Annotated in this window: 107 protein-coding genes, 5 tRNA genes and 2 pseudogenes (2 of these 114 running past the window's edge); 37 read left to right on the top strand and 77 right to left on the bottom strand. The window is 58.8% G+C overall.

The features are described 5' to 3' along the window. Positions 1-421, bottom strand: partial view of a hypothetical protein gene (locus MHK05_RS04470; RefSeq protein WP_239205074.1) — the 5' portion only. The gene continues 116 nt to the left of window position 1, outside the view; the window shows 421 of its 537 coding nt (coding positions 1-421); it begins with the start codon at positions 419-421; its stop codon lies off the left edge, out of view. Positions 422-619: 198 nt separating this feature from the next. Here MHK05_RS04470 and MHK05_RS04465 point away from each other — a divergent pair, with 198 nt between their 5' ends. The 6 genes from MHK05_RS04465 (at position 620) to MHK05_RS04440 (ending at position 8,006) form a co-directional block, all read left to right on the top strand. Then, entirely contained in the window at positions 620-1,384 is a 765-nt protein-coding gene (locus tag MHK05_RS04465; protein ID WP_239205072.1) for a GntR family transcriptional regulator, read from the top strand. A gap of 39 nt (positions 1,385-1,423) precedes the next feature. Next, positions 1,424-3,010 carry an ABC transporter substrate-binding protein gene (locus MHK05_RS04460; protein ID WP_239205070.1) on the top strand — a complete coding sequence of 529 codons (1,587 nt, stop codon included), beginning with the start codon at positions 1,424-1,426 and terminating at the stop codon, positions 3,008-3,010. Next, positions 3,007-3,975: an ABC transporter permease gene (locus tag MHK05_RS04455; protein WP_239205068.1), complete on the top strand. Its 969-nt coding sequence runs from the start codon at positions 3,007-3,009 to the stop codon at positions 3,973-3,975. The genes MHK05_RS04460 and MHK05_RS04455 overlap by 4 nt, the downstream gene beginning before the upstream one ends. Then, positions 3,975-4,796, top strand: a complete 822-nt coding sequence (locus MHK05_RS04450; RefSeq protein WP_200288760.1) for an ABC transporter permease — start codon at positions 3,975-3,977, stop codon at positions 4,794-4,796. The genes MHK05_RS04455 and MHK05_RS04450 overlap by 1 nt, the downstream gene beginning before the upstream one ends. Then, positions 4,793-6,247 (top strand): ATP-binding cassette domain-containing protein, encoded by a 1,455-nt coding sequence (locus tag MHK05_RS04445; RefSeq protein ID WP_239205066.1) that lies wholly within the window; start codon positions 4,793-4,795, stop codon positions 6,245-6,247. The genes MHK05_RS04450 and MHK05_RS04445 overlap by 4 nt, the downstream gene beginning before the upstream one ends. A 67-nt stretch (positions 6,248-6,314) precedes the next feature. Next, positions 6,315-8,006, top strand: coding sequence for an FUSC family protein (locus MHK05_RS04440; protein WP_239205064.1), 1,692 nt, complete (start codon positions 6,315-6,317; stop codon positions 8,004-8,006). Here MHK05_RS04440 and thpR read toward each other — a convergent pair. The 3 genes and pseudogenes from thpR to MHK05_RS04430 all read right to left on the bottom strand — a co-directional run bounded on the left by thpR (position 8,003) and on the right by MHK05_RS04430 (position 10,150). After that, entirely contained in the window at positions 8,003-8,545 is a 543-nt protein-coding gene (thpR, locus tag MHK05_RS04435) for an RNA 2',3'-cyclic phosphodiesterase (RefSeq protein ID WP_239205062.1), read from the bottom strand. The genes MHK05_RS04440 and thpR overlap by 4 nt on opposite strands. A gap of 3 nt (positions 8,546-8,548) precedes the next feature. Beyond that, positions 8,549-8,671 (bottom strand): hypothetical protein, encoded by a 123-nt coding sequence (locus tag MHK05_RS11835; protein WP_005324145.1) that lies wholly within the window; start codon positions 8,669-8,671, stop codon positions 8,549-8,551. Positions 8,672-8,756: 85 nt separating this feature from the next. Continuing rightward, positions 8,757-10,150: pseudogene (locus MHK05_RS04430) on the bottom strand (YeeE/YedE thiosulfate transporter family protein). A 173-nt stretch (positions 10,151-10,323) separates the two neighbouring features. Here MHK05_RS04430 and MHK05_RS04425 point away from each other — a divergent pair. After that, entirely contained in the window at positions 10,324-10,704 is a 381-nt protein-coding gene (locus tag MHK05_RS04425) for a hypothetical protein (RefSeq protein WP_239205060.1), read from the top strand. 22 nt (positions 10,705-10,726) lie between these two features. Here the strand turns inward: MHK05_RS04425 and MHK05_RS04420 are convergent, their stop codons facing one another. From MHK05_RS04420 to MHK05_RS04395, 6 genes are all read right to left on the bottom strand, one after another. Continuing rightward, the gene (locus MHK05_RS04420) at positions 10,727-11,380 is read right to left on the bottom strand and encodes a response regulator (RefSeq protein ID WP_239205058.1); all 654 of its coding nucleotides are present in this window, start codon (positions 11,378-11,380) and stop codon (positions 10,727-10,729) included. Continuing rightward, positions 11,377-12,588, bottom strand: a complete 1,212-nt coding sequence (locus MHK05_RS04415) for a sensor histidine kinase (protein WP_239205056.1) — start codon at positions 12,586-12,588, stop codon at positions 11,377-11,379. The genes MHK05_RS04420 and MHK05_RS04415 overlap by 4 nt, the downstream gene beginning before the upstream one ends. A 66-nt stretch (positions 12,589-12,654) precedes the next feature. Next, positions 12,655-13,320 carry a response regulator gene (locus MHK05_RS04410; RefSeq protein WP_239205054.1) on the bottom strand — a complete coding sequence of 222 codons (666 nt, stop codon included), beginning with the start codon at positions 13,318-13,320 and terminating at the stop codon, positions 12,655-12,657. Continuing rightward, positions 13,317-13,928, bottom strand: coding sequence for a hypothetical protein (locus MHK05_RS04405; RefSeq protein ID WP_239205052.1), 612 nt, complete (start codon positions 13,926-13,928; stop codon positions 13,317-13,319). Before MHK05_RS04405 ends, MHK05_RS04410 begins: the two co-directional genes overlap by 4 nt. After that, positions 13,925-15,145 carry a sensor histidine kinase gene (locus MHK05_RS04400; RefSeq protein WP_239205050.1) on the bottom strand — a complete coding sequence of 407 codons (1,221 nt, stop codon included), beginning with the start codon at positions 15,143-15,145 and terminating at the stop codon, positions 13,925-13,927. The genes MHK05_RS04405 and MHK05_RS04400 overlap by 4 nt, the downstream gene beginning before the upstream one ends. 42 nt (positions 15,146-15,187) lie before the next feature. After that, a complete protein-coding gene (locus tag MHK05_RS04395) occupies positions 15,188-16,564 on the bottom strand; it encodes a M20 metallopeptidase family protein (RefSeq protein ID WP_239205048.1) in 1,377 nt (458 codons plus the stop codon). A 157-nt stretch (positions 16,565-16,721) separates the two neighbouring features. On the opposite strand from MHK05_RS04395, the gene MHK05_RS04390 reads away from it, so the two are divergent. Continuing rightward, positions 16,722-17,711, top strand: coding sequence for an HNH endonuclease signature motif containing protein (locus MHK05_RS04390; RefSeq protein WP_239205046.1), 990 nt, complete (start codon positions 16,722-16,724; stop codon positions 17,709-17,711). Between the two features lie 79 nt (positions 17,712-17,790). On the opposite strand, the gene efeB is transcribed toward MHK05_RS04390, so the two are convergent. The 4 genes from efeB to lepA form a co-directional block, all read right to left on the bottom strand. After that, positions 17,791-19,071, bottom strand: coding sequence for an iron uptake transporter deferrochelatase/peroxidase subunit (gene efeB / locus MHK05_RS04385; RefSeq protein ID WP_239205044.1), 1,281 nt, complete (start codon positions 19,069-19,071; stop codon positions 17,791-17,793). Then, positions 19,071-20,234: an EfeM/EfeO family lipoprotein gene (locus MHK05_RS04380; RefSeq protein ID WP_239205042.1), complete on the bottom strand. Its 1,164-nt coding sequence runs from the start codon at positions 20,232-20,234 to the stop codon at positions 19,071-19,073. Before MHK05_RS04380 ends, efeB begins: the two co-directional genes overlap by 1 nt. A gap of 3 nt (positions 20,235-20,237) precedes the next feature. Next, a complete protein-coding gene (locus tag MHK05_RS04375) occupies positions 20,238-22,202 on the bottom strand; it encodes an alkaline phosphatase family protein (RefSeq protein ID WP_239205040.1) in 1,965 nt (654 codons plus the stop codon). Between the two features lie 259 nt (positions 22,203-22,461). Then, on the bottom strand, positions 22,462-24,312 hold the full coding sequence (gene lepA, locus MHK05_RS04370) for a translation elongation factor 4 (RefSeq protein ID WP_239205038.1): 1,851 nt from the start codon (positions 24,310-24,312) through the stop codon (positions 22,462-22,464). 18 nt (positions 24,313-24,330) lie between these two features. On the opposite strand from lepA, the gene MHK05_RS04365 reads away from it, so the two are divergent. Together MHK05_RS04365 and rpsT are read left to right on the top strand one after the other, a co-directional pair. After that, positions 24,331-24,867 carry a type II toxin-antitoxin system PemK/MazF family toxin gene (locus MHK05_RS04365; RefSeq protein ID WP_023031165.1) on the top strand — a complete coding sequence of 179 codons (537 nt, stop codon included), beginning with the start codon at positions 24,331-24,333 and terminating at the stop codon, positions 24,865-24,867. Between the two features lie 227 nt (positions 24,868-25,094). Next, positions 25,095-25,358: a 30S ribosomal protein S20 gene (gene rpsT / locus MHK05_RS04360; protein ID WP_049361613.1), complete on the top strand. Its 264-nt coding sequence runs from the start codon at positions 25,095-25,097 to the stop codon at positions 25,356-25,358. An 85-nt stretch (positions 25,359-25,443) separates the two neighbouring features. Here rpsT and MHK05_RS04355 read toward each other — a convergent pair whose 3' ends face one another. Beyond that, entirely contained in the window at positions 25,444-26,022 is a 579-nt protein-coding gene (locus MHK05_RS04355) for a TetR/AcrR family transcriptional regulator (protein ID WP_239205036.1), read from the bottom strand. A 331-nt stretch (positions 26,023-26,353) separates the two neighbouring features. Between MHK05_RS04355 and MHK05_RS04350 the strand changes: the two genes are divergently transcribed. Both MHK05_RS04350 and MHK05_RS04345 read left to right on the top strand, forming a co-directional pair. After that, the gene (locus tag MHK05_RS04350; protein WP_086588295.1) at positions 26,354-27,196 is read left to right on the top strand and encodes a DNA adenine methylase; all 843 of its coding nucleotides are present in this window, start codon (positions 26,354-26,356) and stop codon (positions 27,194-27,196) included. Continuing rightward, positions 27,189-28,541 carry a type II restriction enzyme gene (locus tag MHK05_RS04345; RefSeq protein WP_239205034.1) on the top strand — a complete coding sequence of 451 codons (1,353 nt, stop codon included), beginning with the start codon at positions 27,189-27,191 and terminating at the stop codon, positions 28,539-28,541. The genes MHK05_RS04350 and MHK05_RS04345 overlap by 8 nt, the downstream gene beginning before the upstream one ends. Here MHK05_RS04345 and MHK05_RS04340 read toward each other — a convergent pair. From MHK05_RS04340 to MHK05_RS04235, 22 genes are all read right to left on the bottom strand, one after another. After that, a complete protein-coding gene (locus MHK05_RS04340) occupies positions 28,538-29,185 on the bottom strand; it encodes a LysE family translocator (protein ID WP_239205032.1) in 648 nt (215 codons plus the stop codon). The two genes, MHK05_RS04345 and MHK05_RS04340, sit on opposite strands and share 4 nt — an antisense overlap. After that, positions 29,182-29,571, bottom strand: a complete 390-nt coding sequence (locus tag MHK05_RS04335; RefSeq protein ID WP_239205030.1) for an ankyrin repeat domain-containing protein — start codon at positions 29,569-29,571, stop codon at positions 29,182-29,184. The genes MHK05_RS04340 and MHK05_RS04335 overlap by 4 nt, the downstream gene beginning before the upstream one ends. A 10-nt stretch (positions 29,572-29,581) precedes the next feature. Then, on the bottom strand, positions 29,582-30,559 hold the full coding sequence (gene holA / locus MHK05_RS04330; RefSeq protein ID WP_239205028.1) for a DNA polymerase III subunit delta: 978 nt from the start codon (positions 30,557-30,559) through the stop codon (positions 29,582-29,584). Position 30,560: 1 nt separating this feature from the next. Further along, positions 30,561-31,973 carry a ComEC/Rec2 family competence protein gene (locus tag MHK05_RS04325; protein WP_239205026.1) on the bottom strand — a complete coding sequence of 471 codons (1,413 nt, stop codon included), beginning with the start codon at positions 31,971-31,973 and terminating at the stop codon, positions 30,561-30,563. Positions 31,974-31,991: 18 nt separating this feature from the next. Continuing rightward, positions 31,992-32,678, bottom strand: a complete 687-nt coding sequence (locus tag MHK05_RS04320) for a ComEA family DNA-binding protein (RefSeq protein WP_200288744.1) — start codon at positions 32,676-32,678, stop codon at positions 31,992-31,994. A 99-nt stretch (positions 32,679-32,777) separates the two neighbouring features. Beyond that, positions 32,778-33,653: a DegV family protein gene (locus MHK05_RS04315; protein WP_239205024.1), complete on the bottom strand. Its 876-nt coding sequence runs from the start codon at positions 33,651-33,653 to the stop codon at positions 32,778-32,780. Beyond that, positions 33,653-34,351 (bottom strand): histidine phosphatase family protein, encoded by a 699-nt coding sequence (locus MHK05_RS04310; protein ID WP_023020948.1) that lies wholly within the window; start codon positions 34,349-34,351, stop codon positions 33,653-33,655. The genes MHK05_RS04315 and MHK05_RS04310 overlap by 1 nt, the downstream gene beginning before the upstream one ends. A 6-nt stretch (positions 34,352-34,357) precedes the next feature. Further along, the gene (gene rsfS / locus MHK05_RS04305) at positions 34,358-34,801 is read right to left on the bottom strand and encodes a ribosome silencing factor (RefSeq protein ID WP_239205150.1); all 444 of its coding nucleotides are present in this window, start codon (positions 34,799-34,801) and stop codon (positions 34,358-34,360) included. Positions 34,802-34,947: 146 nt separating this feature from the next. Further along, entirely contained in the window at positions 34,948-35,565 is a 618-nt protein-coding gene (gene nadD, locus MHK05_RS04300; protein WP_023020946.1) for a nicotinate-nucleotide adenylyltransferase, read from the bottom strand. Positions 35,566-35,574: 9 nt separating this feature from the next. Then, complete coding sequence (locus MHK05_RS04295) at positions 35,575-36,522, bottom strand: cutinase family protein (protein ID WP_023020945.1); 948 nt, start codon at positions 36,520-36,522, stop codon at positions 35,575-35,577. Positions 36,523-36,533: 11 nt separating this feature from the next. After that, positions 36,534-37,802, bottom strand: a complete 1,269-nt coding sequence (locus tag MHK05_RS04290) for a glutamate-5-semialdehyde dehydrogenase (protein WP_200288741.1) — start codon at positions 37,800-37,802, stop codon at positions 36,534-36,536. Positions 37,803-37,874: 72 nt separating this feature from the next. Continuing rightward, on the bottom strand, positions 37,875-38,210 hold the full coding sequence (locus MHK05_RS04285) for a hypothetical protein (protein ID WP_023020943.1): 336 nt from the start codon (positions 38,208-38,210) through the stop codon (positions 37,875-37,877). Next, positions 38,210-39,115: a D-isomer specific 2-hydroxyacid dehydrogenase family protein gene (locus MHK05_RS04280; protein WP_239205022.1), complete on the bottom strand. Its 906-nt coding sequence runs from the start codon at positions 39,113-39,115 to the stop codon at positions 38,210-38,212. Before MHK05_RS04280 ends, MHK05_RS04285 begins: the two co-directional genes overlap by 1 nt. Continuing rightward, positions 39,115-40,044, bottom strand: a complete 930-nt coding sequence (locus tag MHK05_RS04275; protein ID WP_239205020.1) for a D-isomer specific 2-hydroxyacid dehydrogenase family protein — start codon at positions 40,042-40,044, stop codon at positions 39,115-39,117. Before MHK05_RS04275 ends, MHK05_RS04280 begins: the two co-directional genes overlap by 1 nt. A gap of 33 nt (positions 40,045-40,077) precedes the next feature. Further along, the gene (gene proB, locus MHK05_RS04270) at positions 40,078-41,310 is read right to left on the bottom strand and encodes a glutamate 5-kinase (RefSeq protein WP_239205018.1); all 1,233 of its coding nucleotides are present in this window, start codon (positions 41,308-41,310) and stop codon (positions 40,078-40,080) included. 60 nt (positions 41,311-41,370) lie between these two features. Beyond that, positions 41,371-42,903, bottom strand: coding sequence for a GTPase ObgE (gene obgE, locus MHK05_RS04265; protein ID WP_239205016.1), 1,533 nt, complete (start codon positions 42,901-42,903; stop codon positions 41,371-41,373). A 1,858-nt stretch (positions 42,904-44,761) separates the two neighbouring features. Then, positions 44,762-44,917 carry a hypothetical protein gene (locus MHK05_RS04260; protein ID WP_239205014.1) on the bottom strand — a complete coding sequence of 52 codons (156 nt, stop codon included), beginning with the start codon at positions 44,915-44,917 and terminating at the stop codon, positions 44,762-44,764. Positions 44,918-44,953: 36 nt separating this feature from the next. After that, entirely contained in the window at positions 44,954-45,133 is a 180-nt protein-coding gene (locus MHK05_RS04255) for a hypothetical protein (protein ID WP_239205012.1), read from the bottom strand. Positions 45,134-46,551: 1,418 nt separating this feature from the next. Further along, positions 46,552-46,611: a hypothetical protein gene (locus tag MHK05_RS04250; RefSeq protein ID WP_232212622.1), complete on the bottom strand. Its 60-nt coding sequence runs from the start codon at positions 46,609-46,611 to the stop codon at positions 46,552-46,554. A gap of 776 nt (positions 46,612-47,387) precedes the next feature. Then, positions 47,388-47,666: a 50S ribosomal protein L27 gene (rpmA, locus tag MHK05_RS04245; protein ID WP_005324079.1), complete on the bottom strand. Its 279-nt coding sequence runs from the start codon at positions 47,664-47,666 to the stop codon at positions 47,388-47,390. Positions 47,667-47,708: 42 nt separating this feature from the next. Then, a complete protein-coding gene (gene rplU, locus MHK05_RS04240) occupies positions 47,709-48,014 on the bottom strand; it encodes a 50S ribosomal protein L21 (protein WP_005324077.1) in 306 nt (101 codons plus the stop codon). 226 nt (positions 48,015-48,240) lie between these two features. Next, positions 48,241-52,077, bottom strand: coding sequence for a translation initiation factor IF-2 N-terminal domain-containing protein (locus MHK05_RS04235; RefSeq protein ID WP_239205010.1), 3,837 nt, complete (start codon positions 52,075-52,077; stop codon positions 48,241-48,243). Between the two features lie 202 nt (positions 52,078-52,279). On the opposite strand from MHK05_RS04235, the gene MHK05_RS04230 reads away from it, so the two are divergent. After that, the gene (locus tag MHK05_RS04230; RefSeq protein WP_239205008.1) at positions 52,280-53,047 is read left to right on the top strand and encodes a hypothetical protein; all 768 of its coding nucleotides are present in this window, start codon (positions 52,280-52,282) and stop codon (positions 53,045-53,047) included. Here the strand turns inward: MHK05_RS04230 and arsB are convergent. Next, positions 53,044-54,108, bottom strand: a complete 1,065-nt coding sequence (arsB, locus tag MHK05_RS04225) for an ACR3 family arsenite efflux transporter (protein ID WP_239205007.1) — start codon at positions 54,106-54,108, stop codon at positions 53,044-53,046. The two genes, MHK05_RS04230 and arsB, sit on opposite strands and share 4 nt — an antisense overlap. Positions 54,109-54,217: 109 nt before the next feature. On the opposite strand from arsB, the gene MHK05_RS04220 reads away from it, so the two are divergent. Beyond that, positions 54,218-54,568, top strand: coding sequence for an ArsR/SmtB family transcription factor (locus MHK05_RS04220; RefSeq protein WP_239205005.1), 351 nt, complete (start codon positions 54,218-54,220; stop codon positions 54,566-54,568). Between the two features lie 13 nt (positions 54,569-54,581). Here the strand turns inward: MHK05_RS04220 and MHK05_RS04215 are convergent, their stop codons facing one another. The 7 genes from MHK05_RS04215 to MHK05_RS04185 all read right to left on the bottom strand — a co-directional run bounded on the left by MHK05_RS04215 (position 54,582) and on the right by MHK05_RS04185 (position 62,699). Beyond that, positions 54,582-55,886 (bottom strand): exonuclease domain-containing protein, encoded by a 1,305-nt coding sequence (locus tag MHK05_RS04215; protein WP_239205003.1) that lies wholly within the window; start codon positions 55,884-55,886, stop codon positions 54,582-54,584. Between the two features lie 161 nt (positions 55,887-56,047). Beyond that, positions 56,048-56,458 carry a nucleoside-diphosphate kinase gene (ndk, locus tag MHK05_RS04210; protein WP_005324068.1) on the bottom strand — a complete coding sequence of 137 codons (411 nt, stop codon included), beginning with the start codon at positions 56,456-56,458 and terminating at the stop codon, positions 56,048-56,050. A gap of 78 nt (positions 56,459-56,536) precedes the next feature. Beyond that, the gene (locus MHK05_RS04205; RefSeq protein WP_023020931.1) at positions 56,537-56,848 is read right to left on the bottom strand and encodes a hypothetical protein; all 312 of its coding nucleotides are present in this window, start codon (positions 56,846-56,848) and stop codon (positions 56,537-56,539) included. Positions 56,849-56,903: 55 nt separating this feature from the next. After that, positions 56,904-57,416: a DUF4233 domain-containing protein gene (locus MHK05_RS04200; RefSeq protein ID WP_023020930.1), complete on the bottom strand. Its 513-nt coding sequence runs from the start codon at positions 57,414-57,416 to the stop codon at positions 56,904-56,906. Further along, on the bottom strand, positions 57,413-58,948 hold the full coding sequence (folC, locus tag MHK05_RS04195) for a bifunctional tetrahydrofolate synthase/dihydrofolate synthase (RefSeq protein ID WP_239205001.1): 1,536 nt from the start codon (positions 58,946-58,948) through the stop codon (positions 57,413-57,415). Before folC ends, MHK05_RS04200 begins: the two co-directional genes overlap by 4 nt. After that, positions 58,948-61,668, bottom strand: coding sequence for a valine--tRNA ligase (locus MHK05_RS04190; protein WP_239204999.1), 2,721 nt, complete (start codon positions 61,666-61,668; stop codon positions 58,948-58,950). Before MHK05_RS04190 ends, folC begins: the two co-directional genes overlap by 1 nt. An 80-nt stretch (positions 61,669-61,748) precedes the next feature. Beyond that, positions 61,749-62,699, bottom strand: a complete 951-nt coding sequence (locus MHK05_RS04185) for a malate dehydrogenase (RefSeq protein WP_239204997.1) — start codon at positions 62,697-62,699, stop codon at positions 61,749-61,751. 369 nt (positions 62,700-63,068) lie between these two features. Here MHK05_RS04185 and MHK05_RS04180 point away from each other — a divergent pair, with 369 nt between their 5' ends. Continuing rightward, positions 63,069-63,833 (top strand): TetR/AcrR family transcriptional regulator, encoded by a 765-nt coding sequence (locus MHK05_RS04180; protein WP_239204995.1) that lies wholly within the window; start codon positions 63,069-63,071, stop codon positions 63,831-63,833. A gap of 16 nt (positions 63,834-63,849) precedes the next feature. On the opposite strand, the gene clpX is transcribed toward MHK05_RS04180, so the two are convergent. Continuing rightward, the gene (gene clpX, locus MHK05_RS04175; RefSeq protein WP_239204994.1) at positions 63,850-65,145 is read right to left on the bottom strand and encodes an ATP-dependent Clp protease ATP-binding subunit ClpX; all 1,296 of its coding nucleotides are present in this window, start codon (positions 65,143-65,145) and stop codon (positions 63,850-63,852) included. Positions 65,146-65,371: 226 nt separating this feature from the next. Between clpX and fabG the strand changes: the two genes are divergently transcribed. After that, entirely contained in the window at positions 65,372-66,139 is a 768-nt protein-coding gene (gene fabG, locus MHK05_RS04170) for a 3-oxoacyl-ACP reductase FabG (RefSeq protein ID WP_239204992.1), read from the top strand. Positions 66,140-66,237: 98 nt separating this feature from the next. On the opposite strand, the gene MHK05_RS04165 is transcribed toward fabG, so the two are convergent. From MHK05_RS04165 to MHK05_RS04140, 6 genes are all read right to left on the bottom strand, one after another. Beyond that, positions 66,238-66,492, bottom strand: a complete 255-nt coding sequence (locus tag MHK05_RS04165; protein WP_023020923.1) for a hypothetical protein — start codon at positions 66,490-66,492, stop codon at positions 66,238-66,240. 170 nt (positions 66,493-66,662) lie between these two features. Next, positions 66,663-66,953 carry a hypothetical protein gene (locus MHK05_RS04160; RefSeq protein ID WP_239204990.1) on the bottom strand — a complete coding sequence of 97 codons (291 nt, stop codon included), beginning with the start codon at positions 66,951-66,953 and terminating at the stop codon, positions 66,663-66,665. Between the two features lie 3 nt (positions 66,954-66,956). Then, positions 66,957-68,255: an inorganic phosphate transporter gene (locus MHK05_RS04155; protein ID WP_239204988.1), complete on the bottom strand. Its 1,299-nt coding sequence runs from the start codon at positions 68,253-68,255 to the stop codon at positions 66,957-66,959. A gap of 320 nt (positions 68,256-68,575) precedes the next feature. Continuing rightward, a complete protein-coding gene (locus tag MHK05_RS04150; protein WP_239204986.1) occupies positions 68,576-70,078 on the bottom strand; it encodes a peptide MFS transporter in 1,503 nt (500 codons plus the stop codon). A 236-nt stretch (positions 70,079-70,314) separates the two neighbouring features. Next, entirely contained in the window at positions 70,315-70,938 is a 624-nt protein-coding gene (locus tag MHK05_RS04145; protein ID WP_005324052.1) for an ATP-dependent Clp protease proteolytic subunit, read from the bottom strand. Between the two features lie 20 nt (positions 70,939-70,958). Then, positions 70,959-71,558 (bottom strand): ATP-dependent Clp protease proteolytic subunit, encoded by a 600-nt coding sequence (locus MHK05_RS04140; RefSeq protein ID WP_005324051.1) that lies wholly within the window; start codon positions 71,556-71,558, stop codon positions 70,959-70,961. 138 nt (positions 71,559-71,696) lie between these two features. Between MHK05_RS04140 and MHK05_RS11830 the strand changes: the two genes are divergently transcribed. The 6 genes from MHK05_RS11830 to MHK05_RS04100 all read left to right on the top strand — a co-directional run bounded on the left by MHK05_RS11830 (position 71,697) and on the right by MHK05_RS04100 (position 77,161). After that, positions 71,697-72,377, top strand: a complete 681-nt coding sequence (locus MHK05_RS11830) for a metal-dependent transcriptional regulator (protein ID WP_275436355.1) — start codon at positions 71,697-71,699, stop codon at positions 72,375-72,377. 115 nt (positions 72,378-72,492) lie between these two features. Then, positions 72,493-72,960 carry a class Ib ribonucleoside-diphosphate reductase assembly flavoprotein NrdI gene (nrdI, locus tag MHK05_RS04120; protein WP_005324049.1) on the top strand — a complete coding sequence of 156 codons (468 nt, stop codon included), beginning with the start codon at positions 72,493-72,495 and terminating at the stop codon, positions 72,958-72,960. 50 nt (positions 72,961-73,010) lie between these two features. Then, the gene (gene nrdE / locus MHK05_RS04115; RefSeq protein ID WP_239204984.1) at positions 73,011-75,206 is read left to right on the top strand and encodes a class 1b ribonucleoside-diphosphate reductase subunit alpha; all 2,196 of its coding nucleotides are present in this window, start codon (positions 73,011-73,013) and stop codon (positions 75,204-75,206) included. Positions 75,207-75,258: 52 nt separating this feature from the next. Beyond that, entirely contained in the window at positions 75,259-76,284 is a 1,026-nt protein-coding gene (gene nrdF / locus MHK05_RS04110) for a class 1b ribonucleoside-diphosphate reductase subunit beta (protein WP_023020918.1), read from the top strand. After that, a complete protein-coding gene (locus tag MHK05_RS04105) occupies positions 76,235-76,540 on the top strand; it encodes a hypothetical protein (protein ID WP_023020917.1) in 306 nt (101 codons plus the stop codon). Before nrdF ends, MHK05_RS04105 begins: the two co-directional genes overlap by 50 nt. 39 nt (positions 76,541-76,579) lie before the next feature. Further along, positions 76,580-77,161 (top strand): NADPH-dependent FMN reductase, encoded by a 582-nt coding sequence (locus MHK05_RS04100; protein ID WP_239204981.1) that lies wholly within the window; start codon positions 76,580-76,582, stop codon positions 77,159-77,161. 173 nt (positions 77,162-77,334) lie between these two features. Here the strand turns inward: MHK05_RS04100 and tig are convergent, their stop codons facing one another. The 3 genes from tig to MHK05_RS04085 form a co-directional block, all read right to left on the bottom strand. Continuing rightward, complete coding sequence (gene tig / locus MHK05_RS04095) at positions 77,335-78,693, bottom strand: trigger factor (RefSeq protein ID WP_239204979.1); 1,359 nt, start codon at positions 78,691-78,693, stop codon at positions 77,335-77,337. Between the two features lie 90 nt (positions 78,694-78,783). Beyond that, positions 78,784-78,857: transfer RNA gene (locus MHK05_RS04090), tRNA-Pro, on the bottom strand. Positions 78,858-78,991: 134 nt separating this feature from the next. Then, positions 78,992-79,807 carry a DUF1542 domain-containing protein gene (locus MHK05_RS04085; RefSeq protein WP_239204977.1) on the bottom strand — a complete coding sequence of 272 codons (816 nt, stop codon included), beginning with the start codon at positions 79,805-79,807 and terminating at the stop codon, positions 78,992-78,994. A gap of 122 nt (positions 79,808-79,929) precedes the next feature. Here MHK05_RS04085 and MHK05_RS04080 point away from each other — a divergent pair. The 4 genes from MHK05_RS04080 to MHK05_RS04065 all read left to right on the top strand — a co-directional run bounded on the left by MHK05_RS04080 (position 79,930) and on the right by MHK05_RS04065 (position 82,412). Then, positions 79,930-80,004, top strand: a tRNA-Gly gene (locus MHK05_RS04080). A gap of 104 nt (positions 80,005-80,108) precedes the next feature. Beyond that, a complete protein-coding gene (locus MHK05_RS04075; protein WP_239204975.1) occupies positions 80,109-80,801 on the top strand; it encodes a nitroreductase family protein in 693 nt (230 codons plus the stop codon). A gap of 126 nt (positions 80,802-80,927) precedes the next feature. Next, positions 80,928-81,560 (top strand): hypothetical protein, encoded by a 633-nt coding sequence (locus MHK05_RS04070; RefSeq protein WP_239204973.1) that lies wholly within the window; start codon positions 80,928-80,930, stop codon positions 81,558-81,560. 18 nt (positions 81,561-81,578) lie between these two features. Beyond that, the gene (locus MHK05_RS04065; RefSeq protein WP_239204971.1) at positions 81,579-82,412 is read left to right on the top strand and encodes an aldo/keto reductase; all 834 of its coding nucleotides are present in this window, start codon (positions 81,579-81,581) and stop codon (positions 82,410-82,412) included. Positions 82,413-82,499: 87 nt separating this feature from the next. Here MHK05_RS04065 and MHK05_RS04060 read toward each other — a convergent pair whose 3' ends face one another. After that, entirely contained in the window at positions 82,500-82,973 is a 474-nt protein-coding gene (locus MHK05_RS04060) for a ribose-5-phosphate isomerase (RefSeq protein ID WP_023020911.1), read from the bottom strand. A gap of 117 nt (positions 82,974-83,090) precedes the next feature. Between MHK05_RS04060 and MHK05_RS04055 the strand changes: the two genes are divergently transcribed. Continuing rightward, a complete protein-coding gene (locus tag MHK05_RS04055; RefSeq protein WP_239204969.1) occupies positions 83,091-83,495 on the top strand; it encodes an MFS transporter in 405 nt (134 codons plus the stop codon). Here MHK05_RS04055 and MHK05_RS04050 read toward each other — a convergent pair. Further along, positions 83,492-84,115, bottom strand: coding sequence for a mycothiol-dependent nitroreductase Rv2466c family protein (locus tag MHK05_RS04050; RefSeq protein ID WP_239204967.1), 624 nt, complete (start codon positions 84,113-84,115; stop codon positions 83,492-83,494). The genes MHK05_RS04055 and MHK05_RS04050 overlap by 4 nt on opposite strands. Positions 84,116-84,213: 98 nt before the next feature. On the opposite strand from MHK05_RS04050, the gene pepN reads away from it, so the two are divergent. Beyond that, positions 84,214-86,730: an aminopeptidase N gene (pepN, locus tag MHK05_RS04045; RefSeq protein ID WP_239204965.1), complete on the top strand. Its 2,517-nt coding sequence runs from the start codon at positions 84,214-84,216 to the stop codon at positions 86,728-86,730. On the opposite strand, the gene MHK05_RS04040 is transcribed toward pepN, so the two are convergent. From MHK05_RS04040 to MHK05_RS04005, 8 genes are all read right to left on the bottom strand, one after another. Next, positions 86,727-87,185, bottom strand: coding sequence for a UTRA domain-containing protein (locus tag MHK05_RS04040; RefSeq protein WP_239204963.1), 459 nt, complete (start codon positions 87,183-87,185; stop codon positions 86,727-86,729). The two genes, pepN and MHK05_RS04040, sit on opposite strands and share 4 nt — an antisense overlap. Beyond that, on the bottom strand, positions 87,182-87,505 hold the full coding sequence (locus MHK05_RS04035; RefSeq protein WP_239204961.1) for a GntR family transcriptional regulator: 324 nt from the start codon (positions 87,503-87,505) through the stop codon (positions 87,182-87,184). The genes MHK05_RS04040 and MHK05_RS04035 overlap by 4 nt, the downstream gene beginning before the upstream one ends. Before the next feature lie 74 nt (positions 87,506-87,579). Then, positions 87,580-88,296, bottom strand: coding sequence for an SDR family oxidoreductase (locus MHK05_RS04030; RefSeq protein ID WP_239204959.1), 717 nt, complete (start codon positions 88,294-88,296; stop codon positions 87,580-87,582). Between the two features lie 55 nt (positions 88,297-88,351). Beyond that, positions 88,352-89,569 (bottom strand): alkylhydroperoxidase domain protein, encoded by a 1,218-nt coding sequence (locus MHK05_RS04025; RefSeq protein WP_239204957.1) that lies wholly within the window; start codon positions 89,567-89,569, stop codon positions 88,352-88,354. A gap of 30 nt (positions 89,570-89,599) precedes the next feature. After that, a complete protein-coding gene (locus MHK05_RS04020) occupies positions 89,600-91,222 on the bottom strand; it encodes a dipeptide ABC transporter ATP-binding protein (protein WP_023020904.1) in 1,623 nt (540 codons plus the stop codon). Beyond that, positions 91,222-92,034, bottom strand: coding sequence for an ABC transporter permease (locus MHK05_RS04015; protein WP_023020903.1), 813 nt, complete (start codon positions 92,032-92,034; stop codon positions 91,222-91,224). Before MHK05_RS04015 ends, MHK05_RS04020 begins: the two co-directional genes overlap by 1 nt. Then, positions 92,031-93,044, bottom strand: a complete 1,014-nt coding sequence (locus tag MHK05_RS04010; protein WP_239204955.1) for an ABC transporter permease — start codon at positions 93,042-93,044, stop codon at positions 92,031-92,033. Before MHK05_RS04010 ends, MHK05_RS04015 begins: the two co-directional genes overlap by 4 nt. Positions 93,045-93,047: 3 nt before the next feature. Next, the gene (locus tag MHK05_RS04005; protein WP_239204953.1) at positions 93,048-94,703 is read right to left on the bottom strand and encodes a TIGR04028 family ABC transporter substrate-binding protein; all 1,656 of its coding nucleotides are present in this window, start codon (positions 94,701-94,703) and stop codon (positions 93,048-93,050) included. 202 nt (positions 94,704-94,905) lie between these two features. On the opposite strand from MHK05_RS04005, the pseudogene MHK05_RS04000 reads away from it, so the two are divergent. Further along, positions 94,906-96,773 (top strand): annotated as a pseudogene (locus MHK05_RS04000) (FAD/NAD(P)-binding protein). A 51-nt stretch (positions 96,774-96,824) separates the two neighbouring features. Here the strand turns inward: MHK05_RS04000 and MHK05_RS03995 are convergent. Then, positions 96,825-97,982 (bottom strand): cystathionine gamma-synthase, encoded by a 1,158-nt coding sequence (locus MHK05_RS03995; protein ID WP_200288714.1) that lies wholly within the window; start codon positions 97,980-97,982, stop codon positions 96,825-96,827. Between the two features lie 144 nt (positions 97,983-98,126). Between MHK05_RS03995 and MHK05_RS03990 the strand changes: the two genes are divergently transcribed. Both MHK05_RS03990 and MHK05_RS03985 read left to right on the top strand, forming a co-directional pair. Next, positions 98,127-99,137 carry a mechanosensitive ion channel family protein gene (locus tag MHK05_RS03990; RefSeq protein ID WP_200288713.1) on the top strand — a complete coding sequence of 337 codons (1,011 nt, stop codon included), beginning with the start codon at positions 98,127-98,129 and terminating at the stop codon, positions 99,135-99,137. Next, entirely contained in the window at positions 99,138-99,521 is a 384-nt protein-coding gene (locus tag MHK05_RS03985) for a globin (RefSeq protein ID WP_023020897.1), read from the top strand. A 101-nt stretch (positions 99,522-99,622) separates the two neighbouring features. On the opposite strand, the gene ald is transcribed toward MHK05_RS03985, so the two are convergent. The 6 genes from ald to MHK05_RS03955 form a co-directional block, all read right to left on the bottom strand. Beyond that, positions 99,623-100,714: an alanine dehydrogenase gene (gene ald / locus MHK05_RS03980; RefSeq protein WP_023020896.1), complete on the bottom strand. Its 1,092-nt coding sequence runs from the start codon at positions 100,712-100,714 to the stop codon at positions 99,623-99,625. Between the two features lie 288 nt (positions 100,715-101,002). Further along, complete coding sequence (locus MHK05_RS03975; protein ID WP_239204951.1) at positions 101,003-101,641, bottom strand: DUF8185 domain-containing protein; 639 nt, start codon at positions 101,639-101,641, stop codon at positions 101,003-101,005. A 42-nt stretch (positions 101,642-101,683) separates the two neighbouring features. Further along, the gene (locus tag MHK05_RS03970; RefSeq protein WP_034660154.1) at positions 101,684-102,100 is read right to left on the bottom strand and encodes an acyl-CoA thioesterase; all 417 of its coding nucleotides are present in this window, start codon (positions 102,098-102,100) and stop codon (positions 101,684-101,686) included. A gap of 25 nt (positions 102,101-102,125) precedes the next feature. Beyond that, positions 102,126-103,796 (bottom strand): energy-dependent translational throttle protein EttA, encoded by a 1,671-nt coding sequence (gene ettA, locus MHK05_RS03965; protein ID WP_023020893.1) that lies wholly within the window; start codon positions 103,794-103,796, stop codon positions 102,126-102,128. A gap of 119 nt (positions 103,797-103,915) precedes the next feature. Then, entirely contained in the window at positions 103,916-104,557 is a 642-nt protein-coding gene (locus MHK05_RS03960; RefSeq protein WP_239204949.1) for a single-stranded DNA-binding protein, read from the bottom strand. A gap of 183 nt (positions 104,558-104,740) precedes the next feature. Then, positions 104,741-106,792 (bottom strand): bifunctional copper resistance protein CopD/cytochrome c oxidase assembly protein, encoded by a 2,052-nt coding sequence (locus tag MHK05_RS03955; protein WP_239204947.1) that lies wholly within the window; start codon positions 106,790-106,792, stop codon positions 104,741-104,743. A 66-nt stretch (positions 106,793-106,858) separates the two neighbouring features. Here MHK05_RS03955 and MHK05_RS03950 point away from each other — a divergent pair, with 66 nt between their 5' ends. From MHK05_RS03950 to cmrA, 3 genes are all read left to right on the top strand, one after another. Then, positions 106,859-107,776 (top strand): LysR family transcriptional regulator, encoded by a 918-nt coding sequence (locus MHK05_RS03950; RefSeq protein WP_239204945.1) that lies wholly within the window; start codon positions 106,859-106,861, stop codon positions 107,774-107,776. A gap of 39 nt (positions 107,777-107,815) precedes the next feature. Further along, a tRNA-Arg gene (locus MHK05_RS03945) sits at positions 107,816-107,889 on the top strand. Positions 107,890-107,983: 94 nt separating this feature from the next. Continuing rightward, on the top strand, positions 107,984-108,784 hold the full coding sequence (gene cmrA / locus MHK05_RS03940) for a mycolate reductase (RefSeq protein WP_239204943.1): 801 nt from the start codon (positions 107,984-107,986) through the stop codon (positions 108,782-108,784). Here cmrA and MHK05_RS03935 read toward each other — a convergent pair. Next, complete coding sequence (locus tag MHK05_RS03935) at positions 108,781-110,322, bottom strand: alanine/glycine:cation symporter family protein (RefSeq protein ID WP_023020888.1); 1,542 nt, start codon at positions 110,320-110,322, stop codon at positions 108,781-108,783. The two genes, cmrA and MHK05_RS03935, sit on opposite strands and share 4 nt — an antisense overlap. Positions 110,323-110,533: 211 nt before the next feature. On the opposite strand from MHK05_RS03935, the gene orn reads away from it, so the two are divergent. Together orn and MHK05_RS03925 are read left to right on the top strand one after the other, a co-directional pair. Further along, on the top strand, positions 110,534-111,181 hold the full coding sequence (gene orn, locus MHK05_RS03930) for an oligoribonuclease (RefSeq protein ID WP_023020887.1): 648 nt from the start codon (positions 110,534-110,536) through the stop codon (positions 111,179-111,181). Between the two features lie 49 nt (positions 111,182-111,230). Next, positions 111,231-111,306: transfer RNA gene (locus MHK05_RS03925), tRNA-His, on the top strand. A gap of 28 nt (positions 111,307-111,334) precedes the next feature. Here the strand turns inward: MHK05_RS03925 and MHK05_RS03920 are convergent. Further along, positions 111,335-112,291 carry an MsnO8 family LLM class oxidoreductase gene (locus MHK05_RS03920; RefSeq protein WP_023020886.1) on the bottom strand — a complete coding sequence of 319 codons (957 nt, stop codon included), beginning with the start codon at positions 112,289-112,291 and terminating at the stop codon, positions 111,335-111,337. A 29-nt stretch (positions 112,292-112,320) separates the two neighbouring features. Beyond that, positions 112,321-113,592 carry a L,D-transpeptidase gene (locus tag MHK05_RS03915; protein WP_396335057.1) on the bottom strand — a complete coding sequence of 424 codons (1,272 nt, stop codon included), beginning with the start codon at positions 113,590-113,592 and terminating at the stop codon, positions 112,321-112,323. Between the two features lie 170 nt (positions 113,593-113,762). Between MHK05_RS03915 and MHK05_RS03910 the strand changes: the two genes are divergently transcribed. Continuing rightward, positions 113,763-113,835: transfer RNA gene (locus MHK05_RS03910), tRNA-Lys, on the top strand. Between the two features lie 178 nt (positions 113,836-114,013). Here MHK05_RS03910 and MHK05_RS03905 read toward each other — a convergent pair. Next, on the bottom strand, positions 114,014-114,775 hold the full coding sequence (locus tag MHK05_RS03905; RefSeq protein WP_239204941.1) for an ABC transporter ATP-binding protein: 762 nt from the start codon (positions 114,773-114,775) through the stop codon (positions 114,014-114,016). Next, on the bottom strand, positions 114,766-114,822 hold the 3' portion of the coding sequence (locus MHK05_RS03900; RefSeq protein ID WP_023027896.1) for a FecCD family ABC transporter permease. Its footprint extends 999 nt past the window's final position; the window shows 57 of its 1,056 coding nt (coding positions 1,000-1,056); its start codon lies beyond the right edge, outside the window — the gene reads right to left on this strand; it ends in the stop codon at positions 114,766-114,768. The genes MHK05_RS03905 and MHK05_RS03900 overlap by 10 nt, the downstream gene beginning before the upstream one ends.

The raw sequence follows: 114,822 nt of genomic DNA, 5'->3' as shown, positions 1-114,822 counted from the left end.
AATACTGCTGCGCTTCGTCCAAGGTAGAAACGCCTACCCCACGCGGAATCAGGGCCAGGAAATTTTGGCCCGGCTCGAGCGAATAGAACTGCATGCGCTCAAGCTCAGCGGCCGGATACCTAGTCCGCTGGAGTGGCAAGGAAATATCCTCGCCAATGCGCAGCAGCACACGAGCTCGGCGCTGCGCGGAGGCTACCACCGCCAGCATCGCGCACAGCGCCCCTCCTAAGGGCATGAGCGCGGCAATGAGGTAAACGGTATGCAAGCGTGTGTCGGCCGGCTCCTGCAGCGCCGAGTAAATAAGCACTCCACCGATTAGCAGCAGCGCGACGGCGATAATGACAGCCACCGTCACTGCCTTGCCCAGGCGCGCGGTACCGCTGGCTTCGCGTACTTCAATGATTTCGGTGCTCTCGTCCACGAAAACTTAGCCTAGCGTGCTTCCCACCTACCTAGCGCTGATAGAGCGGCGCGTGATTTGATTTAGTGCCTTTTCGCCCGAATAGCGCGTAGTTTCTAAGTGGCGCTGCTTCATTAGCGCGCCTTAGAAAAATGGAATAGCATTATTGTGTTTCGCTCCGCTGCGAAAAGCCCCGGAGAGACTAAGGACAAAGGTTGAATGAGCCCACGCGATAAACAGCAGCATAGAAAGATCGCTGATTACCTGCGAGAGCAGATCAGCTCTGGCGTGCTGCAACCAGGCGATTTTCTGCCTAGTGAAGCAGATTTATGCGAGAAGTTTTCTTCTTCCCGCGGACCCGTGCGCCAAGCGGTTGCGGCTTTGCGCGCCGAAGGGCTGGTTTCCTCCGGCCGCGGGCGACGCTCCACCGTTTTAGCCTCTACCCAGGCAGAGCTTTTTGAATCCATCTATTCCATCTCCAGCTGGCTCAGCGAATATGACGCGGATCCCCAACAGCACACCCTGTGGCTGGCTCGCCGCCGTGCGCCGCGGGAAATCACTCGTTTTCTGCGTGTAGACCCAGAACAAAATGTGGTCTTTGTCCACCGCGTGCGCTATACCGAGGACCACCCCATTGCCATTGAGCGCATGTATTTCCCCATGGTGGTGGGAAAGCACATCTTGGATTTCGACGCGGATGCCGGCTCTATTCATGCGCACCTGCGCGAATGCGGCGTGGACTTTGATAATGTGCGCCGCGAACTCACGTTGGAAGAAGCCACGGCCGAGGATGCCGAGGCACTTGAAGTGGCCACTGGCACCCCACTGTGGCGGCTCCAGATGGAAATATCCAACCACTCCGGCGAACCGGTGGAATTGGCGGTATACCTCTATCGCGCGGACCGCATGAAGCTGGCTATGAATAACGTACGTGGGGGTGTTTCACCCCTAGAAGTTATCCCCACACCCGGAAATTTTGCATAAGTTTCACGGCAGCTATCCCCACCGGCTACCCTGCTTCCTATGAGAAGATTTCGCGCCGGCAGGGCGCTGGGTAGCCTCGCCATGGCAGCCGCTGTCGGAACCGTATCAGCGTGCTCTGCAGGCCATACCGCGGTGGTTGATACCTCCCAAGCAGATAGTGACTCCGCTTCTGCTTCCCTTACCGTAGCCTCCACCTCGGCAGCCACCTCCCTAGATTTCACCACTACCGGTGGTGCCGCCATCCCCGCCGTACTCATGGACAATGTCTACGAAACTCTCGTGCGCATCGATAAGGACGGTTCTATCACCCCGGGGCTCGCCAGCTCGTGGGAGATCAGCGACGATGCCCGCAGCTATACCTTCCACCTGCGTGAAGGCGTCACCTTTTCCAATGGCGATGCTTTTACCGCCGAGACCGCGGCCTTTTCCATCAATTACGTTCGCGAGAAATGGACCAATGGCATCTCTGCCGCCATGGATCCGGTAGCAAAGGCCACGGCCACCGATGAACACACACTAAAGGTGCGCCTGAAACAGCCCTCGAATGGCTGGCTCTGGTCCATGGGCACGGCCACCGGCGCGATGATGACGCCTAATGGCATGGATAACCTCGCCGCCCAACCGGTGGGTACCGGGCCCTTTGAGGTGTCCCGCTTTGCGCCTTCGGAATTTGTGGAGCTCAGGGTCCGCAAAAATTATTGGGGAAAGCCCGCCGCGCACGATGTCACCGTTCGCTATTTCCCAGACACCATCTCCTCGGTCAATGCCCTGCAGGCCGGCGGCGTGGACGTGGTCTGGGGTGTGCAAAACCCGGAGCTTCTCGACGACGTCAAGGACGGCATCGCTACCGAGGTCGGCACCACCAATGGTGAGGTGTTGCTATCCATGAATAATGCCCGGGCTCCCTTTGATGATCCGCGCGTGCGCCAGGCAGTCGCCTATGCCGTCGACCGCAAGGCGGCCAATGACATTTTGTGGAATGGCTTAGCCAAAGACACCGGTGGTGCACCAATCCCACCTACAGATCCATGGTTCCAAGGCAAGCACTACTACGACTACAACCCGGATAAGGCCCGCCAGTTACTCGAAGAGGCCGGCGCAGAAGGGGCCGAAATCACGCTGACCACACCGACGCTGCCCTATGCCCAGACCGTCGCCGAGCTGCTGTACTCGCAACTCACCGAAGTTGGTTTTAAGGTGAAGCTGGAATCCGCCGAGTTCCCAGCCGTATGGTTGGGCCAGGTCATGGGTGCCAAAGACTATCAAATGTCGCTCATCTCCCACGTAGAACCGCGCGATGTGCCAACCCTATTCGGCGATCCGGACTACTACCTCAACTACGATTCGCCGCGCACCCGCGAGCTTTTGGCCCAGGCAGACTCCGCACCCGAGCAGGACTACCCCAAGCTCATGGCACAAGCCGTGGACCAGATCATGGCTGATGCCGGCGCGCTGACTTTGATGAATATGCCCAATATCGTGCTCACCCGCACAGGCGTGCGCGGACTGCATCCTGATCAGGTCACGGACGCGCTGATCTTACGCGATCTCAGCTCCGCAGACGCTACTGCTAGCGCGGCTTCTGCGGATAACGCCGCAGACGACGCCGAAAAGGAGGCACGATGACTTCCCTTCGCCTTACTGGGCGCGCCATCATGCGCCCGCTGCTGCGCTTTGCATTAACGCTCTTTGCCGCCTCCATCATCATCTTCGCGCTCATGCGCGCGGTGCCAGGCAACCCGGCGCGGGTGGCGCTGGGAGTGAATGCGACCGAAGAGGCCGTCGGCAAGCTCAGCTCTGAGCTGGGCCTGGATCGCCCGCTGCTCACGCAATATTGGGAGTGGATAAAAGGCCTGTTTACCGGCAGTTTTGGGCAGTCATTGTCCTCGCAACAAGATATTACGCCGCTGGTGCTGGACCGCGCCCAAGTCACGCTCATCCTGATTGGTTTAGCGATGCTGCTCGCACTGGCCGGGGCCATCCCGGTGGGAATGTGGTTGGCACTGCGCAACCGTACCCGCAGCGCGGATGTGGTTTCTGCCGGTACGCAGCTAGGCATTGCGGTGCCCAGCTTCCTTCTCGGCATCATCCTGGTGGCCATCTTTGCCGTTCACCTAGGCTGGCTGCCGGCCAATGGTTGGGTGCCGCCAAACCAGGGCGCAGGCGAGTTTATTCGCCACCTCATCTTGCCGGTCATTGCGCTGGCCGTGGTGCAAGGTGCAATGCTGACGCGCTATGTGCGCTCGGCTGTGCTCGATGTGCTGCATCAGGACTATATTCGTACCGCCCGTGCGCTGGGTCAGTCCCCGTGGCAGGCGCTGAAGCGCCACGGCCTGCGCAATGCGGCGCTGCCCGTGCTTACCGTGGCCGGCGTACAGCTAACCACGATGGTCGTGGGCGCCGTAGTAATTGAGTCCGTCTTTGTCATCCCCGGCATAGGTTCGATGCTGCTGGATGCGGTGGCGGTGCGCGATCTGACCACGGTGCAGACCTTGGTCATGCTCCTCGTCGCCTTCGCCTTGGTGGTCAATGCCCTCACGGATGTGGCCTACCGATTCATCGATCCGCGCATCACGGCAGGTGATAAATAATGAAGCTGCGTTTTTCTGGCTGGCTGGGGGCCATCCTCGTCGCCGCCACGGTGCTGGTGGCAGTGATTTCGCTGGTGTGGACGCCGTATGACCCTACTCTCGCGCACCCGGATGTGAGCCTTGCCGGCCCCAGCGCCGAGCATCTCCTTGGTACGGACCGCTTCGGTCGCGATACCGCTTCCCGCCTCATGGCGGGGGCCCAGATTACGGTCTTCGTCGGCCTAGTGGCGGTGGGAATCGCCGCCGTGGTCGGCGTGCCGCTCGGCATCCTCGCTGGCATGCGCCGCGGCACGTGGGCCGATGCGTTAGTGATGCGCAGTGCGGATTTGTTGCTTGCCTTCCCCGCGCTGCTTTTGGCGATTATTGCTGGCGCGGTATGGGGCCCCTCAACGCTTACGGCCATGATTGCTATCGGCATCGCCGGCATTCCTTCTTTTGCCAGGGTTGCGCGCTCGGGCACGCTGCAGGTCATCACGCAGGACTATATTTCCTCCGCGCGCATTTCCGCGGTGCCGGGCTGGAAGGTAGCGTGGCGCCATATTCTGCCCAATCTTGCCGGTCTGCTCATCGTGCAGGCCTCGGTATATTTCGCGCTTGCCATCCTGGCCGAGGCCGGCCTGTCCTATCTTGGCTTAGGCACCGCCCCACCGGCCGCCTCGTGGGGCCGGATGCTGCAAGATTCCCAGTCGCTTCTGGGCACCGCTCCTCTGCAGGCCTTCTGGCCCGGCCTGGCCATTGCGGCAACAGTGCTGGGCTTTAACCTGCTTGGCGACGCCCTCCGTGACCTCCTCGATCCCCGCCTGAAAGGATCCGCGCGATGAGCCTGCTCAAAGTAGATAACCTGGCGGTCACCGCTGCTGGGTCCACCACTGCCCTTTTGGGGCCCTTGAACTTCGAGCTCGCGGCCGGCGAAAGGCTCGGCATTATTGGTGAATCCGGCTCCGGCAAATCGCTCACTGCGCTGTCCATCATGGGGCTTTTGCCCGATGGGGTACGCGCGAGCGGCTCCGTCACCGTGGATGGCCACGAGGTGATAGGCGCACGCGATGCCCGTATCCGCCCATTGCGCGGGAAGACCATGGCCATGGTCTTCCAAGAACCAATGAGCGCGCTGGATCCGCTTATGCGCGTGGGCAAACAGCTGGCCCACGCCGGGGTGCGCGATGCCGCAACCGCTCTCGAAGAGGTGGACCTGGCCGCCGATATCGCCACCCGATTCCCACACCAGCTCTCCGGAGGCCAGCGCCAGCGCGTGCTCATTGCCATGGCCATGGCCGGCCACCCCGATCTGCTCATCTGCGATGAACCGACCACCGCGCTGGATGCCACCACGCAAGATGGCGTATTGCGCGTCATCGAGCGCGTGACCAAGGCTCGCGGCATCGCGCTGATCTTCATCACCCATGACTTGGGAGTCATCCGCCGCATGTGTCCCCGCGTTGTGGTAATGCACCACGGCGCAGTGGTGGAGTCTGGCCCTACCGAGCGGATTCTTGCCCAGCCCGAGCATCCCTACACCCGCGAGCTTATCGCCTCCTCACAGCCACCAGAGATGAGCCTTGCCCCGGCCGCAGCGGAAGATTCCCTGGTCACGCTCGAAGGGGTTAGCAAGGTGCACGGCACTCACGCCGCACTCGACGGCATCGACTTGCGCGTGCACCACGGCGAGCGCCTCGGCATTGTGGGTGGCTCCGGATCGGGAAAGACCAGCCTGCTCAAGCTCATTGCCGGACTCGACCAGCCCACAAGCGGCGAGGTCACCGTCCGTGGCCGGGTGCAGATGGTCTTCCAAGATCCGCAGGGCTCTCTCAACCCGCGGCTAAAGATCTGGAAATCCATCGCAGAGGCCATGCCGGGCAACCCAAACAAAGCCGAAAAGCGCTCCCGCGCCGCGGCCGCGCTCGAGGAGGTCGGGCTTCCGACCGATAGCCTCGACCGCTTCCCGCACGAGTTTTCTGGTGGCCAGCGCCAGCGCATTTCCATTGCCCGCGCGCTGTGCGGCGAGCCAGATATCCTGCTGGCCGATGAAGCAGTCTCGGCCCTTGATATGTCCGTGCGCGCGCAGGTTTTGGAGCTACTGGCAGAGATCATCGACAAGCGAGAGCTCACCTTACTCTTTGTCACCCACGACCTTGCGGTGGTACGCCACCTATGCGATAGTGTCGCCGTCCTCGACCGCGGCCGGCTCATCGAGCACGGCCCTACCGAGGCCGTATGGTCCTCCCCCAGCACGGACTACACGCGTCGGCTTATCGCGGCCGCCGAAATGTGAAGCGGGTGCTGGTGGGCGTAAGGTAGTCGGGTCAGATAACTCCACTTAGAAAGGATCCTGCTGCTCCGTGGCCGCCCAGCTTGACTATCCCATCCCGCAGCGCCCTAGCACCACCCAGCTACTCACCGCATTTAATAGCGCCTCGGTGCGCTGGCCTGGTGCACTGCGCGCGGGATTGGCGATTCTCCTGCCCGGCGCCATTGCGCTGCTTACCGGCCACGACTACGCTATCCTGCTCATTTCCACCGGCGCGTTTACCGTCATCTTTGGCGAGGGACAGCCCTATCGCACCCGCCCGCGCGTCATGCTCACCGCCGGCACCGCGCTCATTACCGTCGCCGCCGTCGGCGTGTTGGTAGGCCATCTTATCTTTGCGCCCGGCCACGGCCATTGGTGGCTCCTACTCGCAGGCCTCTACTCCACGGCATTGGCCGCCGGTTGTGGCTTTGCCCAAAATGCGCTGCGCCTGCCGCCACCGGGCACCTTCTTCCTCGTCATGGTCGGCGGCGGCTCGGTCATGCTCGCCCGCACCGATGTCACCGTGGGCCAGCTGCTCTTTTGGGCGCTGACGGGCATGGTGGCCAGCTTGATCCTCGGCATGGCCCCGGCCCTTTTTGACCCGCACGGCCCTGAGCGCCGCGCCGTATCCAGCCTGGAAAAGGCCGCGTCTGCCTTCCAGGCCGGACAGGATGATTCACTCGCCCGCCACCACCAAGCACAAACCGCACTTTTTTCTGCATGGCAGGCGCTTTCCGACGCCCACATTATCCGCGGTGGCCGCATCATCGACTCCCAAGGAGCCCACCTAGTAGAGCGCACCCTTGCTGCCCAGCACACCATCGTGGCACATAACCGCGCCCTTGACCTCGGCTCCGATTCGGACCAGCTTACCGATCATGTCACCGACGTCGACCCGAATCGCACCGCTATCCCCCATACCCGGCCCACCGGCCGGTACCGGCTTTACCGCGCCGCGGTGCGGGATTCGCATGCCATGGTCACTACCCAAAAGGTGGTTCTTTCGGCGATCATTACCGTGCTCGTGGGCCTTAGCCTCGGCTTCGACCGGCCGGACTGGGGCGTGGTCTCTGCCTTCCTCATGCTGCAATGGGGACCCGACCATGTGCCGGGCACCGTCCGCGGCATCCACCGCATGCTCGGCTCTGTAGTGGGCGTGCTGCTATTTTCCATCCTTCACTACTTCGGTATTAATGGCTGGACGCTGCTGCTGGCTCTGGCTGCCTGCCAATTCTGCGCCGAAATCTTCGTGGCGAAAAACTACGCCATCTGCGTTATCTTCTCCACCCCGCTCGCGCTTCTCATGGGCAACTCAGCTACCCGCCCCCTGTTGCCCACCATTCAAGCTCGCTGCGGCGAGATCCTCGTGTCCATCCTCATCGCCACCGCGGTGCTATGGCTATGGCAGCGCAGTGCCCCGGTACGCAATCAGGCTCGCCTGCAGGTCCGCGCGATGGAATCCATGGCTACCCTGCTCGGACTGCTCTTTGTCAATACCCCGGATTCCGTGTTGTCCGCACGCCGTGACCTACAGTACGAGCTGCTTTCCGAGCGCCGCGCCATCCAATCCCTCGCCGCCGATAACCCAGAAGCCGTGCGCCAATTCTGGGCCCGCCACATCGCGCTGCAGCACGCCGGCTACTTCCTTTTGGATTTTTGCACCACTCACCCGGACCGCACCGCCACCCGCGAAGAGCTCGATGCCTTAGTACGAGAAATCCGTGCTGCCCGCGCCGCCTAGACCAGGGGGTATTCCTCAATTACTTCGTAGCGCGGCCCGCCACCGCGGCCCTCGCCTAGGTGCGATTGCAAAAGGCATACCCGGTCCGCACAAAAGTCCGGCCCTCGGTACACCGACAACGCGCGCACGACATCCCCCAGTACCCACGGATCACGGGTACGCCGGCCAGCGCGCGCGACGGTCAGGTGGGGACGGTGGTGATGAAAGGGGACGTCGGCAAGCTGGCAATCCGCCATCAACTCTCGCACGCCGCGCACCTGACCACCGAGGCCTAACCACAGGGTGCGCTGCTCAAAACTTCCCGCTCCGCTCACATGCACATCCAACGCCGAGCGCCCAGCCACCGCGTGGGCGAGGTGCTCGCGCACTGCTGCAGCATCATTGGGCTGATCCCCATAAAAGGCCATGGTCACATGCCAATTATCCGGATCCGTCCAGCGCAACTCATTGGTGGTTGCCGCATGGATGGGCCTAAGTGTATGTACCAAATGCTCGCGCGCGGCGGCAGAGGGCAGCAGCGCGGAAAAGACGCGAATCATGGCCTAGCTGGCATACACGTTAAGGCGCAGCTCCGCGTCCAGCACGTGTTCTTCCTCGCGTTCAAAGACGGCGAAGGCATGCAAAATATCCGCGACGGCGGTGGAATTATCATCAAACTCGGGCATGAGATAACTTCTTTCAAACCACAAAGGAGGCAGAAGAATCACACGCGATTCTTCTGCCTCCACATAGTAGCTGACAATGATGTAATTAGCCGCCTTTGACTACCGTGACCTGCCAGCCGGCATCGCCCGCGCGATGGAAATCACGAATCTCATGGCCTTCATCGGCCGCCCACTGCGGAATCGAGTCGGTGGCCTGGGTGCAGTCAAAATCAATGACCAGCGCCTCACCAGGCTCTAGCTCCGCCATGATCTGCTTGGCCTCAATCAAGGGGAACGGACAGACTGCGCCAAGGGTATCGAGCGCGTAGCGCCCACCGCCTAGGGCACGGGCCTTTTCCTTGGCCTGTGGTTTGGTCTTGAGCGCCACTGCCCCGGTGGCAGAGGCAAAGCTCGGCAGCACCTTCTCCTCGGCGGAGACCGCCGAGTTATCCACGGACTCCTCGGTGGAGTAGGTCTGCGGCTGCCGTGACTGGTGGCCCTGCGCCTTCTTCGGCTTGAGCCATAGACGTGCGCCCGCACCCACGCCGAGTGCCATAAAGAACAACGATACCCAGCCCTGGAAGCTAAACAAGGAGGTCTCCACCATGCCGTTGCCCACGGTGCAGCCGCCAGCCAGAGACGCGCCAACACCCATCATGATGCCACCCCAAATAGCACGGGTTGCAGTCTGTGCATCCGGAACGCGCACGCGGAACTCGCCGGCGGACTTCGCGGCGATGAAAGCACCCACCAGAAGGCCGATGACCAACAGGGTGCCCCAATTCATGCGCACGGAATCACCGGTGGCGGCCCAGCGCACGATATCCGCAGTCGGCGTGGTAATGCCGAGCCCACCATTGCGGCCGGCGTCGGCAGAGAGCACGAAACCCACCGTGCCGATGATGCCAACAGCAACCGCCGCGATATTCATATTCAACGGCTTGGCGTACCACGGCTGGCCCAAGTCCACCTTCGGGCGCCCGGCATCCTTGGCGCGGTAGTGGCGCCACAAGAGGAAGGTCACTACCCACAGCACCGCGACCAGAATCCACGGCGAGATGTGCAGTGCGCCGTGGATGGTGGTGACTGGAAGGCTCCACTGCTTGAACCAATCATTCGCCCCGGCCAACGGGCCCGATTTCATGGCGGCGGCTGACAGCCCATAAAACAGCAGCGCAATCCACGAGCCGACTAGGCCCTCAGCGGATCGGTACCATGTTCCGGAGGCGCAGCCGCCAGACAAGATGATGCCAAGGCCAAAGATGAAACCACCCACAATAACGGCTACCGGTTTGAAATCAGCAATCTCCGGAGAGAGCACGTCAGCGCCGGTCAACAGGGTAAGGCCAAAGGCATGGACCGAGATCAAAATGAGCAGAGCGGTAAAACCGCGCCAGGTCTTATTGAGGAAAATATCGCGCAGCATGCCGTCACGCAGAAGCGCCCGCGCTGCAGCACAGCACCGAAGACGATGCCGGTGAGAAGTCCGGTAATAATCACACTGTCTCCTTGTATCGAGTCAAGGGCCTCAGACTACGCCCTCTAAGACAGATTTGTCTATAATTGACGTACAACCCGGTTCTAGGGTGGCAGATTTCCGCGTTTCCGTCGGCCTTCCCTATGCCACCTCAGGCGACCCAGCCGCTCCGGGCACAACTAAGGAGAATTAACCTATGGGAATCCCAGACGACGTTGTCCTCGATGGTTATACCCTCATCGAGCAACACGAAATTGACCACGAGTTCCTGCTGCGCGGCTCACCGCTGGGCACCGAAACTCCCCTCCTATTCGCCCTGACCATCGCAGGCGTACTACTGGTTGCGGCCAGCTTCTTCCTGCGCGGGGGCAGCCGCGTTGCCGCCGGCCTCGTGGGCGCGCTGCTCGCTCTAACCAAGCTGTGGTGGATGCCCGTAGCACTGTGGCAGCACTTCGATGACGGCCAAGTCTTTGGCTACACGCTCAAGTACTTCCCGCAATACTGGCCGGCAGCCTCCATCATCGTCGGCGCCATTGCGCTTATCGGGCTAGTCTCCGCCATTTTCCGTCGGCCCTAGCCAGTCCCGCACCGAGCAAGAGCTAGCCGCCAAGCACTGCAATGGCGATGTGCACCCGGTTGGTGCCATCGATCTTGGCCAGGATGTGCTTCATGTGCGTTTTAACCGTGGTCAGCGAGATGAATAGCTGCTCGGCAATCTCGGCATTGCTCAGCCCTTGGGCTACCAGCTGGGCAATTTCATGTTCGCGCTCGCTAAGCTCATCTAGCCCACTGGATTGAATCATCTCCTGCTCCGGCTGCGGCGGCGTAGCCGCCAGCCCCACCAGGTTTTCTAGCACCTTCGGGCTTAACTGTTGCTGGCCTTGGGCCGCTGCTCTTACCGACGCCACCAGCGCCTCCGGCGCCGTCGTCTTCAACAAGAATCCCACTGCCCCAGCGCGCAGGGCGTGCAGGATGAACTCATCGGTATCAAAGGCAGTGAGCATCACCACCGGGATATCGCGCGCGCCGGCGAGCGAGTGCAGCTGCGCCGTCGCCTCGATGCCGTCCATGACCGGCATGCGGATATCCATCAGCACCACATCAGGCTCTTCGGCCAAGATAAGTTCGATGCCTTCCTTGCCGTTGCCGGCCTCGCCAATGACGCTAATGCCCGGCGCGCCTTCCAAGATCACGCGCAGCCCGTGGCGCAACAGCGGCTCATCATCGACAAGCACCACCCGAATTTCACTCACTTTTCTTCCTTCCTTGGCAGGCGCAGCGTCCACGAGAAGTTTTCTTCCCCGTCCTGTACCTGCAATGATCCGCCCACAACACTAGCGCGCTCGCGCATGCCGACGATCCCGTACCCACCACTGTGCACGCCTGCCTTTTCCCCAGTCTGGGCGGTGGGGTTAGACATGGTGATAGACAGGGCGTCGGCAAGCGTAGCGATGGTGATGGTGACCGGCTGCCCCGGTGCGTGCTTACGGGCGTTGGTCAGGCCCTCCTGGACCGCGCGGTTGAGCGCGTGGCCGGCCATGGTGCTCAGCTCCTCCAGCGATTGCGGCCCCGCGCCCGCCCGGTAGCGCACTTCCACCTCCATGCCCGCCTGGCGGGAACGCTCCACCAGCGATTCCACGCCCTCGCGCGGATCGATGCGCCCCTCGCTGCGCAGCGAGTGCAGCGCCTCACGCAGATCCCCCACGGCAGCCTCGGCTTCATCGCGAATCGTGCGCGCGGATTGCCGCGTCTCTTCCGGATCTAGGTCCTTGCGGTAGGCCAACCCGCCGGCATAGACCGCAATCATGCTCAGCCGGTGCGAGAGCGTATCGTGCATATCCCGCGCGATGCGGTCGCGCTCTTCCTGCCGCGCAAAGTTCTCCCGCGTGGTCATTTCCTCGTGTGTGAGCTCCGCCTGCGCCTGCAGCGCAATCGTGCGCTCTTTTTGGTTCGAGCGAACCAGCCCAACAACCAGTACGACCAGCGCCGGGATAAGCGCGCCGCCGTAATAACCCATCTGAAACGGAATATTTGCACCTTTAGCACCGGAAAAATCAGTGTCGACTAGTTTCGAGGCCACCATGGCCGTGCATACCAGCGCGATCCACAACCGGCTGCGGCGCGAGGCCGCAGAAAACGCCGCTATCATTACCGAAGGACGGTACTCAGCAATCGTCACCGTCGCCGAAATAATGGTTGCGGCTACCAACGCACTGCGCGGGCCGGGCTGTGCGCTGCGCGGGTCACGCTCCCGGGCGGCATGGCGCAAGGCGAAAGGCAGAAGCATCCAGGTGCCGACCATCACCGCGGCTGTAACAAGCATGCGATTTACTGAGGCATCAGTATCCGCTAGTCGCATCAACGTGACCAGCACATCGCCGACGACAACAATTACTGCGATGAGAATTTTCTGCCACAGCGGGCGCTTAAGCATCGCGTCGGATTTTCGGAACAACTTCATAACGCGCACCAGTCTAAGCCGACCCACCGCCAGCGCGGTATCCCCCGCAGGGAGGATTCTCCGGCATTAGCCACGCGCCTCTAGGACCATAATTGCGATGTGCACGCGACTGGTACCGCCGATCTTTTTCAAAATATGCTGCATATGCGACTTCACCGTCGCCATGGACACCACCAGTTGCTCGGCGATATCTTGATTGTTCAAACCCTGAGCCACCAGCCCGGCTATTTCGCGCTCGCGCGAGCTCAAAGTGGCAAGCCGGGTGCGGGCGGTGCGGGTGTGGTGGGAATGGGCGTCGGAAAGCTTGGGGCTTTTCAGGCCTACCAGCTTGTCGACGACCTGCGGGCTCAACAGCGGCTGCCCTGCCGCGGCCGCGCGCACGGCCGCCATGAGCGATTCCGGCGGCGTTGACTTGAGCAAGAACCCAGCCGCCCCGGCGCGCAGGGCCCGCAAAATAAAGGAATCGGTATCAAAGGCCGTAAGCATGATTATCGGCACGGCGTGGACCGATAGAATCTTCTCCACGGCCGCGATGCCATCCATGACCGGCATACGAATATCCATTAGCACCACGTCGGGCTGCGCATCGAGGACGGTAGCCACCGCGTCCCGGCCATTGCTCGCCTCGGCCACGACCTCGATATCGGGTGCATTAGACAGCAACAGGCGCAGCCCGCTGCGGACAAGGTCCTCGTCATCAACCAGCACCACGCGCAGGGTATCTGCCATCATGCTTCCTTTCCCACTGGTTGATTCCACCGCGCGCGCCAGAACTTCGACGCGACGGGCGTATACGCCACTGTAAGCACCACAAGACTCGCCAGCGCTACCGGCACTATAGTGGCGTGGCCTGCCACTACGCCGTTGAGGAACGAGGGCACGAGAATCTCGTTTATCTTTTCGAAGAATTTCGGGAAAAATTCGATGACTAGTGTGGCCGCAATGAATGTCAGCGCCGTCTGCAAGAGCAACGCCCATAAGTTCACCCGATGCAGCCGCTTATCGACGTCCACCTTCCCCACCGCCGCAAACATCACCCTCGCGCCTTGCCCGCGAAACTGTGGCACGATATAGCCACGGCGCTCCACCAGCTCGATGCGATCTGCGTCTTCGGGCGCATTATCATCGCTATTTCCGCGCAGGAATTCCACGCTATAGGCCGAGTCATCGGTATCGGTGTAGCTGAGCTTGCGCGTAGTGCCGTTGACCGTGGAGGTAAAAAGGCTGCGCTTAGAATCTAAGTATTTTCCTGTCCAGCCCTCGCGGGTCTTGGTTTCTTCTAGGTCAATGCGCATGAGCCCGTAATCGGGATGGCGCAACTGCCAACTCATTTCGCTCATTGGGTGGCCTCCTTGTGCGCTAGCGGTAAACGGATACTCCATCCAAATTCCTCATCTTCTTTACCGACGTGAACATTCATGCGTCCACCGGATAGCTCCACACGCTCGCGCAGTCCCACCAGCCCGTAGCCGCCGACGCCGCTACCTGCGCGCTCCTCGGCCTTAGCTACTGGGAGCGGGTTGCGCATCTCGACGCCCACCTCACCGGCCACCTCGCGCACCGTGATGCTCACCGGCTGGCCTGCGGCATGCTTGCGCGCATTGGTCAGGCCCTCTTGTACTGCGCGGTGCACGGCGTGCTGCGCCATCGTGGATAGCCCAGTAAAAACATCCGGGCTGGCACCGTCCGCGTAGGTCACGGTCACCTGCGTGCCGGCCTCCTGCGCGGCCGCGACTAGCTCTTCTAAGGTGGTGCGCGGATCCTGGGAAAGGTCTTCGCGCAAGGCGCTTAGGGCTGTGCGCAAATCCTCGACCGCGTTCTGGGCTTCGGCGCGGATGGTGCGCGCTGCGTCCGTGAACTCGGCCGGCACGCCTTCACGCGGATAGCTCAGCGCACCCGCATGAATGGCCACGAGGCTCAGCCGATGCGAGAGCGTATCGTGCATGTCCCGCGCGATATTCTCGCGCTCCTCTCGCCGCGCGCGTTCTACCTTGGCACGCATCTCTTCCCGGTTCATCCGGGCTTGTTGTTCCACTCGCCACCGCTTTTCGCGCAAATTGGCGCGCTTTTGGCCCACCAATAACCCTGCGACCATCACGACCACCAAGACGATGGCTTCCCCCCATCCGATTGCCTCCCACCCTGCATACGGATTGAAGGTGGTCTCTATCGCAAACGACACCACGAAGCACGCCACCGCGGCCACCGAGCGCGAAGTCGAGCGGCGCGAGACCATGGAAATGAAAGCCACGACTCCACTAGCCGCACCAAAATAGGAGCTCGACCCCAGCAGCACGATGCAACCGGCGATGAAGCTACGGGTGGAGCCGGCATAGTCGACGTCGGAAAGCTCGCGCGGCTGGTGCTCTAACGCAAAGGGCAGGGCGATAATACCCAGCACGCCCACCGCAAACCCGGTGCAGATATAGGGCCCGTACTCCGCAAACGACGGCGAATACTCCTCAATGTCGAGGTTCATCAGCACCACGCCGATGAGCCAATTCGCCACCGCGCAGGCAGCCACGATGCCCGCCGCGCTCCACTTCGTTCTGATCATGGCCTCAAGCTTAAGCCGGCGGCCATAGTCCCTAGGGATGAATTATTTTTGCACCCCGGCCGCATCGCGCATGGCCTTCGTCTGCGCGGACGGATGCTCGTTTTCGGTGGCCAAGCGCTCAAACGCCACGGCCGCCAGCGCCGCGGCCTGCATGCCCAGCACCGAGTCATCAAAGCGCATCATCGGCGAGTGGTTCCACTCGCGCTCATTTTCGGGCTTGTCTGGATTGGCCGTGCCCATCCACATAAACGTGCCCGGCACTTGCGCGAGGACGTAGCCGAAGTCTTCGGAGGCCATCATCGGGGCATCGAACGGCTGGACGTTTTCGGTGCCAAACATCTGGCTCCACAAGGTAGCAGCGAACTGATTTTCCCGCGGATTCGTCTTGGTGGTGGGGTACAAGACCTCGAAATCCACCTGTGCGGTGCACCGGTGCGAAGCAGCGACGGAGCTGGAGACCTCCGTAATCATCTGCCGCACGGCGTCGATCTTCTCATCCCGCAGCACGCGCACCGTAGCGCCCAAAGCTGCGCGCTCCGGAATGGCGTTATACGCGCCGTCCCCCGCCCACAGGTTAGTCACGGTAATAACGATGGGCTCGAGCGCATCGAAGCGGCGGGTCAGTGCGGTCTGCAGCGACATTTGGATCTCCGCCAGCGCCGCTACCGGGTCGATGGCGTCATGCGGGCGGGAGCCGTGCCCGCCCTTGCCCAGCACCGTAATGGTCAGGTTGGACGAGCTGGCCATCATCGGGCCGGGCACATAGTGGAACGTGCCGCGGTCCTGCGGGCCAACGTGGAGGCCGTAGGCAGCAATGGGGCGTCGGCCAGCGGCGTCGAGCACGCCCTCTTCAATCATCGGCAGCGCGCCACCCGGTCCCTCCTCGCCGGGCTGGAACATAAAGGTAACGTCGCCGTGCAGCTCCGCGCGATGCTCACACAGAATCCGCGCCGCGCCCACCAGTCCGGCGGTATGCAGATCGTGGCCGCAGGCGTGCATATACCCATTCGTCGAGGCAAACGGGCTGCCGGTCTGCTCGCGTACCTCGAGGGCGTCCATGTCCGCGCGCAAAAGCACCGACACCGGCCGCTCGCCGCGCTGGCCGCCGCGCAGCACGGCCACCACCGAGCTCAAATCCTGGCCCACGTGGATCTCCAGCGGTAGGCCCTCGAGCGCTTCCAAGACCTTCTTTTGCGTACGCGGCAGGTCCAGGCCGATTTCCGGGTTGCGGTGCAGATCGCGGCGGAAGTTCTGCAACTCCTCGAGCATCTCCTCGCCCATTTCCTGGAAAACCTCGGTGGCCATCTGCTCGCCAATGCGCGCCCGAGTCACCGGCAGGGGCGGCAGCTGCTGGGCCTGGCGTGGGGCAGCCAGGCGTCCGGGGTTGGTAGGACGGATTCGCTTGGTCGGGTCAGACATGGGGAGCTCCTTTTCTCGCTTTCGCATTCGAGGGTACCGCAGGTTATCCACAGGCTGCCGGGTGGGTTCGGGGGCGGTGTGACGGGAGAGGCGAGTTATCCACAGGCTCACGCGGGGGCGCTGCTGCGGCCTTGCGGGGTGTCTTATGCTCACGGGCATGACCCGCTTGCAGGACTACGCCCGCCAACTTGCCTCGCCGATGGAGCTTCTCGGCGAGGTCTCCGGCGTGCGCGAGACGGATCTGCGTCGGCTGGGCCTGCCCCGGCAGGAAGCTCGTAGCCTGCTCGCGCTTGCCGACGTCTACTTTGGCCCCACCTCCTTCACCCGCCGGCAGCGCTCGTGCCGGGCCACCACGCATTGCCTGGCCACATTGAAACTCATTGAAAAATACGTCTCCCGCACCAAATCCAAGCGGGACGCGTGGGCGCTGCGCGCTGAATTGTGCGCGACAGACCAGGATGTGGAGCGGCTCGCGCGCACGCGGTTGAAGGAGATGTATCCGCCGCGGCAGCCGGAAAAGGGCGTGCGAATGACGCGGCGCAAGGGCGGGCCATCGACGCTTTCGATTACCGGTGATTCCGATTTCATCGCTGACCTGCACGCCAGCATCGGCGAAAAGAACCCCTTGGATTCCGTGGAGAATATTTTCTTCCGCGGTGGGGCCACGGCGCGCCCTGCCGCGATGACGAATATCATCATCCAGCTCGATGAATTGGACGAGATTCTCTCTGGCGGTGGAGAAGAAATCACCCTACGGCTGACCAATGGGGCCGAAATCAGCGGCGCCAAACTGGTGGAAAAGCGCCTTGCCGACTGCGGACTTGTCACGCTCGTCCATCCCTATGAGGGACCGGTGAACCTGTATCGCACCTCGCGGCACGCCTCGGATAAGCAGCGGCTGATGGCGAGCGCGGAAAACCCCACCTGCCCGTGGGCCGAGTGCAACTATCCGGCAGACAAGTGCCAAATCCACCACTTGCAGGCGTGGAAACACGGCGGCGAGACCAATATGGCGAATCTCAGTGTGGCCTGCCCGTACCACAACGGGGTCAATGACGATGACCCGAACGCGCCGCCGGTGCGCGGCCGGTTAGCGCGGCGGCGGGGCCGAATAGTCTGGGTCCCGCCGTGGGCCAACTCAAGCTGAAGACCCTGCCCTCATTTTTTGGGCGGACGCTTCCCAGATCACGCGGGTTTCCCGCACAGTGCGAGTCGGTGAAGCATTTCTAGGCTTGGATTAGGGAGCGGCCGAAAAAGTCGGAGTCATTAGCGACGCCGGGCAAAGCATAAAAATAGCCACCACCATAGGGTCGGATATAGTCCGCTAGGGGTTCACCTTCGAGGCGCTTTTGCACCGTTATGAACTGACGCTCCAAGTCCTGCTGGAAGCAGATAAAGACGAGTCCGACATCGAGGGTGCCGTTATCGCGCACGCCATTGTCGTAGTTATAGGCGCGGCGCAGCATGAGCTGGTCCGCGGTTTCTGGCGTGCGCGGATTCGCCAGGCGAATATGCGCGTCGGTGGGGATGACATCACCGGTGGCATCGTCGAGGTAGTTGGGCTCGGCATATTCGTCGCCACCGGAAAGCGGGCCACCGGTTGCACGGTCGCGGCCGAAGATTTGCTCCTGCTCAGCAATGGAGATGCGATCCCAGAATTCCGTATACATAGCGATGAGTCGAACCACCATATAGCTGCCGCCGGCGGCCCAGTCCGGCTCGTCCGTACCGGCCCAAACCAGCTTGTCCTGATCCTTTTCGGCTGGATTGACTATGCCGTCTTTAAACCCAAGGTGGTTGCGCTGGGTGCCAGACGGCCGCGGTTCATTCATATAACCGTTTTGGCGCCAGCGCACGGCCACATCTCCACGGGTGTGCCGCAAGATATCGCGCAGCGCGTGAATGACGGTGTCGTGCTGGTCGGCGCAAATCTGCAGGGCGAGGTCGCCGTGGCATAGCTCCTCCTCCAACGTGTCATCGGCGAAAGCCTGCATGGAACTTAAGTGGACGGGTTTGTGGGGTTTAAGACCGAAGCGGTCGTCGAAAAGCGAATTGCCCACGGCGAGGGTAATGGACAAACTATCGGTGGGAAGCTGCGGTCCTAGCTCCCCGGAATCGCCGGCGGGATAGCCAATGCCATCGGCCGCAGTAGCGCCGCCGGAGGTAAGAATGCGGGCGCGCTCAGTCACGGTGCGAAGCAACTTCTCTAAGCGCGATTTCTCGGTGAACTGTACATCGAGGGCGACGACCTCGGAATACTTTTGGGCTGGGGTCACGATCCCCTGCTGGTGCTCGCCGTGGAAAGGAAGTTCGAGCGGAGCGTCCGCCTCGGTGCGCGGCGATGGAGAAGCATGGTCAGCAGCGCCTTCGCTTCGCTTAGAGGAACCAAAGGAAGAGCCCGCGAGGCTGGACTGCGCATTGGCAGCTGCTGCCGGGCCAGAAAGCGCGGCGGTGGCCGCGAGCCCAGAGAGAAACGAGCGGCGGGAAAAATTAAACGGGCAGGGCACTAATCCATCCTTCTGACTACGGTCATCGTGGCGACAGGGGCAAGCAGTTCATTGGCACGCGCGACGGCGGACTGCACACGCATCCGGTCCTTCTGGGACCACTTATCAAAAGCGGTGTCATATTTTTCATCGAACTTCGTGGCGAGCTTGTCAAGCTCATCCAGCTGTTCATAGATGGGCGAGGTATCGAGCCCACGGCCCTCGACAAGGGAGCGGACGGCATCCAGCGTCAGCCGGGTTGAAATAACGTCGCCCCGCAGCGCGGTGGGCAGGGCATGGGCGCCGAAATCGCGTTCGCCGCGCATATCGAAGCGCTCGAATTCCTCCATTACTTCATGGGTGCGCAGCCCGTAGTCGGGGGCGGGAATGGCGAAATGGGAGGTATCGAGGGCGCGGGCGGTTTTATCGACGGCGTCGGCAAGCGCGCGGGCAGGCTTCGCCGCATCCTTGACGGGGCGCCTGGACCACAGCAGCTTTTCGACGTCCCTGTACCCCTCCAAGCCGGGCCCCGGCCACATCTCGCTGGAATCGTCGAAGGATCGGTAGGTCTCGAGGTAGTCAAGGTAGGCCGCTTGGGCAGCGCGGCGATCTTTTGAGGTGGCTTCAGCAAGAGCGTGGGCTTTCTTCTGTAGCTCGGGCACACGCTTTTTCTGCCTGGCCGCTTGCTGAATGGCCACGGCCGCGACCTCACGGTCAGTAATGGGGACCATCTTGGGAGCATCGGTGATGGTGGAACCGGTGACCGCAAAATCATCAGATTTCACGGCCGAATCATTGTGGAAAACGCAGGTGAGGTGGTATGTGCCGTCCTGCAGTTTCGGGGCCCAGGCGCGCTTGGCTGGGGTGCCCACGCGCTCGAGGACCTGGTAGGCGTTGCCCGCATCATCTGCCACGTAGACGGTGAGCGCAAGCCCCGAGGTGTTATAGATCTTCCACGATGCCTGCCCCTGTACCTTCTCCGGCGTAGGACATGAATACACGTCGCGCACATTCAGCTGTGGTTCTTTCGGCTTCGCGCTTGTGCTTGTCGACGCCGCCGGCCGCGAGTCTCGCGAGCTAGACGAGCTAGAACCGAGAGAGCTCAAGGAGCTTTGGGCGACGGCAGTAGGAGCTATGGCCGCGATGGCAAGCACCGCGGCGGTGGCAAAATGGAAGGTTTTCATTGATTAAAACGGGAGGTTGGGCAATGGCGGGAGCTTAAAATCTTGCAGCTTCTTCAGGTCTAGGCCGGGGTGGCCATTCATGTACCAAGCGACAACCCCTGCGCCGACGCCCAGAGCCGTAAGGATAGCCGCAATGATACCGCCCTTAGAAGAACCAGCGGAAGAACTGGAGCTCGAATCATCGGGCTTATTCGCACCTGGCTGTGGCTTCGCATCTTGGTGCAGCTTGGTGATGTTGGGAACGCCCTGTTCGGTGACCTTGGGGTCGTCCATGCCCTCGACGACGTCCTTGAGGTTGGTGCCGGCGCGGGAGGAATTATCCACCTTTTCAATGGAGGCGTAGTCCTTGGCCACGGTACCGTCGGTCTCGTTCAAGAAAAGCTTCGGAGCCTTGTGGGCGGCGTTGAAGTCAAACATGTTGTTGAGCTCGCCGGCGCGCTCGTCAAAGGCAATGCCCCCTAGACGGCCGAGTCCCCAATTGTCCTGAATGAACTTGGTGACGGAAGTCTGCTCGGTGTAAGTGGAGTCGATGTGGTTAGTCTTCGCGTATGGGGAGATAACCAGCAAAGGCTGGCGGGTACCCGGCCCGCACTGGCCGTCCTTTCCGCCGGCAACGCCTACTTTTGCTGCGGCGGCGGTGCAGATTTCTTTGTCCTGGTGCGGGTCATTGGAACCATTGCGGATTTCTGGGGCCTTGTGGTCGTACCAGCCATCGGAGTCATCGTAGGCGATAACGACCGCGGTGGAATCCCACTCTGAGGAATTTTGCAGCTCATTGATGTAATGGGTGATGAAGGCCTGCTCGTCTAGCGGGTTGGAGTAACCGGCGTGTCCGTCTTGGTAGTTGGCAGCCTTCAGGAAGGACACGGCCGGCAGGTTGCCCTGCTCCAGAGCGGTATCGAAGTCCTGCAGATCGTACTGGTGGTTGGCGCGGTCAGTCTTGCCGATCATGTCATCGCTCGACGGCGCCAAGTGGTGCGGATTCGCGGTGGAAGCGTAGTACTGGAACGGCTGGTGGTGCGGGTTATAGTCCGTCTGGTTCTGGCCGGTCAGCGTAGTGTGGGAGGCGCCGCAGCGTGCGCGAGCGTCGTCTGTAGCTTCCTCGGTTGGCCGGAAGCCGCCTTGGAACCAGCCCCAAGTGACGTCCTTGTCATTGAGCTGGTCACCGATGTTCTTGGAGTGCATCGCGGTGACCTGGTTGGTGCCGGCGGAAGAGTTATTCGAGCAGTCGTCGTAAAGCGGATCTGGGTCGCCGACAACAGTGGCGGTCTTGCCATCTTCGGATACCCCAGCGAGGGCGTGGTTCTTGCCAGGTTCGATCTTCTTCTGCTCGCCCGTGGCTGGGTCATGCATGGTCCCGCCGGCCACGGTTCCGGAAATTAGATTCAGCGCGCCTGGGGTGGATGGGCCGAAGATAGTGGAGTAACTATTATCGTTCATCGCAAAGTTTTGCGCGTAGTTCCACATTCCGGTGACGGTATTGCCGTCGTAATAGCCCATAGTCATGCCTGGAACGGCATAATAGCCGTTGGAAGACTTATCGATGTCGGTGGATACAGTCTCCGGGAACTTGTCCATCTTGCCGCCGTTGTATGCGGCCTGCTCATCGCCGTAGTGGTGATTCTGGTCCGTAGTTACTGCATGGTCTGGCCCGATGCGGAAAGGCTTGACGGAGTTGGGGTTCTTGTCCCCCATTACGCCATCATTTTCGAGGTTTTTCGCTTTGGGGGTGTCCTTCTTGGCGGTAAATTTTGGGGCGTCCTTGTCGCTTCCCTGCAGCTTTTCGCCGTCCTTATTCAGGGCGTTTGGGTAGGTGCCAAAGTAGTGGTCGAAGGAAATATTCTCCGAGTAAATGACAACGACGTGTTCAATTGGGGTCGTGGTGGCTGCCTGGGCAACGCCGGGGACAAGGGACGTAGTGGCGGCTGCGGCGGCGCAAAGGGCCACAGCGCGAGAGCGAAGCTTCATTAAAAATCCAACCTTGGTCAAGAATTTGCGGGGCAGGTCGAAAGTGGCTGTGGCTCACCAGGCGAGTCATCGGTCGCTTTCGAATCGAAATTTAACGCCGCCAAAACACCGACTGCAACTAGATTAAAAGGGCGTCCCCGGCCGTGGGAACGCCCTATAGGAGCAGCTCACTTTGAACTTTTGCCGGCCGCACCCCGGGAGCCGTTAACGAAATGTTAAGAATCTATTCGGCTCCACTTTGCCAATAGGGGGTACGGGGTTAATCGTCGGCGTCGGTAGACAGCGCAGCCACGAAAGCCTCTTGCGGCACCGAGACGGAGCCCAGCGTCTTCATGCGCTTCTTACCGGCCTTCTGCTTCTCCAACAGCTTGCGCTTACGGGAGATATCGCCGCCGTAGCACTTGGCCAGCACGTCCTTGCGCATGGCCCGGATGTTCTCGCGGGCAATGATCTTCGAACCAATGGCCGCCTGCACCGGCACCTCGAACTGCTGGCGCGGGATGAGTTCTTTAAGCTTCTTGGTCATCTTATTGCCGTACCACTGTGCGGAATCGCGGTGGACGATGGCGGAAAAGGCGTCGACTGGGTCGCCGTTGAGCAGGATATCGACCTTGACTAAGTCCGCGAGCTGCTCGCCGGCCTCCTCGTAGTTCAGCGAGGCGTAGCCCTTTGTACGGGACTTGAGCATATCGAAGAAATCGAAGATGATTTCACCCAGCGGCATGGTGTAGCGCAGCTCTACGCGGTCCTCGGAGAGGTAATCCATGCCTCCCATCTGGCCGCGCTTGGACTGGCAGAGCTCCATGGTGGGGCCGACGAATTGCTCGGGCACGATGACGGTCATCTTCACCACTGGCTCGTAGACCTCGTTAAGCTTTCCTTCCGGCCAGTCAGACGGGTTGTGAACCCACTTTTCCTCGCCGTCTTCGGCCACCACGCGGTAGGTCACCGACGGCGCGGTAGAAATCAGATCGAGGCCGAACTCGCGCTCCAAGCGGTCGCGGGTAATTTCCATATGCAATAGGCCCAAGAACCCGCAGCGGAAACCAAAGCCCAGGGCGACGGAGGTTTCGGGCTCGAAGGTCAAGGAGGCGTCGTTAAGCTGCAGCTTTTCCAAAGCATCGCGCAGGTCCGGGAAATCAGCCTGGGAGATGGGGAAAAGGCCGGAGTAGACCATCGGGTCCGGGTCCTTATAGCCTTTAAGCGGAGTCTCAGCGCCGCCGTTGGACCAGGTGACGGTATCTCCCACCTTGGTCTCGCGCACGTCCTTTACGCCGGTAATCAGGTAGCCCACCTCGCCGGGGCCCAAGCCCTCGCATTTTTGCATCGTAGGGGACACGATGCCGATTTCGAGCAGCTCGTGGTTGGCGTTGGTCGACATCATGGTGACCTTCTGGCGCGGGGTGAGCCTGCCATCGACCATGCGGATATAGGTGACAACGCCACGGTAGGTGTCATAGACGGAGTCAAAAATCATGGCGCGGGCCGGCGCATCCGCGTCGAACTCGGAGGACGGCGGCGGCACCAACTCGCAGACCTTGTCCAGCAGCTCGACCACACCCTCGCCGGTCTTGCCGGATACGCGCAGGACCTCTTCCGGTTCGCAGCCGATGATATTGGCGATTTCCAGCGCGTACTTTTCCGGGTCGGCGGCCGGCAGGTCGATTTTATTGAGGACCGGGATGATTTCCAGGTCGTTTTCCATCGCCAGGTACAGGTTGGCAAGGGTTTGGGCTTCGATGCCCTGGGCGGCGTCGACAAGCAGGATGGCGCCCTCACATGCCTCAAGGGCGCGGGAGACCTCATAGGTGAAGTCCACGTGGCCAGGAGTGTCGATCATCTGGAGGACGATCTGCTCCCCTTCGTCCGGACCGGACTGGGGTACCCAGGGCAGGCGTACGTTCTGCGCCTTAATGGTGATACCGCGTTCGCGTTCGATGTCCATATTATCGAGGAACTGGTCACGCATATCGCGCTCCGCAACCACCTTGGATAGCTGCAGGATGCGGTCCGCCAGCGTCGACTTGCCGTGGTCGATGTGAGCAATAATGCAGAAGTTTCGGATTCGGGCGGGATCCGTAAACGTCGTGGCCGCAAAGTTTTCAGACATACGTCTACAATAGTCGACATGAAAAGCGCCATGCTCACCCGACTGCGCCAAGCGCTGGGAATCAGCGAGCGCGAGCCCATAGACACCGGCCTGACCCGCATTAATTCCCGGTTGGGGCTGGATAGGTCGGACGAGTTCCACGAGCCGCGCAAGGCCGCTGATATCCGGGTCGAGGCCACCGCCTCTCACCCCCGCTCCATATTTTTCTCCCCCGATATGGATGGCCAGGCTGATTCCGGCGAGGTGGTCTGGGTATGGGCTCCGGCCGAAGGCAAGCAGGCCCCGCCGCGTGAGCGCGCCATCCTGGTTGTCGGCCGCACGCGCACCACGGTGATGGGTTTGCTTATCTCCCCCAACCCGAAGCATGCGCTTGACGACGCCTGGCTGGAAATCGGCGCCGGCGAGTGGGACGAATCCGGGTGCGATTGCTGGGTGCGCCTCGACCGCTTGCTGGAGGTTTCCGAAGAACAGGTGCGCCGACAAGGCACACTTTTTCCCGAACGCCGGTTCGAAAGAATCGCGAATAGGTTACGCGCGCGCTACCACTGGGCCTAACCAGTCGCACAGACGGCGGCCATGCTGAGAGTTTTGGCAGGTCGGGTTCGGTACTGCTATTGTATGTTGGTTACTTACTTGCCGGGCGCGTTGGTCGGGGCGGGCAGGACCTTGGGTTCGCTCTTCGAATACCAGCGCCGAGCGTGCCAGCGATTGCTGGCCGCGGGAGTAGTCCGAGTAGGTCGGTTTCTACGTCAATCACTTTCGATTACTAAGAGGTATTTTTCATGGCAAATATCAAGTCCAAGCAGAAGCGCGTTATCACCAACGAGAAGGCACGCCAGCGCAACAAGAGCGTTCGCTCCGCCGTCCGTACCGAGATCCGCAAGTTCCGCGAGGCCGTTACCGCTGGCGACAAGGCTGCTGCTGAAAAGCAGCTGCGCGTGGCATCCCGCGCCCTGGACAAGTCCGTGTCCAAGGGTGTCTTCCACCGCAACACTGCAGCCAACAAGAAGTCCGGCATGGCTTCCGCGTTCAACAAGATGGACTAAGAGCCATTGCACTGACAATCCCCCCCGGTCGCGCTCTACGGAGCGCACCGGGGGATTTTCTTAGCCTAGACCCGAGCGGGGAGGCTTAGGCCAGTTCGTCGTTGAAGTAATCTTCGAAGACGGCACCGGCGTTGCGGAAGGCTTCACTAAGCGAAGTTCCACCACGGGTTTCCACAAAAATCTCGAAGGCGGTCAGGAACTGGGTGTGGATGATGTTGACGGTCGGCGTGAGGCGCGAATCGGAGGACTTCCAGCCCTCGCGGGCTTGCACGGCTTGGCGGAGGCGCTCAATAGTGCGGCTATTGCGCTGGTAATACAGGGCACGCAGCTTCGTATCCTTAGCTAGCGCCTGGGCCGTCAGCTGGGAAATTTCGGGGAAGAACTCATCACCCACGGCGCGGTCAAATACGGCTTTGGCCACGATTTCAGAATCTTCGCGCAGGCTTCCGGTGGGCAGTCCGGCGGCGAAATTCTGAAATTGGTGCTCTAGTTCCTCCGAAAATTCGGGACCTAAAACTGCCGATTCTTTGTCTTTTATGTAATTAAAAAGGGTACGGCGGGAAACGCCTACCTTTTGGGCGAGTTCCTCCATAGTAAACCCGCCGTATCCGGCTTCGATGACGAGGTTGAGCGCAGCGACTCGGATTTGTGATATACGCGGCATAAATGCCCCTTTCTGTCCCGACGCTCTAAGGGCCTTACTTTCGTTTTCTAAACCCTTAAATCTTTAGGTGAAAATGGTATTTCCCTACAAACTAAGGCGTTTGGGGTGATTCTATTACCTCATATTCGACTATGGAAACAGCCGTGCGCACGGGAAGAATTTACTACCGGCATGGCCGTACGTTTAGGCCCGTCATAGAACTATTTAACAAAGCTGTGATGTTAGACAACCAAAGTACCTGTGCGGCCAGCCCTCCGCTCCAGTTATCCGCCCGCACGTTCGAAAGCCCAATGGTGCTCGTGTCGGGTAGGGCCGCTAAGATGAGTCAACGATGAAAAACGTTAAGCCACTGGTGAAATGGGCGGGCGGAAAGCGCCAGCTCTTGCCACATATCCACGCCGCCCTACCGGCGGATGTCCCGCGGCGGTTTTATGAGCCCTTCATCGGTGGCGGCGCGGTGCTTTTCTCTCTCCAACCAGCCAGCGCACGGGTCAATGATCTCAATGCTGAGCTCATCAACCTATATGAGGTGGTACGCGGCGGCGTCGACGAGCTCATTGCAGAGCTCGTGAGCTATCCCAATGAGGCGGAGTTTTTCTATGCGCTGCGCGCAGTGGACAGGGATGCGAAGCGGTTTGCCGCCCTCTCCCCCATCGAGCGTGCTGCACGAACGCTGTATCTCAACCGCACCTGCTATAATGGTCTGTATCGCGTGAATACGGCAGGTCAATTTAATGCGCCGTTCGGGCGCTATAAGAATCCCACCATTTGCGATGAAGACACGCTGCGTGCGGTGCACCGCTATTTTGCGGAAAATGAGGTGATCTTTTCCCAAGGCGATTTCGCCGCAGCGGTGGCAGAAGCAGGCGAAGGCGATTTTGTCTATTTCGACCCGCCCTATGACCCAGTCAATGTGACGAGCTCGTTTACCGGCTATCAAAAGGGCGGCTTTGACCGCGCGGAGCAAGAACGGCTCAAAGAGGTCTGCGATGAGTTGGACAAACGCGGGGCAAAGTTTCTGCTGTCGAATTCGGCCACCGAGTTCATCCGAGAGCTCTATGCGGATTATGAGGTAGGCATCGTGGGGGCAACGCGGGCGATCAATTCCGTCGCTTCGAAGCGCGGCAAGGTCGATGAGGTACTGGTGCGCAATTATGAGGTCAGCGGTGACTAGCGGGCCGAAGGCGCACGCGGGGCGGGAGCTGCAGGAGGAGCTGCGGGCACGTTTTGGCGTTCCGGAGTCGGTGAAGCTAGGCGTTAATGACTGGGGTTGGCTGCGCATCTTGGCGGCTGGCTACGGCGAAGAATTGGAACGGCGCGGGTATTTTTTCATCAGCGCGCGGGAAGTGGAGAAAATCTCTGCTCGGCAGCCACGGTTGATGGCCAAGCATGATTTTTCCACCTCGCGGCCTTGGATCTTTCAGCGCCTGCAGCTCGGCATCGTGCCGGTAAGCCGCAGCGAATACTTGGTGGGCCGGTTCAACCTCTACGAGAAGTTTCCGCAGGCACAGCGCGGGGAGGTACGTACGCTGCAGCTGCCAGCGGGTCTAGATACCCTCTCGTTGGAGGGGGTGAGCTCGGAGGCGGTGGCGTTAAATGGGGCGTCGGCAAGCGGGATGCTAGAAGACTTTCTGGCCTGCGGGCCTTTGCAAGCTACGGTGGCAGGCCGCATGTCCACGCGCGAGATGCAGGTGCGGCTACCGGACCTGGGCGTGGAGGTGGCGGTGGACCGCGCACAGATGGAAATCGACGGCGGTTTTGAATCGCTCGAGCATCTAGTGCTGGTGGAGGCGAAAAATCACCTCTCGGATGATTTCAATATCCGGCAGCTATATTTTCCCTACCGGCGCTTCCAACAGCGCCTGGCAAAGGAAGTGGTACCGGTTTACCTGGTGTATTCCAATGGCATTTTCCACCTATACCGCTATGAATTTAGGGATCCGGCCGATTTTCGCAGCATTGCGCTGGTCGATAGCGCCCGCTACGCACTGTCGGCCTCGCACCTGGATGCGCAGGCATCGCTGGATATCGTTCGGGCGGTGGAGCCCGACGTCGAGCCGGAGGTGCCCTTTCCGCAGGCCAATAACTTTGAGCGGGTGGTCAACCTCTTGGAGCTCATGGCGCTGCAGCCGCTGAGTAAGGCAGAGATTACTCAGCGCTATGATTTCGATCCGCGGCAGGCGGACTATTATGCCAACGCCGCGCGCTACCTGGGGTTGGCGGTGCAGGTGGATGAGGCCTGGGAGCCCACCGAGCGCGGGAGGAGAATTATCGAGCAGCCGCAGCGCGATGCCCGAAATGCGGCGCTTATACGGACGTTGGCGGCGCGGCGGGTATTTCGCGAGGTGCTCGAACTCAGCTTGGCGCGGGGCGCGGTCGCCAGCACCGCGGAGATTATTACAGCGATGGAGGAATTGGGGCTGAGCTTGGCGACGTCCCGGCGGCGCGCCTCCACCGTCGCCCGCTGGACCCAGTGGGTGCTCGACACGGTGGCGGAGGGAATGCCGCGGCTGTTTTAGTGCAGGAGGTTCTGCGCGCCGGAGACAATAAGGACGATGCCGGCGATAATGAAAAACAGGCCCGAGCCGATATCGATCCACGGACCTGCGGCGATGAGTTTGCGGCGCACGGCGTTGGTGGAAATTACCGTGGCAACGACGAGGAAAAAGAGGAAGGCCGAAAGCGATAAGGACAGCGTCAACCCGATGGCCAACCAGATGGGAGGGCTGGCGGGAAGCAGCGGAGCGATCATCGCGGCGAGGAAAAGCACGATTTTCGGGTTGGACATATTCGTGGCTAATCCGACCTTGAAGGCAGAGCGTAGGCGCCCGAGTTGCGCGGCGACGTCTTCCAGATCCACCGGCGGGTTGGCGCGCTGGGCGATGCCGCTGCGCAAGGCGCGCGAACCCATAAACACCAGGAAGCAGCCGCCAACGGCCTGAACCGCTCCCAAAATTTCCGGAAAAGCCGTCAGCAGCGCTGCGGCGCCGAAAACGGTGGCGGTGCACCAAAAGAGCACGCCAATTTGGATGCCGGCGGCTGCGGCTATGGCGTGGCGCCGCGAGCGGGTGGCGTAGCGGGTCACCAAAATAATGTCGGGTCCGGGCGAAGCAACGCCCACCAGATTCATCAACAAGAGGGTGAAAAAGGACGTCCAGGTCACTCCCCTGCCTCGCTTTCTAGGCGCGGGATGAGGTCCTCGCGGCCAAATATGCGGGCAGACTCCAGCGCGGAGGGATGGCCGGCGGCAGGGTCGGCGTGAGCGGCCAAGAGGGCGTCGATGACCGCATCTTCCTTTTTGAAAATGGCACCGGCCAGGGGTGATTGACCGCGGTCATTGAGCAGATTAACGTCCGCGCCGACGCGAGCAAGTGAGGTAACCAGCTCGGCGTGGCCGTGATAGGCCGCGAGCATGAGGAAGGACTGGCCGTCCTGGTTCACGAGGTCAATATTTACGCCGTGGTCGATATAGGCCAGGAGGTCCAAGCTGCCCTCGCGTGCCATGTCAAAGAGCCGACCGGCGAATTCCTGCACTTGCGTCTCAGACATAGCTTCTAGCTTATCGCGCCAGTTCCGCGACTCGTTTGACGGCCGCCTCTATGGCGAATTCGGGCTCACCGCCTTGGCCTTTGACGGCGGCATCGAGTTCCGAGACGAGGATGACGGCCTTGGTGACATTATCGGCGGACCAGCGGCGAGCCACCGGCTGGGTCATCTTGACCACGTAGGGCGCTAGGCCGGTTTGGCTAGCTAAAGAATACTGGTCCCCGCGGGCGGAATACAGGCGGGCTACGGCTCCGACCTTATTGGCTAGCGCTGCGGCAATCGCCACGGGGCTGGCGCCAAGCTGCAGGGCGCGGCGGCAGGTGGACACGGCGGCTTCGACGCGGCCGGCAACGGCGGCATCGGCAATATCCCAATTGGCAACCTCGGCCACGCCGACGTAGTAGTTCTGCACGGCCTCGCGGGTGACGTTGCCGCCGGTATCGGACACCAACTGGGAGATGGCAGAGGCCAGCTCGCGTAGGTCAGAGCCCACGCCTTCGAGCACGGCATGGATGACGTCCGGGGTCGGGCGCACACCGTGGGAGGAGAATTCGCGGGTGGCCCACTGCCCCAGCTCATTGGGATAGAGCGAGAAGACTTCGTGAACCTCGGCAATCTTGCGCAGCTTGGCCACCAGTTCAGGTTGCTTCTTCTTTTTCTTTAGGGTCTTGGCCGTCACGGAGTAAATGATGACCATGGTCATGCCCGGCGCGGGGTTCGCGCAGGCACGCAGGATGATATCGACTACTTCCTTGCCGGCTCGCTCGCAGTCACTGATGACGATGACGCGGCTATCTCCAAAAAGAGAGGGGCTAGTGGCCTCGAGGATTTCGCCCTCGGAGACTTCGGAAGCTTTAAGCTTGGTCAGCTCGGGGCGAGCACCGGTTGGGCCGCTCTCCTCGGCCGCGGCACGCTGAATCTGCAGGCGGGCGCGTTCGGTGAGGAATTCATCGTCGCCAAGGATGAGATGTACTGGAGGCATGCCCGCCATTCTAACCTGCCGCCACACCGAGCCAGGCGATGCCCGCTAGCGTCAGCGCCAGAGTCAGCCAGGGGCGGTGATAGAGGAGGCCGGCAATGATCCAGGCGTAGGCAAGCAGCGTAAAAAGCGGGCTAGCGGGGATGGTGACCACCGGAAGGTGGGCCACGCCGTGGGCGATGGTATTAATCCACCACGAAAAGGGTTCTATAAGGCGCAGCAAGCCCGCACCTAGCACATCGATTGGACCGAGCTGGGCGAAGACGGCGGCGATAAGCCCCACGATGGTAATCGGCACGGTGGCGGGCTCAACCAGGATATTGGCCAACACGGAGACCACGGAGACCTCGCCGGACATGAGTGCGACTAGCGGGAGGGTAACGATATCGGCGGCAATGGCCACAGCGACCGCGCGCAGAAAAATGGCGGGCCAGCCGGTTGTGGCCAAGTGTTTATAAATGAGCGGGCTAAGCGCCACGATGCCGAGCGTCGCCGCGCAAGAAAGTGCGAAACCAAAGTGCACGGCGAGGTCGGAATCCACGAAGAGCAGGGCAATGATGCCGAGGCTAAGAGCATGAATCGGCTCCATGCGCGTGGAATTAAGCACGGCGAGCAGCCCCACCAGCCCAGCCACGGCCGCGCGCTGGACGGAGGGCTCAAAACCCACGAGCACAACATAGGTGGCCAAAGCACACAGAGAGGCAGCCACGCGGGCGCGTGGCCCCAGCGCGAAGGCGGCGCAGACCATGGCTGCGGTGGAGCACACGATGGCGACATTTGCACCGGAAACTGCGCTTAAGTGCGAAAGGCCGGTGATGATATACAGGTCGCGCTCTGAAGAGCTTTGCAGGCTAGTATCGCCGAGCACCATGCCAGGAATCAGGCCCTGGCTGGAAGGACCGACGGTATCTACAACCAGCGCGCGAAATGTGTCGGACACGTGGGCCGCCCAGCCGGCTAGGCCTTCGGGCTCACCGGTTACCTGCACGTCTGTGGCAGTGGCGCTGAGCTTTCCGACGCCCGCCCTATCCGACTCCCTCACCTCCACCCTGGCCGTGAGTTCGGCGCCCGCAGCGGCCGGGACCGGTTCCGAGCTAAAGACCGGCAGTTGAGTCGGGTAGCCCGGCACCTTAAGCCGCAGCAACCAGCCGCCCGTGCTGGTCTGCGTCGGCGCGGTGGTCAGGCGGCCGGTAACCTCGGTGCCGAGGTCGAACGCAGCGGCACGGGCCTGGCGCACCGCGGCAACCAGCGCCGCGGCTGTCGCGACCATTCCGGAAAATAGCGCTTGGCCCCATTGGCGGGCGATCAGGCAGCACCCGACGACCGCCGCAATGATAAAGATTGCCCAGCCACGGCTACCTAGCAGCACAGCAATGACAGCCAGCCAAGCGGTGGCCGCACCGGGGACGAGCCGCAGTTCTCGCATCGCGTGCTCGTACTCAGCTTAGAGCTGGACCTGGTCTTTAAGCTGCGCTAGCTTCGCCGGTCCGATGCCGGTGACCTCGAGTAATTCCTCAATATCTTGGAAGCCGCCATGTTCCTCGCGGTACGCCACGATAGCTTGCGCGGTGACCTCACCAACGCCCTTGAGTTCTGTAAGTTCCTCCGCGGTGGCGTTATTCAGGCTCACGCCGCCGGTACTGATGCCGTTTCCGCCGGATGGGGCTGGTTCGCCGGGTGCGGGAGGTGGGGCGGCGCCGGAGGGAAGGATGTGGAGCTGCTGGCCGTCGGAAAGCCGCTGGGCATGGTTGAGCGCGATTGTGTCTGCACCGGGAAGGGGTTGAGCGGCGTCGAGGGCATCGGCGACGCGCGCGCCGGGCTCGAGGGTCTGCAAGCCGGGCTCGGCCACCTCGCCAATGACAGAGACGATGATTTCACTGGGCTCTGCACTGGGTGCAGTGCCAGAATCACCGCTTATTGCCGCAGGCTCGGGCATGCCCGAGGATTCATCGGAGCGGGCGTTGATGCCAAGCCACGCCACCACGCCGACGACGAGAATGACCGCCACGGCGCAGGCTTGCCACGGGCTAATGCGCAGACGCGGGCGAGGATAATCGACGGCGAGGAGCTCTTCCTCACCGGTGGGTTGGGTAAATTCGCGGAGTCGTTCGCTAATCTTGGGTGCCGCCATGGCGCTGAGAATAAAGGCGTGGGCGCTAAGGCAGTAGGTACAGCGAAGGCGGGCTGTGGATAACTTGTTGGGGACGTCAACGAACCCGGCGCACTGGGCCTAGTTATCCACAGAACGGCGCGGTGGGAAGGCGCGTGGTCGACCACGCGTGTGAGGATGCGCTGGATCGGCGGGAGGCTCCGAGCTAAACACCGCAGATACGCCGATGGCGGAGGGGCCGACGTGGACGGAGAGGACGTCGTTAAGCGGGGTGCAGATAAAGGACGAGCCCTGCGGCAGGGCCGCTTCAAGCAGCGCCTCCAGCTTGGCGGCCGCGCCTTCGGCGTGGTTGTGCTGGATGGCCACGAAGGCCGGCTCCCCGTTGGCGCGGGAGGCAATGAGGTCTACTAGCTTGGTAAAAGCCTTGGTCTGGGTGCGGGTTTTTCCCACCAGCTCCAGCTTGCCGCGGTTAATCGACATGATCGGCTTGGTGGCCAAAAGCGCCGTAGATAACACGGCTGTGGCCGGCGAAAGGCGGCCGGAGCGGCGCAGATCCTCCGTGGAATGCAAGTACACCCAGGTAGCCGCGCGCTTGAGGGTGTCCATGGCCGCAGCGTAGCACTCCTCCAAGCCGGCTCCGCGGGAGGCGACCTTGGCTGCGGACATGGCGGCCGCACCCATCGCCATGCCGGCCGACCCGGAATCAATCACCCGCACCGTGTGCGGGAAAACGCCCGAAGCAGTCACTGCGGCGGAGTAGGTGGAAGAAAGCTCTTTGGATAGGTGTATGGCCACCACGCCATCATCCTGAGAGCGCTCCATTTCGCGGCCATAGGCGGCTGCCAGCTCCAGCGCGCTTAATCCCGAAGTAGATTGCTCCAAGCCATCCTTGCCGTGGCGTTCCATGAGGTGGAGGTCAATGACGGTGATGGATAGCTGCTCCGCCAGCTCCCGGGGCAGGCCCGCAGCGGAATCCGTAATGACGCGAACCGCCACTAGATATCCGCCCCGCCGTCCCCGGTGACCTCGCCGCCCATATTCCAGCCGTCGAAGTACCACTGGGCATTGCCCACATTGTCGGGGGTAAATTCTAGCGAGGACAGCGGCGTTCCCGGGTTAAAGTCCGGGCGAGCAGTCAGCTGTGACCAGTGGGTATTCTTCAACCCCGAAAGGATCCCGTACTGCGCGTGGTCAAGGCCAAGCAGGTGGCAGGTAAGCGCCGAGATGGCCCCGCCATGGGCCACGATGAGGACGGGGCCGGCGTCCCAGCCGGCAAAGTCTTCCATGAGCTCATCGATGACGGGGCGGGCACGCTCAGCCACGTCCACGCGAGACTCCCCCTCCGGCGGGGCCCAGGTGGGATCGTGGCGCCAAATGGCGCGCGCGCCTGGAAACTCCGCATCTACCTCAGCAGAGGTTCTGCCCTGCCACTGGCCCAAGTGAGTTTCGCGCAGGCGGGCATCCGTGCTGAAGTCCACGCCGAGGGCTTCGGCGACGACGCGGGCGGTTTCCTTCGCACGAATGAGATCGGAGGCAACGATTTTGGACACGCCCTGATCCTGGAGCAGGCGCGCGGCAGCGCGGGCCTGCTCATAGCCCAGCTCAGACAGCTCGGTATCCAAGTGGCCTTGCATGCGGCCGGTGGCGTTATAGGTAGTTTGTCCGTGGCGGATCAGGATCAGGCGGCGACTCATATGGGTTTAAAGCTCCTCGTCCTCACCTGGGACCTTATCGGCCAGTGGGAGCTCGTCGATGGAATCTACCTCACGCGGGTTGACGCCATTGGTCCATTCGCCCGGACGCTCCGGGGCTTCGATGCCCTCAATCTCCAGTGCCGGGCAATCATGGTAAAGGCGGTCCAAGCCGTAGAACTCGCGCTGGTCATTGCGCTGGACATGGACGACGATATTGCAGTAATCCAGCAGCACCCAGCGATTTTCGCGGTTACCTTCACGGCGCTGCGGTTCAAAGCCCTGCTTGGTCATCTCATCTTCGACTTCATCCACAATGGAGCCCACCTGGCGCTCGTTATCTGCAGAAGCCAGCACGAAGACCTCAGTAATTGCGAGGACATCGGAGACATCAATAGCCGCGATATTGGTGGCTAACTTTTCTTGCGCCGCGTGTGCCGCGGTTTCTGCCATGCTGCGGGCGAGATCAGAAGTAGACAATGTGTATAAATTCCCTTTTCGCGTCTGAGTGCATTCGAAATGAACTATCTCTAGTGAGAATCTATTCTTGCACGTTTAGCAGGCCCGTGCCCAAAATCTGGGAAAGGCCGTGAAAGTTTCTACAGGGGCTTGTCCGGGTTGGGACCGTAGAGATTGTTTTTGGTGATGTACTGCACCACTCCATCCGGTACGAGGTACCACACGGGCTGGCCTTGAGCAGAGCGCTCGCGGCACGCGGTGGAGGAAATGGCCATGGCGGGGATATCGATGAGGTCAATATCCTCTTGGGCATCGGCGGGCAGCATATCGGCGCTTAATTCGTATCCGGGGCGGGTAACCCCCACGAAGTGCGCCATCTCCAGCATCTCTTCCCAGTTATGCCAGCTCATAATGGAGGCCAGAGAATCGGCGCCGGTAATGAAATAGAACTCCGCTTCTGGGAAAAGCTTACGCAGATCCCGCAACGTATCGATGGTATAGGTAGGCCCCTCGCGGTCAATATCTACCCGCGAGACGGTAAAACGCGGATTGGATGCGGTTGCCACCATCGTCATCAAGTAGCGGTGCTCGGCCGCAGTGACCTCGCGGTGAGACTTCTGCCAAGGCTGACCTGTGGGCACAAAGATGACGCTATCGAGGGCAAAGCGATGCGCGGCCTCACTGGCGGCTACCAAGTGACCATTGTGGATGGGGTCAAAGGTGCCACCCATGATGCCAATGCGCTGTGGGCTAGTCATGGGTGGTGATTATAGTCCCCCAGCCGAGGAGGGAGTAAGCAAAGTGGCGAGGGAGTCGGCAAAAGCGGCGTCGCCAAGCGAGGGCTCTACAAAATAAGAAGCATGGCGAGCCGCCTTGGTAGCCAACGCGTCGTGGGCGGAGGCGAGGTTCAGGTCGCAAACGAAGTCTCCGTCCAGGCAATAGTTAAGCCGGCGCGAGTCCGGCAATGCCGCAGGTTGTAAGAGCAAACGCTGCGGTAGCCAGCCCGCCATACCGTGGGGACGGCTGAGGGGATTGCCCAGGTAAACTGCCCCCGCGAGCTTGCCTCGTTGTGCAAGGTAGCGCTCCGCGCTGGTAGCGACAATGGCGCCTTGGGAGTAGCCAGCCGTAATATAGCGCGGCTGGCAGCCTGTTTCGCGCTCATACTTTTCCACCACGCGCGGAGCGTTGGCCATGCCGGTGCGCAAACTATGTACAAAACCAACGGTGACCGAATACGCCAGCTCGTGCAACGGATGCTCCATCACTACCCCACCGAGGCGGCGAATAAGCTGGAGCGGATTCAACTGCTCACCTTCCTGCGCCAGCGGCGGCAGGTTCATTGACGCCGGGTATGCCTGGGGGTCAAGGGCGAGGACATGGACTTTATCCATCGTGCCGGGATGGCGTTTTTCCACTAGATGAAAAAGCGCGGAGAGGTTTGCCCCTTCATAGCCATTCGACGGCGCGGCATGCGGCGAATACTGCTGCGGTCCGAAATACTCGCCGTATTCCTCATTCTGGTCGGAGCCACGAGCAGCCAAAACAACGAACTCGGGACACCCAGCAGGCTGCGGCGATGGGGCGGATTGTGCTGCTGCCTGGGGCACGACCGGGGCAGCATTCGCGGTGGCGGCAGCGGCGGGGGCTATAGAAACGGCAAGCGCCGCCGAGGCGCTTAGGGCGACGGCGGCACGGAAGAAAGCAGATCGAATCATGGCGGGGAGAATTATGGACGGGTCTGACCTGTACCCTGCAGGATCCACTTAGAAGAGGTGAGCTCCGGCAGCGCCATTGGGCCACGGGCGTGCAGCTTCTGGGTGGAAATGCCGATTTCGGCGCCCATGCCGTAGACCTCGCCATCGGTGAAGGCGGTAGAGGCATTGAGCATCACCGCGGCGGCATCCACCTCGTTGCCGAATTTCACTAGGACATCGGCGTCTTGCGCGGCGATGGCCTCGGTGTGGCCAGTGGTGAACTCGGTGATATGCGCGATGGCGCCATCTACGCCGTCGACCACCTTGGCGCAGATATCCATAGATAGTGACTCCTCGCGCCAGTCTTCATCGGTGGCCTGCACGGCATCCTTGACGCCGAAGGCCTCGAGCTCGGCGACGTCGCCGTGGATGGTCACGCCAGCATCCTGCAGCGCGGCGATGATGCGGAGCTTGACGGAGTCATCCAAAGCGGCGTCGATAAGCACGCACTCCGTGGAGTTGCACACGGAGGTGCGGCGGGTCTTGCCGTTGATGACCATGTCGATGGCCTTATCAATGTCTGCAGAGGCATCCACGTAGAAGTGGCAATTGCCGGTGCCGGTCTCAATGGCGGGGACGGTGGCGCCGGTAACGACGGCCTCAATAAGCTTTGCGCCACCACGCGGAATAACCAGGTCCACCAGACCACGGGCGGTAATGAGGTCCTGGACGGAATCGTGCGTCTCGCACGGCAAAAGCTGCACGGCCTCGCGCGGCAGGTCAAACTCAACGAGGGTATCCTGCAAGATTTCTACCAGCTTGGTGTTGGAGTTGCGGGCGGATTTGGAGCCACGCAATAGCGGCACATTGCCGGACTTGATGGCCAAACCGAAGGCGTCCACGGTGACGTTCGGGCGGGCCTCATAGACCATGCCCATGACACCGAGCGGCACGCGCACCTGCTTCATCTGGATTCCGTTATCCATGGTGCGACCCTGCAGGATCTCCCCTACCGGGTCCTGCAGGCCAGCTACCTGGCGCAGGCCGCCGGCAATGCCTTCCACGCGCGCGGCGTCGAGAGACAGGCGGTCAATAAGGGACTCGGACATGCCGCGTTCGCGGCCGGCATCGATATCCTGCTTATTGGCGGCGAGAATGGCTTCGGTGTGGGCAATGAGGTTGTCGGCTGCGCGCTGCAAGATCTCATTCTTGCGCGGCGTGGACAGCTGCGCCACGACGGGCGCGACTTCCTTGGCAGCACGGGCTTTGGACAGAACTTCTTCGCGTTCAGTGTTGCTCATGTCATACCAGCCTAACGAAAGGCCGCGCGCTTTTCAGCCAGTTGGGCGGCAAGCACCCGCACGGTGGTGTCCTTATTGGCCGAGCTCGCGGCTCCGCTTGTCGGATGCCCGGCGGCGGCGCTTCTCGTCCTTCCGCTCGAACATGAGGTATTCCTCTTCGTAATAGCTCAAGTTATAAACGTGGCGGGCTCCGGCCGAGCATATAAAACAGATAATCGGGATAACCCAAAAATAGGACCAGTGGAAGAAGAAATAGCCGAGCACAACGGAAAGGATGGTGGCCGCCCAGGCGGCATAATCGACCGCCTGTACCTTCTTCCGGCGCTCCTTCATATCCGCAACCTCGGCTTCGGTGGGATTAAAAGAGCTCCCTTGATAAGAACCGTCTTGTGAGGCGGCGTTGTCCATTAATAACCCGCCTGAATATCGACTTCCGTGGGGATTGCTTCACCTGCGGAGTAGCGCTCCATGACCTGTACTGTATGCGAGCCGATGCGCCGGCGCACCGAATAGGGAGGGTTGGCCAGGTGCGGGGTGATGACCACGTTAGGCATGTCCCACAGTGGGTGCCCATCGGGCAGCGGCTCAGGGTCGGTGACATCCAAGCCAGCGCCGGCGATGTCTCCTGCCCGCAAGGCTTCGACTAGAGCATCGGTGTCCACCAGTGGTCCGCGGCCAACGTTAATAATCACGGCGTGATCGGGCATGGCACGGAAGGCAGCGGCATTAAAAAGCCGGTGGGTCTCGTCCGTTAGCGGCGCAAGCGCCACGAAATAATCGGCGGCTGGCCAGACGCGCTCAATATCGGCGGTGGCGAAGGTTTCATCGGCACCCTCGACTGGGTTGCCGGAGCGATTGACCGCGATTATGCGTGGTCCGAAGCCTTCCAGCATACGAATAAGCCGCTTGCCGATGCCCCCGGCGCCCACCACCGCTACCGTCTTATCTTCAAAAAGGAAGCTGGTATGAGCCTCAACCTCATCGCGGTTAGACCAGCTAGTCCCCACGCGCTTATGCGCATGCAAGTGGGCGAGCAGGAGCGCAACGGTAGATTCCGCCACGGTGGCGTCATACAAGCCGGCGGCATTAGACCAGCGGGCGGTGGTATCACGCATGACGTCGAGCAGGTGGTCCACCCCAGCGAAGGGGACCTGCACCAGGCCCACGCTCGGTGGCAGGGGCTGTGGGAAGTCGTCCGGACCGCCGTTGAAGATGAGGACTTCGGCGTCGTCCAGCGCGACACGCTCATGGCCCGCCGCATCCAGGGCGTGCAAGGTTTCCTCCCACGGGGTGGGCAGCATTGCGTATTTCATTAGTATCCAGCCTCCACATCGACACGGGTGGGCATGGCCTCTCCCCTCTCCCACGCCGCGGCGTTGGCGTTGAAGATAGCACCGAGGTGATATTGCGCCACGTGCGCGGAAGCAGCCATGTGCGGCGTCATGGTGCAATTAGGCAGGTCATATAGCGGGTGGCCATCAGGCAGTGGCTCGGGATCCATAACTTCCAAGCCGGCGCCGGCGATCTCGCCATCGCGCAGGGCCGTCACTAGATCATCAGTTACTACGGTGCTGCCGCGGCCGACGTTGATAAAGATGGCGGAAGGCTTCATCGCGCGGAACGTGGCGGCATCGATAAGCCCCTCGGTGTCTTTGGTCGCCGGCAGGATGCAGAAAATGAAATCCGCCTCGCCCCACACGTGTTCTGCCCGATCCATGGGCACGACTTCATCGGCGCCTTCCACGGCGCGGCCGGAGCGATTGACCGCGGTAATGTGCACTCCAAACGGTTTAAGAAGCATAATAAGCTGCTTGCCGATGCCCCCAGCGCCGAAGACGGCTACCCTCTTCGGCCCTCGCTGGTTATAAAGCCACGCCTGGGACTCGTCCAGCTCCTGTGCTACCGACCACGAAGCGGCCTGGGCGAAAGCTTTGTGGTGGTGCGCCTGTGACAGGGCCAGGCCAAGTGCAGATTCGGCTACCGGCTGGGCAAAAGCGCCGGCGGAGTTGCACCATGGCACGCCGTCTGGGGTGATGACCCCGGCATCAATGAGCTGGTTTACGCCGGTAAAACAATGCTGCACCCAACCGATGTTCTCCGGCATCTCGGGGATGCGGCGCGGGTTGGGCGCATTGTTGATGTAGACCTCGGCATCTTCGAGGCTATTTACGCGTTCGTGCCCGGCAGCCTCGATATCTTCTACCATCGGTTGCCAGGTGTCCGGACCCATGAAATATTTCATGCCCCAACCATACGGGGAATCAGGGACTTGGGTTTAAATACGGGAGGCGAAGTTGGAGAGGTAATCGGCGTGAACAACTGAGCGGCGCTGCTCCTCAGGAAGTTCTTCCATCTTCTTTCCCTTAATACCGTGCAGTTCCTCGGAGTCGAAACGGACTTCGCCACGTCCGATGACCTCGCCATTCGGACCGAGGATATCGATGATTTCGCCCTTGGTGAACTCGCCTTGCACATCGGTAATGCCCACGGCCAGCAGTGAATTACCGCCCTCGGTCACGGCTTGTTTAGCGCCTTCATCGAGGCGGACGGCTCCGCCGGTATCTGCGCAGTAAAGTGCCCAGAACTTCCAGGCGGAAAGCTGGCGTTCCTCGCGGGTGTGGAAGACGGTGCCCACAGAGGCGTCGGCAAGCGCGGGGCCAATATTATCCGTGGAGGTCAACAGCACCGGAATGCCGCCGCGGGTTGCCAGGCGGGCTGCAGAGACCTTGGTGGCCATACCACCGGTGCCCACCTTGCCGCCATCGCCAGCTACAACGCCCTTCAAGTCCTTGCCGGTGCGCACTTCATCGATGAACTTAGCGTCCGGCTCGGCCGGGTTCTTGTCATACAGGCCATCCACATCGGAGAAGAGGAAGAGCGCATCAGCACCCACCAGGTTGGCCACCAGCGCGGAGAGGCGATCGTTATCGCCAAAGTGCATCTCCGAGGTAGCCACGGCGTCATTCTCGTTGACGATAGGAATGGTACGCAGCTGGCGCAGGCGATCAATGGTGCGCTGCGCGTTGCGGGCGCGATCGCGGTGACCAGTATCTGACGCAGTCAACAAAACCTGGCCGATGGTGCGCTGATAGCGAGCAAAGGACTGGCCCCACACATAGGCCAAGTGCACCTGGCCTACAGAAGCGGAGGCCTGCTTGGTAGCCAGATCGGTGGGACGCTGGTGCAGCCCGAGCGGCCCCATGCCGGCGGCGACCGCACCAGAAGAAACGATAATGACATCGGAGCGGCCCATGCGCGCATGAACGGCATCGACGATGTGATCAATCTTTTCCTGTGAAACACGGAAATTCTCATCCGTGAGAGAAGAGGAACCAATCTTGACCACGACGCGCCTGGCGTGCGCGATCTCGTGGCGAAGTTCAGATTCAAAACCGGACGCTACCGGGTTCTCATCGAGCGGTTCTGGAAAGGGAGTATCGGCGGTAGGCCCGTCAAAAGGCTCTACCGGAAGTGGAAGGATGGGCTCTTTCTGTTGATCAGAAGACATGCCAACCGAGTCTACAAAGCGCCCCCTCTTATACACCCCAAGAAGAGGGGGCCTACCGAGCTAGCCTTGCCACCTATCCCGATTAGCACCCTCGCGAGTGACCTCTTCGTCGGTGCCGTAATCGTATTCATCGATAAGACCACGGCGTGCCTGAGAGGCACGCTTGCGCTCGGCGGCGGAAACGCGGCTAGTGCCCTTCAAACGGGCGTCCTCGCCGCGGCTGGCCATCGTCGGATCACCGCCAGTCATCGGCTCCCACTCGAAGGTAATGCCGCCGATCGTCACCGGACAGCCTTCCACAGCGCCCTGCTCGCGCAGCTCTTCCTCCACGCCGGCCTTGGCCAAGCGGTCCGCCAAGAAGCCCACTGCCTCATCATTTTCAAAATCAGTTTGGGTAATCCAGCGATCAATCTTCTTGCCCTCAACAATGAAGCCACCCTCGACCTCAGGATCGGCCTTCACGGTGAAATCAGCAAATACACCGGTATGCTTCTTATGGCCCTGGGCCTTGGGACGGATAACGGTGTGGTTCTTATCCTTCTTTGGCAATGGCTGGGCCTTGCGATGCTCGGTCACCATATCCATGAGCCGGAACTTCAGCGGATCCAGGCCCTTGCGAGCGACGGCCGAAATAATAAAGACAGGCCAGCCAAACTTCTCTTCCAGATCATCCTTGACAAATTCCGCCAGCTCTTCGGCCTCAGGCACATCTGCTTTATTCAAGATGATGACGCGGGGGCGCTCACGCAGATCCCCTAAACCAGTATCTTCCTGCAAAGCCCCTTGGTATTTTGCCAGCTCACTTTCCATCGCCTCAATATCGGAAACGGGATCACGGCCGGGCTCAATGGTGGCAGTATCGACCACATGGGCAAGCACCGCCGTGCGTTCAATGTGGCGCAAGAAATCCAGGCCTAGGCCTTTGCCATCGGCCGCGCCTGGGATAAGCCCCGGCACGTCCGCGATAGTAAAGGAGCTATCTCCCATATCCACCACGCCCAGGTTCGGCTGCAGCGTAGTAAAGGGGTAATCACCGATCTTGGGCTTCGCGGCCGACAAAACCGAGATAAGCGAGGACTTACCAGCCGATGGAAAGCCCACCAGCCCTACATCCGCCATGGACTTCAGCTCGAGGATAAGATCATGGGCTTGGCCCGGCTCACCCTGGAGAGCAAAACCCGGTGCCTTGCGGTTCTTTGAGGCCAATGCCGCATTGCCTAGTCCGCCGAAGCCGCCTTCTGCGGCCACAAACCGCGTTCCCGGAACGGTAAGGTCCGCCAAGTTTTCGCCCTTTTCAGTGCGGACCACCGTGCCCGCCGGGACCTCCAAAATCAGGTCCTCGCCGCGAGCACCATTGCGCATATCGCCGGCTCCATTGCCGCCGCGTTGCGCCTTAATATGCGGGCGGTAATGGAAATCCATAAGCGTATGGATTTGTTCAGAGACCTCGAGGATGATGTCACCGCCGTGGCCACCATTGCCGCCATCCGGGCCACCCAATGGCTTAAACTTCTCGCGGTGGACAGACACACAGCCGTGTCCACCGTCACCTGCTTGCAGGTGCAGGACAACGCGGTCAATAAAACGTGCCATGGTCAAATCCTCCGTGCATTGAATAGTTGTCCTACTCAGTGTAATGCGTATCTTGGGCTGGACTCCAACCGTTTAACATAATGTGAATATTGAATATTCTTATTAGGAGGACTTGGATTTTGCTAGGTAGACACCTAGTACCCCGCTTGGTGGAGAAGAAATGAACTGTACCACCATGCCTAAATACTCCGAACAACTCAAACGTGGTGCTATGGTCCGCTCAGAGTGCATTGAAGTCGCCTGCTTCCTTCAGCTTCAGCGAGGTTTGTTGAAAACGTTCCCGCCTTTATTTTCAGGCCCACTAACACGGCACCAGCAAACGTTCCGGCACTAGAGCTTTGCGCGATATTGCCTATGGGTGAGGGCCAATTTCGAGCGAATCCGCCAGGTAGAAAATCATAGTGTTGCACGAACAACAAGATATTTTGCAAAAGGCTGCAAATTCTTTTGAGTAAAGAGACATGTGGGCAATAGAGAGTGTCTGATGGTTTGTAGGCAGATTCCCAACCTGCATGAAGAGTTAGACCAGAATGACTACTGCGACACGACCAGATCTAAGCTTATAAGACCACGACTCATGCAATTGATAAGAAGCTTCTTGCCCACACTAAAATTGCGAAACACATTGACACCTAGAAACGACCACCACGGCTGCCAATAACCTAGTTCGACGCACGTTACAAACCACAAGGAGCAGAGGACTAAACGCTGAAAATAGAAGCCCACCTAAACCACAAGCCTAGCTACAAGAGCACTAAAACTGCCACCGAAACCGACAATTACCGCAACGAGCCGTACAAAGACAGCGGACAGTAACTACAGCCCAGCCACCATTGATATCCCTATGAGATTACCACTCGTTTAGTGGACCCTATTCGTACGGATTTTGTGCCCGTAGGAGAAAATGATCATTGTGAGCTAACAGCGCAAGAAGTACACGCCGGAATATCGGCGCAAAGCCACGAACCTAGTATTCGAGTAAGAGCGCCCGGTATCTTATGTGGCTAAGGAAATCGGTGTTTCCGCCGAGCTTCAGACCAGCGGGGCATACTCGAGCGTGAACAAACCTCCCAGCTGATGCGCTTGGCCGACAATTCTGGCAAGGCAAAGGACGCTCACCTATAACAACGCGCAAGCCCAACGCACCAAATATGCGCCCAAACTTGGCCAACCATGAGTTTAAACCCCAATGCCCCTACAAGCTGTGGATGACCGACATAACAACCGCGCGCACAAAGAAAGGCTTTGTGTACACCGCGATTGTCACTGATACGTTTACTCAACACATTGTCTGATGGTCGTAATCAAAATCCATGCGCACCGAAGCATTGCCGCTACATGCTTTCAACCCAGTGATATTATCCGCCAAAGAAAAACAGGTTCGTGTACCATTCCTACCATGGCTTGCTGCAAGACTACGTTGTCTACAACAAACAGCTTCCCTGGCAAGGCATCCCCCCTTCCACCGGAACTGTCGGGAACTCTTACGACAATGCTCTAGCCGAAAAATTTTATTGGTTCCTACAACCATGAACTCATCCATACTCACAGTGTGTGATGATGCTGCCGATGCGGAACCTCCAAAACCCAAATGGTGTCGTGATGGAACAAAACCAAGCTCCACGAAAAATTTAAGACACCCAGCCCCAGCCGAGACGGAACCCGAATTATCCAAACCAGAACCCACCACAGGAAATAATAAAATCCCATGGCAAGTTCTAGGAACAAAACTCGGGCCACTTCAGTACCGAAAAATTTACCCCACTTGCCCGTAGCAACATTGCTAGTCAGGCAAATGGGGTAAATACGCAGTAGACCCAGTATCCTTTTGACACCTGCGGTCTACTTGGGCAGGTTCTTAAACGAACATGCCAATGAGCTGGGAAGCGCCGTCAGCAATATTTACAAACGGCTCAACAATAGCTTTAACAGCCTCTACGACAGTATTGGAAACGCTGGATAGCTCGGACACAGTGCTGGATAGCTCGGACACAGTGCTGGATAGCTCGGACATTTTGACTCCTTAAGGAATTAGGATGCTTGAATTATTTTATTCGGACAGCGGGTTGATCGCATCAACAGCATTTTCAAGATTCTTGCCAGAGAAGATCTCGGTCACGCCGGACAGAATCTTGTACCAACCTTGTTGGGTATTGACGAAGTTGTCCAAGTGAAGCTGGATGGTGGATAGGTACTCTTGAATGGTCGACGGGTCAAAGTTCATACTCATACTCCTAGGTATCCTCTGGAGGACTTTCAGTCCAGATAGGGTTCGATAGCAGGCACGCTCTCACGTCCTACTGGAGTCATCCTGCCATAAAGTGACAATTCCGCAACAGAAATTCTGTTCCACAAGCTAATTGCACACCCCTTTTCAACTAGAAAATCATAATGCCAACCCAGCCTCAATTAAGCCTAGACTCATCTTTTGGACATTTATCGGCGATTATGTAGCCCCCTTTTCAATTAAAGTGAAGAATAGATTAAATGAGGTAAACATGTAGGTTAACTATCCGTGTTCAAATTTAAAAGTCTTTATTTTTACTTAGTGTCCAGACACCCCTAATAGCACCCCGTTATAAGGGGTTAATCTGTACGCTTTATTCCACTGAACAGTTGGATCTTCTTAATAGCTTCTCTTCCGACTATGTTCCTGGGAGCCTTTTACACGTTGGCAAATCAGCTTTCTATCCTTTCTGACGTGCCGCAAATCCTCAACTGAGCGACCGCTCTCTACAGAAATCAGTGGAGATCCCTTAAGACAACAAGGGTTTCCCTTGCGACACACTATACGTAGGGATATTTTTATTTGATCCCATCTGCTGGCCTACAACCCGTCAGGTGTAGACCACATCCTTCACCAAGTCTGCATTGGCGCCACCTACACGGCAGCTGCTCCATACCTACCATGCACTGCACGTCATGAGCATCGCTCCCCGTTAAGATCCTACTTATATGCCAACAGCCTACACAGAAATATAAGAGTATGTTACGAGATCTAGCGGCCACATATACCGCAAGTCTCTCTTGCTAACCTCCTTCAGACCGCTACCATCTGACTCAGACGTCAAAGGGAACGAGCTACCCCAGCTACAACAACGCTGTCCTACAACAAGGTGGTGCAACAATCTTCTGAACTCAAGATAGCAATTGTTTTAGTAAACCCTTTGTTTACTTCGGAGGCACTACATAGCGTATGGTTCGCTCTACTTGAGCGCCCATTTGCAGACTGGTTATCAACACCTAGGATGAGATCAGCTACACAAAAACCTGGTACCGCCCAGTCGGAAATCATGACCGTAGGATCGACATACCGCTTGCGGGCGCGCTTCGCGTGCCACGAGGTCGACGTTGCGCGTGTTCTCGACGTAGTGCAGCAGCGACTTCTTTTTCGACTCGTATTTAGCCTGGGAAAACAAAGGTTGATAGATCCTTTCAGGACACACGTACGTAGCCTCATCACCGGGATAGCAACTACGCAACCACCCGCACATCTGCTGCGGCGAGTACCTATCTTTCACCATCGCCCAGACCGTCTCACGCAAACGTGGATTGGCATCAATCCTGCGCTTCCGGCGTAAACGTACTCGACGCCGATTTACGGTGCGCATATGTGGGAAGATACACCCCAAACTCGTCCCGGTTACGCTAAAGCTTCTTGCTGATAGTGCTAGCAGAGTACTGAAAACGCCGAGCTGTCTCACACACGCTTTTACCCTGCCGGTCAAGAGCAAAGATGAGCTCACGCCTTCTACCGACAGGTAACGCGAAGAAATACGCCTATCAATACGCTCTTGTGGAATAGCCAGGCCTGGGGCTGCTTGGCGGCCAACGACATACGGGATTACCTACATAAGCTTGTTATACAGCGCCAAATCCGGGCCAGCCGGGACAAAGGCACATGCCCAGTGGAAATTTTAATAACGCCTGGTCCATATCAGCAACATCACGCGGATGAATTCCACAAGCTAAAGCTACATCTTTGAGACCTACACATTCACACAGTTGCATATAACCACACCGGCGCGTAGTTACACATCTTCGCGAGCATGCGCATTGCGCTTCCACAACCCAAGCTCATTACCAGTCCGATAAACCGGACTAGAGCTTATAGAAAGCGGACTCGCAAAATGAATCGGTGTCACACCTTCAAGCCGCAATCAGGCTATCGCCTGACTGTCACACAGCTAGTACGCCTGCGATGATTGCGCGGCAAGTCCAACTCACCAGCAGGCCGATAAGCCACAGACTTTGCTAAACCATCCACACCAGCAGCCACTCAGAATGAACCACCAACCTGATCAACGCTGCAAACGGCGACATAATAGGAGAAACTGGACCCAATTCGACTCCACACAATCACCTCACCGACAACAGGTGTTCCCCGAGAAGCAGCATCCAAGGACCCTTTTACAACAGAAAAATCCCCAAGCCCTTCACACTGCTGTGGGACGGACTCGAGGATTAGCCTAATCGGACTGAAGTTAAGCAGTCGCTTCTGCAGCAACCTCTTCAGCCGGAACGATGTTGACCATGCGACGGCCACGCTTGATACCGAACTCGACGGAGCCAGCTGCGAGCGCAAACAGGGTATCGTCGCCGCCGCGGCCTACGTTCTCACCTGGGTGGAACTTGGTACCGCGCTGACGCACGATGATCTCGCCGGCATTAACCTGCTGACCACCGAAGCGCTTGACGCCGAGACGCTTGGACTCGGAGTCGCGACCGTTGCTGGAGCTGGAAGCACCCTTCTTGTGTGCCATGTGGTTTTCCCTCCTTCAGGGATAATTACAGCCGGTTAAGGCTTACTTGATACCGGTGATCTTCAAGGTGGTCACAGGCTGACGGTGGCCCTGACGCTTCTTGTAACCAGTCTTGTTCTTGTACTTCAGGATATCGACCTTCGGGCCCTTACCCTGCTCAACGATTTCTGCGGAAACAGAAACCTTCTCCAAGTCAGAAGCCTTGGACTTAACATCGGCGCCATCGACGAGCAGAACCGGGGTGAGAGCTACGGCAGAGCCTGGCTCACCCTCGATCTTCTCGACCTTGACGAGGTCACCTTCAGCAACCTTGTACTGCTTGCCGCCGGTCTTGACGATCGCGTACATAGAGGGTTACCCCTTATCTAAACTCGCTCGGAAGCAACCGGGGAGGCCGCGTTCCGAATGGACACTTACATATTGCGTTTAGTTCCCGCGCGAACATGCCCGCACAACTCACTGAGTGAGTGTCGGACTGATCCAGCGCTGTGAGTACTAAACAGCGACTGTCAAAGACTACCCCGTAGCGGGCACAAAATACAAACCACGCTTTTCGTGCCCGCGTGGCGTAGCCCTAAGACTTGCTTCGCCGTGCTACACGGCGCCGCCCGCGCCCAGATTTAGCTGAGGCTTTTTCTGGGTGGACTCCGCTCGCCGCAGACTGCTTCTGGGCACCGTTATCCTGTGACTTTGGGGCCCTCGCTCTTGCCGACGTCCCCTTTTTGCGCACCGCCCTCTTCTTGCCACGGCGCAAGACCTTGGAATCGCTCGAGCCCGCCCGGTTCCCAGAACCGGTGCGCTCCGGCGAGCCTTCCTGTCGCGTAGAACGGCCCGACTCGGACTTCATTGCCTTCGGGTTCTCTGCTACGGCTTTCTTAGGGGCAGCCTGACGCACGGCACGGCGACGCCCGCGACCCTTGCCACCGGTGCGCCCCGCACGCGTGGTGCCAACGGCCTTTTCATGTCGCTGCTCGGCCGAGCCACCCGCCTGCTCGTGCTCCTGCGTCTTCTCCTTTACCTCGTGTGGCAGGCGCGAGGAAACACGGCTTTGGGCTTGTTGAGTGCGCACCGTGCGACGGCGACCACGCCGGCGGCCCTTTCGCTCCCCGCGTGAGTCCTTCTGCCCCTGTTGTGCTGCGGCCTCGCTTGCGTTACCGCCATCGGATGCGGGTACCGCGTGATCGGCCTTGTGTACGGCAGATTCCTGTTCACCGGCGACTGCGAATTCCTGCGGCTGTGGACGCCTATCAGAACGCGAATTGCCGCGTGTGCGGCGCTTGCGGCGCGGGGAAGCCTCAAACTCGGCCACAGCCTCTTCATAGGTCTTGCCTGCTGCAGACTCCGTGGCTTTCTGCTTGCTGCCTGCGCCAGCGCGTGTGGCCTTAGAGCGACGGGTCGCCCGGCGCAGCTTCTTGCCGCGTTTGGAGCCCTCCCCAGCGTCTGGGTGGGCCTTAGCGACGGCACCCGAGTCCGCGTCCGTATCCGCATCGGGGACGTAGGAATTAAATTCCTGCACCTCGTCGCTTTCCGCAGCATTGTCCGCCGCAGCGTATGCGATGGCCTCGATATCGGATACTTCAGTCTGGGTGTGCTTGCGAGCCCGACGGCGCCCACGGCCGCGTCCGCGCTCCTTAGCGCTGTCTCGGTCTCCGCTGTGCGTGTTCTGATCAGCGTGCGGCTCGTCCGCACCGCACTCATCCACAACGACGTTAGCTACGAGATCCTCCAGCGACGTCTTTGCGGATTCCCGTGCGGCGTCTCCGCTCTCGGTGCCGTAGACCGGCGCCTGGGTCTTTTTAAAGCGTTTGGGCTTGGAATCGCTTTCAGGGGCGTCATCAAGCTCGTGCTTATGCATCGCCACCGCAGCCGGGTGCTGCTGCGGATCATGAGTCTGCTTTTTGTGCGACTTGGACTTGCGCCCAGAGTGCTTCTCGCGCGAATTGTCCTCAGCCTCGTCCACCGGGTACTGGTGAATGATGATCCCGCGGCCATGGCAGCACTCGCACTCGGTAGAGAAGGTCTCCACCAGCCCGGTGCCCAGGCGCTTACGGGTCATCTGCACCAAGCCCAGAGAGGTAACCTCAGAAACCTGGTGGCGGGTGCGGTCGCGGCCTAAGGCCTCCTTCAAGCGGCGCAGGACCAAATCCTGGTTTTCTGGCAGGACCATATCGATAAAGTCCACCACAATCATGCCGCCCAAATCGCGCAGGCGCATCTGGCGCACGATTTCTTCGGCTGCCTCGAGGTTATTGCGGGTTACCGTTTCCTCTAGGTTGCCACCAGAACCGGTGAACTTGCCGGTATTGACGTCGATGACGGTCATGGCTTCGGTGCGGTCAATGACCAGCGTGCCGCCGGATGGCAGCCATACCTTGCGCGAGAGGGCCTTATGCAGCTGCTCGTCAATGCGGTGGGCCTCGAAGGCATCCTGCCCGCCGTGGTCCTTGGCGCGAAAGCGCACCACGCGATCCGCAAGGTCCGGCGCCATGGAATCGACGTAGGCGCGGACGGTATTGAACGAACGCTTGCCATCAACGATGAGCTCGGTGAAGTCTTCGTTAAAGAGATCGCGGACCACCTTGATGAGCATATTTGGCTCTTCGTACATGGTCACCGGCTTGGCGCCCTTGGAGGACTTTTCTTTCTTGGCGTGGGCGATGATGTCCTCCCACCGGCTGTGCAGGCGGTTGACGTCGGTAGCGATCGCCTCTTCCGAGACATTTTCGGCAGCGGTGCGGATAATCGCTCCCCCATCGCCCGGCACCACGCGGCCCAGGATATCCTTCAAGCGCTTGCGCTCTGGGGCGGGCAGCTTGCGGGAAATGCCCGCGCTGCGGCCGCCTGGCACATAGACCAGGTAGCGGCCGGCAAGGGAAATCTGGGTGGTCAGGCGCGCGCCCTTGTGACCAATTGGGTCCTTGGCCACCTGAACCAATACCTGATCGCCGGACTTCAGAGCATTTTCTACCTTGCGGGCGCGCCCATGCAGCTTGGTCTTGCGCCAATCGATTTCACCGGCGTAGAGCACGCCATTTCGGCCCTGTCCGATATCTACGAAGGCCGCCTCCATCGACGGCAGGACGTTTTGGACGCGTCCTAGGTAAATATTGCCAATCAGCGAAGCCTGGGACTCGGTGGTAACGAAGTGCTCGACCAGCAGGTCATCTTCTAGCACGCCCACCTGCGTGATGATTCCGGCACCATCCTCGCGCTCCTTATCGCGCACCACCATGGTGCGCTCCACGGCTTCGCGGCGGGCAAGAAACTCTGCCTGGGAAACAATGTGCTGGCGGGTGCGGCCCTTTGCGCGCAGTTCCGCGCGGCGGCGCTTTTGGGCCTCGATGCGCGTGGAGCCACGGATGGCCTTCGGCTCGTCAATGTATTCGGGCTCGGAAGCCTGATCCTCACGGTTCGAGCTAGCGCCGCGTCCGCGGGAGGCGCCGCGGCGACCTCGACGGCGAGCCTCGGATTTACCAGAACTACGGCCGGAGTCCGGCTGCTCACTCACTTCCTCGCCAGCATCGTCGCTTTCGGAGTCATCGCCGGAGAAATCTTCCTCCGCAGCGTCTGCAACTAGTGCGAAGGCCGCTGCATCATCTTGCTGTGGGGCCATGAAGATCGGCGCAAAGTCATAGTGCCCGGATTCTTCCTCAGATTCAGCGCGCGGGACAATGTGCGGGGCGTAGTAGTCATCCTCGAAATCCTCGCCGGCCTCCGCAAGCGCTTCGTGCAGCTTCGCCGCATCAACTGTGCCGGTATCGAGTGCACTCGCCGGCGCTTCTTCCACCTCATCCGCGGATTCCGCCGCTGCGGCGTCTTCGGCAGCTGAGCCGGTATCGGCTGCGGCCTTGGCGAGTGACGCTTCTACCTTGTCTTCGATTTGGGAGATCTCATTATCCACGTTCTTGCGCACGCGGTGGCGTAGGCGTTCTTCGTCTTCTGTGGGCTGCTCCCCCGCTGCGTCGGTCTCGGCCGACTCTTCGGACACCGGGGCTGCGGATTTGCGAGTGGCCTTGCGTGCGCGCTTGGCGCGCTTCTTCGCCGGCTTCTTCTCGGGCTGCTTGCCTGAATTATCTTCCTGCGGTACAGCAGCATTGTCTGCAGACTCCGTGTCCGGTGCGGCGGTGGAGGCTTCGCTGGTATCGTCAGAGGAGGCATCGCCAAGCGCCGCGGCTTTAGCCACAGCATCGAGCACTTGGCCTGCTTCCTCACGGGTAAGGGAGCTTTGCGCGCTCTTTTTTAGCCCCATCTCTTTCAGCTGCGCCACCAGATCGCGCGAGGCAAGCCCCAGCTGCTTGGCAAGGGCATAAACGCGGACCTTGTCTTTGAGCTGGCCACGATCCAAGTTCTGGGCCAAAGACGCCGCCGCCTTGAGGTTTTCAGTTGTTTCTTGAGAGTTCTGTGCCACCATGTTCGGGCTTACTCCTGTACATCGTCTGTTTCAGGCGCTACCTCGGGCGCAGGCACAGCCATGGACTGTACCGCCGCCGCGCGAGGCATTCTGCGCGCTATAAAAGTTTGTGGGTATTAAGTTATTACGCGTCTCGTACGCGCTAATTACCATTGTGTCACAGAAACGCAGCCAGGCTGGCAGGCGGTGTTATGTTGACAGGGTGGCAGAACTAGCACGAATCCCCGCCCGCGAGCTGGCGCAGTATCGGCAGCGCAATGAAATTCCCGCACGCTCGGCGCTTTACTTCGGCGTACCGGCCGGCTTTGCCATTGGATTCGCCAACACCGGCGTGGATTATATGCTGGTAGGAGCCGGTATTTTTACCATCTGTGCGGTGCTGGGGTTAGTGCACCTCATCCGCAACTACCCACGCGGCATCAACGCCGCGCGGGAGGAGTATCGCGAGGGCGACTATCCCACCATTGCCTATATCGCCCCGCTTATCCCCATCGCCGCGCCGCTGGCCATGGCCCCACTAAGTGCAGCCGGGCTGGTGCCGGAGGTAGAACTTGCCCCGCCCATTGCCGGTGTCCTGTCAGGGGCGTGGTGGGCGTGCGGCTTGCCTTTGGGGCTGTGGGCAATGTTTTCTCAATCCTTTCGGATTGGCCGGCGGCGCATTAACAAGATCCTGGAAAAGGATCCGCTTGAAGGAGTAACCGAGGATCGCCTAGAGCTTGCCGACGCCCACGTGGACACCCTCACCGCCCTCATAGCCGCCGGCGCGGTGCAAGGAAATACGGTCTCCGCAAGGGCCCTGTCCAGATTCATGCAGGTCGATCTCGACCTAGTATGTGAGCATCTTGATGAATTGGCACAGGCGGGCCTAGTGAAACTTGACCGCATCGCCTTGCGCTCTGCGCCCAAGGACTGGAAAAACACCGTCACACCGACCGGGGTTCGTTGCCTATACCAATTGGGCAAGCGTTAACGCGGCAAGCTTTCGTCTCCTGGAAATAGCTTCGGCCCTATCCAGAGCATGACGTACACGAGTCCCACGAGCACGGGAATCTCAATGAGAGGTCCGATGGTGCCGGCCAGAGCCTGTGCAGACGCCGCGCCAAAAGTGCCAATGGAAACCGCGATGGCCAGTTCGAAATTATTGCCTGCTGCGGTAAAGGCCACGGAAGCAGATTGCGCATAGTTCATTCCCACGGCCTTTGCCACGCCCAGAGCTAGGAAGAACATTCCAACGAAGTAAATGACCAACGGAATCGCAACCTTGATCACCGCCGTGGGCTGCGCTACCAACTGTTCTCCCTGCAGGGAGAACAGCAACACAATGGTATATAGCAAGCCGATCATCGCCAAGGGAGATACTGCCGGAAGGAAGCGGTTTTCAAACCATTCGCGGCCTTTGTCTTTCTCACCCCAGACCCGCGAGAGGACACCAAGCAGCAGTGGCACTCCCAAAAACACGAGAACCGCCGTGACGATGGACCAGAAAGAAAAATCAGCAGAGGTGGTATCTAGGCCGAGCCAACCAGGAAGAATCTGCAGGTAAAACCAGCCCATAACGCCAAACATAGCTACTTGGAAAACGGAATTAATAGCCACGAGAACAGCGGTGGCCTCTCGGTCGGCGCAGGAGAGATCGGACCACACCAGGACCATTGCGATACAGCGGGCTAACCCAACAATAATCAGGCCGGTTCGCAGCTCGGGCTGGTCGGCAAGAAATATCCACGCCAGGGTGAACATCAATGCAGGCCCCACCAGCCAGTTCAACACAATCGATACCACCATCAATCGGCCGTCGGCAGCAATGTCTCGGGTCTTTTCGTAGCGGACCTTAGCCAGGGGCGGATACATCATAACTAGCAGGCCCAGTGCAATCGGAAGAGAAATACCGCCTACCTCTAGGGCAGATAGTGCTTCTCCAATACCTGGCAGGAAGTGGCCGATCAATAGCCCCACAGCCATGGCCATGATGATCCAGACGGGCAGGAATCTATCGAGAAATGACAATTTTGGGCTTTGCGGAATGGCCATAGCTCTCCTTGCGCGACGAGGAATTCACATTTCAAGGCAGTACTTTAATCACCCATATTGATACTCGTCAATATAACGGAGTAGGAAGCAGCCTCCTTATACTGTGCGCATGGACTCCTCCCATAGCAATGCTGATAACACCCCCGACGGGCAGTGCTGCTCCCTGAGCAGTGGCCCGCTCAGCCAGAGCGATTCCTTGCGCTTTTCCCAGCAATTTAAAGTACTTGCTGACCCAGCCCGGCTTCGCCTGCTGTCCATATTGTGTGATGAGGGCTGCGGCCCGATGAGTGTTACGCAGTTGACCGAGCTCTCCGGGCTTAGCCAACCGACGGTATCTCATCACCTCGGCAAGTTGAGGGAATCCGGCCTTTTAATCAAGCGGCAATCGGGCCGTACCGTTACCCATCGAGTGCAAAAGGAAGCCTTCAGCACGCTGCGCCAATTACTCTCCTTCGATTAGGAGAGCTCCAGTCCTAGTCTGCGAAGTGAATGACCTCACGGGCGACGTCTTCCGCAACGATGGGAATGCCATACTGCTTCGCTTTCTTGGCTTTGCCCGATTGCGAGTCCGGGTCACCGGCGATGAGCACCTTGGTCTTTTTGGCTAGGCCGCCAATCTCCACGCCGTGCGCGGCAAAATACTCTTCCCATTCCGCAGTCGAGTAGGCCTTAGCTCCGGTAATGGTTACTCGCTCGCCAGCGCTCACCACAATGCCGCCCATGCTGGCGAGTCCGCCAATACTGCCGGCCTTTTCAGAACCTTGCGGCGCCTCTTCACTAGGGGCACCATGCCGACCTTCTGCCTGTGGAGCGGTGTCGGGGTCTACGGCAGCCTCGATATCAGAAGCCGGGATCCCCAAGGCGCGGCCGACAGAAGCCAGGATGTCGCGTTCCTCAGCCGTGACAACACCATCAGCCCAGGCTTCTTCAATCAGCAGCGTGATATAGGCTTCATGCAGCTCGCGCAGACCATGTTCATCGAGCCCATGTGCTTGAGCAAAGGCCAGCAATTGGGTTTGCTCGGTGGCGGAGAGGCGGCGGTCGAGCAAGGCGGCATCGAGAAGCTTGAAATAGTCTTCCGCAGCCGTATTCGATGGCGTCTCACGTTGTGCGACGAGCCCGGCGAACCAGCCGCCGTACTGTGCCGCTTGCTTGGCGGATTCCGCAGCTGCGCGGCTGAGAAGTGCCGGCTCCACCCAACCCGGGTGGGGTGCCAGGCTGCGATACAGCTGTTGCTCAGCCAAGCGCTCACTCATATAGTTCTCTTGGGCTGCCGGGGTATTGGCCAGGAAATGCTGGAATAGTTGCGCCGTGGCCATCGCATCCGCCAATGCGGAGTGTGCCAACTCATTATGAATTCCCAGATGGGCGCAGCAATCCCCCAGCTTCACCTTGGGAAGACCAAGATACCTGCGTGCCAATACGGCCGTATCGATCGCCGGCAACGCCTCTTCAGAACAGGCGCGACAAGCCAGCAGCTCGGACTGAATAAAGGTCCGATCGAATCCCGCATTGTGAGCAACGAATATGCGGTCTTCGAGAGAATTAGCCAGCTTGTCCGCTACTTGCGCAAAGGTGGGCGCGCCTAGAACATCAGAGGCGGAAATGCCATGAATTTCCGTGGCCGCGATATGGCGTTGCGGGTTAATGAGCGTTTCCCAGGAATCCTGCACTGCTCCTTCCGGCGATAGCTCCACGACGCCAATTTCAACGATGCGGTGCCCGTGCTTATAGGAAAATCCGGTGGTCTCAATGTCTACGACCGCGTAGCCGCGCATATGCGCCTCCCTACGTCTTGTTGAAAATAGTTCTTAGCCGCACCAGTGTAGGCGTGTTGTGCTCCTGCTCGCTGCCCATATAACGAGGGACCAGGTGACGCTATGAATAAAGCCCGAGCCGGTGGCTCGGGCTTAAGTGCGTACGAAACGCTATAAAGGCTTTAAAGGTTCGGGAACCAGATAGCGATTTCGCGCTCTGCGGACTCTGGGGAGTCAGAGCCGTGCACGATGTTCTCGCCAACGGTCAGAGCGAAGTCGCCGCGGATGGTGCCCGGGGTGGCCTTGGAAACTGGGTCGGTGCCACCGGCCAGCTGACGCCATGCCTCGATGGCACGCTCGCCCTCGACAACACCAGCGATAAGCGGTGCGGAGGTGATGAACTCGACGAGGTCACCGAAGAATGGCTTATCCTTGTGCTCCTCGTAGTGCTTCTCCGCGGTCTCGCGGTCAGCAACGCGCAGATCGAGTTCGGCCAGCTTCAGGCCCTTGCGCTCGATTCGGGAGATGATTTCGCCTACGTGGCCGTTCTTTACGCCGTCCGGCTTGATGAGAATCAGTGTACGTTCAGTCATGCCCCACACTGTACCGAAACCACCCGACTGCGTCGCGCGCTGGGGTATTCCTTTGGGGTAAAAGTGTGGGGTCCAGGGCTATGCGAGTTGTTTAACTATCTCTTCGGCGCGCCCCTGCGAAGTCCCCCTGAACCACAGGCGTACCTGGCCTACTGCGGCGCCAAACTGTCCATTAGCCAACAGGCGTTGCAGCTCCGCTCGCTGTTCCTTATCCAAATCCTCGAAGGTGGCTTCTTTGGCCGGTTCGAAGTTGCTCCGCAGGGCCAAAACCAGAAAAACGCCGCCAATAATGAGGGCGACTAGCGGTAGCCACGGCGTTCCCGTAGCGGCACGGGCTACCACCGCGGCAACACAAGCGAGTGCGGCAAGGACGAGATAGAGAGTGCGCATGGCCGCCAGTCTATCGCGTCTTGGCCACTCGCCGAAGGCCGTCAAGGCTACCGTGCTATTTCTCGTTGAGGTGCTGCGTGGTGAGGTAGCCACGCTTCATGCGGGCGATGAGGTTACTGCGCAGGTAAACGGCCAGGAGCCACTCCAAGCCGAAGATGATGAAGATGGCGGCTACGGCCCAGTGGACCATAAAGCCCAAGATGACGCACAGCAGCTGCACCCACACGATGACGGTTAGCGCCCACTTCTTATTCATGAACGCGATCATCACTAGGTGAAAGACAATGGCGGCAAGGACAAAGCAATAGTTAAAAGGCGTCCACAGGGTGCCGTCATACAGCTTGTACAGCATCGGCAGTGCGAAGGATAGGGCGAGCGCCTCCATGGTCAGGGAGCTGGCAATGACCATCCCGTTGAAGCTTTTAAGTGGGTCCTTGACTGGGGCTTGGCCCATGCCTAGGGGTCCGATCTCGCTTTCAGGGATATGTTCCTCGCGGCCGCGGGCACGGCTGCTGCGGGGCGGGCGGGGTTGGCGCTCTCCGCCTGGGTGGTGATTGTCGCGGCTCATGCAGGTTCCTTTCCAAACATCGCGCGGGCGTCACCGGCAGTGACGACCGAGCCGGTGATGATAATGCCGGAGCCGGATTGCACCTCCGCGTCTTCAGCAAGTTCAACGGCTTGGGCATAAGCGCCGGGAAGATCCTCGGCAACGTGGACGCGTTCCTCGCCGTAAATATCGCGAGCAGTCTCGGCCAATTCATAAGCGTCGAGAGCCCGCGGCGAGGAGTTTTGGGTAATGACTACCTCGGTCAGATACGGCTCCAACGCGGTGAGAATGCCAGTTGCGTCCTTATCCGCAAAGATGGACAACACACCGATGAGTCGGGCGAAGTCGAAATCGCGGTCCAACGCTGCGCCTAAAGCCTTGGCCCCATGCGGGTTATGCGCGGCATCAATAAACGTCGTGGGCGAGGTACGTACGCGCTCGAGGCGGCCGGGCGAAATCGCCTGGGCGAAGCCATTGCGCACGGTAGCAACGTCCAATGGGTGGCCGGCCGAAGCCCCAAAGAAGGCCTCCACCGCTGCAAGGGCCACGGCAGCATTCTTGGCTTGGTGCTCGCCATGGAGGGGAAGGAAAATGTCCTCATACAGGCCGCCGAGGCCTTGGATATTCACCTGCTGGCCGCCAACGGCAATGCGGGATTCGAGGGCCGCAAATTCGGAACCGGAGCGGGCCACGCCCGCCTCGACATCGACGGCCTGCTGCAAGATGACGCGCATGGCTTCTGGGTCCTGCTCCGCGATAACCACAATATTTTCATTCGGGGTCAACGGATCATCGGCATCCTCGCGCGGCTTAATAATGCCAGCTTTTTCACCTGCGATTTCGGTGATCGTATCGCCCAAATAATCCGTATGGTCCATGCCCACTGGGGTGATGACGGAGACGTCTGCAGTGACCACATTGGTGGCGTCCCAACGTCCGCCGAGTCCGACTTCGACGACAGCGACATCTACGGGGGCGTCGGCAAACGCAGCATAGGACAGGCCGACAAGGACCTCGAACTTAGACATAGGCACGTCCGATTGGGCATCGACCATTTCCACAAACGGCTTGATCTCGTGCCAAATACGCACATAATCGCGCGGGTGAATGGGCTGGCCATCGATGCCGATGCGCTCAGTAACGCGCTGCAGGTGTGGGCTAGTTACCAAGCCCACTCGGCGGTGGAAGGCACGCAGGAGCGAATCAACCATGCGTGCGGTAGAGGACTTACCATTGGTGCCAGCGATGTGGATGACATCAAAAGAACGCTCCGGGTGACCGAGCAGATCCATAAGCAGCTCGATGCGATCGAGGGAAGGCTCAATCTTGGTTTCGGGCCACCGCTCATTGAGTTCTTCTTCAACCTCCGCGAGGGCGCGTAGCTCCGCGGCGGAAACCTCCTGTGGGGCGGCCTCGTTGTACTCATCCTCGCCGCCCATGCCCAGATTGAGCGTCAGGCCGGACTCGGTGATTTCCACCGGACCGCCGTCGGTTCCTTCTTTGAGGGCATCGACGATCTCAAAATCCTCTGTGCCCTTGTCCTTTTCCGCCACTACTTCAGGCCTTCCAAACGGCTGGTAATGCGTTCAACCTCTTCGCGAGCGATCTGCTGGCGCTGCTTAATTTTATTAACCACTTCTTCCGGCGCCTTGGACAGGAAGTTCTCATTGCCAAGCTTCTTGCCGGTTTGCTCCAATTCCTTATTGGCTTTGGCCAAGTCCTTCTCTAGGCGCTTGCGCTCAGCCTCCACGTCTACAGCGCCGTGGGTATCTAGGGTGACCTCCACGGTGGCCTGGGAAAGGCGTACCTCAATGGAGGCGGAAGGATCGAAGTCTTCGGCCGGAGCGGTGGTATTAGCCAGGTTGCGCACCAGCTCTTCCTGGTTCGACAGGTCAGCAGCGGCAAAGTCGAGGCGGCCCGGGACCTTCTGAGAAGGCTTGACACCCTGGTCAGAGCGGAAGCGGCGCAGCTCGGTAATGAGCTTATCCGCGTCTGCAATGCGACGGGCGGCCACCTCATCCTTGGTAGCGCCACCATTGGTATCGGCAACGGTGGGCCACGGTGCCACGACGATAGACTCGCCGCCGGTCAAAGCCTTCCAAAGCACCTCGGTCACGAAAGGCATGGTTGGGTGCAGCAGGCGCAGGACAACGTCTAGGACGCGTCCCAGGACAATCTGGGTATTGCGGCCCTGTTCACTGACACCATCCCGCGGGATCTGGGTCTTTGCAATCTCCAGGTACCAGTCACACAGCTCGTCCCAGGTGAAGTGGTAGAGCAGCTCGTTTGCCTTAGCGAACTGGTAATCATCCAGGTATGCATCCACCTTGGCGCGGACCTCTTCGGCGCGGTCGAGGATCCACCGGTCGGCGTCGCTAAGCTCGTCGCGGTTGGGCAACGTTGCTACGCCGGCGCCATTCATGAGGGCAAACTTGGTGGCGTTGAAAAGCTTGGTGGCGAAGTTACGGGCGGCCGCTGCAGCATCAGAGCCCAAAGGCAGGTCCACACCCGGGTTGGCACCGCGAGCAAGGGTAAAGCGCAGGGCGTCTGCGCCGTAGTCACGCACCCAATCCATCGGGTCAATGCCGTTGCCCAAAGACTTAGACATCTTGCGGCCCTGCTCATCGCGAACCAAGCCGTGCAGGTAAAGATCCTTAAATGGAACCTGCGGTCGACCATCGGTGCCCTCCCCCAAAAGCTCTGGGGTATGAGCGCCAGCGAAAGTACCGAACATCATCATGCGGGCTACCCAGAAGAACAAAATGTCATAGGCGGTGACCAGCACGTTGGTAGGATAGAACTTCTCCAGATCCGGGGTCTTTTCCGGCCAGCCGAGGGTGGAAAATGGCCACAGCGCGGAGGAGAACCACGTATCCAGCACATCAGGATCCTGCTCGTAGCCTGCTGGGGGCTCTTCATCGGGGCCGACGCAGACGATGTCTCGCTGGCCATCTTCGCCTTCCGGCCCGTACCAAATAGGAATGCGGTGACCCCACCACAGCTGCCGAGAGATGCACCAATCGTGCATATCATCGACCCACTCAAAGTAGCGCGGCTCCAGCGACTGCGGATGTAAGGTGGTATCTCCCTCGCGCACAGCAGCACCAGAGTCCTTGGCCATCTTTGATACGTCTACGAACCACTGCAGGGACAGGCGCGGCTCGATGGGTTCCCCAGAGCGCTCGGAGTGTCCCACGGAGTGAACATAAGGACGGATTTCCTTGACAATACGGCCCTGCTCACGCAGCGCCTCGCGGATTTCCACACGGGCTTCTTCGCGGGTCAGGCCGTCGAAGCGGGTGCCGGTATTGGCAATGTGGCCAGTGGTATCCATGACGGTAGGCATGTCCAAGTTGTGGCGGGTGCCCATCGCGTAGTCATTCGGATCGTGTGCCGGGGTGATTTTCACCGCGCCGGTACCAAACTCCATATCGACGTAATCGTCAGCGATGATCTTGAGCTTGAGGTCATCGCGGAATGGGTGCGGCAGCTCCTTGCCCACAAGATCAGCATAGCGCTCATCGTCTGGGTGAACGGCAATGGCAACGTCACCCAGCATGGTCTCTACACGGGTGGTGGCCACGATGAGGTGCGGTTCATCATCATTAAGCGAGCCATAGCGAATGGAAACCAGCTCGCCCTCGACGTCCTTGTAGACAACCTCGATATCAGAGACGGCGGTCTCCAGCACCGGCGACCAGTTGACCAGACGGTTAGCCTGGTAAATCATGCCCTCATCATAAAGGTTCTTAAAAATGGTCTGCACAGCGCGCGAGAGGCCATCGTCCAAGGTGAAACGCTCGCGAGACCAATCTACGGAGTCACCGATGGCACGCATCTGGTTCTGGATGGTGCCACCGTACTGTTCTTTCCACTCCCAGACCTTGTCAATGAACTCTTCGCGCTCGTAGTCCCAGCGCTTTTTGCCCTCGGTTTCCTTGAGTTTGGCTTCGACCTTGGTCTGGGTAGCAATGCCAGCGTGGTCGGCTCCTGGCAACCACAGCGTGGCGTAGCCTTGCATACGCTTGCGGCGGATAATGGAATCAATCAGCGTGTGGTCCAAAGCGTGGCCCATATGCAGCTGACCGGTCACATTCGGCGGCGGCAGCACGATGGAATAAGGCTCGGCCTCCGAATGTGCATCCGGGGTGAAGTAGCCCTTTTCTACCCAGCCCTCATAGAGGTCCTTTTCTACGGCCTGCGGCTCCCAAGACTTAGGCAGCGCATCAGCGCGGTTGGTACCAACTAATTGCTCATTATTTTGCTCAGTCACCTGGCCGATTCTACCTTGCACGTCAACCGGCTCATCTAGGCAGGGTGCGCACCGAGTATGTGGTGCGCACCGAGTGGGTTTTAGAGCAGGTCTGCTACGGCTTCGCGCTCCTCACGCAGCTCGGCCACAGACGCTGCAATGCGCTCCTTTTGGAACTCGCTGAGCTCCAGGCCCTGCACGATTTCCCACTTTCCATCACGGCAGATGGTGGGGAATCCACAGATAAGGCCCTTGTCGACGCCGTAGGAACCATCCGAGGGCACCGCCGCGGTGCGCCAATCCTCGGTGCCATGAATCCAGTCATGCATGTGGTCCACGGCTGCCGACGCTGCCGATGCGGCCGAGGAGCTGCCACGCACCTCAATAATCTCGGCACCGCGCTTCGCTACCTTGGGGATCATCTCTTCGCGGTACCAATCCTGGTCCACCTCGGCATTGGAAAAGGTGATGTCCGGGAACTGGCTTGCGGAGTGATTGCCCCAGACTGCCACCTTGGTGAAATCGGTGGTGGACTTGCCGCTTTTCAGCGCTAGCTGGCTCAAGGTGCGGTTGTGGTCCAAGCGCATCAGAGCATTGAACTGAGAATCGTCCACATCCGGGGCATTTTTCGCAGCGATGAGAGCATTGGTATTTGCTGGGTTGCCCACCACAAGCACGCGGACATCGCGCGCGGCATAGTCATTGATGGCCTTGCCTTGCTTGGTGAAGATGGCACCATTGGCTTCCAGCAGATCCGCACGCTCCATACCCTTGCTGCGCGGGCGCGCGCCTACGAGGAAGGCAGCAGAGGTGTTTTCAAAGGCCTCCTTTAGGTCATCAGTTACCGTAATCGAGTTGACCAACGGCAGGGCGGAGTCATTGAGCTCCATGGCCACGCCCTGGGCCTTGCCCACCGCGGCGGGGATTTCCAGCAGCGCCAGATCTACCGGGGTGTCCTTGCCATAAACATCGCCGGCAGCGATGCGCCACAGCAGCGAATAAGCGATATTGCCAGCGGCACCGGTGACAGTGATTTTGACGGGCTGAGTCATGGTTAAAAGCCTCCTCAATGGCTGCGTCAAGGGCGGCACACGCGAGCCAGGCTGCTCGCACCGCCACGGAATGTACCCATCCCCGAGCTTAGCCCCACCGCCGCCTCTCGCGCTGTGAATCTGGCCCCCTCTTTTGGAGGGGATATTTGCTGAGGTTGCGCTAAATTACCCCCATTTACCTCCAAATTAACGCCCCCAATGGGTAAGAAGCTCCCGCAACGGGTGTCTAATCGGGCATGATGGGAAAAGGAAAAGCGGGGCTCTCCCCCACGCCACGCACACAGATTGCATGGGGCCTATCTACTCCCGCACTATTAGATATCAGTTGACCGCGCCACCGCTGCGCCGCAAGGATTAAGGACTTACGCCATGAGCACTGAGAATACTGATGCACTGCAGGATGCAGGCCAGGCGGATTCTCCTCACGCTGCCCACGCGGAATCCGTCAGCATTGACTCCGTGGTGGACGTAGCGATCAAGCACTTTTCCCGCAGTGGTTTCGCAGAAACCAAGCTAGAGACCATCGCCCAAGAATCGGGCATGTCCAAGCGCATGATCCACTACCACTTTGGCGATAAAAAGGGCTTGTACCTACGTGCACTCAGCACGGCCGCGCAGCGCCTTAATCCGCCGCAGGACGCTCTGGAAATCGATACCGCGGTTCCGGTCGAGGGCGTGCGCAAGTTGGTGGATTGGCTCTTCCGCGAACGCGTGGCCAACCCGGATGCTATTCGCATGCTGGTATGGGAGAGCAATCAGCAGATTGTGGATCCAGCTCAGCAAGCTATTGCCGACGTCGCCGGGGTCGCCCTCCACCTCGACCGCCTGCTGCTCTTGGGCCAAGACGCCGGTGCTTTCCGCCCAGGTATTTCCGCCAATGACATTTTCACCCTGATTTCCTCGTTGACCGTCTACCGCGTAACCAACCAGGTGATGGTGGAAAACATGCTGGGCGTGAACTTCAATACCCAAGAAAATATCGATGGTATGCATAGGCTTACCGTCGATGCTGTGCTGGCGTTTTTGACCGCCAATATTCCGGACTCGGGCCACGAGTCCTACCTCACCTCATCCTCGTTCGATACGAAAGAGGGAGACGAGGCCTCACCACAGGATATCTACAGCGAGGAGTAGTCGCGCCGGCAGGCGCTTAGGCAGATTCCTTCGCCTCGTCCTTATAGCTAAACTGCGGCTCCGCGCCCTCTGTCACGCACTCTGGGATGATATGTACCGCGGCGATATCCTCGCGGTCCGGCAGATCATACATAACTGGCACCAGCAGCTCTTCCATGATGGCGCGCAGGCCACGTGCACCTGTCTTACGCTCCAAGGCAAGCTCCGCGATGGCATCCAACGCCGCCGGCTCGAATTCCAATTCGCAGTCATCCATCTCAAATAGGCGACTGTACTGCTTGACCAAGGAGTTCTTTGGCTCGGTAAGCACTTTGACCAAGGATTCACGGTCCAAGTTATCCACCGTGGCCACGACGGGCAGGCGCCCGATGAATTCTGGAATCAGGCCAAACTTCACAAGGTCCTCAGGGCGTACCTGGGAAAAGAGGTCGACCTTTTCGCGCTCATCCTTGGTATCCAAGTTGGCGCCAAAGCCCACGCCCTTTTTGCCCACTCGATCCGCAATAACCTGGTCGAGCCCAGCGAATGCGCCGGCAACGATGAACAAGATATTCGAGGTGTCTAGCTGGATGAACTCCTGATTCGGGTGCTTGCGCCCACCCTGCGGTGGAATGGCCGCCACGGTACCTTCCAGGATCTTCAGCAAGGCCTGCTGAACACCCTCACCGGAGACATCGCGGGTGATGGACGGATTCTCGGACTTGCGGGAAATCTTGTCCACTTCGTCGACGTAAATGATGCCGCGCTGGGCACGCTCCACATCAAAGTCTGCGGCTTGCAGCAGCTTTAACAGGATATTTTCCACGTCTTCACCCACGTAGCCGGCCTCGGTGAGGCTAGTGGCATCGGCGATGGCAAAGGGGACGTCGAGAAGCCGGGCCAAGGTCTGTGCCAAGTAGGTCTTTCCGGAACCAGTAGGTCCCAACATCAAGATATTGGACTTAGAGATCTCCACCTCATCGCCCTCGGCCTTTTTGCGCCGTGCTTCCAACGCGGCAGACTCTTCCGCCTTGATGCGCTTGTAGTGGTTGTAGACCGCCACAGATAGCACGCGCTTGGCTTTGTCTTGGCCAATGACGTATTTATCCAGGAAGGCAGAAATCTGCGAGGGCCGAGGCAGGCGCACCTCCGCGTCGGAGGATTCCTGCGCCTGTTCTTGGCCCAGTTCCTCTTCGATGATTTCATTGCATAGCTCGATGCACTCGTCACAGATGTAGACACCGCCGCCGGCGATGAGTTTTTTCACCTGTTTCTGACTCTTGCCACAAAAGGAGCACTTGAGCAGGTCAGCGCTTTCTTGCATACGTGCCATTAAGTTCTTTCACACTCGCTTTTCGTACCGCTATCCACAAATGGAAGGATGATTCTACCCTTCCGAGCGGCTTAATCTTCATCTATTTCTACCTTAGTAAATCAACCCGACAGGCCCTTCATTCATTCCCTTCCGCGTGGCGAATTTCCCCGACTTTCCTTGCTCCTGCGACCTAAGCTAAAAGGTGAAACGACCTTCATTCCGCCCCGTTAGGAACAGGAGAATTATGTTCGATCTCACAGACCACGTAGCCATTGTCACCGGCGGTGCTTCCGGCATTGGCCGCGGCATTGCCGCTTCACTTAGCGAGGCCGGCGCCTCTGTCATCATTGCTGATGTCAACCTTGAGCATGCCACCGCTACCGCAAAAGAGCTAGGTGCCAGTGCGATTCATGTGGATGTCACCGACCGTACTTCCGTACAGGAAATGTACCGTCACGTTGTTGCCACGCATGGCGGGTTCGACATCGTCTGTTCCAATGCCGGCGTCTTTCCCAATTGCCCATTAGCAGAAATGACCGATGAGCAGTGGGAGGCCATGTTTGCCATCAATACCCACGGCACCTTTAAGGTGGTCCAGGAAGCACTCCCCTACCTCCAGGAACGCCGCTATGGACGCATCGTAATTACCACGTCCATCACCGGCTCGCACACGGGCTTTCCTGGCTGGGCCCACTACGGCGCCTCCAAATCCGCCCAACAAGGATTTATGCGCTCAGCTGCGCTCGAAGTCGCTCGCGATGGCATCACCATCAACAGTGTTCTTCCCGGCAATATCCTCACTGAGGGCCTCAAGGCCCAAGGCCAAGAGTATCTCGATCAGATGACGCGATCGGTGCCACTGCATCGTCTCGGCACTCCACGCGATATCGGCAATGCGGCGGCTTTCCTTGCTTCAGAAGAGGCAGGCTTTATTACCGGCCAGACCCTAATTATTGATGGCGGCCAACTCCTGCCCGAAACCCCGGAGGCCATCTTGCCGCCGCGCGATTAGCCGCGCTTACCGAAATCCACCGAGTCCGGCAAAGCACGAGGCCCCTTGCTGCACAGTATGCGGCAAGGGGCCTCGTGGGGATTTCATTCAGTAGCTGCTTACTGCAGCCAGTCGAAGTCGAGCAGGAAGAGTTCTGCGTCGAGCATCTCAACTTCATCCGGTGCATGACCGGTGACGGCTTCTAGCGCTTCTGCTACGTCTTTAGTCGTAGCAGGAGTCTTATCAGCGTCAAGCAGGGTTTCTGCCACCAAAGCACGGACCGGAGCTTCCGAAATGGTGTCCAGTCCGGTACCAGTGGTGGAGCCCTTGAACGCATCAGCGATGCCGTCCATCAAAGAACGCATCTTGTTCATTTCTCACACCTCCATGTGGCTTTCTCTCTGTCTGATACAGAAGAATATACGTGACACAGCCCCGTTAGGCAACCCATAGGTCGATTAAAGTTAACCTTTTGTTAACTTTCGGAGAATGTGCCACGCATCACTTGGAAGGTTGACTTCCCCCTCAGGAAGGGAGAGATAACTTAGAGGTCACCGAACGGCGCGAAGCCGAAGTAATGGTCCAGCGTATCGCGAGCAATCCACATGATGGCCACGAGGATAACTACGGCTAGCACTGCGTAAACGGTCCAACCAAGCACCTTCATCTGAGTGCTTGCCGGAGTATCCCCTACGACAACACCGTTGTCATCACGAATGGGGTCACCGGTCATACAACGCATACCCAGGGAGAAAAGGAGCGGAATGCCAGCGCCAAATACCAATGCCAGGCCGGCAACATGGAGAAGAGACTGGAAGATTTCTGTAGCAGTCATGGTTTAGCGCTCCTCTTGAGCAGTAGACGGCGCGGAGGTGTCCTCCGCCTGGGTTGCAGCAACTGGGGCGGCGCCGGCAGCAACCGGCTCCTGACGGTTGGACTCAGCTCCCATGGAGGAATCCACGGACTCGGAGTTTGGATCCCAATCGTTGTTCACGTTGGAGGCATCCACTGGGTTCATGCGGGAGCGGATGACGATAAGTCCGGCCATGGCCAGCAGCAAGACAAAGTCAACGATGGCGCCAGTTGCCACGTTAGTAAAGGAGGAGACACCGTGTGCCAACCACCACGTAGCAAAGCCAACAAACGCAGCGCAGGGCAGGGTGATAAGCCACGCGGAAACCATACGCATCGCAACACCCCAGCGAACCTCGGCACCGCGACGGCCCAGGCCGGTGCCCAAGATGGAACCGGTGGACACGTGAGTGGTGGATAGCGCCATACCACCGGTAGCGGAGGTCAAAATAATTGCCGCGGAGGTAGCTTCAGCGGCCATACCTTGCGGGGACTCAATCTCCACCAGCCCCTTGCCCAGGGTGCGGATAACGCGCCAGCCACCGGACATGGTGCCGGCTGCGATTGCTGCGGCACAACAGACGATGACCCAGGTGGGGATGCGGGAGTCAGCAACCGCATGCCCGGAGGCAACCAGCGCTAAGAAGATAACGCCCATGGTCTTCTGCGCATCGCCAGCACCGTGCGCCAGCGACACCAAGCAAGCGGTGACAATCTGGCCATGGCGGAAGTGCTCGTTCTTAGCCTTATTCGGAATAGTGTTGGTAACCCAGTAGATAAGGAAGGTGGCACACGCGGAAACTAGGGCCGCAATAATCGGCGAGGCAACGGCCGGGATAACGATCTTGCCAGCGATAGAAGACCACTCAACGCCAGACGTACCCATGGCGGCGAAGGCGGCACCAATAAGGCCACCAAACAGCGCGTGGGAAGAACTCGATGGCATGCCCAGCAACCAAGTAAAAAGGTTCCAAATAATGCCGCCGATAAGGCCAGTAAAGACCACCATCAGCAGCGCCTGGCCGTCAGTGTCTGCTGCGGCGCCGGACAGGTCATAAGAATTGAGGTTAACGATGCCCTTCGCTACCGTCGCTGCAACGTTGACAGATAGGAAAGCACCAATGAGGTTGAGAACTGCGGAAATTGCCACCGCAGTAAAAGGCTTCAAAGCACCGGTGGCAATGGACGTAGCCATCGCGTTGGCAGTGTCATGAAATCCGTTCGTAAAGTCAAAGGCAAGGGCGGTAACCACCACAATGCCGAGGATGATCAGAGTCGCTGTCACAGCGTTGGCCCCTTGGAAAGAAAAAGATGAACACGGTACACATCTACGGCGCCTTCACGCGTCGCGGACGAAATGCAGAATACTCCAGCCCCGAACCATAGACAATTGCTTTTCTTTAACGTTTTCTTTGGTTAACCTTTAGTTAACCTACCGCGGCATGGAATCGCGCCTTTTGGGGTTTACACAGGCATAGAAATGCCCAGCTTAGAACACTTACATTCTTTTACCCCCACCGCTTAGCTTGAGTGATAAAAACCACTAAGGAAGGGATGTCGCAGTTGAATCGACATACCTCCCGTTTCGGGGTGCTTTAACTTCCCTTAGCGGAAGCTAGAGAACTTCTTTACTACCCAGCGGCTGAGGACAAGCAAGATGCCGCCCAACACGATAGATACAACGCCAAGGGAGATAAAGAAGGTATTCTCCGCGCCTGCATCATCTGGGTTGTAGAAACTAGCCAAAGAGCCAGCCAGGGATGTGCCCATTGCCACTGCCATCATCCATACCGCCATCATGCGGGATGGGAATGCCTCTGGCGCCACCTTGGTAGCTAGAGAATTGCCCACCGGCGAAAGGAGGAGCTCCGCCATGGTGAAAAGGAAGAGAATGAAAATGATGACATACATCGGGGTGGAGTTCGCTTCCGCACCCGAGAAAGGAAGGAAGAAGAACAAGGAAATGCCGATGACGATATTGGCAGCGCCAAACTTTACCGGGGTGGACCACTGCCTATCCCCTAGCTTCGTCCACATCGTTGCAAAGACCGCGGAGAAAATAACAATGAAGATTGGATTAATGGACTGGACGAGCGATGGAGGGATTTCCCAACCAAATACGTGGCGGTCCAAGCGCACATCCGAATAAATCGTCATCACGGTGAACTGCTGCTGGAAGATGCCGAAGAACAAAACACCGGAAATGAACATCGGGATAAAGCCCAGCAGGCGGTTCTTTTCTTCGCGAGTCACCAACTTCGAGGTATACATCTGAACCCACAGATAAACTGCAGCCAGAAGTGCCACCGCGGTAACAATATTGGAAAGCCAATCAACCTGAATAGCGCCGGTTGCCAGTGCCACAACCATAACCACAATGATGGCCGCCACCGCCAACACACCCATAAGCAATTGCTTGAAGCTCGCTGGGTTTGGAACCTCATGCCCCGCGTCTTTGATAGTGGTCTTGCGCATGAGCGAATATTGAATCAGGCCGAGCGCCATGCCGATTGCTGCGATACCAAAGCCCCAGTGGAAACCCTGCCAGCCCCACAGGGCAGTGGTGAGCAGTGGACCAACGAGAGCGCCGATATTAACGCCCATATAGAAGATGGAGAAGCCACCATCGCGGCGCGGATCATCGCGACTGTACATGGCACCAAGCACAACCTGCGCGGTGGTCTTAACACCGCCGGAGCCGATGGCGATAAGAACGAGGCCAATGGCCAAACCAGTTATTGCGGGAATAAACGCCAAAGCAATGTGGCCAAGCATCACCATGCTAGCCGAGTAAAACAGTGTGCGTTCTGCGCCTAAGACACGGTCAGCAACAAGAGAAGCCAACAAGCAGGCCATGTAGACCAAGCCGCCGTAGGCACCCACGATAGACGTCGCGTCCGCTCGGTCCAGGCCAAGGCCACCATCGGTAGTGGCGTAATACATGTACAGCAAGACAAGGGCTTGCATGCCATAGAAGCTAAAGCGCTCCCACATTTCCACGCCAAAAAGGTTGGCCAAACCCCAAGGGTGCCCAAAAAATGTACGTTCGCCGCTCTGCGGCGTCGGCGCAGCGGCCTGAGCCGCCGCGTCGGATGTGTGTTTCTCCATAAAAATATATGACCACTTAGAGGTCTAAATCACAAATCGACCATTATAAGTTTAGTGTCGCACGATAGAAATAAACCTAACGACCTGCAGATATTGCACAGAGAGACTTACCCCATTCGGGTGCAGCAAGAATTACCGGGCATTGCCCCTTCCCTGCCCCACAATGCTGAAAGCCCCTGCCTCACAACCGGAACTCGGTTGAGCGGCAGGGGCTACCTAGAATGAGTTATTCCAAATTAAGCGTTGAGCTTGCGGTAATCAAAGACCGTATCGATGATGCCGTATTCAACGGCTTCCTGAGCGGTCAGAATCTTATCGCGATCCGTATCAATGCGGATCTGCTCAGCGGTACGACCGGTGTGCTCAGACAGGGTGGTTTCCATCAGCTTGCGCATGCGCTCAATCTCGGCGGCCTGGATCTCTAGATCAGAAACCTGACCCTGAGTACCCTGAGTTGCCGGCTGGTGAATGAGCACGCGGGAGTTCGGCAAAGCTGCACGCTTGCCCGGCGCACCGGCGGCAAGCAGCACAGCTGCCGCCGAAGCGGCCTGGCCCAAGCACACGGTCTGCACGTCCGGGCGGACGTAGCGCATGGTGTCATAGATGGCCATCAGCGCGGTAAAGGAGCCGCCCGGGGAGTTGATGTACATCGTGATATCGCGGTCTGGATCCTGGGACTCCAGGACCAGCAGCTGCGCCATGATGTCGTTAGCGGAGGTGTCATCGACCTGGGTGCCCAGGAAGATGATGCGCTCCTCAAACAGCTTGGAGTACGGGTTGGTTTCCTTAGTGCCCTGTGCGGACTGCTCAATGAAGGACGGCAGAACGTAGCGGGAACTTGGCATCTGGGACTGATTCATAGTGATTTTCTCCTTATTCCCTAGTTGCTCAGCGGGCCGTTAACGGACTCAATGACGTGGTCAACAATGCCGTAGTCCTTGGCCTGTTGGGCGGTCATCCAACGGTCACGGTCGGAGTCCTTGGTGATCTGCTCAAAGGTCTGGCCGGTGTGCTCGGCAATGAGCTCCGCCATCTCCCGCTTGGTCTGAGCAAATTGCTCAGCCTGGATGGCGATGTCCGCAGCGGTACCACCGACACCAGCGGAAGGCTGGTGCATCATAATGCGCGCGTGCGGCAGAGCGTAGCGCTTGCCCTTGGTGCCGCCGGAAAGCAGGAACTGACCCATGGAGGCAGCCAGGCCCATGCCGTACGTGGCAATATCGCACGGCGAGTACTTCATGGTGTCATAAATAGCCATGCCCGCAGTGACAGAGCCACCCGGGGAGTTGATGTAGAGCGAAATGTCGCGAGTGGGGTCCTCGGCGGACAGCAGGAGGATCTGGGCGCACAGCTTGTTCGCAATCTCATCATCGACCTGGGTTCCCAGGAAGATAATGCGCTCGCGCAACAGGCGCTCGTACACGCTATCGCTCAGATTCATACCCGTAGACGACGAGTTCATTGAAATCTTCTCAGACATTAGTGGTTCTCCTTCAAGTGAAGAATGCTTTAACTGGCCCCACCTTACCGGCATTCCTCTCAAACTTGGCCTCTGTTCGCTATGAGCGTTGGGCCACAGCGCCAAAGGCGCACACGGAAGCTGGGTTAACATTTACTCATGTCTGTTTCCGAGCTGTCCACCAGTACCCAGAACTATTTGAAAGCTATCTGGGGGCTAAAGGAATGGTCATCCGAGCCCGTTACCGCCACGCTTATAGCGAAACAGCTGGGACTCAAGCTCTCCTCGGTTTCCGATGCAGTGCGCAAAATGGCGAAGCAAGGGCTCGTGTCACACACGCCCTATGGCTCTGTGAAGTTAACCGAACTTGGCAGGCAGTACGCATTGGTCATGGTGCGCCGTCACCGATTGCTTGAGTCTTTTTTGGTTCAAGCATTGGGCTACACCTGGGACGAAGTCCATAATGAAGCCGAAAATCTCGAACACGCGGTGTCTGACATGCTCATAGAACGTGTGGATAAGTTCCTTGATTACCCCACTAGGGATCCGCACGGCGATCCTATCCCTACGGTTGATGGACAGATCACCATCCCCAGTGCGCATCGCCTCACCGACAGCGGTGCACAATCGCAGGTGACCGTGGAACGCATTTCTGATTCCGACCCACAACTGCTGAAGTTCCTTGAAGAGCGCGGCATTGTCACTGGGGCTGTTCTTAGCACGCGCGAGGGAGCGCCCTTTTCAGATTCTCTCGAAATACAGGTGGCCGGCGGCACTCAGTGGGTAGTACTTGGACGCCCAGCTACCGACGCAGTGTTTGTAGCACACCACAACCTTTAGACATTCCCCTTTGCATTAATCCTGCTCTCACCTGCCCTTTTCAAAACTACGTTAGACCGTAGTTGCAACTACGGCATTGCGTAGTTAGTCTTTTCGAATATCACCTACCCCACTTATGGCTAAGGCCAGGATGAGCAGGATTGCCATGTCAGACTCACCAGATTTGGTGTACTTTTCCAGCGTTTCAGAGAACACGAAAAGATTCGTCGAACGCTTAGATAGACCCGCGGTGCGCATTCCACTGCGCCCCAAGAAAACCGGGATGATCCAGGTTTCACACCCGTACGTACTCATCGTTCCCACCTACGGCGGCGGCTCGCTCAAACGCGCAGTCCCCAAACAGGTCATCGACTTCCTCAATGACCCAATCAACCGCTCCTTTATCCGGGGCGTTATTACCTCAGGGAATACCAACTTCGGAAGTGCTTACTGCGTCGCCGGACGCATCATTTCCGCCAAGTGCCACGTACCGGAGCTGTATCACTTCGAGCTTCTCGGCACCCAGAAGGACATCGCCGCCGTAAAGCAGGGCCTTCAGAAGTTTTGGGAGCAGCAAAAGCAGCTAACGATGACACCCCATTAATCCCCCACAAGATGAAGAACACATCCGCATCACACAGATTGGAAAACACAATGTGGCCTCTTGATGCCACCCCCACACAGACTATTGGCGCTACGCCCCGCACCGCTTCAGCAGACAATGCCGGCGGTGTCGGCAAGCGCAAGAGCTACCACGCACTCAACGCGCAGCTGAACTTGTTCGACGCTTCTGGAAAAATCCAGTTTGACAAGGACATTCAGGCAGCACAAGACTATGTCACGCACCATGTCGCTCCCCGCATGCATCAGTTCGATTCCACCAAGCAACGCTTGGAATGGTTGGTTGATAACGAGTACTACGAGCGGGATTTCCTTGAGCTTTATGATGACGCCTTTCTGTGCGCCATGTACGACAGAGCACATCGAGTTAAGCATCAGTTCCGCACCTTCCTCGGCGCATTTAAGTTCTTCACTTCATATGCACTGAAAACCTTTGATGGCTCCCGATTCCTAGAAGGCTACGAAGAACGCGTCGCCACCACAGCTTTATACCTTGCACAGGGCGACGAAGAGCTCGCAGAAAAGCTGGTGGATGACATCATGACCGGACGCTTCCAGCCCGCCACCCCTACTTTTCTCAACGCAGGCAAAGCCCAGCGCGGCGAAATGGTCTCCTGCTTCCTCCTGCGAATCGAAGACAATTTGGAGAGCATTGGCCGCTGCGTGAACTCTGCACTGCAACTATCAAAGCGCGGTGGTGGAGTGGCCCTGTTGCTGAGCAATCTGCGCGAATCCGGAGCCCCGATCAAAAAGATTGAGAACCAGGCTTCCGGCGTAGTCCCAGTCATGAAGATTCTCGAAGATAGCTTCAGCTATGCCAACCAATTGGGCTCCCGGCAGGGCGCTGGAGCCGTCTACCTGCATGCGCACCATCCAGATATTCTTCGCTTCCTGGATACCAAGCGGGAAAATGCCGATGAGAAAGTCCGTATCAAGACTCTTTCGCTGGGGGTTGTTATTCCAGATATAACCTTCCGTCTGGCCAAAGAGAACAAGGATATGCATCTTTTTAGCCCGTATGACATCGCTCGCGAGTACGGCGTAGCCATGTCTGACATGTCCATCACCGAGTACTACGACGAGCTGGTTGCCAATCCGCGAATCTCTCACACGACCATTAAGGCCCGCGAATTTTTCACCACGCTGGCTGAGCTTCAGTTTGAATCCGGATACCCCTACATCCTCTTTGAGGATACGGTCAACCGCGCTAATCCCCTCAAAGGACATATCAATATGTCCAACCTGTGTAGCGAAATCCTCCAGGTCAACACGCCATCGATCTACGGAGCTTCGGGTGACTACACCACCGTTGGCCAGGATATTTCCTGCAATCTAGGTTCGCTCAACATTGCGAAGGCTTTTGAATCGCCGGACTTCGGGGAGACCGTCGAAACCGCAGTGCGTGCCCTCACGAAGGTTTCAGACCTGACGAATATCGAAGCTGTTCCCTCCATCGCTCACGGAAATGCTTCCATGCATGCCATTGGTCTGGGCCAAATGAATCTCCACGGCTTCCTTGCTTCACAGCGTATTCCTTATGGCTGCGCCGAGGCACTGGACTTTACAAATATCTATTTCCTCACGGTGACCTACCATGCGCTCCGCGCATCCCATGCACTCGCGGTTGAAAAAGGTCAACGATTCACAGGCTTCGAAGAATCCACCTATGCCACTGGCGCCTACTTTGACAAATACATCGACCAAGACTGGGCGCCAGCCACTGAACACGTAAAACAGCTCTTCCACAAAGCAGGCGTGCAGATCCCTCAACGCGAGGATTGGCTACGGCTCAAGAATCAAGTGATGCAAGACGGCATCTACAACGCCTACTTGCAGGCAGTTCCACCCACTGGATCAATTTCCTACATCAATGACTCAACCGCGTCCATCCACCCAATTGCCTCCAAAATTGAAATACGCAAGGAAGGCCGCTTGGGGCGCGTGTACTACCCCGCGCCGGAAATGACCAACGACAACCTGGAGTATTTCGATGACTCCTACGCCGTGGGATACGAAAAAATCATCGACACCTACGCCATGGCCACCCAACACGTGGACCAAGGGCTTTCCCTGACCTTGTTCTTTACCGCTGATACCACCACGCGGGACATCAACAAGGCACAAATCTATGCCTGGAAAGCCGGAATCAAGACCCTCTACTACATCCGTTTACGCCAATCCGCGCTCCAAGGAACCGAGGTCGAAGGCTGCGTCTCCTGTGCTTTGTAGGAGCACGGTCCTCCCCCTTGTCCACAACCATTCACTCAGAAAGAAAGAAGCTATGTCGTCAACATCGAATAGTGCTGAACTAACCAGCATTTCAGTTACTCCGCCGAGCTACCGGCATGATCCTTCAGCCCGCATCCGCGCCATCAATTGGAACCGGGTGAGCGATGACAAGGATCTTGAAGTGTGGAACCGTCTAACCGCCAACTTTTGGTTGCCAGAGAAGGTCCCGCTTTCTAATGATCTCCCGGCGTGGCAGAAGATGACACCCGAGGAACGCAACCTCACCATGCGGGTGTTCACGGGACTCACCACCCTGGATACTGTCCAGGCCACCGTGGGTGAAATCTGTCAGATTCAAGATGCCCGCACCGAACACGAGGAGGCCGTGTATACCAACATCGCCTTCATGCAGTCAGTCCATGCCCGTTCATACTCTTCAGTGTTTTCTACCCTGAGCAGTACAAAGGAAATTGATGAAGCATACCGCTGGGCGGTGAATAACGACCTTCTCCAGGCACGCGCCAAGAAAGTTCTCGCGCACTATTTTGGGCCGGATCCACTCAAACGCAAGGTGTCATCGACGTTGCTTTCCTCGCTGCTTCTCTACGCGGGTTTCTATCTTCCCTTGCACTTTTCTGTCCACGCCACCCTGACAAATACGGCAGACATGATCCGCCTCATTCTGCGTGACAAGGCAGTGCACGGCTACTACTCGGGTTACAAATATCAGCGCGGTCTGGAATCCACGACCCCGCTACGGCAGAAGGAGATGCATGATTTCACCATTTCTTTGCTCGAAGAGCTTTATGCACTAGAGCTGGACTATTCCGGCGAGCTATATGAGCCTTTGGGACTCATGGATGATGTAGCCGTGTTCGTTCGCTATAACGCCAATAAGGCACTCATGAATTTGGGCTACCCGGATTATTTCCCGCCCGAAGAAACGGAAGTGAACCCAGAAATCCTCGCGGCCCTAGCCCCCGGAGCAGATGAGAACCATGACTTCTTCTCCGGATCTGGTTCCTCCTATGTCATTGGTACTGCTGAAGAAACGAGTGATGATGACTGGGATTTCTAAACCTTTTCCGCGACCGGACCAAGGAAGCTGGCTTGAGACCATCGCGCTGTTTGAAGCCATCCGCGAAGGAAACCAACCCGCAGCCATGCGGCTGTTGAATACATCCGCCGCACGAGAGGCCGTCCTCGGGGGGCTTCTAGGACTCATCGAACTGTACTTCCGCCATGAAGAAGGAGACAAAGTAGATGGCTTCCTCACCGCCGCCCACGCTGCCGGCCCACCACCGGCCTTTGGCTGCAAGCCTTTTCTCCCTTGACCACGTCTCCCTACACCCAACTAAGAAAGAAGGTTTACCATGACCACCCCACGTATCAGCGTTATCGTCGGCAGCCTGCGCCGAGAGTCATTTGCACGCAAGATTGCACACGAGGTGCTCACGATGATCCCTGAAGGCTACGAGGCAAACATCGTGGAAATCCGTGACTTGCCGCTCTATGACTTCGACTACGATGACCCCGCCGTCACGGACAAGCCCACTCCGGCTGAGTACACCACCTTTCGCGAGACCATCAAGAACTCGAGCGGGATCCTCTTCATTACGCCAGAGAACAACCGCACTATCCCTGCCTGCCTCAAAAACGCAGTGGACATCGGCTCTAAACCCAACTCAGATGTGGCGTGGAAGAACCTTCCCGTAGGTATCATTAGCCACTCTGTAGGCCGCATGGGCGGCTACAGTTCACAGAAGAACCTTCGCCTCGCTCTGTCCTACTTCGACATGCCGCTCCCTGGTCAGCCCGAAGTATTTCTGGGCCAATCCCCCACCCTTTTCGAAGAGTCCGGACATCTCAATCAACGTACCGCAGACTTTGTCAAGGATTACGTTATGCGCTTCCTGCAGTTGACCGACGAGGCCTTTAGAGCCAAGAACGGCTAGCGGTATCCCCAGCCAACACACATCACGCCCTCTTCGAAGTACTCAAAGACTCCTAGAGGGCGTTCACAATGACACAAACCCCGGATTCAGGCTCATCCTTGAGTTAACTGAATCCGGGGTTTCATGCGCGCTCGCCACCACACATGTGGCAGCAGCGCGTTACAAGCGGGAGATTACTTCTCCTCGGAAGCTTCTGCAGCGTCCTCTTCTTCGATTTCACCGAAGTACTGGTCAACGTCAACCTTATTGCCCTCTTCATCCTTGACGGTGGTGCGGCAGATAGCGGCAGCCAGTGCCTTGCCACGACGCACGTCAGAGAAGAGGTTAGCAATCTGACCATTGGACTGCAGCTGCTGGATGAACTGGTTCGGGTCCATACCGTAAGACTGAGCGGTGAACAGGATGTGGTCGGTAAGCTCCTGCTGGGAAACTTCCGGCTCTTCCTTTTCTGCTACGGCATCAAGGAACAGCTGAGTGCGGACAGACTCTTCCGCCTGCTCACGAGTCTGCTTATCAAACTCCTCGCGGGAAGTGCCCTGTGCCTCAAGCAACTGAGCCAGTGCCTTCTCATCGTGAGCCAGCTGGCCCAGAATCTGGTGCAGTTGGGAGTGAGCCTGCTCGTCCACTACGGACTGCGGCAGTTCGAATTCGACCTCGGAGAGCGCGGCCTTCAGGACCTCATCGCGAATCTGGGCAGCCTGCTCAGCCTTCTTGGTCTCCTCCACCTGGGTCTTGGTGGATTCGCGCAGTTCATCCATGGTGTCGAACTCGGAAGCCATCTGAGCGAACTCATCGTCCATAGCCGGCAGCTTGCGCTCCTTGGACTGCTGGACGTGAACCTTGATGGTGGCCTCTTCGTCCTTGTGCTCGCCAGACTGGATGGTGGAAGTGAACTCGTTATCCTCACCGGTCTTCATACCACGCAGGGCGGTGTCCAAGCCCTTGATGAGGTCATCGTCACCGATGCGGTAGGACAGGCCCTCGGTGGAAGCGTCCTCGATCTTCTCGCCGTCAATCTCAGCGGTGATGTCGATGATTGCGTAGTCGCCGGTCTTCATCTTGCGCTTGGTGTCCTTGAGCTCACCGAAGCGCTCTGCCAGCTCCTCCAGCGCCTTGTCGACGTCCTCTTCGTCAGCCTTCAGGGCCGGGACGGTAACGGAGATCTTGGAGAAGTCTGGAACCTCAAACTCAGGGCGGATATCAACCTCGGCGGTGAATTCCACGAAGTCTTTATCCTCAATCTTGGAAATATCAACGTCCGGCTGGCCGATAACCTTCAGATCGTTTTCCTTGACTGCCTGCTCGTAACGGGAAGGCAGCATGTCATTGACAACCTGCTCCAGGATGGGGCCGCGGCCGAAGCGAGCATCAATAAGCTGGCGCGGTGCCTTGCCCTTACGGAAACCTGGAATAGAAACCTGCTGCGCGATTGCCGCGTAAGCTTGATCGATTTCCTGGTCCAGCTCCGCAAACGGAACGTTGACGGTGAGCTTAACGCGGGTATCGCTCAGCTTGTCTACGGTGGTCTTCACGAGTGAATCTCCCTGGCTTCATTGTTTTACGTACATAAACTTAAAGGGGGTCCGGAAATCCTTATTAGGGCATTTCCAGACCCCCATACGTCGGGGCGACAGGATTTGAACCTGCGACCCCCTGCTCCCAAAGCAGGTGCGCTACCAAACTGCGCCACGCCCCGTATGTAGGCCACCAAGTAACCTTGGCTGCGTTGCATACCTGAGACAGTGTACCGTGTCCGTTTTAAATCTCCTAAACGGACCCCCACTTAAAGATATAAACGCAGCCCAGCGGCCAATTTTGACAGTGCTTCAGCTAGAAATCGAAATCAAACATTCCATCAAAGAAGCCTTCACCGTCGCCGTCAGTTAGACCATCGAAGAAACCGCCGCCATCATCGCCGCCACCAACGTCGCCAGCATCACCGGCGTCACCACCCACGTCGCCAGCATCACCCATGCCATCGGGACCGCCCCAATCGCCGCTTTCTGCAGCAGCCGCAGAGTAGCCAATGCCCGACATGCCGGAGAAGAGGGCATTAAACATCATGGAGTAGCCCACCATCCACACGCCGGTGTGCAGCGCATCGGCCCACCATGGACGGGAGTACCAACCTGCCGGAACCGGACGCCCTGCCACGATTCCACCCGGGTAGTAGTTGGGAGTATTCGCAGAAGCATATGGTGAGGCCGTAATCTCTTGGCCATTCGCTTCGACCGTACGCTCTTCCGTCACCTTGCCAGCCGCACGCTGCCCCTCCAGCGGCGGGAGTTCTGGGCCTGGGTTCATGCCCATAATTTCGCGCGCGGCATTCACATAATGCATGCCTTCCAGGGCCGACTCACGCGCCAAATTCGCCTGCTTGGCGGTAGTAGCACGCGAAATCGCCGCGTTAGCTGCAGTGAACCGTTCAGAAGCATCAGCCATCGCTTGCTGGGAGGCAGAATCCGTGCCAGAAATCTGCATTACTTGGCCACCCAGGCGTTCAATCCACCGACGTGCATCAGCCTGTGCATCGGCCAATTGCTGTGCCTCGCGTTCTTCCCGACGTTTGTGAGAGCTACGGGAGGAAAGAAACCAGGCGCCTCCACCAATTGCCAGCGCAACGAGCAAAATTCCCACTATGATCATCGCTTTCTATAGATAGATCCGTTCCTCTTATAACAACGGCTCAGGCGCCAGCCTAGTTCCCTATTTTCTTTTTTGGCCGCGGTTGCGCTAAAGTATGGCCCAGCGTTGATATAGCGCGTTGTGGGAATGTCGTATAGTGGCTAATACCTCAGCCTTCCAAGCTGAAGACGCGGGTTCGATTCCCGTCATTCCCTCCAGTTTTCGCCCACCTCTAGGTGGGCGATTTTTCGTTTTCCACCCATCATCATTGGATGTTCACGGTATACGGCGAACACATGCGACGAAGTGTAGGGTGGCGTGCATGACTTCAACCAATAAGTATTCCGAGTTTATTCGCAGCCGCCATTCGCCCCGCGCGTTCCTGCCAGAACCCATGCCGGTAGAAGACATCAAGCAGGTTTTGCTGGATAATCAATCCGCACCGTCCAACTCCAATACCCAACCGTGGGACGTGCATTTGGTGGGCGGAGAAAAGCTCAAGGAACTAAGCGCCGCGCTTATTAAGGAATTCGACACCAACGGGCTCAGCCCAGACCTCACCACCGATTATGGTGAGGGTATCCATCCCAAGCGCTCCCAAGAGCTAGCCGCCAAAATGTACGGCCTCCTGGGCATTGAGCGCGAGGACAAAGCAGGTCGCGTGGAATTCGTCCGCGAAAACTTGCGCTTCTTTGGCGCACCCCATGCGGTACTTCTCTTTATTCCGCCGATGGGTGACCGCATTCGCGCCGCCTTTGACCAAGGAACCTATACCGAAAACTTCCTGCTTTCTTTGGAAGCACACGGCTACCACGGCATCCCACAAGGGATGATTTCCTTGATTGCGCCAACCGCGCGTGAATTCCTCGGTGTAGACGAGGACTACAAGCTGGTCACCGCCATTACCTTTGGTAAAGCTGATGAATCCAGCCCGGTCTTTAAAACGAATCCAGGCCGCGCGCCACTTTCGGAAACCGTGACAGTTCACGGCATCGATGGCCTCGACCTCGATTAGCCCCCGCCCCATCAGGAAGCTACTTTCAACGATTTCGTCCATCTAAACCACCGCAACCGTCGACGAGACAGGCGATCTGTGGGGACGAAATCGTTGAATCGCCTCGGCAAGCCTAGAATTATGGCTATGGATATCACTCTTGCGACCTTTGACCATGCGCCTGAGACTGCACTGCGGGGCGTACGCTTCAATAACACGTGGGTGCCGTCGGAGACGTACGCTGATTCCCGCCGCGGCACGCTGACTGGGCAGTATCCGCAACGCCAAGCCACCACGCGCATTAGCGAGATTTTTGCGGGCGTCGGTTATGAGGTGCGCGAGGATACGCAGCCTGCCGGTAGCGATGTCTTTCGCTTGCTAGAGCAGCCCAGCCTAGAAGAACTCAACGACGTCAATGGCGTCATCGCCGTCTGCTCGCTACTAGGTGGAAATTCACCTATGTCGGTGTTGTGGCCGGGTGTAGCCGAAAGCGGGGAGAATAATGAGTTGGTCTCCCCTATTGACTTAGCGCCTACGCTCGCTGCCATTGCCGGCCTCGACGTGCGCCCTAATGCGCAACTGTCCTTTGATGGATTGAACTTGGTGCCGGTGCTGCGGCACGGCGCCTCGGGGCACGCAGCGTTGTTCTTTGACAATGGAGTGCGCATGATTGATGCCTCGCTTATCGACGGCACCGCTACCCCGCCCCATGAGCGTGCCCGCCTGCAGGATGAGTGGGAGACGTGGAATAAATTCATAACTCTCGGCCCGCTGCAATAGATAGGTAGTCTGGGGCGCATGAGCGTACCTAACATCACCCTTAATGACGGCAATACCATCCCGCAGCTGGGCTTTGGCGTGTTCCAGATGGATCCGGAGCAGACCGAGGAACTGGTAGCTGAGGCCCTGCGCGTGGGTTATCGCCATATTGATACCGCCGCTATCTACGGCAATGAGGAAGGCGTAGGACGGGCTATTGCCAAGTCTGGCATTCCCCGCGAGGAGCTTTTTATCACCACCAAGCTGTGGAATGACCGCCAGACCGATGCTGCCGCAGCGCTCGATGAGTCCTTGGAAAAGCTCGGCTTGGAGTATGTGGATCTTTACCTCATCCACTGGCCTACACCAGCAAAAGGCACCTATGTTGAGGCTTGGCAGCAACTCATTGATCTGCAGAAGCAGGGCAAGACAAAGTCCATCGGCGTCTCCAATTTCGAGCTGGAGCACCTGGAACAGCTGGAGCTCAAGACCGATATAAAGCCAGCGGTCAACCAAGTCGAGCTTCATCCCTATCTGCAGCGCTGGAGGGAGCTGGACGCCTTCCGCGCCCACACCGTGGCTATCGAGGCATGGGGCCCGCTGGGGCAGGGAAAGAGCGATATCTTGGATGCCCCCGAGGTCACCGACGCCGCTGCAGCGCACGATGTCAGCCCAGCGCAAGTCATCATTCGTTGGCACCTACAAAATGGCGTCATCCTCTTCCCCAAGTCTGCGACGCCCTCGCGCATTGCGGAAAACTTTGATGTCTTCGGCTTTGAACTAACCGAGGAGGAGATGGCTGCCATCACCGCCTTGGACGAAGGCGAGGAGGGACGCGGCGGCCCGCACCCGAATGACATGAATGATGCCTAAGTCTTAGCGCCTTGGCTATGCCTGGCCGAAACACAAAGAAACGCCGCGGAACCACCTTTGTTCCGCGGCGTTTATTTTCTCCAAGGCTTAGGCCTCGGGCAGCTCTGGGGCGATACCGGTGCGCTCGTACTGCGCCAAGATGTCGATGCGGCGCTGGTGGCGCTCCGCACGGGACCATTCTTGATCCAGGAAGGCGTCTACGATTTCCAGTGCCTGCTGCTCGGTGTGCATGCGGCCGCCGATGCCGATGAGCTGGGCATTGTTGTGCTCGCGGGCAAGGCGGGCAGTCTCGGCGGACCAGGCCAGTGCACAGCGGGCTCCCTTGACCTTATTGGCTGCAATCTGCTCGCCATTGCCGGATCCGCCAAGCACAATGCCCAAGGAACCCGGATCATTGACGGTGCGTTGTGCCGCTTCGATGCAAAATGCCGGGTAATCGTCCTCGGCATCGTAGGTGTGGGCGCCGCAATCAATGACTTCGTGGCCCTGTTTAGTGAGGTGTTCAGCAATCAGGTTCTTGGTTTCGAAACCTGCGTGGTCTGCTCCTAGATATACGCGCATGGCCTTTATCCTACCGGCCCGGCGCGCCTCGAGGAGGCTTAGCGCCCGCCCTGTTTCGCATTACAAATTCCTGATAGGCTCGCGGTCGGTTGCTACCACTATAAAAGGAGGAAAGCCATGCCCATAACCAAACCGGTCCTCACGCTATACGGCGGGGCCCTTCTAGCCTGCCTCATTATGCTAGGCGTTATGGTATCCGGCAGCGGAGGCTTCCTCTTGCCGCTTATCGCCAGCACCCTAGCAACGTTGGCGCACGTGGGCTTGGGCATATGGTGGATTGCGCAGAAGGTGCGCGGGAATCCGCGGGCAAATGGGGGCGCTATTGCGGCCGGCATTATCGCGCTCCTCGCCGGCGTCTCATGGGCTTCCTGGGTACTTGTTGCGTGGGAGGACTTTCAGGCCGGCATGGAGCTTCCCGCTATCAATATCGCGGGTCTGCCGGCATTTATTTTGACCCCGCTGACCATCGCGCTATGCGTCGGCGCCGCAGTTGAGCTGCGCCGCCGACAGAAAAGCGCTTAGTTCTCCTCTACCTGCGGCATCTCGGTGCGGGAGCGCTTGAGTTCGAAGAAGTAAGGGAACTGGGCAAGGCGCAAGGAGGCGTCGAAAAGCTCGCCTGCTTCTTCCCCGGTAGGGACGCGGGTAATGACCGGGCCGAAGAACGCGGTCTCCCCCAGCTTGATAACCGGGGTGCCCACCTCATCACCCACGGAAGAGATGCCATTGTGGTGGTATTCGCGCAGCTTCTCGTCATAGTCTTCGGTATTGGCTACCTCGGCGAACTCGGCCGGAAGCTCCACTTCTGCAAGCGCCTGAGCGATGATGTCATCATAAGCACCAAAGCCAGTTCGTCCGCCATTGCCCTTGGTGTGAACCAGGGTGCCCATAGCGGTATAAAGCTCATCTACCTTTTCTGGACGCTCGGCCTTTACCTTGGCAAAGACGCGGGCCGGACCCCAGTTAGCCTTCATCATGTCCATGTAGGTGGGGTCCAGATCGCGGCCGTCATTCAGCACAGACAGGGACATCGGCTCGAACTCGACCTCAATATCGCGAACCTTTTCTACTTCCTTGATCCACCGCGAGGTGGCCCAAGCGAAGGGACAAGATACGTCGAACCAGAACTTTACTGCGTCAGCCATGATTGCTCCTTTGATTGATAAAAGTTTGCCCCACCAGCCTAGGCGCGCGACTACTGTGGATGCAGAACTATTTTCGGCACAGAAGGAGAATATAGGCTATGACCTCCGTAAACTTGACTCGCACGGAAGCGGTTGAGCGCTCCCGAATGATTGAGGTGGGCCATTATGATGTCACTTTAGACCTCAAGTATTCAGATACCCATTTCCTTTCCACTACGAAGGTGAGCTTCACCTCGCGCGAGATTGGCTCCACCTTCATCGATCTGCGCGCCGAGGAAATCCAAGAGGTGCGCCTCAACGGCAATCCGCTGCCCACGAATTCTTATAACCCCACCTACGGCATTCCGCTTTCCGGCCTCCAAGTGGCCGACTACACGCTAGAAGTCACCGCGAAGATCCCGTATTCGCGCACCGGCGAGGGCCTGCACCGTTTTGTCGATCCCGCCGATGACAAGGTCTACCTCTATACCCAATTTGAAACCGCCGATGCCAAGCGGGTCTTTGCTTGCTTTGACCAGCCGGATATGAAGGCCACCTACGCGCTGCATTTCAAGGCACCGGAGGATTGGACCGTCATTAGCAATGGACCAGTGAGCTGGGAAGGAGACGTGGCCAGCACTGCTATCGACTACCCACTATCGACATACCTGGTAGCCCTGTGCGCCGGTCCCTACCACGAGGTCACCGATACCTGGCGCGGCGAGCTGACCGCACACCCAGAGGGCAAGCCGGCCCAAAAGCTCGAGGTACCGCTGGGCATCTACTGCCGTGCTTCGCTCGCCCACGCTTTAGATGCTGAGCGCTTATTTACGGAGACCAAGCAGGGCTTTGATTTCTACCACCGCAATTTCGGCTTCCCCTACCCCTTTGGCAAGTATGACCAGATTTTCGTGCCGGAGTTCAACGCGGGTGCGATGGAAAATGCTGGGTGCGTCACCATCCGCGATGAGTACGTCTTTACCTCCCAGGCCACGCACTATAAATACGAACGCCGTGCCGATACCATTCTGCACGAATTGGCCCATATGTGGTTTGGTGATCTGGTCACCATGCAGTGGTGGGACGATCTGTGGCTCAATGAGTCCTTCGCCACTTGGTCGGCGGCCATTTCCCAAGCGGAAGAGACCGAATACGATACCGCGTGGGTAACCTTTGCCAACGTAGAAAAGTCCTGGGCCTACCAGCAGGATCAGCTGCCTACCACCCACCCGATTTCTACCGATGCCAGCGATATCGAAACCGTGGAGCAAAACTTCGATGGCATCACCTACGCCAAGGGCGCTTCGGTGCTGAAGCAGCTACAGGCTTATGTCGGCCGCGAAAACTTCCTGGCCGGCGTGCGCCGCCACTTCGCCGCCCATGCCTGGGGCAATGCCACCTTTGATGATCTGCTTGGCCACCTGGAACAGGCCTCCGGCCGCGATCTTTCCTTCTGGGCGCAGCAGTGGCTTAAGACTTCCGGCATCAACACGCTGAGCGTGGCACTCAACGCGGATGAATCAGGCACGATTACCCATGCCTACCTCTCCCAGCACGGCGATACGCTGCGCACCCACCGCGTGGCGGTGGGCCTGTATAACCTGCAGGACGGTCAGGTGGTGCGCACCGATCGCATCGAGATGGATGTCGATGGCTCCTCCACCGAGATTCCAGAGCTCATCGGCCGCCAGCTAGCAGACATTGACTTCCTGCTGCCCAATGACGATGACCTGACCTACTGCCTCATCGAATTGGACGCGGGTTCCCTGCAATTCCTGCTGGATAATATCGATAAGTTTGCTGATCCTATGGCCCGCACCCTGTGCTGGTCCACCGCCTGGGAGATGACCCGCGCCGGCTCTATGCGGGCCCGCGATTTCATCCAGCTAGTTGCCCGCGGTATGCAGGCCGAGACCGAGCTTGCCGTCCTCGAGCGCATTGTTTTGCAGGCCTCGAACGCGCTGAAGAACTATGCCGATCCACGGTGGGCCGCGCAGAGCACCCTGCTTGCCGACGCCCTCCTCGACGGCGCCCGCAGTTCCGATGCCCAGCGCTCCATCATCTGCACCCAGGCGCTGGCGAAAATTCGCCTGCACGATAGCGCGCGTGACTACCTGCGCGGCGTGCTCGAATCATCCGCGGATGCAGGGCAGCGTTGGTCCGCGCTCGCGGCACTTGCCGCCGATGGCGCGATAGAGGACGTCCCCGCTGCCGCGGATGCGCAACTGAAGCGGGATAATTCCGCCACCGGCTACTACTCTTCGCTGCGCGCTCGCGCCGCGGTGGCAACTGCGGAAAACAAGCGCGCGGTATGGGAAGAAATCGTGGCGGGTAACCTCACCAACCGCGAGCTGACCTCCAAACTTGAAGGATTGCTCTATCCGCATGGCGATACGTTCCTTCCCACCGCGGAGTTCTTCGATATCGCGGAAAAGGTGTGGGCTTCCCAATCCTCAGAGGTGGCTCTGACCACAGTTACCGGCCTCTTCCCTTCCTGGGATATCACCCGCAAGGGCTTGGACCGCGCCGATGCCTTCTTGCAGAAGGACCTGCCCGGTGGTCTGCGTCGTACAGTCACCGAGCAGCGCGACCGCGTGGCCCGCGCGCTACGCAACCGCCAGGTGGACGCTGGCTAGGCCGGCTTTCCTGCGCCGCCGTCCCGGGGTTGTACGGGTTGTGGCGCAGGATCCTCGCCCAAGACCACTTCTACATTGGCGATATCAGAGCGCAGCGACTCTTCGACATAGGCAAAGACCACGCCGGTCTCATTCTTCAGCAGCCGTACGAACCGCAAAAGCGGGTGCGATCGGCTCACGCCCAAGAGTTTCTGTTCTTCTGTGCGAGCGGTAGCGGCGCTCATACTCTCGCGTTTGAAGACCGGCTGGAGGTCATAGCCTGCCAGTATGTTTAGGATGGGCTCGCGCAGGTCGTGCTGATTGAGCTCGGGAGCCATGTCCACTGGGATGGTGTAGCGCGAGACGATGACGGGCTTACCATCGACGATAAAAAGGCGTTTAATATCCCACGCATAGGTGGCATCGTTCACGCCCAGGGCCGCTGCCACATGTTTGGGCACATGGGTTTTATTCACGGAGACCCCCGCACGGTGATTTCGTGCCCACGCTCGCGCAGTTGAGTGGCGATGCTGTCCTTTTTGGTCAGGCTCAGTGTAGGGGGAACCGTGCGCACGTAGGTGCCGCCGCTGCGCCCACGGCGGCGATCAATAAGGCCTTCATCTTCCAAAATGTCTAATGCATGGCGCACGGTCATGCGCGCAACATGAAATTCTCGGACCAATTCGCGTTCGGTAGGAAAACGCTGACCAGGCTCTAATTCATTGCGCTCGATCTTGTCACGTAGGGCATCTGAGATAAGGAGATAGGCGGGCCGTTTTCGGCTTTGGGAAGTCACAGCCCTCGAGTGTAACGGGCGGGCCGAAACCAACCCCCATCACTGCATGGTGAACCTTAATAACACTTGATTTATTACTTGCGCAGAGATAGTTCGATTCGCGGCCTGACCTGGATTTCCGTCAACTGAGTGGTCGGCCCCGCCTCTACTACGGTACGAATGGCACGCGCCACCTCGACCGGTGCAATGACCTGGGAGGGATCATAGTCCTGCAGGCCCTGCAGCATCGGAGTATCGGTAGGCCCGGGCGCTACGGTGGAAACGCGGATTCCCGGCTCGGAGATACGCAACCCGTCGGCCAGCGCATACAACGCGTGCTTCGTGGCCGCGTAGACGACGTTATCGCCATAGCTGTGGCGGCCAGCACCAGAGTTAATAAAGACCACTGTGCCTTCGGCTTTACGCAGCTGCGGCAGCAAAACACGGGTCACCTCTGCGGGGGCGTGCACGTTGAGGTCCATGTGCGCGCGCCAATTTTCTGGAGTGGCTTCCTCCACGGAGTACTTGGTAGCCCGTGCGGCGGCGTGCACGAGCACATCTACGCGATCCAGCTCCGGCAGCGCCATGCCTTCATCGAGGCCGGCTACTAGGTCGATGGCGATCGGCGTGATGGATTCCGATTTAGGCAGGTCCGCCGCGCTCCGTCCCAGTGCGTACACGTGGTAGTCACCAGCCAAGTCGGCGATGATTTCGCGGCCCATGCCACCGGTGGCGCCGGTGACGACGGCCACCTTGCGCGGGGCTGCGGCCTCTGAGTGTGCTGGTGCGGTGAGATTCTTAGTATCAGTCATGCCGCCCCATCATAGGGATCCTCCGCTGAGGTTGCCGCACCAACCCAATCACCACCTATTGTCGAAAGCGCTTGGGCACATCCGGCTGCCCCAAGGTAAGCATCAAGCGATTGGCCCAGTTAAAGAAGGACGATGCGTAGATGAGGTCCAGAATGGACTGATCATCGAAACCGGCGTTGCGAAGGTCGGTGCATAGCTGCGCATCGAAGGCGAAGGGAGTTTCGGTCAACGCCACAGCTGCGCGACGGATAAGGTCCCACTCTTTAGAACCCAGGTCGGCGTTGATGCCTGTGTCCAAAAGGCGGTCTACGATGTCACGGTCGCCGCCTTCCTGGACGCACCGTGCCTGGTGCACGGAAGCGCAGTACTCGCAACCGTTGTACCGCGAGGCCACAGTGGCAGCGAGCTCGCGGTCTGCACGGGAGAGGCCGCCTTCGGTGTTATAGAAGATGTCCAAGTCAGTTAGCGTACGCGCCTTCAAAGCCGCGGGATCGCGGGCGAGCAACCGGAAGTACTCGGAATCAATGCGCTCTGGTTTGATGAGGGCGTCGGTATGCGCTGCGGTGAAATCCTCTTTCGCCAGTGCCTCTACCCAAGGCTTCCAGCCCAAGGAGTGGTTGACAAAGTGGTCCGGCAGCACGGTATCGGGTTGCAGGGTATTCGCGGTAGCCTGCCAGCCTGGGTCAGCTACCCCGGTTGCACGCTCGGCCGCGGGACGTGGGGCGCCACCCTCGCCAGAGAGCACACGCAAACCATGAACCACGCGCAGCTGGAAAGCCAAAAATGCCACAAGCTGAGACAGGCTGACAATATCGGTAGCCGACCACCCGGCGGCGTCGAGGTGTCCGATGGCCTGCGGGGAGGCATCCTTGGGGTGGAAGGCCAAAACGTGCGCCCAGTCGAAGGCGGCGGCCAGGCGCTCGCCGAGGGCGGCTTCCGCGGCGGTATCGCCGAAGATAAGGAATTCACCCTGGTAGTAGGGGCCGGTAGACACACCACGCTGGCTTGCGGCGCGAACGGCGGCAACAAGGTCCGCATCGGCCTCATCACCCAGCAGGTCGAAGTAGAAATCTGCTGCCTCCCCCGCCTGGTAGACCGCAGCGCTAAAAGCTGCGACGGCATAGCGCTCTGCATAGGTGAATTCACCTGGTTCTGCAGGCTCAAGCAAAGCGCTAAAGCTCAGCTGCGCATTGTCCTGCGCCTCTTGGCGCGCGCGGCGCAGTTGCTGCACCTCGGCGGAGGCGTGGGAGAGCTCGTTAATTATGTCGGTCATATTCTCAGTCCAACCTTTCTAGGGCTCGATTTATAGCCCCAAGTTTAGGTCTCCGGCACGGTAGCGGGAGCCTGGGATGGCGTCAATTAGCTGACGGGTGTATTCGGTTTCTGGGTGTGCAAAAACCTGCGCCGTGGGCCCGGATTCCACTTGTGTGCCGTGGGAGAGCACGGAGACGGTATCGGAAATCTGGTTGACTACCGCGAGGTCGTGAGAGATGAAGATATAGGTAAGCTCCAACTCGCGCTGCAGCTCATCGAGCAGGCGCAGGATCTGTGCCTGTACGGTGACGTCGAGCGCAGAAACGGCCTCATCGAGCACCACAAGATCGGGTTCAATGATCATGGCACGGGCGATAGCCACGCGCTGGCGCTGGCCGCCGGAGAGCTCACGGGGACGGCGGGCTGCCATGGAAGAGTCCAAGGCCACCAAATCAAGAAACTTTTGTGCTTTCGCGCGGGCATCGCGTTTCGAGGCCCCGGTAAAGTTGCGCACCGGCTCAGCGATGGTATCGCCGATACTCAATCGTGGATCGAGCGAGCCAAAGGGATTTTGGTAGACCATCTGGATAGAGCGGCGCAGCTCCCGGCGGCGCTTACCGCGGGCGGTGCTGATATCTTCCCCCGCCAAGCGAATACTTCCCGAGGTAGGCGTGCTCAACAGAGATATGGCACGGCCGGTAGTTGTCTTTCCGGAACCGGACTCCCCCACCAAGGCATGGGTAGTGCCACGGGCTACGGAAAAGTTGATGTCATCTACCGCGGTGAAATCCCCGAAGCGCTGGGTGAGCCCCTCGACTTCGAGCAACGTCTCCTGCTGGGCGGGCGTACTATTCCGCACCGGAGATGCGGTCTGGGAGGAAGTAGGGGCGGTGAGCGAGGGGGCGTCGGCAAGCAGGCGCTTGGAGTAGGCATGCTGGGGATCGGTGAGGACACGGGCGGCTACGCCCGACTCGCGGACGGCGCCCTTTTCCATCACCACAATATTATTGGCGCGGTCACCCGCCACGGCCAGATCATGGGTAATAAAAAGGATGCCCATGGTGAGCTCTTCGCGCATTTCATCAAGGAGATCCAGGATGATTTTCTGCACGGTGACATCCAGCGCGGAAGTAGGCTCATCGGCGATGATGAGCTCTGGCTCCAGTGCCACAGCGGCAGCGATGAGCACGCGTTGCTTCATGCCGCCGGAAAGCTCATGCGGGTACTGATGATAACGGCGCTGTGGATCATCAATGCCCACGCGCTCCAGCAACTCCAGAGCACGCTTCTTCCGGGACTCCTTATCGTCCTGCCGGTGGATGGCCATGCCCTCTTCCACCGAGGCTCCGATGGTCTTGAGCGGATTGAGCGAGTTATTGGGATCCTGCGGAATCAACCCGATGCGTCGGCCACGCAGGGTGCGCCACTGCTTTTGGGAGAAATGGGTGACATCGTGGCCGTCGAAAGTAATGGTGCCGGAGACAATCGAGGCATTGTCTGGCAGCAGGCCAATGGCGGCCATGGCGGAGGTGGACTTGCCGGAGCCGGACTCGCCCACGATGGCGGTCATTTCCCCGGGGTTCACTTCGAGCTCAATGCCGCTGACCGCTTCCATCTCGCCGTGGGCGGTGCGGTACGTAATGGATAAATCACTAATGCTAAGCAGGGACATTAGGCCGCCTTTCGCAGTGTCTGGCTGAGGTGGTTGGCCGCAAGAACCACGGCGACGATAACGATGCCGGGGGCGATGGTCAGCCAGCCGGCGGTGGCAATATAGTCGCGTGATTCAGAAATGAGCAGGCCCCATTCCGGTGTTGGGGGCGGAGCGCCGTAACCAAGGAAGCCAAGGGTGGCTAGCTGCAAAATGGCCAGGCCGAATTGCAAGGCGGCTACGGCGAAGACTGCGGTGAGTGAATTGGGAAGAATATGGCGCACGAGCACCTGGAAGGCAGAGCCGCCGGAGCCGTAGGCGGCCTCGACGAAATCGGAGCCTGCCACACTGAGCACCTGGGAGCGCGCGAGGCGCGCAAAGGTTGCCACGGAGGTAATGCCCACGGCGATGGCAGCATTAAAGATGCCGTGTCCGAGCACGATGATGACGGACAGGGAAAGCAAGAGGCCAGGAATAGACAACAGCACATCCACGATGCGCATGATGATGGCATCTACCCAGCCGCGGCGCACTCCGGCGATAATGCCCAAGACGGTGCCAACGATCAGGCCGAAAAGTACCGCCAATAGCGCGCCGAGTAGGGATTGGCGCGCGCCATAGACCACGCGGGTATAGAGATCACGGCCCACGGCATCGGTGCCGAACCAGTGTTGGAAACTGGGCTGCAGCAGCGCTGTGGTGTCACCGCCCTGGTTAGGATCCTGGGAGGTAAATAGTTGGGGGAACAGTGCGCAGAGCACCGCCAGGCCCAGCACAATAAGCGAGATGATGGTGCCCGGGGTGAGCTTCAGGCGTGTGGATTTAAGCTTCATGCTTGGGCCTTCTTCTCGTTCTTTGCGGGAGTATCAGCGGTGGCGGTGGTGGTGGCATTGCTGTGCGCGCTATCGTGGTTGCCCTCGCGCAGGCGCACGTCAAGCACTGGGTAGAGCAGGTCCACGATGAGATTGATAAGAACAAAGACGGCCGCGGCCAGCACCACGATGGCGAGCAATACGGAGGTATCGCGGTTGGCCACCGCATCCACGGTCAGCGCGCCAATGCCGTGGCGGGCAAAGACCGCTTCCGTCACCACGGAGCCGCCAACGAGCTCACCAAAGGTAAGGCCGGCCATGGTCAGCGCCGGCAGCAACGCATTGCGCAAAACATTGCGCCACAGCAACCAGGCACCGCTAGCACCCTTGGCACGCACTACCTGCACGAAGGACATATCCATTACCTCATCGATGGAGCGCAGGAGCACCTGTGCCAGCGGTGCGGCCACGAAGATGGCCAAGGTAATCACCGGCAGGATAAGGCTTTGGGCATCGCTCGCGCCGATAACCGGCACCCATCCCAAACCAAAGGAAAATATCTGGATCAAAATGATGCCGATCCAGAAGGTGGGCAGGGAAACCATCACGGAAGGCAGGCTACGGAAGAAGCTACGCAGCCAAGAAAATGGACCAAAGGTGGAGGCGATGGCCACCGCGAAGGCCAAGACTACGCCTACGAGAAAGGCGAGGACGGCCAGCGCCAGCGTGGAAGGAAGGGCGTCCGCCAACATCTCCGATACGGCGGTGCCAGTAGCGACGGAAAAGCCGAAATCACCGGTGAGGAATCCACCAAGCGCACTGACATAGCGGCTTAAGAGCGGTTCATCGGCACCATAAACCTCGCGAATAGCGGCCAACTGCTCAGCGTTGAGCCCTAGGGTCGGGTTGTCATAGCGGGTCGCGACGGCGTCACCGGGCAGCGCCGCCAAGAGGATGAATGAGAGGGTGAAGGTTGCCCAGATAACCAGCACGGCTTGGCCGATGCGTAGGGCGATAGATTTCAGGCTCATGGATTAGTCCTCCCCTTCTGCGGTGTTGATGTCTACCGCATAAAACGATGGACGGCCGATAGCCTCGGTGCTAAAGCCCTCGATATAAGGCTGGAAACCATATACCTGCGGCTCTTCGAACATGGGCAGGATATAGGCCTGTTCAGAGAGGTAGTCCTGCATGCGGCCAGTCATGGCCAGGCGGTCCTTTTCGCTGCTGAGGTCGAAGTACTCGTCCACCAATTTCTGCAGCTTCTTATCGCCGAAGCTATCGGTCTTTTCGTCATAGTTGAGGAAAGAATTGCGGCCCGTGCCATCTAGCCACGTGGCCAAGGTATCCACATTGGCGCGGCCGGTCATGGTGTGGCGTACCTGCACGGTGTCTTGGTCCTTCATGGCCTTCTGCTGCGCGGAGCGGTCGCCTGGGTTGAGGTTGGCCTCGATGCCGACGTTCTTGAGCATCTCTTGGGCCTTGGTGAACATCTCTTTAGAGCGCGGCTGCGGGACTGCCTCATTAAAGGTCACGGACAGGCGCTTGCCGTCTTTCTCGCGGATGCCATCTTCTCCTTCGCGCCAACCGGCTGCATCGAGCAAGCGCTTAGATTCCTCTGGATCGAAGGCATAATTCGCTGCTTGATCCTTATAGCCAATAGCCGTCTTGGCCAGGATCGATGTTCCTTTGGGATAGGAGTCAGAAAAGAGGGTGTTCAGAATATTATCGCGGTCGATGGCGTGAATGATGGCCTGACGCACGCGTTTATCCGCCAAGAGTGGGTGGCGGAAGTGGAAGTGGAAGCTATTGTTTACGCCACGGGTGGGCGCGGCGAAAATCTCCAGGTTTTGATCCTTGAGGTGCTTCTCATCGGGGGCTTCGATCTGGCGAGCAATATCGGACTGTCCGGCCACGAGCGATCCCACGCGCACGGAATCCTCGGCCGCGAGAACAATATTGATGCCCTCAATATCGGCCGGCCCCTGGTGGTCCTTGCGGGCCGGCGGTGCCCAGTCATAGTCTTCCCGCTTTTTGAGCACCAGCTTGGTTCCCAGCTCTTCTTCCTCGATGACGAAGGGGCCCGAACCAGAAATCGCAGTAGCGTTGCCCGGCGCGAAGCCGGTGTCATCCAGATCCAGAGTGGCATTAGAAAGCAGCCCTTGGTTCATCACGGAGGTGGACTGCGGGAAGCCTGGGGAGGGCTCACTGAAGTAGAACTTCACCGTGTAGTCATCGATGACCTCGGATTTTTCATAGTTGGGCAACTGCTCCGAAGGGGTGAGCATGCGGTCCTCATCGCCTAGGGCGTAGAGGTCATAGTTCTTCTTTACGTTCGCGGCATCTAGGCGAGAGCCATCAGAGTAGGTCACGCCCTTGCGAATCTTGAAGGTGAACTCGGTATTGTCCTTGTTCGACTTAGGCATCTCCTCCGCAATCCACGGGTGCAGCTCGAGGGTATCCGGGTCCTGCCACAGCAGGCGGTCCGTGATGTTATTGAGCACGCCACCGTTGGGGTAATAGCCGCCGGAGGGGGGATAGAGGTTATTGAACATATTGGGCTCGACGTAGGTGACCATGCCATCTTCCGCGGCGTGGGAAGTAGAGGCGCAGGAGGTTAGCGAGAGAGCTAGCGCACCGCTGGCCAAGACCGCGGCCACTGGTCTCAGGAGCCGAGAAAGTTGCTTCATAAAAGCTCGAGTTCCTTTAATTCTTAAGTAGTACTCGCCCATTAGAGCATATCCATACCCACAAATACAAGACTGGACGGTCTACCCTATTACCTGCCATAACAAGGGAAAAGAAAGTTTTGTATAGACTGATTAGTCTATTTAAATACCACCGCCGGGTTCGATGCTCCTGGAAGGGTCTGGATGTGGCACGATAGGTAGTATGTCTACTCCAGCAATCGCAATCGTCGGCATGGGCCCACGCGGCATTTCCATCTTGGAACGCCTCTCCGCCCGCATGGACGATTCCAGCGACCCCATAACCGTCCACCTCATCGATGATGCCCAACATGGTGCCGGCCGCATCTGGGAAACGGACCAAACCAAGACCCTGTGCATGAATACTCGCGCCGGCGCTGTCACCCTTTTACCGAGCCCGGCTCCACTGTGGACGCCCCCGTGCTCGAGGGCCCCATCCAATACGAGTGGATTCAGCTGCTGCGCGGCGATGGCGACAATGTCTCCGCCGCCAAGCGCGAGCTTTTTGAGAAGTATCCTCCGGCCGCACATATTGCGCAGGACTACCGCGAAGAACTTGCCGCTACCCGCCCCGAATCCAACCCCTCGCGCGCGCTGTATGGCGAGTACCTGCGGTGGGTCTATGACGTGGTCATTGCTCGCCTGCCTAAGAGCATTTCCACCGTGAACCACTTCAGCCGATTGGAAACCATCAGCGAAGATGGCCACGTAGACGTGCTCCGCTTGGCCGATGGCTCCGAGGTGCGCGCCGATGCCACCGTGCTGGCCTATGGCTGGATGGTTCCGGAGTACAACGAGCAGGAAAAGCAGCTGGCGGCTTCGGGCCTGAACTGGATCGCTCCCGATAACCCAGTGGAGCAGGACTATGCCGCCATCCCCGGCGGTGAAGACGTGCTGGTACGCGGGCTGGGCATGGGCTTTTATGACATCATGGCGCTGACCACCATCGAGCGCGGCGGCACCTTCGTGGTGGATTCTTCCACACGTTCCGGCCTGCGCTATGAGCCCTGCGGCGACGAGCCCAACTTCATCATTTCCTCCGGCCGCGGCTATCCCTACCACCCCAAGTCCGAATACGGTGAGCTGCCGCCTACCATGCCACGCCGCCGTCTGAAGAATGTCATTGCGGAGCTCAGCGGCACCCAAAACATCGACTTTGACGCCCAGGTTTGGCCCGCTATCGCCCGCGATAGCTACGAGGCCTATATCACCACTTTGGAGCGCGTGCGCCCGGATTCCTTGCTGCGCCCGCGCGCAGACATTCTCGAGGTCATCGATGCCACCGCCCCGGATGAGCTAGGCGCGGCTATTGCGCCCATGGTTACCGAGCCGTGGGACATGAACGATCTCATGTACCAAATTGCCGGGTTTACCGGGGACATAGATGAGCTCACCGAGCATATTGCCCAGTCCATGGAAAGCGATATCCGGGAGGCCTCCGCCGGCCACGACTCCCCCATCAAGGCCGCGCTATGGTCGCTATCGCAATCGCGCAAGCCCGCCTCCATCCTTGGCGCGGAGGGCCGCTATACCCGCGAGTCCCGCACCGGCCGCTATGCCCAAGTAATGTCCTTTGGCCAGATGATAGGTTCCGGCCCGCCGCTCTTCCGCGTGCGCCAGCTGCTCGCGCTTGTTGACGCCGGCTTGGCCCACTTCCTAGGAGATCACCCCACCCTGGCCATCGAGGCAGATCACTTCACCCTAACCTCCGGCCCACGCTCGGCTTCTGCACCCACGCTTGTCGACGCCTTTATGCACCGCCCCGATATCCGCACCGCCGGCGATTCCATGACCCGCTGCCTGGTAGATTCCGGCCGCGTTCGCCCCTTCCCCGACCACGGACAACCCACCGGTTCGCCGGAAACCGATGGGACGACCCGCCGCACCGTTCACCCGAACGGCGAGCTGGATGCGCGCCTGCACATTGTGGGCATCCCCACCTATTCCCAGTGGCCAGATACCACTATTTCTCCGATGCCGGGAACCGACCCACTCATGTTGCAGGAAACCGATAAAACCGCCGGTTCCCTCCTCGCCGTGGTGCGCTCCTAAGCCACCACCGCGCTAAGGGCTCGGTCCCGGTCCTGGCCCCGGTCCCGCGGCCTATAGCGCGTCGAGGGCCTGCTTCAAGTCCGCGAGCAGGTCATCGATATCTTCGATTCCGATTGAGATGCGCACCATATCATCTGGCGGCACCAGCTCGGATCCTTCCGCGGATACGTGCGTCATATTCTTCGGGTGCTCGATGAGCGATTCCACCCCACCCAGCGATTCCGCTAGACAGATAAGCCGCGTATTGAGGCAGATCTGCTTGGCATGCTCCGCGCTATGAAAGCGCACGGACATCATGCCGCCAAATCCGCGCATCTGCTGTGCTGCCAACTTATGCCCTGGGTGATCTTTCAGCCCTGGGTACAGCACCTGCTTTACCTCGGGGCGGCCCTGCAGGAACTCTGCCACCTTTTGCGCATTGGCGCAGTGGCGATCCATCCGCACCGAAAGAGTCTTGATTCCGCGAGCCGTAAGGTAGGCGTCGAAAGGCGAGCTCACCGCACCCACATTGCCTTGGAAGTAGAGCAGGCGCTCGTCCACGTGGGCATCATTAGTAACCACCGCACCGCCCAGTACATCGGAATGCCCACCCAGGTACTTGGTGGTCGAGTGCAACACATGGTCCGCGCCGAGCTCCAATGGGTTCTGCAGGTAAGGCGTAGCAAAAGTATTGTCCACTAGGACCTGCGCGTTGCCCTTAATCTTGGCCACCGCGGCGATATCGGTGATATTCAACGCCGGATTGGTGGGCGTTTCCAACCAGATGAGCCTGGTATTGTCCTGGACCGCCGCGGCTACTGCGGCGGTATCACTGGTATTAACGATGGACATCTCCACGCCCCACTCAGTGAAATCATTCAGTAGCCGGTAGGAACCACCATAGGCATCATTACCCAAAATGACGTGATCCCCTGGGCGCACCAAGATCCGAATCAGCGTATCGGCGGCGGCCATGCCGGAAGAGAACACGCGGGCATACTCAGCGCCCTCTAGCGCCGCTAGAGTGCGTTCGAGCGAGCGCACGGTGGGGTTTGCCACGCGTCCGTATTCGAACCCGCCGCGCAGCTGCGCTAAGCCATCTTGCGCAAACGTGGTTGACGCATAGATCGGCACATTGATAGAGCCCATGTGCGGGTCTGGGTGGTAGCCGCCATGGATGGAACGGGACGTAAAGCCTTGAGCGAGGTTCTGCGTGCTGCGTTCTGTCATAGCAACACAGTCTAGACCAAGCTGTTCACTTGCTAAGGAAAGATAGGTATTTATTTTCACCCACCTAGCCACCCACCACTCATCGCGTTTTCAGGCTCGGCCTTTACAATGGGCGCGGTTCCCATTGTCCACGACTAAGAAAGAATGATGAATACGCAATTCTTAGCCTCAGCCGCTTCCACCAAGGACTCGGCCGTCGAGTCCGTCTCTAGTTTTTGGAATGACGAGAAGGTGCAAAGCTGGCTTATCGAGCGCCCGATTCGCATCGCCGTTATCCTTATCCTGGCCGTCATTGCCCACTGGCTCCTCCACCGCATTATCAACAAGGTGGCCGAAAACAGCATCAAATCTTCCGGGCTGGATAAGCAGCGTTTCCGCGGAAAATTCAAGGGTCGAGCCAACCGCCCCGAACCGACCCAGCAAGAAGAGGCCATGCGCCATACCCGCGAAACCCGGCGCGCCTCCCGCATTAAGACGCTAGCCGGAGTGGCCCGTTCCGCCGCCGCTATCTTCGTGTGGGTATGGGCCGTTATTGCCATCTTGGATGAGCTAGACGTTAACGTGGCACCGCTTATCGCCTCCGCCGGTGTTATTGGCGTCGCCCTTGGTTTTGGCGCCCAGGCACTGGTGAAGGATTTCCTTTCCGGCATCTTCATGCTCATTGAGGATCAATACGGCATTGGCGACGTGGTTGACCTTGGCAACGGCGTCTTTGGCGATGTCGAGTCCATCTCCTTACGCATCACCACGGTCCGCGATATCGACGGTGCTCTGTGGTACGTGCGCAATGGCGAAATCCTCCAGGTAGCTAACCACTCCGATGAGTACTCCGTTGCCCGCATCCAGATTCCTGTGGGCCTTTCTAATGACCCAGAGCTCGCCGGCGAGGTCATCGAGGACGCAGTGAAGGAAGCCGCGCAGGACGATAAGGTACGCAAGCTCATCCTCAGCACGCCCCGTGTGGATGGCATGTCCGGTTTCGAACCGGACTATGTTTCCTTCCGCGTGTCTACAAAGACCCTGCCGGGCAAGCAGTGGGACGTCCAGCGTTTCCTGCAGTCCCGCGTGCTCAATGTCATGCACACTAAAGGCATTACTACCCCCTACCCGCACGGCATCGGCATTCCCGATCCCCGCAAGGAAGAAGAAGAGTAAATGGATTCTGTTTATGAGGCTATTGGCGGCATGGAGACCTTTGAGCGCCTCGTCCACGGCTTTTATTCCCAGGTCAAAGAGGACAATGTCATCGGTCCCATGTACCCCGATAATGACTGGGAAGGCGCCGAGCAGCGCCTCACTTGGTTCTTGGCGCAGTATTGGGGTGGCCCGCAGCTCTTCTCTGAAAACCGCGGCCATCCGCGCCTTCGCATGCGCCACGCCCCCTACCCCATCGATATAACCGCGCATGACCGGTGGCTAGAGCTAATGGGTAACTCCCTCGCGGAAATCGACGAGGAAACCATCCCACCGGCCTACCGCGAGATGATCTGGGATCATATGCAGCGCGTGGCCGCCATGATGATCAACAAGGCACCATAATCGCACCGTCTTGCCCCGCCCAAGAGACAAGCCCGGCTCCCGCAATTTAGCGAGGAACCGGGCTTGTGGTTTATCTAGCCCACACTATGGGGACCTGATGCTTAGTCTTCCCAGTCAAAGGCCTTACGTACAGGCTCGGAGACCAAACGGCCACCACGAGTCATTACGCCACCCTCTAGGCCCGGGAAGCGCTTGATGGCGGCATCCAGGCTGTCATTGGCCACCGCGCGAATGTAGGGCAGGGTTGCGGAGGACAAGGCACGGGTGGAGGTATTGGCCACCGCACCTGGCATATTCGCCACGCAGTAGAACAGGGTGTCATGGACCTGGAAGGTTGGGTCATCGTGGGAGGTCTTCTTGGAGTTCTCGAAGCAACCACCCTGGTCGATGGCGACGTCCACGAGGACGGCACCCTTCTTCATCTTCTTTACGGTCTCCTCACGCACCAGCTTTGGTGCAGCGGCGCCTGGGATGAGTACCGCGCCAATGACGAGGTCAGCTTCCTGCAGTTCCTTATCGATGGTGGCCGGATCCGAAATCAAGGTGCGCACGCTGCCGGCGTACTGGTCATCGAAGCGCTGCAAAACGTGCGGATCAAGGTCCAGTACGGTGACCTCGGCACGCAGACCGTGAGCCATGGCAACGGCGGACGCACCAACCTGGCCACCGCCGATCACGACGACGCGTGCTGGCTGGGTACCTGGAACACCAGAAACCAGCAGACCGCGGCCGCCCTGCGTGGACAGCAGGTGGTGGGTGCCCTCGATTGCGGCAAGGCGGCCTGCCACCTGGGACATCGGGGTAAGAAGTGGCAAGGTACCGTGGCGGTCAGTAACCGTCTCATATGCAATGGCCGTGGTATTGGCGTCAACAAGCGCCTCAGTCAAAGGGCGGTCCGCGGCAAGGTGCAGGTAGGTAAAGACGGTAAGGTCCGGACGCAGGTACTGGTACTCAGACTCGAGCGGCTCCTTGACCTTCAGCAGCAGTTCCGCCTGTGCCCAAGTATCCTCCGCGGTGCCAACGATGCTGGCACCGGCGGCCTCGTACTCGGAATCCGGGAAGGATGCGCCTTCACCAGCACCGGTCTCAATGAGGACCTCATGGCCGTCGTGAACGAGGGTCTGCGCGCCGCCCGGGGTAAGAGCCACGCGATTCTCGTTATTCATGATTTCTTTAGGCACGGCAATACGCATTACACAATCTCCTTGCGGGTGGAGTAAATTACATCGACCACGTAAGGGTAACGCAGGACACGTTTGCGTGCGGCACTATGTTCATGAATTCACAAAGCGGGGTAGCAACGCAGCAAGCCATCTTGTAAATGTGCAGTTCAAAAGAGTATTGACCCCACTTGGCCAGAGTCCCCCTCCCCCTAAGACGGACCGCTTTTCGGACAAAATCTCCAAAGCAGGGCGCGTGCGCGCCGATTCTGTTGAACAGAACCGCTACGTGGCAGGCCGGTTTTTCGCGAGCGAGCGAAGTTAGAACAGCGACAAGCGGGTGGAACGGTAGATGCTGCCAAAGGGGGCGTCGAGGCGCACCCACCTGCCTAGCTGAGCCACTCGCAGGTGCCGCGGCACATCCATCGGCGCGGAAAAGCCCGGGATCAAACCCAAATTGGTGCAGGCAAAAATCATGCGCATGGGGATTTCCACCGTGGCACCTTCCCCCTCGACCGTGACAACGGTCTGATTCAGCAAGCTGGATGGCGGGCCCATGGGGCCAGAAAATTGCCGGGTCAGCTGTTGGCCCTTATCGGAGAGCTCGCGCACCACGGTAACTGGCAAGGTATCGACCACACTGTAGCCAGTGGCCGGCGGAAGCGCTCCCGGCCAGGACGCATCGCGGGCAGGTCCCAAATCTAGCGTTCCGCTCGATTCGTGCTCCTTGAGCTGCTCGGCCAGGGTAGCCGCAGAAACCACTGCCCCATCGCGGGAAACGACGCCCTGCACGCGGCGGGAGGCAACCACCTCGAAAGGTGTGGTGACAAAGACATCGACGACGTCGTCAGTCAGCTGGCGTAGCCGCACCGAAGCACCCGAATCCAAGCCAACCGCGCGCGTGACAAGGGCCAGAAGGCCAGGTCCACCGCTTCCAATTTCTAGAGTTTCGGTGACCATGCCTTCGGGCCCTGCCTTTCTCATCTTCGCTCCGTTCCGCGGTTAATTGGCCGCGGTATTTTGCAGAATATCCTTTTCCTGTTCCGTCAGCGGACGAGGAGTCTGCTGCTGACGATCAATGACTACCTGCACGCACTCCACGGTTGCCGCGACCTCGCCCTGGTCATCCTTGACCTGCTGGGTGGTGGTAAACGAGGTGGTACCAATCTGCGAAATGGTAGTTTCTACCTCCACCGTAGTGGTGTCCTTAAACTCCATCGGGCGAAGGAAGTCCACATCGAGGTGGCGAACGAACGCAATGAAGTCAAGGCCTTTGGAATAGATATGTTCCTTCGCAAAGGCCAAGCGCGCTTCCTGGGCGAGCTCGATGTAGTTTGCATTCATCATGTGGCCGTACATATCAAAATCCGACCAGCGGGTTTGAATACGATACGTGTGCACACTTGGGGTTGCCATCATTCTCCTCAGTAAAGGCTTCAGCTACTTAGCGGGTCAGCTTGCGGTGGGTCACGCGAGAAGGACGGGCTGCCTCTTCACCAAGGCGGTCGACCTTATTCTTCTCATAATCGCCGAAGTTACCCTCAAACCAGAACCACTGACCTTCTTCCACATTGCCTTCCCAGGCCAAGATGTGGGTACAGGTGCGGTCCAAGAACCAGCGGTCGTGGGAAATGACCACGGCACAGCCCGGGAACTTCTCGAGCGCGTTTTCCAGCGAGCCGAGGGTTTCCACATCCAAGTCGTTGGTCGGCTCGTCAAGGAGGATCAGGTTACCGCCCTCTTTCAGGGTCAGCGCCAAGTTCAAACGGTTGCGCTCACCACCGGAGAGCACCTTGGACGGCTTTTGCTGATCCGGGCCCTTGAAACCGAAAGCGGATAGGTAGGCACGCGAAGGCATCTCGTTTTGGCCCACGTGAATATAATCCAGGCCGCCGGAGACGACCTCCCAGACAGTTGCCTCGGGGTCGATATTCTCACGGTTCTGATCCACGTAAGACAGCTTGACGGTATCGCCCACCTCGACGGAACCGGCGTCCGGCTGCTCCAGGCCAACGATGGTCTTAAACAGGGTGGTCTTACCCACGCCGTTCGGGCCGATAACGCCCACGATGCCATTGCGCGGCAGGGTGAAAGAGAGGTCCTTAATCAAGGTGCGGCCATCAAAGCCCTTCTGCAGGTCCTTGACCTCCACGACCTTATTACCCAAGCGCGGCGGGGTAGGAATCTGGATCTCTTCGAAGTCGAGCTTCTTGTACTTCTCGGCTTCTGCAGCCATCTCCTCGTAGCGCTCCAGACGGGCCTTGTTCTTGGCCTGGCGAGCCTTCGCACCGGAGCGTACCCACTCCAGCTCGTCCTTCAAGCGCTTGCGCAGCTTCGCGTCCTTCTTGCCGGCAACCTCCAGACGCTCCTGCTTCTTATCCAGGTAGGTGGAGTAGTTACCCTCGTATGGGTAGAGCTTGCCGCGGTCAACCTCACAAATCCAGCCCGCGACGTGGTCGAGGAAGTAGCGGTCGTGGGTCACGGCCAAGACAGCGCCCGGATAATCAGCCAAGTGCTTTTCCAGCCACTGCACAGACTCGGCGTCCAAGTGGTTCGTAGGCTCATCGAGCAACAACAAGTCCGGCTCGGTAAGCAGGAGCTTAGCCAGCGCTACGCGACGGCGCTCACCACCAGAAAGGTTGGTCACCGGGGCATCGGAAGGCGGGCAGCGCAAAGCTTCCATTGCCTGCTCAATCTTGGAGTCGACCTCCCATGCATCAGCAGCATCGAGCTCTTCTTGCAGCTTGCCCATTTCTTCCATGAGCTCATCGCTGTAGTTGGTGGCCATTTCTTCGGCGATCTGCTCGAAGCGCTGCTTCTTTTCAAAGATTTCGCCCAAGCCCTCTTCGACGTTGCCGCGCACGGTCTTCTCGTCGTTGAGCGGCGGCTCCTGCTGCAGGATACCCACGGTGGCGCCCGGATCTAGGAAGGCCTCGCCATTGGAAGGCTGGTCCAAGCCGGCCATGATCTTCAAAATGGAGGACTTACCGGCACCATTGGGGCCGACCACGCCAATCTTGGCACCTGGGTAGAACGCCATTGTTACATCGTCGAGGATGACCTTATCGCCAATTGCCTTGCGCACGTTTTTCATCGTGTAGATGAATTCGCCCACTTTTACCCCTTTGCAAAAATTTGGGAGACGTATTTATCTACACAAACACTACATCAGAACCACCGCTCGAGTGCCTCGGGTCAGGTACGCCCGAGGCGATCAAGCCGGGGAGGAAACGCTTAAGCGTTCACTGGGGCGGATTCTGCCTCGGCAGCCTCCTCTTCCACTTCGGCGTCGAAGGCATCTTCTTCCCCACCGCGTGCAGCTGCGGCTCGTTCGGCAAGGTAGCGGTCCGCTGCGGTATCGGCAGCGGTGTCTCCCTGCCCCGCCTGCTGCGACGGCAGGCTGTGGTCCACGTCTGGTTCGATAGCATTGTCCCCCAGCTCTGGGACCGCGATATTTTCCTGGTTGTACTGCGGGACGAGGCGCTTTGTACCGATAACGTGACGGTTCAAGTCCAGGCCCACGTACTGCGCCTTAATATACGTGCGGAAATGATCGGCACCCTGGTCATCACGCCATTGTTCGGTAACGAGGGAACCCACAATGACGAGAGGCATGCCTTTTGCCAGGGATTTGCGCACGTTGATGGCGAATTGATTCCACATCTCGACGTCGATATAAAGGTGGTCCACGTCGCGCCACTGCGGGGCCTTGGCGTTTGGCCCTTCCATATTGTCCACACCGGCATCGGCTTGGCGGTCCGGAATCCGGCGAGAGGACGCGACGCGCAGCTTGGCTTTATAGGCGCCAGTAGAGGTTTTGGTCAGGATTGGATCGCGGGTGAGGCGACCGGTCAAGGTAATTGGGTATTGGGACATGGTGCTAGAAAATCCTTTGCTGGGATAGTTGGGAAAGCGAGTTTGGTTTTCCTCGCTCGTTTCCACATCCTGATACCGGCGCGCAAGCCGCACCATGCCGGCAACCCCAACCCTGTGAATAACTTGTTGGAACCGTCAACAAAGATTGATTTTTGGGAGGATTTTTAGACGGTTATCCACAGGCTAGCGCCCGCGGAAGCTCGATTCATCGCCGTGTCCCATATCCTGCAGCATCGCGTTATAGCGTTCCAATTCGGCATCCTCATCCGCATCCGCCTGCATGTCATGGCGGCGGGCAGTAGCCCGGTCATCGCTCAGCCAATCCAGGAAGAGCTTGCCAAAGACGATGACCAGCGGGAACTGGCCAAAGCCCCACGCAATGCCGCCGCCCACGCGCTGATCTTGGAGCAGATCCTGATCCCACGGCAGGTCCAAATACTGATAGAAGTCGGCACCCAGCACGCTTTGCAGCTGCATGAGATATACACCAGCAAAAAGGTGGAACGGCATGGAAAGGAATAGCACGGCCAAGCGGAATGGGGTAGATCGACGATTGGGAAGCGGGTCCGGCCCGATGATTTCCCAAAAGTAGAAGCAGCCAGAAACGATGAACGCAAAGTTCATAATGAGGTGGCCTGCGTGTTCCGAGATGGCAAATTGATACAGGCTCGGGAACAAATACAACACGTACAGGAAAAATAGGTACTGCACGAGATTGACAAACGGATTGGTAATAAACGCGACGACCTTAGATTGGGTGGCCGCCAGCGCATAGTCATGCAGGCTCGGCTGACCCTTTGGCCCAGGCTCAAAGGCCTCCATAAGCAGGGTCAGTGGTGCACCAAGGACGAGCAGAAGCGGTACCGCCATCGACAAAATCATATGTACCAACATGTGCATCGAGTACATCGCTGGCATATAAAGTCCCAGGCCGGTAGACATCACGAGGGTCATACCCAACGCGCCGCTCATAAACCATGCAGTACGTCCCTTATTCCACGTCAGGCCACGCTTATGCACGCGGTAGACGCAGTAGCCATACGCCGCGGCCAAGAGCAGGCCAATGGTGCCGAACATGATGTCAAAGCGGAACATGGTCCACACATTGAGCACCGTGGGCTTTTCAAAGAGCTCATAGCCCATCAAAATCTGCATCGAGTTGAGGTTCGGATCGCGCGGCGCTGGGGGCACGGTGCGACCCAGCGTAATGGCCACGCCAATGGTGCCGGCCATAACCGCTACTTCCACAATGGCGATACGGATAAAAAGGCGCGGATCCTTGCCCAGCTGCGGGATGGTGAGCTCGCGGTGAGCAAGGCCGAAGATTCCCAGCAAAATCGTGAGTACGAACTTAGTGATCAAGATGATGCCGTAGGCAGAATCCACCAAATCGGAGATATTCATGCGGATGAGGGTGTTGATCAAGCCCGATACTGCCAGCACCACAATGGCCATGAAGGCAATGCCGGAGTAACGCTTTACCGCAAAGGCGAGATTGGGGCCAAGGCGCCGACCATGGGCGATTAGCGCCATGAGCCCGCCTACCCACAGCATGACAAAGACCAAGTGCCACAGGAGCGAATTGGTGCCATAGTCGTGGTCACCACCAGCCGCGGAATGGCCTTCCATGCCGATGGGCACAACCTGCAAGATGGACAAGAAAAGCAGCACCGGCTGCATCGACCAGCCGCGACCGCACAGGCCAAGAACGCCCACGACAAGGGCGATGAGTACGGAGATTCCCCACACAATGGTGGTAGAAATTTCCGTCAACGCCATCTTCATAGTGGAAGGTTCAAATACCTGAAAAAATGGCGCTCCGGTGAGATCGGACATAATGAGCGGAATTTCCACTAGCCCCACGGCCGCCACACCAAAGGAAGCCCAGGTACCTGTGCGCGCGGCGATGTGGCCGTCGACGGACAAGGGGGCGTCGATAAGCGCAGCGTTGTCTCCACGCGGAGCAATGAGGAACGACGAGGCGAGGAACGAGCCGATGGACAAAGCCATGAGTATCCAAGCCAAGCCGCGAAAGAGCGGCAGGCCAAAGGTGGTAATGCGGCCGGGGTCCGGAATTCCCAGGGCCGCTAGGGAATCAGCGAGGAGAAACAGGGAAATGAAACCAGCGATCAAGCCGGCAATAAGCATCGCTGCGACATAAATTCCCCAGGAAGAACGAGGTTTCTTCCCCGCTTTATTTACACTGTTAACCTGCTCATTTGCCATAGTGCGCATTGTATAGCGCAACCTAGTTCCCCACCTAACACACATTTTGTCTTTACATGTGCCATGATGGAGCTTATGGACACCCGTCAACTTCTTTATTTTCGCGCCGTTGTAGACAATGGCTCTTTCACGCACGCTGCCGAGTCCCTCGACATGACCCAGCCGTCCCTGAGCCTTTCCATACGAAAGCTAGAAAAGGAACTTAATGCCCAGCTCCTTTCGCGCGGGCGCTCCGGCGTCTCCACCACGGAGGCCGGCGATTATGTCTATGAAACGGCCGTCAAGGTTGACGCTTTACTGAACGAAACCCAGCGCCATATCAGCGAAATCACCGGCGACAAGGCCAGCACCGTTTCCCTCGCCTCCGCCCCCATTTTGAACTGGGAATTTACCCCTTCCGCCCTGGCCGAACTGAAGCGGATTTACCCCACTGCCACTATCTCGCTGGACGACGCCGCGCCGGCCACCGCCATCAAACGCCTGCTGGATGGCCAGGTAGACCTAGCGCTTTTGCCGACATCCGACCCGAAAGCCTTCCTCCGCCGCTACGCCCACGAGCTCACCATCCACCAGGTGGCCACGTTTGATTACTCCGTCGCCCTACCCCAACGCCTTGCAGGGCTTGAGTCTCCCGTCTCGCTCGCGGACCTGCGCGGCGAAGCCTGGCTCATTCCGCCGCGCAGCCGCGAGCTTCCTGAGCTAGCAGAATTCTATAGCGACCTGTGGAATAGCCGCCCTGGCCTCAAGCCAGAAAGGATCCAGGAGGTAGCCAGCCTCAATAGCGCCATTCCCATGGTCTCCAGCGGCCTAGGCGTAAGTATCGTGCCCAATTGCGCACCTGCTGTGCAGCCACAGGGCATTATCAACCGCCCAATTTCCGATGAGCTGCCGCACTACTACGCCATCGTGGCCTACCGCACGGATCGCGAGCTGACCGCTGCCGCCCAAGACTTGGTAGACATCCTGCGCGCCCCGCAGCGCACCCTGGCTTAGGTTTCCCCGCCGTCGTGGGCTACTATGAGTGGGTCATAAGCCCCCATAGCTCAGTGGATTAGAGCAGTGGGTTTCTACCCCATGTGTCGCGGGTTCGAATCCTGCTGGGGGCACCGCGCGAAGCCTTGAGGCGCCGAGTTTCTCGCCGCTTCAAGGCTTTTTGTTTACGCTAGGTCTCACCATGCCCCATCCCGGAAAGGATTAACCATGTCGCTTCCCGCCCCCTCCCGCACCTCCTATGCCCTCGTCACGGGAGCCAGCCAAGGCATTGGCAAAGCCATGGCACAGGATTTCGCTGCCCTGGGTTATAACGTCATCCTCGTGGCCCGCCGCCGCGAGTTACTGGAGTCCATTGCTGCGGAGCTCGAGCAGAGCCACAATATTGACGCCATCGCCCTACCGGCGGATCTCGCCGTGGCTGACGACGTCGCCCGCGTAACCGACACCATCGCCACCCACGAGGTGTCGATCCTGGTTAATTCCGCCGGCATCGCCAGCTTCGGCCCCTTCATGGACCAGGACTGGTCCTACGAGACCACCCAGTTTGAGCTCAATGGCACTGCTGTCCATCACCTCACGCGGGCCGCCTTGGAACACATGCTGCCGCGCCGCAGCGGCGCCATTTGCAATGTCGGCTCTGCCGCGGGCAATATCCCCATTCCCAATAACGCCACTTATGTCTTCACCAAGGCCGGCGTTAATGCGTTTACAGAGGCCCTACACTACGAGCTAAAGGGCTCCGGCGTATCTTGCACCCTGCTCGCCCCCGGCCCAGTGCGCGAGGCCACTATCGCCGAAGAAGACCAATCAATCGTGGACAAGGTAGTTCCGGATTTCTTGTGGACCACCTATGAGTCTTGTTCCCAAGAAACAATTGCAGCGATGCGCCGCAACCAGCGCCGCGTGGTGCCAGGGCCCTTGTCGAAGGCTATGAATACCCTCAGCCAAGTGCTGCCCACCCCGGTAATTGCACCGCTGGTGGGCAGCTTCTACGCCAAGATGGGCTAAGCCCCGGCGTCTTCTAGATCCTTGTTTTTGAGCACGCTGTCCTCGCCGCGTGCTCGTTTGCGCTCTACCCAGAAGTCTGCATTCCTGATTCCCAAGGCCTCGGGGTCGAACTGCGGATCCTTGCCAGCCTTCTTCTGCTTCTCATAGTCTTTGAGTGCCTTGATGGCAGGAACCTGGAGGAAGAGGATGGCAATGATATTAAGCCATGCCGTCGTGCCAACGCCGATATCACCGAGCGCCCACGCCGCCCCCGGGCTGGTGGTAGCACCGACGATGACGGAGACAATAATCAACGCGCGCAGCACCCAAATCAGGCCACGGCGAGCAGCGCGGGAGCGTACCCACCGGTTGAAATAGGTCAGGTTAACCTCGGACATGTAGTAGTACGCTAGGACCGTCGTAAAGGCGAAAAAGGCAATGGAGACCGCGATGAAGGTGGGTCCCCATCCTGCAAAGACGCTATCGAGACCGGACTGCACATAGCCAGGCCCCACCTCAACGCCTTCTGGCAGCGAACCGTGGTAGACCACTTCACCATCCTCGGAGCTACCGCGGAAGACGGTGTACATATCTGTAGAAATGATCATGAACGCGGTAGCCGAACAGACAAAGAGCGTATCGACGTAGACCGCAAAGGACTGCACGAAGCCCTGCTTAGCTGGGTGGGAAACCTCAGCGGCTGCAGCGGACTGCGGACCGGTGCCTTGACCGGCCTCATTGGAGTAGATGCCGCGCTTTACACCCCACATGATGGCCGCGCCGAGCATGCCGGAGAAGCCGGCTTCCATATTGAAAGCAGATTTGAAGATAAGCCCGAAGACCTCTGGAATCTGCGAGAAGTTCATGCACATGACCACCACAGAAATCACAATGTAGATAACCGCCATAAAGGGCACGACGATGGTGGCGAAGTTCGCAATACGCTTCACGCCACCGATAATGATGATGGCCAAAATGCCCGCCAGGACAACGGCCGCCCAGGTAGAGTTCACGCCCCACGCGGTATCGGCCGCGGCAGCTACCGCGTTGGCCTGAATTGCGGGAAGGAAGTAGCTGGTTGCCAGGATCATGGCGACGGCAAAGACGATTCCGTAGACCACCATGAAGGGCGCAGCTTTAGTGTGCTTGTAGGCCTTCTCGATGTAGTACGCAGGCCCTCCGCGGTATTCGCCGGTGTCCTGGTCCTTTTCCTTGTAGATCTGGGCCAACGTACATTCGATGAACGAGGTGGACGAGCCCAAAAGCGCCACTGCCCACATCCAGAACACGGCACCAGGTCCACCGAAGGCAATGGCCGTGGACACGCCGGCGATATTACCCACACCCACGCGGCCAGATAGCGAGACCATCAAGGATTGGAAGGAAGAAACGCCGTCTGCGGATTTTTCTCCGTTCACGATCTGTTTGAGCATGTCCGGAATGCAGCGCACCTGCAAACCGCGTGTCACCACGGTGAAATAAATACCCGCGCCGAGGCATAAAAACACCAAGACAGGGGACCAAATTACGGTATTGAGGGCATCGAGGAAGTTTGCCATCTGGTCTCTCCTAAGTCTGTCGCACCTCCCGAATGAAGAGCGATACCCCAGAGTATGCCCTAACTCACACTACGATATGAGGCAAATCACCAATTATTTTTATGCAGAACAGAAACACACTCGCGGGAAAGCCGCCCTACCCAGTGGCAATCACCCCTCCAGAACAACCCCGCCCGTACCCCATCTAGGGGTAAAAGGAGGCGGGAGTAGAATGGGCCGCATGCCACATTCCGACATTGCCGCAAAGCACGACCGCCTCGTTTGGATCGATTTGGAAATGACCGGCCTGGACCCCGAGCGCCATGTCATCGTCGAGGTCGCCGCCGTCATCACCGATGGCAATCTCAACATCCTGGGAGAGGGCATCGATCTGGTCGTCCACGCCACCGAGGAGGAGCTGGCACAGATGGATTCCTTCGTCACCGAGATGCATGCCAATTCCGGGTTGGATAAAGAAATCCGCGAGTCCACCACCTCCATCGGCGAGGCCGAAGATGCCGTACTTGCGCTCATCAACGAGTACTGCGATCCGGAGCACCCCGCTCCCCTGGCCGGCAATTCCATCGCCACTGATCGCACCTTCATCCGCACCTATATGCCCCGGCTCGATAGTGCCCTGCACTACCGCATGATCGACGTGTCCACCATCAAGGAGCTTGCCCGCCGCTGGCACCCGCGCGCCTATTTCAACCAGCCCGATAAAGGCATGGTCCACCGCGCACTGCAGGACATCATCGAATCCATCCGCGAGCTAGACTTCTACCGCCGCAGCGTCTTCCGCACCGATGAGGGCCCTACCTCCCCCGAGGCGGAACAGATAAAGGCGGAAACCACCGCAGATTACCAGGCGTTTTTGTAATTTAGGCGGCGTGAGTTAACCTATACCTCGTTGCTTTAAAGCAGCGATGGTGGCTGTAGTTCAGCTGGTAGAGCACCAGGTTGTGATCCTGGGTGTCGCGGGTTCGAGTCCCGTCAGCCACCCCAAGTGCCCGAGCCTTGCGCTCGGGCTTTTTCAGTTTTCTACCTGCATGCTCGCCAGCAGCTCCTCCGAACGAGCCCGGCCGGCAATATCTGGCATATCTCCGGTGACCACAAACTCACTAACGCCTAGCCGCTTGCCGACGCCCCTTAGTTCCTCCCTCACTTCCTCCACCGTTCCCCAAACGTCATGGGCCAACGCCTCCTCTATGCGCCGGCGCTGCTGCCCCGTGAGGGCATCCATGTCCAGCTCGCCCGCCGGCCGCAAGGTCGCGAACTCGCCGGTCGATTGCGCTCGCACCTTCGCATAGGCTTCCGGCAACAAGAGATCACGGGCGGCCGCGGACGTCTCGGCAACGGCGATATTGAGCGAAGAGATAATAGGCGGGGCGTCGGCAAGCGCATGTTCGCGATACACTCGCGCAGCGGCCTCCTGCGTGGCTACAGGACCGCCCAGAATGACACCAAGTCCCAACTTTGCCGCCACCATTGCCGAGCGAAAGCCCGCCAAAACATAGAGCGGGGTGCCCCTATACTCAGGCCTGACCGTCACCGCCTCTTCGCCGCGCAGGTAGCGCAAGAGCGTGGCTAGCTCCGCCTTGAAGCGCTGCTTCACCTCGGCCGGTTCCCCCTGGCGCAGCGCCTTTCGCACCGGCGAGGTAAACCCGACGGAGGAGCCAATCCCTATATCAATGCGCCCGGGATACAGCGCCTCGAGGAGATTAATCTGCTCGGCCACCAGAAACGGCGGGTGATTGAGCAACATAATGCCGGCCGTGCCCACCCGAATGCGCTGCGTCTGTGCCGCAACGTGCGCCGCGAGCATCCCCGGCTGCCCCGCTGGTATTCCCGGCACACCGTGATGTTCGGCCACTAGAAAGCGCTGAAACCCTAACTTCTCTACGTGCCGGGCGTGTTCGGCCACCTGATCCAGTGGGCCGGCTGCCCCGCGGTCCAAAACAGAAAAGCGCATGGCCACCACTGTAGCCATGCGCTTGTGCCTTGCGCGGCCCCTAGCCGCTACTGATTAGCGTCCGTGTTACCTTTAGACCACTCGTCCCAGGACATATTCCAGTCACCGAGACCGTCCAACGCATTAAGCGTCTCGCCGTAGGTGTTGAATACCCGCACCACGTCGCCACGCTTCATCGTCTCCTGGAACCACTGCGCAGCCTCCGGCGTCACGTTGACGCAACCGTGGGACGTATTGGTATTGCCCTGCGCCCACACGGACCACGGAGCGGAGTGGACATAGATGCCGGAATAAGACATTTGCGTAGCCCAGTCCACGGTCGTGCGGTAGCCGCCCGCGTCATGGGCTAGGCCAAAGGTCTCCGAGTCCATGACTAGCTGCGGGTGCTCATCGCCGATAACGTAGCGGCCATTGGGCGTATCGTACTGATAATCGCGGCCAAGCGAGACCGGGATGGCACGCAAGAACTTCTTATTCTTAAAGACCTTCATCGTCTTGGTGGCGTTATCAATAATGGCCACCGTGCGGTCACCGATGGTGAAATTCGTCTTGGCGTTTTCACCGCCATAGATTCCCCCACCTAGGTCCTTGCCATACTGGTCCACCTTTACTTCAACCTTAGTGCCCGGCTCCCAGTAATCCTTCGGACGCCAGCGCACCTCCTGGTTATTGACCCAGTGGAAAGCGCCTTCCACCTTGGGGTTAGTGCTCACAGTAATGGTCTTTTCAGCCGCCTTCCGGTCCGTAATTGGCACACCGAAATTCACCCCAATAACCTGACCGACGCCGACTTCAGAATCCGGGATAGGGGAAAGCGAGACTTCGGCAACACCCGCTGCTTGCGGGGTGGAAAAACTGAGGCTCTTCTTGTTGCCATCTACATCGGAGGCCACGATGGAATAAGTGTGGTTATAGCCCAAGTCCTCCGCAGTAGACCACGTCTTGGCGTCTTTAGAGAGCTTTTCTTTAACTTCCACGCCCATTTCATTGGTCATGGTGACGCTCTTGAGCTTGCCCGTGGTCTCCACGGTGACTGGCTTGGACGGATCTACATCCGTCGCCCCGTCCTTTACGGAGGCTACAAGGCCGTCTTTCTTTTTGTCGGACTCTTTGCCGCCGTCCTTGTCTCCATCCGCATGTGCGGCGGCGGTGGATTCTTGGTCGGCAGCCTGATTCTCGGCTGAGGAATCAGAGGAGCAGGAGGCGGCGGCTAGGGAAATGCACGCAACGCCCACGGCCGCTACGAGACGGCGCGCGATAGGGAGGGAATTTTTCACTGAGTTGCCCTTAGACACGTAATTGCTGCTTTCAAAGACCAACATAGATTAGCGTCTCCCTCCGCCAATTACCAGAAGCCACTTCAGGCATTAACCAATTTGTTATACACCCTTCAAAAACCGCTTTGACCAGGCGATTTTACACTTTTAAAGAATGGCTGCTAGAGTATCTACTCGTTGCACAGAGAGCCACACGGCAGGAAGTCAACAATGCGCCATTAGCTCAATTGGCAGAGCAACTGACTCTTAATCAGTGGGTTCGGGGTTCGATTCCCTGATGGCGCACAATACGAATCTCGAGGCGTTGTTCTTAGAACGGCACCTCGAGATTTTTCTTTTTATGAGCCAGTCCTTGTCACCGCGCCGCACATGACTTATGTGCTCACGGCGCCAAGAAACCAGATGCCTGATGGCTCACCACTAAAACTAATAAAAATAGGCCGGGCGATTACCCGGCCTTGTGCTATCTCACCCGCAACGGGGCAATGAGTGGAGCGCCGCCATGCTGGACGACGTCCGCCTCTACCCCATACACGCCTTCCACGAGCTCCCCCGTGAGAACGTCCGCAGGGCTACCTTGAGCACGAATATGACCCTTTTTAAGCACCACCAGCTGGTCACACATGCGCGCGGCCAGGTTGATGTCATGGATGGCCACAAGTCCCAGGCTGCCATCGCGCTGCGCTTTGGCACGGACCTCATCCAAGACAAAGATCTGGTGATGGAGGTCGAGGGCGGACGTGGGTTCGTCGAGAAGCATGAGGCCTGGATTGCCCACCAGCATCTGTGCCACCGCCACAAGCTGACGCTGGCCACCAGAGAGCTCATTGAGGTAGCGCGAAGCAATCGCGTCCAGCCCCAAGGAGTGCAGCACCTCACCCGTGCGTGTAATCGGGTCTTCGCAGGCCTCTCGGCGCGCGGAAATCAGCACGGCTTCAAAGGCCCGCAGCGCGGCCGTGCTCGTAAGGTCCTGTGGCACGTAGCCGATAAGCTGGCGGCGTCGCTTGCCGCGCGGGGCCGTGCCATCGACGCGGAAATCCACGTCTCCGTCGCAACCGCGGTGCACGCCGGCCAGGGACTTAATGAGCGTGGTCTTGCCGGAGGCATTCGGCCCCAACAATCCCACCAGCTGCCCGCCGTGGAGTTTTTCCACATCCACAGACTCCAGCACGCGGTGCTTGCCATAGGCCGCACTCAGCCCGGAAATAGTCAGTTCTACGTCCACAGGGCCCTCCTTCGGGTCATAACGATGGCAATGAAGAATGGCACGCC

Origin of the sequence: Corynebacterium nasorum (assembly GCF_022347325.1) — a bacterium.
GTDB lineage: Bacteria > Actinomycetota > Actinomycetes > Mycobacteriales > Mycobacteriaceae > Corynebacterium > Corynebacterium kefirresidentii.
The sequence above is the reverse complement of the archived record's forward strand: the minus strand, read 5'-3'. Positions and strand labels throughout refer to the sequence as shown.

Coding starts and splice junctions, on each gene's coding strand:
- proB (WP_239205018.1), bottom strand. CDS start 41,310: ATGTCTTCTGATCAACAGAAAGAGCCCATCCTTCCACTTCCGGTAGAG.
- MHK05_RS04005 (WP_239204953.1), bottom strand. CDS start 94,703: ATGAAGCAACTTTCTCGGCTCCTGAGACCAGTGGCCGCGGTCTTGGCC.
- clpX (WP_239204994.1), bottom strand. CDS start 65,145: ATGGCACGTATGCAAGAAAGCGCTGACCTGCTCAAGTGCTCCTTTTGT.
- MHK05_RS04465 (WP_239205072.1), top strand. CDS start 620: ATGAGCCCACGCGATAAACAGCAGCATAGAAAGATCGCTGATTACCTG.
- MHK05_RS04290 (WP_200288741.1), bottom strand. CDS start 37,802: ATGAGCAACACTGAACGCGAAGAAGTTCTGTCCAAAGCCCGTGCTGCC.
- rpsT (WP_049361613.1), top strand. CDS start 25,095: ATGGCAAATATCAAGTCCAAGCAGAAGCGCGTTATCACCAACGAGAAG.
- obgE (WP_239205016.1), bottom strand. CDS start 42,903: ATGGCACGTTTTATTGACCGCGTTGTCCTGCACCTGCAAGCAGGTGAC.
- MHK05_RS03970 (WP_034660154.1), bottom strand. CDS start 102,100: ATGATGGCAACCCCAAGTGTGCACACGTATCGTATTCAAACCCGCTGG.
- MHK05_RS04355 (WP_239205036.1), bottom strand. CDS start 26,022: ATGCCGCGTATATCACAAATCCGAGTCGCTGCGCTCAACCTCGTCATC.
- MHK05_RS04050 (WP_239204967.1), bottom strand. CDS start 84,115: ATGGCTGACGCAGTAAAGTTCTGGTTCGACGTATCTTGTCCCTTCGCT.
- MHK05_RS04395 (WP_239205048.1), bottom strand. CDS start 16,564: ATGTCTGACCCGACCAAGCGAATCCGTCCTACCAACCCCGGACGCCTG.
- MHK05_RS04460 (WP_239205070.1), top strand. CDS start 1,424: ATGAGAAGATTTCGCGCCGGCAGGGCGCTGGGTAGCCTCGCCATGGCA.
- MHK05_RS04365 (WP_023031165.1), top strand. CDS start 24,331: ATGAAAAGCGCCATGCTCACCCGACTGCGCCAAGCGCTGGGAATCAGC.
- MHK05_RS03985 (WP_023020897.1), top strand. CDS start 99,138: ATGGATTCTGTTTATGAGGCTATTGGCGGCATGGAGACCTTTGAGCGC.
- MHK05_RS04285 (WP_023020943.1), bottom strand. CDS start 38,210: ATGGACAACGCCGCCTCACAAGACGGTTCTTATCAAGGGAGCTCTTTT.
- MHK05_RS04415 (WP_239205056.1), bottom strand. CDS start 12,588: ATGAAGTTGTTCCGAAAATCCGACGCGATGCTTAAGCGCCCGCTGTGG.
- cmrA (WP_239204943.1), top strand. CDS start 107,984: ATGTCGCTTCCCGCCCCCTCCCGCACCTCCTATGCCCTCGTCACGGGA.
- rplU (WP_005324077.1), bottom strand. CDS start 48,014: ATGTACGCGATCGTCAAGACCGGCGGCAAGCAGTACAAGGTTGCTGAA.
- MHK05_RS04200 (WP_023020930.1), bottom strand. CDS start 57,416: ATGAGCCGCGACAATCACCACCCAGGCGGAGAGCGCCAACCCCGCCCG.
- MHK05_RS11830 (WP_275436355.1), top strand. CDS start 71,697: ATGTCTGTTTCCGAGCTGTCCACCAGTACCCAGAACTATTTGAAAGCT.
- MHK05_RS04180 (WP_239204995.1), top strand. CDS start 63,069: ATGAGCACTGAGAATACTGATGCACTGCAGGATGCAGGCCAGGCGGAT.
- MHK05_RS04215 (WP_239205003.1), bottom strand. CDS start 55,886: ATGCGCGGCTACGCGGTCGTAGACATTGAGACCACCGGATTTTCCTAT.
- MHK05_RS04320 (WP_200288744.1), bottom strand. CDS start 32,678: ATGGCGGCACCCAAGATTAGCGAACGACTCCGCGAATTTACCCAACCC.
- MHK05_RS04350 (WP_086588295.1), top strand. CDS start 26,354: ATGAAAAACGTTAAGCCACTGGTGAAATGGGCGGGCGGAAAGCGCCAG.
- MHK05_RS04025 (WP_239204957.1), bottom strand. CDS start 89,569: ATGACCGACATAATTAACGAGCTCTCCCACGCCTCCGCCGAGGTGCAG.
- MHK05_RS04260 (WP_239205014.1), bottom strand. CDS start 44,917: ATGTCCGAGCTATCCAGCACTGTGTCCGAGCTATCCAGCACTGTGTCC.
- MHK05_RS03995 (WP_200288714.1), bottom strand. CDS start 97,982: ATGACAGAACGCAGCACGCAGAACCTCGCTCAAGGCTTTACGTCCCGT.
- MHK05_RS04450 (WP_200288760.1), top strand. CDS start 3,975: ATGAAGCTGCGTTTTTCTGGCTGGCTGGGGGCCATCCTCGTCGCCGCC.
- nadD (WP_023020946.1), bottom strand. CDS start 35,565: ATGACTAGCCCACAGCGCATTGGCATCATGGGTGGCACCTTTGACCCC.
- MHK05_RS03960 (WP_239204949.1), bottom strand. CDS start 104,557: ATGTCCCAATACCCAATTACCTTGACCGGTCGCCTCACCCGCGATCCA.
- MHK05_RS04390 (WP_239205046.1), top strand. CDS start 16,722: ATGACCCGCTTGCAGGACTACGCCCGCCAACTTGCCTCGCCGATGGAG.
- MHK05_RS04425 (WP_239205060.1), top strand. CDS start 10,324: ATGGGAATCCCAGACGACGTTGTCCTCGATGGTTATACCCTCATCGAG.
- MHK05_RS04015 (WP_023020903.1), bottom strand. CDS start 92,034: ATGAAGCTTAAATCCACACGCCTGAAGCTCACCCCGGGCACCATCATC.
- holA (WP_239205028.1), bottom strand. CDS start 30,559: ATGGCGGGCATGCCTCCAGTACATCTCATCCTTGGCGACGATGAATTC.
- MHK05_RS04220 (WP_239205005.1), top strand. CDS start 54,218: ATGGACTCCTCCCATAGCAATGCTGATAACACCCCCGACGGGCAGTGC.
- ndk (WP_005324068.1), bottom strand. CDS start 56,458: ATGACTGAACGTACACTGATTCTCATCAAGCCGGACGGCGTAAAGAAC.
- orn (WP_023020887.1), top strand. CDS start 110,534: ATGGGCCGCATGCCACATTCCGACATTGCCGCAAAGCACGACCGCCTC.
- MHK05_RS03975 (WP_239204951.1), bottom strand. CDS start 101,641: ATGGTCACCGAAACTCTAGAAATTGGAAGCGGTGGACCTGGCCTTCTG.
- MHK05_RS04145 (WP_005324052.1), bottom strand. CDS start 70,938: ATGAATCAGTCCCAGATGCCAAGTTCCCGCTACGTTCTGCCGTCCTTC.
- nrdF (WP_023020918.1), top strand. CDS start 75,259: ATGTCGTCAACATCGAATAGTGCTGAACTAACCAGCATTTCAGTTACT.
- MHK05_RS04280 (WP_239205022.1), bottom strand. CDS start 39,115: ATGAAATACGCAATGCTGCCCACCCCGTGGGAGGAAACCTTGCACGCC.
- MHK05_RS04030 (WP_239204959.1), bottom strand. CDS start 88,296: ATGACTGATACTAAGAATCTCACCGCACCAGCACACTCAGAGGCCGCA.
- MHK05_RS04275 (WP_239205020.1), bottom strand. CDS start 40,044: ATGAAATATTTCATGGGTCCGGACACCTGGCAACCGATGGTAGAAGAT.
- pepN (WP_239204965.1), top strand. CDS start 84,214: ATGACCTCCGTAAACTTGACTCGCACGGAAGCGGTTGAGCGCTCCCGA.
- MHK05_RS04255 (WP_239205012.1), bottom strand. CDS start 45,133: ATGAGTATGAACTTTGACCCGTCGACCATTCAAGAGTACCTATCCACC.
- MHK05_RS04310 (WP_023020948.1), bottom strand. CDS start 34,351: ATGAGTCGCCGCCTGATCCTGATCCGCCACGGACAAACTACCTATAAC.
- nrdE (WP_239204984.1), top strand. CDS start 73,011: ATGTGGCCTCTTGATGCCACCCCCACACAGACTATTGGCGCTACGCCC.
- MHK05_RS04405 (WP_239205052.1), bottom strand. CDS start 13,928: ATGAGCGAAATGAGTTGGCAGTTGCGCCATCCCGATTACGGGCTCATG.
- MHK05_RS04060 (WP_023020911.1), bottom strand. CDS start 82,973: ATGCGCGTATATCTAGGAGCAGACCACGCAGGTTTCGAAACCAAGAAC.
- arsB (WP_239205007.1), bottom strand. CDS start 54,108: ATGGCCATTCCGCAAAGCCCAAAATTGTCATTTCTCGATAGATTCCTG.
- MHK05_RS04400 (WP_239205050.1), bottom strand. CDS start 15,145: ATGATCAGAACGAAGTGGAGCGCGGCGGGCATCGTGGCTGCCTGCGCG.
- MHK05_RS03935 (WP_023020888.1), bottom strand. CDS start 110,322: ATGGCAAACTTCCTCGATGCCCTCAATACCGTAATTTGGTCCCCTGTC.
- MHK05_RS04235 (WP_239205010.1), bottom strand. CDS start 52,077: ATGGTGGCACAGAACTCTCAAGAAACAACTGAAAACCTCAAGGCGGCG.
- MHK05_RS04140 (WP_005324051.1), bottom strand. CDS start 71,558: ATGTCTGAGAAGATTTCAATGAACTCGTCGTCTACGGGTATGAATCTG.
- MHK05_RS04335 (WP_239205030.1), bottom strand. CDS start 29,571: ATGTCTGAGACGCAAGTGCAGGAATTCGCCGGTCGGCTCTTTGACATG.
- MHK05_RS04020 (WP_023020904.1), bottom strand. CDS start 91,222: ATGTCCCTGCTTAGCATTAGTGATTTATCCATTACGTACCGCACCGCC.
- rsfS (WP_239205150.1), bottom strand. CDS start 34,801: ATGGCAGAAACCGCGGCACACGCGGCGCAAGAAAAGTTAGCCACCAAT.
- MHK05_RS03950 (WP_239204945.1), top strand. CDS start 106,859: ATGGACACCCGTCAACTTCTTTATTTTCGCGCCGTTGTAGACAATGGC.
- MHK05_RS11835 (WP_005324145.1), bottom strand. CDS start 8,671: ATGCCCGAGTTTGATGATAATTCCACCGCCGTCGCGGATATTTTGCAT.
- fabG (WP_239204992.1), top strand. CDS start 65,372: ATGTTCGATCTCACAGACCACGTAGCCATTGTCACCGGCGGTGCTTCC.
- MHK05_RS03920 (WP_023020886.1), bottom strand. CDS start 112,291: ATGGCTACAGTGGTGGCCATGCGCTTTTCTGTTTTGGACCGCGGGGCA.
- MHK05_RS04160 (WP_239204990.1), bottom strand. CDS start 66,953: ATGACTGCTACAGAAATCTTCCAGTCTCTTCTCCATGTTGCCGGCCTG.
- MHK05_RS04010 (WP_239204955.1), bottom strand. CDS start 93,044: ATGAGCCTGAAATCTATCGCCCTACGCATCGGCCAAGCCGTGCTGGTT.
- MHK05_RS04075 (WP_239204975.1), top strand. CDS start 80,109: ATGACTTCAACCAATAAGTATTCCGAGTTTATTCGCAGCCGCCATTCG.
- MHK05_RS04185 (WP_239204997.1), bottom strand. CDS start 62,699: ATGACTCAGCCCGTCAAAATCACTGTCACCGGTGCCGCTGGCAATATC.
- thpR (WP_239205062.1), bottom strand. CDS start 8,545: ATGATTCGCGTCTTTTCCGCGCTGCTGCCCTCTGCCGCCGCGCGCGAG.
- lepA (WP_239205038.1), bottom strand. CDS start 24,312: ATGTCTGAAAACTTTGCGGCCACGACGTTTACGGATCCCGCCCGAATC.
- MHK05_RS04165 (WP_023020923.1), bottom strand. CDS start 66,492: ATGAACAAGATGCGTTCTTTGATGGACGGCATCGCTGATGCGTTCAAG.
- MHK05_RS04455 (WP_239205068.1), top strand. CDS start 3,007: ATGACTTCCCTTCGCCTTACTGGGCGCGCCATCATGCGCCCGCTGCTG.
- MHK05_RS04445 (WP_239205066.1), top strand. CDS start 4,793: ATGAGCCTGCTCAAAGTAGATAACCTGGCGGTCACCGCTGCTGGGTCC.
- MHK05_RS04375 (WP_239205040.1), bottom strand. CDS start 22,202: ATGAAGCTTCGCTCTCGCGCTGTGGCCCTTTGCGCCGCCGCAGCCGCC.
- rpmA (WP_005324079.1), bottom strand. CDS start 47,666: ATGGCACACAAGAAGGGTGCTTCCAGCTCCAGCAACGGTCGCGACTCC.
- MHK05_RS04150 (WP_239204986.1), bottom strand. CDS start 70,078: ATGGAGAAACACACATCCGACGCGGCGGCTCAGGCCGCTGCGCCGACG.
- ald (WP_023020896.1), bottom strand. CDS start 100,714: ATGCGTATTGCCGTGCCTAAAGAAATCATGAATAACGAGAATCGCGTG.
- MHK05_RS04325 (WP_239205026.1), bottom strand. CDS start 31,973: ATGCGAGAACTGCGGCTCGTCCCCGGTGCGGCCACCGCTTGGCTGGCT.
- MHK05_RS04065 (WP_239204971.1), top strand. CDS start 81,579: ATGAGCGTACCTAACATCACCCTTAATGACGGCAATACCATCCCGCAG.
- MHK05_RS04380 (WP_239205042.1), bottom strand. CDS start 20,234: ATGAAAACCTTCCATTTTGCCACCGCCGCGGTGCTTGCCATCGCGGCC.
- MHK05_RS04070 (WP_239204973.1), top strand. CDS start 80,928: ATGGATATCACTCTTGCGACCTTTGACCATGCGCCTGAGACTGCACTG.
- MHK05_RS04100 (WP_239204981.1), top strand. CDS start 76,580: ATGACCACCCCACGTATCAGCGTTATCGTCGGCAGCCTGCGCCGAGAG.
- MHK05_RS04410 (WP_239205054.1), bottom strand. CDS start 13,320: ATGATGGCAGATACCCTGCGCGTGGTGCTGGTTGATGACGAGGACCTT.
- MHK05_RS04295 (WP_023020945.1), bottom strand. CDS start 36,522: ATGATTCGATCTGCTTTCTTCCGTGCCGCCGTCGCCCTAAGCGCCTCG.
- MHK05_RS03955 (WP_239204947.1), bottom strand. CDS start 106,792: ATGCGCACTATGGCAAATGAGCAGGTTAACAGTGTAAATAAAGCGGGG.
- MHK05_RS04085 (WP_239204977.1), bottom strand. CDS start 79,807: ATGATCATAGTGGGAATTTTGCTCGTTGCGCTGGCAATTGGTGGAGGC.
- MHK05_RS04205 (WP_023020931.1), bottom strand. CDS start 56,848: ATGCGCACTCTCTATCTCGTCCTTGCCGCACTCGCTTGTGTTGCCGCG.
- MHK05_RS03990 (WP_200288713.1), top strand. CDS start 98,127: ATGATGAATACGCAATTCTTAGCCTCAGCCGCTTCCACCAAGGACTCG.
- nrdI (WP_005324049.1), top strand. CDS start 72,493: ATGGCTAAGGCCAGGATGAGCAGGATTGCCATGTCAGACTCACCAGAT.
- MHK05_RS04105 (WP_023020917.1), top strand. CDS start 76,235: ATGTCATTGGTACTGCTGAAGAAACGAGTGATGATGACTGGGATTTCT.
- MHK05_RS04055 (WP_239204969.1), top strand. CDS start 83,091: ATGCCCATAACCAAACCGGTCCTCACGCTATACGGCGGGGCCCTTCTA.